The organism is Allobosea sp. GW821-FHT09G06, assembly GCF_059416005.1.
Genome location: NZ_JBWKOI010000001.1, coordinates 1 through 112,657, shown reverse-complemented (window position 1 = coordinate 112,657; position 112,657 = coordinate 1). Strand labels below are relative to the sequence as shown.

General features: G+C 67.2%; 103 protein-coding genes (1 of these 103 cut by a window edge). 61 read left to right on the top strand and 42 right to left on the bottom strand.

Features of this window, described 5'->3' with window-relative positions; genetic code table 11:
• The 4 genes in view from argJ to mutT are tightly spaced (at most 7 nt apart) and all read left to right on the top strand, a layout consistent with a single transcriptional unit that may run on beyond the window.
• Positions 1-1,022, top strand: the 3' portion of a protein-coding gene (gene argJ, locus AC07NY_RS00515) for a bifunctional glutamate N-acetyltransferase/amino-acid acetyltransferase ArgJ (protein WP_494580968.1). Its footprint begins 229 nt before the window's first position; only the last 1,022 of its 1,251 coding nucleotides appear in the window; the start codon falls outside the window, past its left edge; its stop codon occupies positions 1,020-1,022.
• Positions 1,003-1,932 (top strand): DMT family transporter, encoded by a 930-nt coding sequence (locus tag AC07NY_RS00510; protein WP_494580967.1) that lies wholly within the window; start codon positions 1,003-1,005, stop codon positions 1,930-1,932. The genes argJ and AC07NY_RS00510 overlap by 20 nt, the downstream gene beginning before the upstream one ends.
• On the top strand, positions 1,929-2,444 hold the full coding sequence (locus AC07NY_RS00505; RefSeq protein ID WP_494580965.1) for a carboxypeptidase regulatory-like domain-containing protein: 516 nt from the start codon (positions 1,929-1,931) through the stop codon (positions 2,442-2,444). The genes AC07NY_RS00510 and AC07NY_RS00505 overlap by 4 nt, the downstream gene beginning before the upstream one ends.
• 7 nt (positions 2,445-2,451) lie before the next feature.
• Positions 2,452-2,856, top strand: coding sequence for an 8-oxo-dGTP diphosphatase MutT (gene mutT / locus AC07NY_RS00500; protein WP_377842824.1), 405 nt, complete (start codon positions 2,452-2,454; stop codon positions 2,854-2,856).
• Between the two features lie 2 nt (positions 2,857-2,858).
• On the opposite strand, the gene AC07NY_RS00495 is transcribed toward mutT, so the two are convergent.
• The 6 genes from AC07NY_RS00495 to AC07NY_RS00470 form a co-directional block, all read right to left on the bottom strand.
• Positions 2,859-3,569, bottom strand: a complete 711-nt coding sequence (locus AC07NY_RS00495) for a DUF930 domain-containing protein (protein WP_494580963.1) — start codon at positions 3,567-3,569, stop codon at positions 2,859-2,861.
• A gap of 98 nt (positions 3,570-3,667) precedes the next feature.
• Positions 3,668-4,870 (bottom strand): winged helix-turn-helix domain-containing protein, encoded by a 1,203-nt coding sequence (locus AC07NY_RS00490; protein ID WP_494580962.1) that lies wholly within the window; start codon positions 4,868-4,870, stop codon positions 3,668-3,670.
• A 113-nt stretch (positions 4,871-4,983) separates the two neighbouring features.
• Positions 4,984-6,132 (bottom strand): hypothetical protein, encoded by a 1,149-nt coding sequence (locus AC07NY_RS00485; protein WP_494580960.1) that lies wholly within the window; start codon positions 6,130-6,132, stop codon positions 4,984-4,986.
• Positions 6,133-6,287: 155 nt separating this feature from the next.
• A complete protein-coding gene (locus AC07NY_RS00480; protein WP_494580959.1) occupies positions 6,288-6,812 on the bottom strand; it encodes a CAP domain-containing protein in 525 nt (174 codons plus the stop codon).
• 4 nt (positions 6,813-6,816) lie between these two features.
• Positions 6,817-9,438: a DUF3772 domain-containing protein gene (locus AC07NY_RS00475; protein ID WP_494580957.1), complete on the bottom strand. Its 2,622-nt coding sequence runs from the start codon at positions 9,436-9,438 to the stop codon at positions 6,817-6,819.
• A 213-nt stretch (positions 9,439-9,651) separates the two neighbouring features.
• Positions 9,652-10,746, bottom strand: coding sequence for an ROK family protein (locus tag AC07NY_RS00470; protein WP_494580955.1), 1,095 nt, complete (start codon positions 10,744-10,746; stop codon positions 9,652-9,654).
• 201 nt (positions 10,747-10,947) lie between these two features.
• Between AC07NY_RS00470 and AC07NY_RS00465 the strand changes: the two genes are divergently transcribed.
• The gene (locus AC07NY_RS00465) at positions 10,948-11,403 is read left to right on the top strand and encodes a DUF2938 domain-containing protein (protein ID WP_494583635.1); all 456 of its coding nucleotides are present in this window, start codon (positions 10,948-10,950) and stop codon (positions 11,401-11,403) included.
• A 105-nt stretch (positions 11,404-11,508) separates the two neighbouring features.
• Here the strand turns inward: AC07NY_RS00465 and AC07NY_RS00460 are convergent, their stop codons facing one another.
• Genes AC07NY_RS00460 through gloB form a run of 3 tightly spaced genes read right to left on the bottom strand, consistent with a single transcriptional unit; the run spans position 11,509 to position 13,497 of the window.
• On the bottom strand, positions 11,509-12,267 hold the full coding sequence (locus AC07NY_RS00460; protein WP_494580953.1) for a GNAT family N-acetyltransferase: 759 nt from the start codon (positions 12,265-12,267) through the stop codon (positions 11,509-11,511).
• A gap of 1 nt (position 12,268) precedes the next feature.
• On the bottom strand, positions 12,269-12,724 hold the full coding sequence (locus AC07NY_RS00455; protein WP_494583634.1) for a cupin domain-containing protein: 456 nt from the start codon (positions 12,722-12,724) through the stop codon (positions 12,269-12,271).
• 8 nt (positions 12,725-12,732) lie between these two features.
• Positions 12,733-13,497 (bottom strand): hydroxyacylglutathione hydrolase, encoded by a 765-nt coding sequence (gene gloB, locus AC07NY_RS00450; protein WP_494583632.1) that lies wholly within the window; start codon positions 13,495-13,497, stop codon positions 12,733-12,735.
• 139 nt (positions 13,498-13,636) lie between these two features.
• Here gloB and AC07NY_RS00445 point away from each other — a divergent pair, with 139 nt between their 5' ends.
• The 4 genes from AC07NY_RS00445 to AC07NY_RS00430 all read left to right on the top strand — a co-directional run bounded on the left by AC07NY_RS00445 (position 13,637) and on the right by AC07NY_RS00430 (position 18,202).
• Positions 13,637-14,404 carry a class I SAM-dependent methyltransferase gene (locus tag AC07NY_RS00445; protein ID WP_336810257.1) on the top strand — a complete coding sequence of 256 codons (768 nt, stop codon included), beginning with the start codon at positions 13,637-13,639 and terminating at the stop codon, positions 14,402-14,404.
• 103 nt (positions 14,405-14,507) lie between these two features.
• The gene (locus tag AC07NY_RS00440; protein ID WP_494580951.1) at positions 14,508-15,461 is read left to right on the top strand and encodes an acetyl-CoA carboxylase carboxyltransferase subunit alpha; all 954 of its coding nucleotides are present in this window, start codon (positions 14,508-14,510) and stop codon (positions 15,459-15,461) included.
• A gap of 200 nt (positions 15,462-15,661) precedes the next feature.
• A complete protein-coding gene (locus AC07NY_RS00435; protein WP_492285990.1) occupies positions 15,662-17,083 on the top strand; it encodes a L,D-transpeptidase family protein in 1,422 nt (473 codons plus the stop codon).
• A gap of 213 nt (positions 17,084-17,296) precedes the next feature.
• Positions 17,297-18,202 (top strand): TorF family putative porin, encoded by a 906-nt coding sequence (locus AC07NY_RS00430; RefSeq protein WP_494580949.1) that lies wholly within the window; start codon positions 17,297-17,299, stop codon positions 18,200-18,202.
• 73 nt (positions 18,203-18,275) lie between these two features.
• Here the strand turns inward: AC07NY_RS00430 and AC07NY_RS00425 are convergent, their stop codons facing one another.
• Genes AC07NY_RS00425 through AC07NY_RS00410 form a run of 4 tightly spaced genes read right to left on the bottom strand, consistent with a single transcriptional unit; the run spans position 18,276 to position 25,380 of the window.
• Complete coding sequence (locus tag AC07NY_RS00425) at positions 18,276-18,947, bottom strand: AroM family protein (RefSeq protein WP_494580947.1); 672 nt, start codon at positions 18,945-18,947, stop codon at positions 18,276-18,278.
• A 60-nt stretch (positions 18,948-19,007) separates the two neighbouring features.
• Positions 19,008-20,678, bottom strand: a complete 1,671-nt coding sequence (locus AC07NY_RS00420; RefSeq protein ID WP_494580945.1) for an OPT/YSL family transporter — start codon at positions 20,676-20,678, stop codon at positions 19,008-19,010.
• Between the two features lie 54 nt (positions 20,679-20,732).
• Entirely contained in the window at positions 20,733-24,581 is a 3,849-nt protein-coding gene (locus AC07NY_RS00415) for a hydantoinase B/oxoprolinase family protein (protein ID WP_494580944.1), read from the bottom strand.
• A gap of 25 nt (positions 24,582-24,606) precedes the next feature.
• Positions 24,607-25,380 (bottom strand): IclR family transcriptional regulator, encoded by a 774-nt coding sequence (locus AC07NY_RS00410; RefSeq protein WP_494580942.1) that lies wholly within the window; start codon positions 25,378-25,380, stop codon positions 24,607-24,609.
• A gap of 215 nt (positions 25,381-25,595) precedes the next feature.
• Between AC07NY_RS00410 and AC07NY_RS00405 the strand changes: the two genes are divergently transcribed.
• Entirely contained in the window at positions 25,596-26,564 is a 969-nt protein-coding gene (locus AC07NY_RS00405; protein ID WP_494580940.1) for a hypothetical protein, read from the top strand.
• A 27-nt stretch (positions 26,565-26,591) separates the two neighbouring features.
• On the top strand, positions 26,592-27,629 hold the full coding sequence (locus tag AC07NY_RS00400; protein WP_494580938.1) for a DmpA family aminopeptidase: 1,038 nt from the start codon (positions 26,592-26,594) through the stop codon (positions 27,627-27,629).
• Between the two features lie 6 nt (positions 27,630-27,635).
• Here the strand turns inward: AC07NY_RS00400 and AC07NY_RS00395 are convergent, their stop codons facing one another.
• Both AC07NY_RS00395 and AC07NY_RS00390 read right to left on the bottom strand, forming a co-directional pair.
• The gene (locus AC07NY_RS00395) at positions 27,636-28,886 is read right to left on the bottom strand and encodes an aminopeptidase (protein WP_494580937.1); all 1,251 of its coding nucleotides are present in this window, start codon (positions 28,884-28,886) and stop codon (positions 27,636-27,638) included.
• A 108-nt stretch (positions 28,887-28,994) separates the two neighbouring features.
• On the bottom strand, positions 28,995-29,885 hold the full coding sequence (locus AC07NY_RS00390; protein WP_494580935.1) for a GntR family transcriptional regulator: 891 nt from the start codon (positions 29,883-29,885) through the stop codon (positions 28,995-28,997).
• A gap of 84 nt (positions 29,886-29,969) precedes the next feature.
• Here AC07NY_RS00390 and AC07NY_RS00385 point away from each other — a divergent pair, with 84 nt between their 5' ends.
• The 3 genes from AC07NY_RS00385 to AC07NY_RS00375 all read left to right on the top strand — a co-directional run bounded on the left by AC07NY_RS00385 (position 29,970) and on the right by AC07NY_RS00375 (position 34,341).
• Complete coding sequence (locus AC07NY_RS00385; protein WP_492286000.1) at positions 29,970-31,112, top strand: C45 family autoproteolytic acyltransferase/hydrolase; 1,143 nt, start codon at positions 29,970-29,972, stop codon at positions 31,110-31,112.
• 42 nt (positions 31,113-31,154) lie between these two features.
• The gene (locus AC07NY_RS00380) at positions 31,155-32,714 is read left to right on the top strand and encodes an ABC transporter substrate-binding protein (protein ID WP_494580933.1); all 1,560 of its coding nucleotides are present in this window, start codon (positions 31,155-31,157) and stop codon (positions 32,712-32,714) included.
• An 85-nt stretch (positions 32,715-32,799) separates the two neighbouring features.
• Entirely contained in the window at positions 32,800-34,341 is a 1,542-nt protein-coding gene (locus AC07NY_RS00375) for an ABC transporter substrate-binding protein (protein ID WP_494580931.1), read from the top strand.
• A 9-nt stretch (positions 34,342-34,350) separates the two neighbouring features.
• Here the strand turns inward: AC07NY_RS00375 and AC07NY_RS00370 are convergent, their stop codons facing one another.
• The gene (locus AC07NY_RS00370; protein WP_494580929.1) at positions 34,351-35,016 is read right to left on the bottom strand and encodes a GntR family transcriptional regulator; all 666 of its coding nucleotides are present in this window, start codon (positions 35,014-35,016) and stop codon (positions 34,351-34,353) included.
• A 170-nt stretch (positions 35,017-35,186) separates the two neighbouring features.
• Here AC07NY_RS00370 and AC07NY_RS00365 point away from each other — a divergent pair, with 170 nt between their 5' ends.
• The 5 genes from AC07NY_RS00365 (at position 35,187) to AC07NY_RS00345 (ending at position 41,175) form a co-directional block, all read left to right on the top strand.
• Positions 35,187-36,071, top strand: a complete 885-nt coding sequence (locus AC07NY_RS00365) for an alpha/beta hydrolase (RefSeq protein WP_494580927.1) — start codon at positions 35,187-35,189, stop codon at positions 36,069-36,071.
• Positions 36,072-36,100: 29 nt separating this feature from the next.
• Positions 36,101-37,642 (top strand): ABC transporter substrate-binding protein, encoded by a 1,542-nt coding sequence (locus AC07NY_RS00360; RefSeq protein WP_494580926.1) that lies wholly within the window; start codon positions 36,101-36,103, stop codon positions 37,640-37,642.
• Between the two features lie 64 nt (positions 37,643-37,706).
• A complete protein-coding gene (locus AC07NY_RS00355) occupies positions 37,707-38,651 on the top strand; it encodes an ABC transporter permease (RefSeq protein WP_494580924.1) in 945 nt (314 codons plus the stop codon).
• A 50-nt stretch (positions 38,652-38,701) separates the two neighbouring features.
• Positions 38,702-39,520, top strand: coding sequence for an ABC transporter permease (locus AC07NY_RS00350; RefSeq protein WP_492286007.1), 819 nt, complete (start codon positions 38,702-38,704; stop codon positions 39,518-39,520).
• Positions 39,517-41,175: an ABC transporter ATP-binding protein gene (locus AC07NY_RS00345; RefSeq protein ID WP_494580922.1), complete on the top strand. Its 1,659-nt coding sequence runs from the start codon at positions 39,517-39,519 to the stop codon at positions 41,173-41,175. Before AC07NY_RS00350 ends, AC07NY_RS00345 begins: the two co-directional genes overlap by 4 nt.
• A gap of 111 nt (positions 41,176-41,286) precedes the next feature.
• On the opposite strand, the gene AC07NY_RS00340 is transcribed toward AC07NY_RS00345, so the two are convergent.
• From AC07NY_RS00340 to AC07NY_RS00330, 3 genes are read right to left on the bottom strand one after another with little or no spacing between them, the layout of a single operon-like run.
• Positions 41,287-42,480, bottom strand: coding sequence for an extracellular solute-binding protein (locus AC07NY_RS00340; protein ID WP_494580921.1), 1,194 nt, complete (start codon positions 42,478-42,480; stop codon positions 41,287-41,289).
• Positions 42,481-42,512: 32 nt separating this feature from the next.
• Positions 42,513-43,547, bottom strand: coding sequence for an N-acetylglucosamine-6-phosphate deacetylase (locus AC07NY_RS00335; RefSeq protein WP_494580919.1), 1,035 nt, complete (start codon positions 43,545-43,547; stop codon positions 42,513-42,515).
• A gap of 2 nt (positions 43,548-43,549) precedes the next feature.
• Entirely contained in the window at positions 43,550-44,296 is a 747-nt protein-coding gene (locus AC07NY_RS00330; protein ID WP_494580917.1) for a glucosamine-6-phosphate deaminase, read from the bottom strand.
• Between the two features lie 116 nt (positions 44,297-44,412).
• Here AC07NY_RS00330 and AC07NY_RS00325 point away from each other — a divergent pair, with 116 nt between their 5' ends.
• From AC07NY_RS00325 to AC07NY_RS00280, 10 genes are all read left to right on the top strand, one after another.
• Positions 44,413-45,597 (top strand): ROK family transcriptional regulator, encoded by a 1,185-nt coding sequence (locus tag AC07NY_RS00325; RefSeq protein WP_494580915.1) that lies wholly within the window; start codon positions 44,413-44,415, stop codon positions 45,595-45,597.
• 149 nt (positions 45,598-45,746) lie between these two features.
• Positions 45,747-46,919 (top strand): extracellular solute-binding protein, encoded by a 1,173-nt coding sequence (locus AC07NY_RS00320; RefSeq protein ID WP_494583630.1) that lies wholly within the window; start codon positions 45,747-45,749, stop codon positions 46,917-46,919.
• A gap of 2 nt (positions 46,920-46,921) precedes the next feature.
• Complete coding sequence (locus AC07NY_RS00315) at positions 46,922-47,944, top strand: Gfo/Idh/MocA family protein (RefSeq protein ID WP_494580913.1); 1,023 nt, start codon at positions 46,922-46,924, stop codon at positions 47,942-47,944.
• 13 nt (positions 47,945-47,957) lie between these two features.
• The gene (locus AC07NY_RS00310; RefSeq protein ID WP_494580912.1) at positions 47,958-48,968 is read left to right on the top strand and encodes a Gfo/Idh/MocA family protein; all 1,011 of its coding nucleotides are present in this window, start codon (positions 47,958-47,960) and stop codon (positions 48,966-48,968) included.
• A gap of 118 nt (positions 48,969-49,086) precedes the next feature.
• Positions 49,087-50,604, top strand: coding sequence for a xylulokinase (locus tag AC07NY_RS00305; RefSeq protein ID WP_494580910.1), 1,518 nt, complete (start codon positions 49,087-49,089; stop codon positions 50,602-50,604).
• 69 nt (positions 50,605-50,673) lie between these two features.
• Positions 50,674-51,630 carry an ABC transporter permease gene (locus tag AC07NY_RS00300; RefSeq protein WP_494580908.1) on the top strand — a complete coding sequence of 319 codons (957 nt, stop codon included), beginning with the start codon at positions 50,674-50,676 and terminating at the stop codon, positions 51,628-51,630.
• A gap of 38 nt (positions 51,631-51,668) precedes the next feature.
• The gene (locus tag AC07NY_RS00295) at positions 51,669-52,613 is read left to right on the top strand and encodes a sugar ABC transporter substrate-binding protein (protein WP_494580906.1); all 945 of its coding nucleotides are present in this window, start codon (positions 51,669-51,671) and stop codon (positions 52,611-52,613) included.
• Between the two features lie 135 nt (positions 52,614-52,748).
• Entirely contained in the window at positions 52,749-53,513 is a 765-nt protein-coding gene (locus AC07NY_RS00290) for an ATP-binding cassette domain-containing protein (RefSeq protein ID WP_494580904.1), read from the top strand.
• A 1-nt stretch (position 53,514) separates the two neighbouring features.
• The gene (locus AC07NY_RS00285) at positions 53,515-54,444 is read left to right on the top strand and encodes a nucleoside hydrolase (protein ID WP_494580902.1); all 930 of its coding nucleotides are present in this window, start codon (positions 53,515-53,517) and stop codon (positions 54,442-54,444) included.
• Between the two features lie 11 nt (positions 54,445-54,455).
• Positions 54,456-54,977, top strand: a complete 522-nt coding sequence (locus AC07NY_RS00280) for a hypothetical protein (protein ID WP_494580900.1) — start codon at positions 54,456-54,458, stop codon at positions 54,975-54,977.
• A 156-nt stretch (positions 54,978-55,133) separates the two neighbouring features.
• Here AC07NY_RS00280 and AC07NY_RS00275 read toward each other — a convergent pair whose 3' ends face one another.
• Positions 55,134-55,490, bottom strand: coding sequence for a hypothetical protein (locus tag AC07NY_RS00275; RefSeq protein ID WP_454035578.1), 357 nt, complete (start codon positions 55,488-55,490; stop codon positions 55,134-55,136).
• Positions 55,480-56,565, bottom strand: a complete 1,086-nt coding sequence (locus AC07NY_RS00270) for a sugar-binding transcriptional regulator (protein WP_494580898.1) — start codon at positions 56,563-56,565, stop codon at positions 55,480-55,482. Before AC07NY_RS00270 ends, AC07NY_RS00275 begins: the two co-directional genes overlap by 11 nt.
• 90 nt (positions 56,566-56,655) lie before the next feature.
• On the opposite strand from AC07NY_RS00270, the gene AC07NY_RS00265 reads away from it, so the two are divergent.
• The 9 genes from AC07NY_RS00265 to surE all read left to right on the top strand — a co-directional run bounded on the left by AC07NY_RS00265 (position 56,656) and on the right by surE (position 67,208).
• A complete protein-coding gene (locus AC07NY_RS00265; protein ID WP_494580896.1) occupies positions 56,656-58,017 on the top strand; it encodes an NAD(P)H-dependent oxidoreductase in 1,362 nt (453 codons plus the stop codon).
• On the top strand, positions 58,014-59,030 hold the full coding sequence (locus AC07NY_RS00260; RefSeq protein WP_494580894.1) for a thiamine pyrophosphate-dependent dehydrogenase E1 component subunit alpha: 1,017 nt from the start codon (positions 58,014-58,016) through the stop codon (positions 59,028-59,030). The genes AC07NY_RS00265 and AC07NY_RS00260 overlap by 4 nt, the downstream gene beginning before the upstream one ends.
• Before the next feature lie 13 nt (positions 59,031-59,043).
• Positions 59,044-60,042, top strand: a complete 999-nt coding sequence (locus AC07NY_RS00255; protein ID WP_494580892.1) for an alpha-ketoacid dehydrogenase subunit beta — start codon at positions 59,044-59,046, stop codon at positions 60,040-60,042.
• Positions 60,042-61,277, top strand: a complete 1,236-nt coding sequence (locus AC07NY_RS00250) for a dihydrolipoamide acetyltransferase family protein (RefSeq protein ID WP_494580890.1) — start codon at positions 60,042-60,044, stop codon at positions 61,275-61,277. Before AC07NY_RS00255 ends, AC07NY_RS00250 begins: the two co-directional genes overlap by 1 nt.
• Positions 61,278-61,408: 131 nt before the next feature.
• Positions 61,409-62,413: an ABC transporter substrate-binding protein gene (locus tag AC07NY_RS00245; protein WP_494580888.1), complete on the top strand. Its 1,005-nt coding sequence runs from the start codon at positions 61,409-61,411 to the stop codon at positions 62,411-62,413.
• Between the two features lie 17 nt (positions 62,414-62,430).
• Positions 62,431-64,143 carry an ABC transporter permease gene (locus AC07NY_RS00240; RefSeq protein ID WP_494580886.1) on the top strand — a complete coding sequence of 571 codons (1,713 nt, stop codon included), beginning with the start codon at positions 62,431-62,433 and terminating at the stop codon, positions 64,141-64,143.
• Positions 64,131-65,222, top strand: a complete 1,092-nt coding sequence (locus tag AC07NY_RS00235) for an ABC transporter ATP-binding protein (RefSeq protein WP_494580884.1) — start codon at positions 64,131-64,133, stop codon at positions 65,220-65,222. Before AC07NY_RS00240 ends, AC07NY_RS00235 begins: the two co-directional genes overlap by 13 nt.
• A 10-nt stretch (positions 65,223-65,232) precedes the next feature.
• Positions 65,233-66,378 carry an MBL fold metallo-hydrolase gene (locus AC07NY_RS00230; RefSeq protein WP_494580882.1) on the top strand — a complete coding sequence of 382 codons (1,146 nt, stop codon included), beginning with the start codon at positions 65,233-65,235 and terminating at the stop codon, positions 66,376-66,378.
• Positions 66,379-66,443: 65 nt separating this feature from the next.
• Positions 66,444-67,208, top strand: coding sequence for a 5'/3'-nucleotidase SurE (gene surE, locus AC07NY_RS00225; RefSeq protein WP_494580880.1), 765 nt, complete (start codon positions 66,444-66,446; stop codon positions 67,206-67,208).
• Between the two features lie 152 nt (positions 67,209-67,360).
• Here the strand turns inward: surE and AC07NY_RS00220 are convergent, their stop codons facing one another.
• Positions 67,361-69,181 carry an ABC transporter ATP-binding protein gene (locus AC07NY_RS00220; protein WP_494580878.1) on the bottom strand — a complete coding sequence of 607 codons (1,821 nt, stop codon included), beginning with the start codon at positions 69,179-69,181 and terminating at the stop codon, positions 67,361-67,363.
• Between the two features lie 120 nt (positions 69,182-69,301).
• Between AC07NY_RS00220 and AC07NY_RS00215 the strand changes: the two genes are divergently transcribed.
• Positions 69,302-70,438 carry a DSD1 family PLP-dependent enzyme gene (locus AC07NY_RS00215; RefSeq protein ID WP_492286033.1) on the top strand — a complete coding sequence of 379 codons (1,137 nt, stop codon included), beginning with the start codon at positions 69,302-69,304 and terminating at the stop codon, positions 70,436-70,438.
• A 219-nt stretch (positions 70,439-70,657) separates the two neighbouring features.
• On the opposite strand, the gene obgE is transcribed toward AC07NY_RS00215, so the two are convergent.
• Both obgE and AC07NY_RS00205 read right to left on the bottom strand, forming a co-directional pair.
• Entirely contained in the window at positions 70,658-71,701 is a 1,044-nt protein-coding gene (gene obgE / locus AC07NY_RS00210) for a GTPase ObgE (protein WP_492286034.1), read from the bottom strand.
• A 44-nt stretch (positions 71,702-71,745) separates the two neighbouring features.
• The gene (locus tag AC07NY_RS00205; RefSeq protein ID WP_494580876.1) at positions 71,746-72,612 is read right to left on the bottom strand and encodes a LysR family transcriptional regulator; all 867 of its coding nucleotides are present in this window, start codon (positions 72,610-72,612) and stop codon (positions 71,746-71,748) included.
• 166 nt (positions 72,613-72,778) lie between these two features.
• Here AC07NY_RS00205 and AC07NY_RS00200 point away from each other — a divergent pair, with 166 nt between their 5' ends.
• Complete coding sequence (locus AC07NY_RS00200) at positions 72,779-73,681, top strand: DMT family transporter (RefSeq protein WP_494580874.1); 903 nt, start codon at positions 72,779-72,781, stop codon at positions 73,679-73,681.
• A 9-nt stretch (positions 73,682-73,690) separates the two neighbouring features.
• Here AC07NY_RS00200 and AC07NY_RS00195 read toward each other — a convergent pair whose 3' ends face one another.
• On the bottom strand, positions 73,691-74,251 hold the full coding sequence (locus AC07NY_RS00195) for a dihydrofolate reductase family protein (RefSeq protein ID WP_494580872.1): 561 nt from the start codon (positions 74,249-74,251) through the stop codon (positions 73,691-73,693).
• Positions 74,252-74,350: 99 nt separating this feature from the next.
• Here AC07NY_RS00195 and AC07NY_RS00190 point away from each other — a divergent pair, with 99 nt between their 5' ends.
• The 3 genes from AC07NY_RS00190 to AC07NY_RS00180 all read left to right on the top strand — a co-directional run bounded on the left by AC07NY_RS00190 (position 74,351) and on the right by AC07NY_RS00180 (position 76,711).
• Positions 74,351-74,854, top strand: a complete 504-nt coding sequence (locus AC07NY_RS00190) for a winged helix-turn-helix transcriptional regulator (RefSeq protein WP_494580870.1) — start codon at positions 74,351-74,353, stop codon at positions 74,852-74,854.
• 68 nt (positions 74,855-74,922) lie between these two features.
• The gene (locus AC07NY_RS00185) at positions 74,923-75,927 is read left to right on the top strand and encodes a hypothetical protein (protein ID WP_494580869.1); all 1,005 of its coding nucleotides are present in this window, start codon (positions 74,923-74,925) and stop codon (positions 75,925-75,927) included.
• 112 nt (positions 75,928-76,039) lie between these two features.
• Positions 76,040-76,711 (top strand): hypothetical protein, encoded by a 672-nt coding sequence (locus tag AC07NY_RS00180; protein ID WP_492286039.1) that lies wholly within the window; start codon positions 76,040-76,042, stop codon positions 76,709-76,711.
• 4 nt (positions 76,712-76,715) lie between these two features.
• On the opposite strand, the gene AC07NY_RS00175 is transcribed toward AC07NY_RS00180, so the two are convergent.
• From AC07NY_RS00175 to AC07NY_RS00165, 3 genes are all read right to left on the bottom strand, one after another.
• The gene (locus tag AC07NY_RS00175; protein WP_494580866.1) at positions 76,716-79,937 is read right to left on the bottom strand and encodes an efflux RND transporter permease subunit; all 3,222 of its coding nucleotides are present in this window, start codon (positions 79,935-79,937) and stop codon (positions 76,716-76,718) included.
• A gap of 12 nt (positions 79,938-79,949) precedes the next feature.
• Positions 79,950-81,131 carry an efflux RND transporter periplasmic adaptor subunit gene (locus AC07NY_RS00170; RefSeq protein ID WP_494580864.1) on the bottom strand — a complete coding sequence of 394 codons (1,182 nt, stop codon included), beginning with the start codon at positions 81,129-81,131 and terminating at the stop codon, positions 79,950-79,952.
• 65 nt (positions 81,132-81,196) lie between these two features.
• Positions 81,197-81,835, bottom strand: a complete 639-nt coding sequence (locus tag AC07NY_RS00165; protein WP_494580863.1) for a TetR/AcrR family transcriptional regulator — start codon at positions 81,833-81,835, stop codon at positions 81,197-81,199.
• Positions 81,836-82,082: 247 nt separating this feature from the next.
• Here AC07NY_RS00165 and AC07NY_RS00160 point away from each other — a divergent pair, with 247 nt between their 5' ends.
• Together AC07NY_RS00160 and AC07NY_RS00155 are read left to right on the top strand one after the other, a co-directional pair.
• Complete coding sequence (locus AC07NY_RS00160; protein ID WP_494580861.1) at positions 82,083-82,886, top strand: glutamine amidotransferase; 804 nt, start codon at positions 82,083-82,085, stop codon at positions 82,884-82,886.
• Positions 82,883-84,124 (top strand): NAD(P)/FAD-dependent oxidoreductase, encoded by a 1,242-nt coding sequence (locus tag AC07NY_RS00155; protein ID WP_494580859.1) that lies wholly within the window; start codon positions 82,883-82,885, stop codon positions 84,122-84,124. The genes AC07NY_RS00160 and AC07NY_RS00155 overlap by 4 nt, the downstream gene beginning before the upstream one ends.
• A gap of 187 nt (positions 84,125-84,311) precedes the next feature.
• Here the strand turns inward: AC07NY_RS00155 and AC07NY_RS00150 are convergent, their stop codons facing one another.
• From AC07NY_RS00150 to AC07NY_RS00125, 6 genes are all read right to left on the bottom strand, one after another.
• The gene (locus AC07NY_RS00150; protein WP_336810200.1) at positions 84,312-85,097 is read right to left on the bottom strand and encodes a succinate dehydrogenase iron-sulfur subunit; all 786 of its coding nucleotides are present in this window, start codon (positions 85,095-85,097) and stop codon (positions 84,312-84,314) included.
• 9 nt (positions 85,098-85,106) lie between these two features.
• Positions 85,107-86,939: a succinate dehydrogenase flavoprotein subunit gene (gene sdhA, locus AC07NY_RS00145; RefSeq protein ID WP_494580857.1), complete on the bottom strand. Its 1,833-nt coding sequence runs from the start codon at positions 86,937-86,939 to the stop codon at positions 85,107-85,109.
• Between the two features lie 4 nt (positions 86,940-86,943).
• Complete coding sequence (sdhD, locus tag AC07NY_RS00140) at positions 86,944-87,336, bottom strand: succinate dehydrogenase, hydrophobic membrane anchor protein (RefSeq protein WP_494580855.1); 393 nt, start codon at positions 87,334-87,336, stop codon at positions 86,944-86,946.
• A gap of 11 nt (positions 87,337-87,347) precedes the next feature.
• Positions 87,348-87,746 (bottom strand): succinate dehydrogenase, cytochrome b556 subunit, encoded by a 399-nt coding sequence (gene sdhC, locus AC07NY_RS00135; protein ID WP_494583629.1) that lies wholly within the window; start codon positions 87,744-87,746, stop codon positions 87,348-87,350.
• Between the two features lie 155 nt (positions 87,747-87,901).
• A complete protein-coding gene (locus AC07NY_RS00130) occupies positions 87,902-88,963 on the bottom strand; it encodes a MaoC family dehydratase (protein ID WP_494580853.1) in 1,062 nt (353 codons plus the stop codon).
• Between the two features lie 165 nt (positions 88,964-89,128).
• Entirely contained in the window at positions 89,129-90,841 is a 1,713-nt protein-coding gene (locus AC07NY_RS00125) for a serine/threonine dehydratase (RefSeq protein ID WP_494580851.1), read from the bottom strand.
• 167 nt (positions 90,842-91,008) lie between these two features.
• Here AC07NY_RS00125 and AC07NY_RS00120 point away from each other — a divergent pair, with 167 nt between their 5' ends.
• Positions 91,009-91,884: an HpcH/HpaI aldolase/citrate lyase family protein gene (locus AC07NY_RS00120; RefSeq protein WP_494580849.1), complete on the top strand. Its 876-nt coding sequence runs from the start codon at positions 91,009-91,011 to the stop codon at positions 91,882-91,884.
• Positions 91,885-92,086: 202 nt separating this feature from the next.
• Here the strand turns inward: AC07NY_RS00120 and ppa are convergent, their stop codons facing one another.
• On the bottom strand, positions 92,087-92,626 hold the full coding sequence (ppa, locus tag AC07NY_RS00115; RefSeq protein WP_265056912.1) for an inorganic diphosphatase: 540 nt from the start codon (positions 92,624-92,626) through the stop codon (positions 92,087-92,089).
• 152 nt (positions 92,627-92,778) lie between these two features.
• Here ppa and AC07NY_RS00110 point away from each other — a divergent pair, with 152 nt between their 5' ends.
• The gene (locus AC07NY_RS00110; protein ID WP_492286050.1) at positions 92,779-93,501 is read left to right on the top strand and encodes a fused DSP-PTPase phosphatase/NAD kinase-like protein; all 723 of its coding nucleotides are present in this window, start codon (positions 92,779-92,781) and stop codon (positions 93,499-93,501) included.
• A gap of 4 nt (positions 93,502-93,505) precedes the next feature.
• Here AC07NY_RS00110 and AC07NY_RS00105 read toward each other — a convergent pair whose 3' ends face one another.
• The 3 genes from AC07NY_RS00105 to hmuQ all read right to left on the bottom strand — a co-directional run bounded on the left by AC07NY_RS00105 (position 93,506) and on the right by hmuQ (position 95,987).
• Positions 93,506-94,963, bottom strand: a complete 1,458-nt coding sequence (locus AC07NY_RS00105; protein ID WP_494580846.1) for a hypothetical protein — start codon at positions 94,961-94,963, stop codon at positions 93,506-93,508.
• A 142-nt stretch (positions 94,964-95,105) separates the two neighbouring features.
• Positions 95,106-95,627, bottom strand: coding sequence for a heme utilization cystosolic carrier protein HutX (gene hutX / locus AC07NY_RS00100; RefSeq protein ID WP_494580844.1), 522 nt, complete (start codon positions 95,625-95,627; stop codon positions 95,106-95,108).
• 12 nt (positions 95,628-95,639) lie between these two features.
• Positions 95,640-95,987: a heme-degrading protein HmuQ gene (hmuQ, locus tag AC07NY_RS00095; RefSeq protein ID WP_492286113.1), complete on the bottom strand. Its 348-nt coding sequence runs from the start codon at positions 95,985-95,987 to the stop codon at positions 95,640-95,642.
• Positions 95,988-96,353: 366 nt separating this feature from the next.
• Here hmuQ and AC07NY_RS00090 point away from each other — a divergent pair, with 366 nt between their 5' ends.
• The 4 genes from AC07NY_RS00090 (at position 96,354) to AC07NY_RS00075 (ending at position 99,850) form a co-directional block, all read left to right on the top strand.
• On the top strand, positions 96,354-97,304 hold the full coding sequence (locus AC07NY_RS00090; protein WP_494580842.1) for a heme/hemin ABC transporter substrate-binding protein: 951 nt from the start codon (positions 96,354-96,356) through the stop codon (positions 97,302-97,304).
• A 23-nt stretch (positions 97,305-97,327) separates the two neighbouring features.
• A complete protein-coding gene (locus AC07NY_RS00085; protein ID WP_494580840.1) occupies positions 97,328-98,407 on the top strand; it encodes a FecCD family ABC transporter permease in 1,080 nt (359 codons plus the stop codon).
• The gene (locus tag AC07NY_RS00080; protein ID WP_494580838.1) at positions 98,400-99,224 is read left to right on the top strand and encodes a heme ABC transporter ATP-binding protein; all 825 of its coding nucleotides are present in this window, start codon (positions 98,400-98,402) and stop codon (positions 99,222-99,224) included. Before AC07NY_RS00085 ends, AC07NY_RS00080 begins: the two co-directional genes overlap by 8 nt.
• A gap of 113 nt (positions 99,225-99,337) precedes the next feature.
• Positions 99,338-99,850: a L,D-transpeptidase gene (locus AC07NY_RS00075; protein WP_494580836.1), complete on the top strand. Its 513-nt coding sequence runs from the start codon at positions 99,338-99,340 to the stop codon at positions 99,848-99,850.
• A 4-nt stretch (positions 99,851-99,854) separates the two neighbouring features.
• On the opposite strand, the gene AC07NY_RS00070 is transcribed toward AC07NY_RS00075, so the two are convergent.
• On the bottom strand, positions 99,855-100,802 hold the full coding sequence (locus AC07NY_RS00070; RefSeq protein ID WP_494580835.1) for a 2-hydroxyacid dehydrogenase: 948 nt from the start codon (positions 100,800-100,802) through the stop codon (positions 99,855-99,857).
• 242 nt (positions 100,803-101,044) lie between these two features.
• On the opposite strand from AC07NY_RS00070, the gene AC07NY_RS00065 reads away from it, so the two are divergent.
• Entirely contained in the window at positions 101,045-101,362 is a 318-nt protein-coding gene (locus tag AC07NY_RS00065) for a DUF2853 family protein (RefSeq protein WP_047574507.1), read from the top strand.
• A gap of 81 nt (positions 101,363-101,443) precedes the next feature.
• Here the strand turns inward: AC07NY_RS00065 and AC07NY_RS00060 are convergent, their stop codons facing one another.
• Together AC07NY_RS00060 and AC07NY_RS00055 are read right to left on the bottom strand one after the other, a co-directional pair.
• Positions 101,444-102,748, bottom strand: a complete 1,305-nt coding sequence (locus AC07NY_RS00060) for a class I SAM-dependent methyltransferase (RefSeq protein ID WP_494580833.1) — start codon at positions 102,746-102,748, stop codon at positions 101,444-101,446.
• A 72-nt stretch (positions 102,749-102,820) separates the two neighbouring features.
• Positions 102,821-103,042 carry a DUF1674 domain-containing protein gene (locus tag AC07NY_RS00055; protein WP_494580831.1) on the bottom strand — a complete coding sequence of 74 codons (222 nt, stop codon included), beginning with the start codon at positions 103,040-103,042 and terminating at the stop codon, positions 102,821-102,823.
• 116 nt (positions 103,043-103,158) lie between these two features.
• On the opposite strand from AC07NY_RS00055, the gene htpX reads away from it, so the two are divergent.
• From htpX to AC07NY_RS00020, 7 genes are all read left to right on the top strand, one after another.
• A complete protein-coding gene (htpX, locus tag AC07NY_RS00050; RefSeq protein WP_494580830.1) occupies positions 103,159-104,088 on the top strand; it encodes a zinc metalloprotease HtpX in 930 nt (309 codons plus the stop codon).
• 1 nt (position 104,089) lies between these two features.
• A complete protein-coding gene (locus tag AC07NY_RS00045) occupies positions 104,090-105,454 on the top strand; it encodes an RsmB/NOP family class I SAM-dependent RNA methyltransferase (protein WP_494580828.1) in 1,365 nt (454 codons plus the stop codon).
• Positions 105,455-105,538: 84 nt separating this feature from the next.
• Positions 105,539-107,257 (top strand): heparinase II/III family protein, encoded by a 1,719-nt coding sequence (locus AC07NY_RS00040; RefSeq protein ID WP_494580826.1) that lies wholly within the window; start codon positions 105,539-105,541, stop codon positions 107,255-107,257.
• 101 nt (positions 107,258-107,358) lie between these two features.
• Positions 107,359-108,951, top strand: coding sequence for a bifunctional phosphoribosylaminoimidazolecarboxamide formyltransferase/IMP cyclohydrolase (gene purH, locus AC07NY_RS00035; protein ID WP_494580824.1), 1,593 nt, complete (start codon positions 107,359-107,361; stop codon positions 108,949-108,951).
• A gap of 74 nt (positions 108,952-109,025) precedes the next feature.
• Positions 109,026-110,204 (top strand): low temperature requirement protein A, encoded by a 1,179-nt coding sequence (locus AC07NY_RS00030; protein WP_494580823.1) that lies wholly within the window; start codon positions 109,026-109,028, stop codon positions 110,202-110,204.
• 3 nt (positions 110,205-110,207) lie between these two features.
• Positions 110,208-110,486 carry a hypothetical protein gene (locus AC07NY_RS00025; RefSeq protein WP_494580821.1) on the top strand — a complete coding sequence of 93 codons (279 nt, stop codon included), beginning with the start codon at positions 110,208-110,210 and terminating at the stop codon, positions 110,484-110,486.
• Positions 110,483-110,971, top strand: a complete 489-nt coding sequence (locus AC07NY_RS00020) for a YbaK/EbsC family protein (protein ID WP_494580819.1) — start codon at positions 110,483-110,485, stop codon at positions 110,969-110,971. The genes AC07NY_RS00025 and AC07NY_RS00020 overlap by 4 nt, the downstream gene beginning before the upstream one ends.
• A gap of 3 nt (positions 110,972-110,974) precedes the next feature.
• On the opposite strand, the gene AC07NY_RS00015 is transcribed toward AC07NY_RS00020, so the two are convergent.
• Positions 110,975-111,778: a DUF72 domain-containing protein gene (locus AC07NY_RS00015; protein ID WP_494580818.1), complete on the bottom strand. Its 804-nt coding sequence runs from the start codon at positions 111,776-111,778 to the stop codon at positions 110,975-110,977.
• A gap of 194 nt (positions 111,779-111,972) precedes the next feature.
• Here AC07NY_RS00015 and AC07NY_RS00010 point away from each other — a divergent pair, with 194 nt between their 5' ends.
• Together AC07NY_RS00010 and AC07NY_RS00005 are read left to right on the top strand one after the other, a co-directional pair.
• Positions 111,973-112,443, top strand: a complete 471-nt coding sequence (locus tag AC07NY_RS00010; RefSeq protein WP_494580817.1) for a helix-turn-helix domain-containing protein — start codon at positions 111,973-111,975, stop codon at positions 112,441-112,443.
• A complete protein-coding gene (locus tag AC07NY_RS00005) occupies positions 112,443-112,640 on the top strand; it encodes a hypothetical protein (RefSeq protein ID WP_494580816.1) in 198 nt (65 codons plus the stop codon). The genes AC07NY_RS00010 and AC07NY_RS00005 overlap by 1 nt, the downstream gene beginning before the upstream one ends.
• Positions 112,641-112,657 lie beyond the last annotated feature (17 nt).

The following is a 112,657-nucleotide window of genomic DNA, read 5'->3' as shown; positions in this document are numbered from 1 at the left end:
GCTCTGCCCGCGCCGTCGTCGTCAATTCCGGCAATGCCAACGCCTTCACCGGCCTGAAGGGCCGTGACGCGGTCAAGCTCACCGCCGAGATCGCCGCCAAGGCGGCGGCTTGCAAGCCCCATGAGGTCTTCATCGCCTCGACCGGCGTGATCGGCGAGCCGCTCGACGCGACCAAGTTCAAGGGCGTGCTCGACGAATGCGCCAAGCGCGCCGCCGACGGTCCCTGGATCGACGCCGCCCGCGCGATCATGACCACCGACACCTTCCCGAAGGCCCTGACTCGCAAGGCCAAGATCGACGGCAAGGAGGTCGTCATCGCCGGCATCGCCAAGGGCGCCGGCATGATCGCGCCGGACATGGCGACGATGCTCTCCTTCGTCTTCACCGACGCCCCGATCGCGGCCCCCGTGCTCCAGGCCCTGCTCTCCAAGGGCGTGAAGGGCTCGTTCAACGCGGTCACCGTCGACAGCGACACCTCGACCTCGGACACGCTGATGCTGTTCGCCACCGGCAAGGCAGCCGAGCGCGGCGTGCCGGCCATCACCGAGATCAACGACAACAGGCTTTCGGGCTTCAAGCGCGCGCTGAACGCGATCCTGCTCGAGCTCTCCCATCTCGTCTGCAAGGACGGCGAAGGCGCCCGCAAATTCGTCGAGGTGCGCGTCAGCGGCGCGACGTCCGCCCGCTCGGCCAAGCGCGTCGCGCTCTCCATCGCCAATTCGCCATTGGTCAAGACCGCCATCGCCGGCGAGGACGCCAATTGGGGCCGCGTCGTCATGGCCGTCGGCAAGGCCGGCGAGCCGGCCGATCGCGACAGGCTCGATATCGGCTTCGGCGACATCGTCGTGGCCAAGCAGGGCGCGCGCGCACCGTCCTATGACGAGCTGGCCGTGTCGGACTACATGAAGGGCGACTCGATCGTCATCACCGCCGATCTCGGGCTGGGACGCGGCAAGGCCACGGTCTGGACCTGCGACCTGACCAAGGCCTATGTCGAGATCAATGGCGACTACCGCTCCTGAGGCTTCGGCCGCGCCCGAGCCGAGCCGCGGCTTCATCGCCACCCATCTGCTCGTCACGGCCTTCTTCTGGGGCTCCAGCTTCCTGTTCATCAAGCTGATGGCCGGACAGGTCTCGCCCTTCGCCATCGCGGCGGGGCGCGGTCTGCTCGGCGCGGTCTCGCTTTCGCTCTGGCTGCTTTGGCTCGGCCAGAGCCCGTTGCCGCGCCGCCACGAGATCCGCCACTGGCTGATCCTCGGCGCGACCAATGGCTGGATCCCCAATATCCTGATCGCCTACGCCCTGATCCAGCTCGCCAGCGGCCCGGCCGCGATGATCCAGGCAGCGGGGCCGCTGATCACCGCCATCGTCGCGCATCTGATCTTCGCCGAAGAGCGCCTGAGCGGGCGCCGCCTCGTCGGCATCCTGATCGGTCTCGCCGGCGTCGCCCTGCTGATCGGCCCGCGCCTGTTCGAGGGTGGCGGCACCGCGCTCAGCGTGCTGGCCATGGTCGCGACCATGTTGAGCTATGCAACCGGCAACATCTATGTCCGCGCGGTCCCCGCCCCGGCCGGCGACCCGATGCGCCTCGCGCTCGGCCAGCAGGTCGTCTCCGGGCTCAGCGCCTCGCTCCTGGCCCTGGCCTTCGCCGGGCCAGCCGCCTTCCTGCCCCTGCGCGACCACTGGATCGCCCTGCTCGCGCTCGGCATCTTCTGCACGGCCATCCCGATGACGGTGTTCATGCGCCTGATCCGGGCCGCCGGCCCGACGCGCGCGGCGATGACCGGCTATCTCGTGCCGACTGTCGCCGCGACCATGGGCGTGCTCGTCCTCGGCGAAACGCTGGAGTTGCGGCAGATCGCCGCCGGTTGCATCATCCTGATCGGCGTCTTCCTGGTGACGATGGCGCCGCGTCGGGTGGGGGCTGCATGAGGATCGGGGTTGTCGCGGCAGCCATATTGGCCGCCGTCATCATGACGGGCTGCGTCGAGCGCAAGCCCGCGACCGTCGCCTTCTCCACGGAGGAAGCCGCCTTCATCAAGAAGACCGGCACGGGCGTCATCACCGGCCATGCCTTCCGCACCAAGCCGAGCGGTGTGGTCGTCAACGCCGCCGGGCAGGTCGTGCGCCTCATTCCCGATACGGCGTTCGCGCGCGAGCGCTTCGCCAATTTCTACGGCAAGGCCAAATACGTGCCCCACAGCGCCTATCCGCGCGACGACAGCGTCGATCCCGCCTATTCAGAATACACCCGCACGACCAAGGCCGAGGCCAATGGCCGCTTCGCCTTCGAGAAGGTCGCCCCCGGCAGCTATTTCCTGACCACGCAGGTGATCTGGGGCGAGGAAACCGCCTTCACCCGCGAGGGCGGCTCGGTCTATGACAGCGTCACGCTGACGGGCAAGGAAACCGAGCCCGTCCAGGTCATCCTCTCCGGCAACTGAGTTCCCCGTGAAACTGCTTCTCGTCGTCGCCTGCGCCCTGATCGATGCCGACAACCGCGTCCTCGTCACCCAGCGCCCGGAAGGCAAGGCGCTGGCGGGCCTGTGGGAATTCCCGGGCGGCAAGCTGGAGCCCGGCGAGCGGCCGGAGCCCGCGCTGATCCGCGAGCTCTCGGAGGAACTCGGCATCACCGTGAAGGAGGACTGCCTCGCGCCGCTGACTTTCGCCAGCTATGCCTATCCCGAATTCCACCTGCTGATGCCGCTCTATATCTGCCGGCGCTGGCAGGGCACGGCCATGTCGCGTGAGGGCCAGGCGCTGAAATGGGTCCGCCCCGGCAAGCTACGCGATCTCGCCATGCCGCCCGCCGACGAACCGCTGATCCCGCCCTTGATCGACCTGCTCGGCGCCTGAGTTCAATGCACCGCTGGGAGGCCGAGAGCCTCCCAGCGCTCCCTCGGGATCGGCTCGCCGACATGGAAGGCGAAGGCCGTGACGCGTTTCAGATCGGGCGAGACGGTGCAGGCGAAGCGCAGGCCATACCAGCGCCGGCGGCTGCGGAAGGCGGCGCCCTCCGCCGTCAGGACCCGCCCTGATAGCTTCGTGCCGGCCAGCGCATAGGTCGTGACGCGATCCGGCTCGAAATCGCGCTGCCAGTCATGGATCTGGCCCATCGCCTCCAGGCCGCAGATTTGTTCGACACGTTCTTCCGGCGCGAGCCTCGGCAACATGGCCACGGTCTCCCGGCTGCGCGGATCGGCGAGCACGCGTTGCGACAGCATGCGCGGCGGATGGATCATGCCGTCCGCCTCGACAGGGGTCCGCTGGGCACTCGCCGCAGGCGGCTGCGGCAAGGGCGCAGGCTCATCCGGCTTCGGAAGAGCCTCAGGCGAGGTCGGTGCCGCGGGTACGGGAGCGGCAACCGGCGGCGGCTTCGGCCGGGTCAGCGCCTCGAATTCCTCGGGCGTCTGCAATTCGACCTCGACGCTCTGCTCGGTGATGGGAGCCGTCTCGAAAGTCTGGATCGCGACCGAGGCCAGCCAGGCGAGCAGCGCAGCATGCAGGATCGCGGCGATCGGCAGGCCCGGAGCAGGCATCGAGAACCGTGCCGAGACCGCCATTGCCATAGCTTAGGCTGCAATCCTGCCGCGGGCACAGGGCGCCGGTCGCGCTATCCTCGTCATCCGCTTGCCCGCCCTGCTCCCCGAGCGGGCAACAGCGACGATCAAGCCGGCATTTTTGTGATCTCGGGCAATGGCTCCACCGCCACCTCGTCGAGCGCGAGCTGGAAACGCTCGAAGCGCTGCAGCTCCTCCTCGATCGCCACCTTCAGCGCCGGCGTCTCACAGCCCTCCAGCCAGGTCCATTGCTGCATCAGGAGCTTGCCGGCCGCCCGGTCAGTCTTGAGGTCGAGCACCGCCACGACGCGCTCGCCCGCCAGCACCGGCAGGCCGAAATAACCGTAGACCCGCTTCTCCTTCGGCAGATAGGCCTCGAAGACATGGGCGTAGTCGAGGAGGAGCTTCGCCCGCTTGCGCTGGATCATCAGCGGATCGAAGGGCGAGAGGAGGTGGATCAGCGTCTCCTCCGGCGCGGGGAGAGGTTCCAGCACGGCCGCGCGAGCCCAGTGCTGCGTCTTGCCGGCGCCCTCTACCGCAACGGGGACAAGCTCCTTGCGCTTGACGCGGGCCGCGATCAGCTCGGCTACCGCCTTCTTCGAGGGCGCGTCGAGATGGCAGATCGAATCGAGGCTGACCAGCCCCTGCGCCGTCAGCGCCCGGTCGAGCAGATAGGCCGTGATCTGCCGCTCGCTCGCTGGCGTCGGCTTCTTCTCCCACTGGAAATGCCGGTCGAACAACTCATAGGTCTTGACCATGCCCGCACGCGCCGAGATCGCGAGCTCGCCGTCGTAGAAGGCCCGTTCCAGCAGGCCCTTGGACGGCTTCTTGCTGGCCCAGAGATGAGCCTTCTCGATCAGTTCCTCCTCGATATCGCGGATCGACAGGGCCCCGTCCTTGCGGATGCGGCGCAGAAGCTTGCGCGTCTCCTCGCGGGCCCCGACCGCCGACCAGCGCTTCGGCTCCTCGCGATGCGCCTTCATCGCCGGCAGGAAATAGCGGATGTCGCGAGACGGCACGTAGGCCAGCGCATGCGTCCAGTATTCGAAGACGCTCTTCCCGGCCGATTGCAGATGGGCGAGGTCGGCCCGGCGATAGGAGGGGATGCGGGCATAGAGGATATGATGGTGGCAGCGCTCGATCACGTTGATCGTGTCGATCTGGACATAGCCGAGATGCTCGATCGCGGCACGCGCCGCTTCCGGCCCCGCTCCGAAAGGGTCGCGCCGGTCCAGGCGCTGGGCCTGGAGCCAGATACGGCGGGCCTGTTCGGCGGTGACGGAGATCGGCTTGCGTGGACGCGGAGGCATGAGCGCAAGCTAGCGGCACGGACGGCTTCGGTTAAGAGGCCGGAGGCGCCACCGCTGACAGGATCTGGCGGGAGCCTTCCGGTCGTCGACTGAGGGTCTCGAGCGCCCCGCCTTCAGAACTCGCCGCTCACGCCGAAACGGGCACCGCCGAAGCTGTTGCTGGCCAGGCTGATGCCGGCATTGATCGCGACGGGAAAGGGCACATCGAGCCGATGCGCCACGGCGAAACCGGCCGCCCATTCGCCTTTGTAGGTCGCGGTATTGCCACTCCAGCTCGTCTTGCCGGGCTGGGATGGCATCGCCGCCCCCGTCATCGCCATCGCCGCCGCGACGCCCTGCCGCGCCTCGCGCCGCCCCTCACGCGCATAGGCCGCGACATCGTCGATGCGCTGGTCGAGCGCGGTGAGCGCCGCCCCGACATTCGAATAGATGCCGCTGCGCAAGACATAGCGCGGCCCGGTGAAATTGCCGTTCGCATCGAAGCCTGCCCCGCCCCCCAACGCCGAGGCCGAGCTGTTGGCGACGGAGCGGAGCTGGCGCAGATTGACCGCGTCGGTGTCCTGCGTGCCCCCGGCGACATGGGTGATCTGGCGCTCGTTCCCGGCCGCGCCGATCGAAAGCGCGCCTTGCGTCGAAGCGACCGCCGTCCCGCTGAAGGCCTCCCTCGACCCGGCCAGCCCGCCCCGCAACGCAACCGAACCCGCGCCCAACGCGATGCCGCCCGCAGCCGAGACCGCACTGTCGCGCCCGATCGCGACGCCATCCGCCGCCGTCACCGCGCCGCGCAGGCCGATCGCGATCGCGCCCGTCGCGGCGCCGGAGGTCATGGCGCCATGGCCGAAGGCGATGGCGTTCGGGTCCGCCGCGCTGGCCTTGGGGCTCGCCGTGCTGCCGAGCCCGCTGACCTCGCCGCCGCCGATGGCGATGCCGCCTGGCCCCTCGACCGTGACGCTGTCCGCCTTGAGCTTGCAGTTGCCCGGCAAGGTGACGAGGTTGCCGTTCTGGTCGCGGATGCTGAGGCCGATATTCCGGCCGCTCAGCGTGTCCCGCAGGTTGAGGTTCACCTCGCCGATGAGACCGTTCAACACGGGATCGAGCAGGCCACCGAGCAGCCCGGAGGCTGCGTTGGTGACCGGCTGGAGCACCGGGAGATCGACGCCGAGCCCGGTGCAGACATCGATCAGACCGCCCGACTGGGCGCTGGCCATGCCGGGAGACAAGGCGGCAACCAGAACGACGAGCGCAAGCGGACGGCGTGACATCGGCACCCCTCCAGGACAATCCCGTTGCGGGAATTATCGGATGGGCACAAGAATAGGTTGCATATGGTTGCATAACCGTAAATACACAACCATTGGTTGTCCAAGCCGTCGGCTAAGTCGATCCGCGCAATCGATCGCGCGATCTCGCCCGCCCGTCAGGGTGCGACGATCAGCGCCCAGTAGACCTGATATTTGGAGCCCGGCGCATAGGCTGTGGCGATGCCCATGCGCTTCGCCTTGGCATCCTTCATGACGCGATCGTGCTGCGGCGAATCCCGCCAGCCCGAGAAGGCTTCGGCGAGACGGCGATAGCCGGCCGAGAGATTGGCTTCCGCCCCCGGCTGCCCCTCGCGGGCGAGGCGCGCCTTGACCGCATCGGCCTGGGCGGGCTTGTCGGAGCCGGCCATGGCTGTGGCTTCGCGCCGGGCCGCCTCGACCAGCTCGGGATCGAGCACGAGGGGCCCGAGCCCGGCATTGAGCCGATAGGCCGAGATCATCGCCCGTGCCTGCTCCGTGTCGACCTGCGCCGAGGCCGAGCCGAGATCGCGATAGAAGGCGGGCTGGCCCTGCCGCTGCGGCTCGGCGCAACCGGCAACGCCAAGGATCGCAAGGGCGCCGGCAAGCGCGGCCGGGCAGGTCATCGCGCGCGAAATTGCGGCGCGGCGGAAAAGGCTGGGCATCCGATCATTCCTTGCTGTCGTCCTTGGCAGGCTCGGGCGCCGGGGCGGGAGCGGGCTTGCTGGCCTCGGCTTCCTCCTCCTCGGACTCCTCCACCGCAACCGGCTTGCGCGTACGGCGGGCCGAGCTGGCCGGGGCCGGCTTCGGCGCCTCCCGCTTCACGCGGCTGCGCGCGCCTTCTCCCCGCCCGACCGCCTCGGCGATGCTCCCGAGCGAGTGCTCGACGCCTTCCAGCCCGCGCACCATCAGCTCGGGCACGGCGGCGGCCGGCTCCATCTCGGCGAGGCGCTTGTGGATCGCGAAATTCAGGTCGCTGTTGACGCGGCCCGTGATCTCGACGTCGCCGACCACGCAGACCAGCTCGAAATCCATCGTCGTGGTGCCGAGCTTCTTGAACATCACGGCCGGCGGCGGCTTCTGCATGACGTCGCCATGGTTCGAGGCGACTTCGGACAGCATCGCACGTACCTGGCCGGCATCGAGCGTCCGCGGCACGGTGAGCGCGATCAGCACGCGCCCGGTCCGGTCGTTGCGGACGCGGTTGCGCACCACGCCGGAGATCAGGTTCGAGTTCGGGACGATCACGGTCGCCCGGTCGAATGTCGCGATCTCGGTGGAGCGCACATTGATGCGCTTCACGATGCCCTCGATGTCGCCGACCAGGACCTGGTCGCCGACGCGGATCGGCCGCTCCCAGAGCAGGATCAGGCCCGAGACGAAATTCGACACCACCGATTGCAGGCCGAAACCGATACCGACCGACAGCGCCGAGGCGACCAGCGTCAGGCGCTCCAGGCTCAGGCCCACCGCCGAGACAGTGATCGCCGCCGCAGCGATATAGCCGACATAGCCGGCCGCCGTGGTGATCGAGTTGCGCAGGCCGGGATCGAGCGCCGTCGTCGGCAGGAACTGGTTCTCGAGCCAACGCTGCATCGCACGCGTCGCGCCGATGCCCATCGCGAAGACGATCGCGCCGACGACGATGGTCGAGAGCGAGATCGTGACGCCGCCGACCTGGAAGCCGAAGAAGGCGGCCCGAAGCGAAACCAGGAAATCGCTCGATTCCAGCCCCCAGGGCGCCAGCACGAGCAGCACGGTCACCGCGATCAGCAGAAGCTTCAGCACGCCGACGCCGATGACCGAGATCTTGTCGAGCGTGGCCGCGCGCAGGCCCATGCCCGCCTTCAACGTCAGCGCGAAGCGCCCCTTGCCGCCGAAGAGCCGGGGAATGCCGAGATCGATGAACTGGAAGACCAGCAGGAACAGGCAGGCGACGATCCCGACCCAAAGCGCCTGCTCGGCCAGGAAGGCGGCGAAGATGACATAGCCGGTGAGCGTGGCCGTGATGATGCCGAAGCCGATGACCCAGCCGAAGATGCGCACCGGACCGAGGCTCGCGCCGTCCACCGGGACATAGGGGCCGAGACAGGCCTCCTGCTCGACCTCCTCGTCATCGCGGATCTGGTAGAGCCCGGCAATCAGGGCGAGCGCGAACAGGATGGCGAAGAAAGCCTTCACGATGATCGAGATGGCGAGGCCGGCAGCGATCGCCTGCAGCCAGGCCTCGAAGACCTTGCCGACCGACATCACCGCCGCGAGCGAGCTTGCGATCCAGACGACGCTGCGCGCCGTCGTATCCATCACCTTGACGAGGCGGCGCTGCGGGCTCGACGGCGCGAACAGAGCATCTGCGAGCGCCTGCACGAAGGCGAAGAAGGCGAGACCGACGACGACCGCCCAGATCACCGGCTGGATGCGCGGTGGCAGCAGGCCGGTGGTGTTCAGCGCCTTGTAGATCAGCCAGCTCGCCAGCACGGGTGGCGCCGCACCGGCGACGATATGGGCGAGTGCGATATAGAGGCAGTGCAGGTTGCCGGTGTCCTGCGTATTGCTGAAGCGCGCCTTGAAGCGCGGCAGATAGCGCGCGCGCGCCCAATAGAGCAGGATCGCCCCCATCAGGGCGAAGGCGACGACCGTGCCGCGCGTGCCGGAGAAGGCGTCCCTGACCCCTTCCAGCCAGCCGCCGAAGATATAGCCGGAGGCGCGCAGGTCCTCCGGTGCAGTCGCGACCGCATTGCTCCAGACTTCCGGATTCGCCACGGAAGGCCCGGCCGCGAACAGCTGCTTGGCGAAGATGTCACGGCGCTTGTCGCCGATGCTGCTTTGCAGATGCTCGGCCTGGAGCAGCGAGGCCTTGGCGAGCTTCAGCGTCTCGTCGGCATCGGCGAAGGCCTTGGCCCGCGCCTCCCGGTCGCGGACGATCTCGGCGCTTTCGGCCGGAGCGTTGGCCTCCGGCTTGGGGCCGAGCTGGTCGACCCGGAGCTTGGCCTGGTCGACGCGTGGCGTCTGCTCGTCGATGATCAGGCGCAGCTGGTCGAGCGAGGGCTGCAGGCGCAGGCGCTGCCGCTGCAATTCGGCGTCGGTCGGATCGGGCGAGGCCAGCGTCGTCTCGATCTGGGCAAGATCGGCGCGGACATTGTCCAGCCGGGCGCGCAGGCTGCCCGGATCGGGCGCCGTCTGGGCCAGGGCCGAACCGGCCACCGCGAAGGCCATGGCCACGAGGAGCAGGCAAGCCGCCAGGAAGCCTCGCAGGCTCGAAAACGACGCTTGCGTCCTGCGCGCTGCCATGGGGATGCGGCCCTGCCCGTCCAGATGATTCGGCTCCGGCTCGACCCTCGGCACAGCCCTGCGCGCAAGGCAAGATGAAGAGCGGAATTCAACCGGCACGAAGGGCTCCCGGGCTCGCGGATCGGAACAGGGCGGGGAGACGGGCCCCGCCGCCTCATCCCTGCAAAACACGACCTGAAGATGGCAGAGGTGCCAGTTTCGCCCGCGCGCCGCTCAATCGCGCCGCTTGCCCCCGGCCTTGGCGCGGTTGCGATAGCTCGCATTGCCGAGGCCGGTGCCGATCGTCAGCACGGCCCAGTTCTCGACATCCTGCATCGCCGGCATCTCGCTCAGGCCCTGAATCACGGCATCGTTGTGCATCACGACCTCGGTCTCATGCTCGCCGATTTCCGGGACGAGCGCGCGGATGCTGTCGACGAGGTTGAAACGGCTGCTTTCCCAGTTGCCGGGCAGGTTCTGCGCGCCACGATCGATCGCCCCATCAGGCTCGATCAATCCGGGACAGCCGACGCCGATGAAGGGCGCGACCCGCAAGCCCTCCTTCTCGGCGTTGCCGATCTGCTCGCGCAGCATCCCGCCCAATCGCTTGATCGCCTCGTCGCGGCTCGGCTCTTCATCCGCATGGCGCCAGAGTTCGGATTTCCAGACCCGCGCCTTGCTGAGATCGGGCGCTTTCTTCTGGCGGAGTTCGACGATGCCGGCGCGGATGTTCGAGCCGCCGATATCGACGGCGACGAGGCTGTCATAGGCCTCGAAGATCCATTTCGGCGCGAGATGGGCGCTGCCGACGAGCCCGGCCTCATCCGGATGGTGGCTGACCGGTACGAGATCGAGGTCGCGCCCATCCGTCCGCAGGATGATGGCGGCGCGCGCGATGGCGAGCTCGCCGACCCGGCTCTCGCGAAAGCCGCCGCCGACCACGATCCGCTCGATCTCGGCCCAGCTCTTGAGCCGCGTGAAGCGACGGATGACAAAGGCAAGCGACTGGGCGAAACCCTCGATGGCGCTGAGCACCAGCGCGGCCGCTCGCGCATCGCCGCCCTGCAGCAGCGCATCGAGCTCCTTCTTGCTGATCTCGGCGGTCTTTCCCGTCAGCGGATCGTCGCCATTGCGCTTGAGATGGCTGCGCAGCGCGTCGAGATGCTCGATAAAGGCGCCGCGGCTCGCCTTGTCGCCGACAAAGCCGTCATCGTCGCGGACTTCCAGATTATAGCTGGTGACCACGACCGAAGGCAGCTCGGCGGCGCCATGCGGCCCGGTCGCAGCCTTGGCCGCACTGCGTGACGTCTCGGCGGTTGCCGTGGCCATGATCTTCCCCCTCGCATGCCTATGGATCAGCGGAGGCAACCCGCCGGCTACCGCCACGGTTCCCCGAACGGGGCGATGCGCCGCATGCAGCCCGCTCGCGCACTGTCGCAGTTGACCGCTGCCGCGATCGCCGCTCCAACAGGAAGCAAGCTGCATCGATGCGGCCTGGGGGGATGGAACGTGTCGGATCTGATCTTGCGGATGGTGATCATCGGCGTCGGCGCGACCGCGCTCACCGATATCTGGGCTCAGTTCCTGCGCTTGTTCGGCTTCCCCAAGCCGAACTGGGCCATGCCCGGCCGCTGGTTCGCCCATCTGCCGCGCGGCCGCGTCTGGCATGAGGACATCGCGAAGTCAGAGCCCGTCCCCGGCGAGCTCGCGATCGGCTGGATCTGCCATTATCTCGTCGGCATCGCCTTCGCCGGGATCGTGCTGGCGATCGCCGGCGCCGGCTGGGCCCGGAATCCGACCTTCCTGCCGGCGCTCATCGTCGGCTGGGCGACGATCGGCTGCGGCTGGTTCATTTTGCAGCCCGGCATGGGCATGGGTATCGCCGCCTCGAAGAAGCCGAACGCGAACCAGATCCGGCTGCTCAACTTCGTCAGCCACACCCTCTTCGCCATCGGCCTCTACGGAACGGCGCTGCTGACGCGGTAATTCACACCCGTCATGCCCGGGCGTGACCCGGGCATCTCAGGACGCGGAGGCTCCATTGCCTTTTCCGGCAAGATATTCTCGGGTCAAACCCGAGAATGACGGCTCCTAGTCGAGAATGCGCGTCTCGTAGGCGTAGAGCTGCCGAAAGCCGAGACTGCCATAGAGGTTGATCGCGACCGCATTGCTCTGCTCGACCTGCAGATAGGCGTTGTCGCAGCCCATCGTTGCGGCCCAACCCATCAGGCTCCGCACGATCTTGCGGCCATAGCCATGGCCACGATGGTCGAGATGGACGCAGATCAGGCCGATCTCGGCCATGCCGCGCTCGGCGACGCTCATGCCGAACGCCACCGCCTCGCCCTCGACCAGCCAGGTCGCGAAAGCCGCCGGCAGCCGGACCTTCTCGATGATACCAGCGAGATTGCCGGCATGGGTCTTGATCCCGCTCTGCAGGGCGGCGACGCCGGCTGTCCATTCCTGGCTCGGCCGCGCCTCGATCTGCAATTCCGCCTCCTCGGACACCGTGAAACCGGCAAGCGGCGCGATCTGGCCGAAGGACTTGTCCTTGACCCGGTAGCCGCGCTCCAGCACCGCCGCACGCGTCGCCTCCGCCACCAGTGGCGTCAGCCGGATAGCCGGCACGAGCCCATCGGCGCGATAGAGCTCCTCGATCAGGTCGAGCATGGTGGCGTCGAGCTCGGCGCCATAGCTCAACGGCGTCGCCGAGTTCGCCCGGCCCGAATAGCCGTTGGCGAAGCGCAGCACCCAGTCGCCGACGACGAGCGTCGACAGCGCCGGCCATGCATTGATGATGCGCCGCTCGCAGCCGAGCACGAGTTCGCTATCGTCCGTCTTCGTCAGCATCCTATCCCCCTGAGGGCTTCCGTGGCGTCGGCCGCCAACCCGGCGGCGCCATCTCGAAGCCCTTGAATTCGAAACCCGGCGCGACCGTGCAGCCGACCAGCGTCCAGGCGCCGAGCGAGGTGGCGCTCTGCCACCAGCCGGCCGGCACCACGAATTGCGGGCGCTGGCCAGCGGCAAGCTCGGTGCCCAGATGATGCGCCGAGGCATCGTGCCCGTTCGACGAGACGGTGATCACCAGCGGCGCGCCGGCATAATGATGCCAGATCTCGGCAGCATCGACGCGATGCCATTCCGAAGTCTCGCCCGTGTCGAGCAGATAATAGATCGCGGTCGAGAAACCTCTGCCCTCCGGCCCGGCCGGATCGCGAAACGTCTCGCGATAATGGCCCCCCTCCGGATGAGGCTTGAGGTCAAGCAGGCGGATCACCTCCGCCGCCGTCAGCCCGTCGAGCTGCATCGCCATGCTCAGAACCGGTTCTTGGCTTCGCGAAGCGCTGCGAAGACCTCGCCCGGTGCGGCGCCCGCCAGCCCCACCGCCTTCGCCAGCGCCGGCTCGGCCGCCCGGAAGAACGGATTGGTCGCCTTTTCCTCGGCGACCGTCGTCAGCGCCCAGAACCGGCCTTCGGCTTTGGCTTTCTCGGCCTCCGCGAAGCGCGCCTTGAGCGCCTCGTTCGCGGAATCGACCGAGCGGGCGAAGCGGGCGTTGGACAGGGTATAGTCATGGCCTCCAAGCAGGCGGACATCGCCCGGCAGCGCCATCAGGCGCGAGAGCGAGGTCCACATCCGCTCCATCTGGCCGGGCTGGACCCGCCCGCAGCCCATCACGAAGACGACGTCGCCGACCAGCGCGAGCTTGGCGCCGCGCCCGACGAAGCTGAGATGTCCGTCGGAATGGCCGGACGTATGCCAGATCTCGAAGCTCTCGCCGCCGAAGCCGACCGTATCGCCCTCGCCCAGGACCCGGTCGAGCGGCGCGCTCGTCCGCGCATCGGCCGGGCCGACGACGTTCGCCCCGGTCGCCTGCTTCACCTCGGCCACACCTTGCGTGTGGTCGTGATGGGCATGGGTGATGAAGATGTCGCTGATCGTCCAGCCCTTCGCCTTGGCGGCTGCGAGGGTCTCGCCAGCATCGGGCACGTCGACGGCAGCGCAGGCGCCGCTGGCAGGGTCATGGAGCAAGGCGCCCGCATTGTCGTTGAGCGTGCGGAAGACGTGAAGGTCGAGCGGCATGGCTTCCTCCGGCAGGGCTGGCCCACCGGAACGGCGAGCGGTCATGCCTCTGCATGGGCCATGCCCGGCCCCCGATCAACCCGGCATCGTCGCAGGGCAGCCCTTGCGTTCGGGCCGCGCGCGTTCCATCTCAGGCGCCATGCCTCTCGACGTCGTCGACCTGCGCGCCTTCTATGCGAGTCCGCTCGGCCATGTGGCCCGGCGCTTCATCGGCCGGGCGATGCTGCGCTTCTGGCCGGATTGCGCGCGCCAGCGCCTGCTGGGCTTGGGCTATGCGACACCCTATCTCTCCGTGCTCGGCATGCAGGCCGAGCGGACGATCGCCTTCATGCCGGCAGCGCAGGGCGTGGTGAACTGGCCCTCGCCCGGTCTTTCCGCCTCCGCCTTGGTCGAGCCGACGCTCCTGCCCTTGCCCACCGCCTCGATCGACCGGGTCGTGCTGGTCCATGCGCTGGAAGAGACGGAGAGCCCCGACGATCTGCTGGAGGAGGTCTCGCGCGTGCTCAATCCCGGCGGGCGCATGATCCTGGTCGTGCCGAACCGGCGCGGCCTCTGGGCCCGTATGGACGGCACGCCCTTCGGCCAGGGCCGTCCTTTCAGCCGCCGCCAGCTCTCCGCCCTGATGCGCGGCGCCGAATTCTCGCCCGAGCACTGGACCGAGGCGCTCTATGTCCCGCCCCTGCAAAGGCGGTTGCTGATGCGCTCGGCGCTGGCCTGGGAGCAGATCGGCGCGGGCTTGTCCCTGCCCTTTGCCGGCGTCCATATCATCGACGCCACCAAGCAATTTTACCGGCGCGCGCCCTTGCGCGCGACGCGGCGCAGCTTTGCGCTGAGACCCGTCCTGCTGCCGCAACCGTCACCCACGCCACGTGCGGCAAACCCACCCGCAGAAGCAGGAACGGGTTGACAATTTCGCCGGGGCGCGGCCAAGGTCCGCCGCTTTTCAAGCCCGGTTTCGCTGTAAACCGCCGCTCCGCCCGCTCATGGCGCGGAATCTGAACTGGATCACGATGCGTAGCTATCTGGATTTCGAGAAACCGGTCGCCGAGCTGGAGGCGAAGGCGGATGAGCTGCGGGCCCTCGAGGCACGCGGCGACGGCATCTCCCTGTCGGAGGAGATCGGCAAGCTCGACGCCCGCGCCAGCCAGGCGCTGAAGGAACTTTATGCCGCGCTGACGCCCTGGCAGAAGACGCTGGTGGCGCGCCATCCGCAGCGCCCGCATTTCAAGGATTACTGCGCCGGGCTGATCACGGAATTCACCCCGCTCGCCGGCGACCGCGCCTTCGGCGAGGACGAGGCCATCGTCGGCGGCTTCGGCCGCTTCCGCGGCGAACCCGTCTGCGTCATCGGCCAGGAGAAGGGCGACTCGACCGAGACCCGGATCCGGCACAATTTCGGCATGCCCAAGCCCGAGGGCTATCGCAAGGCCGTGCGCCTGACCGAGCTCGCCGACCGCTTCGGCCTGCCGGTGCTGAGCTTCGTCGACACCGCCGGCGCCTATCCCGGCATCGAGGCGGAGGAGCGCGGCCAGGCCGAAGCCATCGCCCGCTCGACCGAGGCCTGGCTCGGCTTGCGCACGCCGAGCATCGCGCTCGTCATCGGTGAAGGCGGCTCGGGCGGGGCGATCGCCATCGCCGCCGCCAGCCGCGTCATGATGATGGAACACGCGATCTATTCGGTGATCTCGCCGGAAGGCGCGGCCTCGATCCTCTGGCGTGACACGGCGCGCGCGCAGGACGCCGCAACCGGCATGAAGATCACGGCGCAGGACCTTTTGAAGTTCGGAATCATCGACAAGATCGTGCAGGAGCCGACCGGTGGCGCCCATCGCGACGGACAGGCTGCGATCAACCGCGCGGGCGATGCCATTTCCGCCGCGCTCGCCGATCTGGCTGGGCTCAGCGCCGATGACATCGTCAACAAGCGCGCCGACAAGTTCCTCGCGATCGGCCGCAATCTCTGAGCAATCTCCGGGCGCGAAATATCTCGCACCCGCGAAGGCAAGGTTTCTTTACCCCGCGTTGACCATGTGGCCAGACTCGGGAAGCCTATGGTAAGGAACCCTCAAGGCTAACGCATCTACAACGAGTCGACGGGCACAATTTGGCCGTCTTGCGAAGTCACAGGTCGCGCCCCGGCCTGCCGTTCGATGGGATTGACGACGTGGCATTCAAGCAACTCGCGCTCGTGGCTTTTGTTGCATTGACGCTGGCTGCCTGCGAGGAAGACCGTTATCGCGGCTCTGCCCGCCACAACATCCCGATTCCGAGCGCGACCTATGCCCTTATGTCCGAAAAGGGCATGAGCAAGGACCAGCCGATCATCATCCGCTCCTTCAAGAAGGAGTCGGAACTCGAGGTCTGGAAGCGCAAGGCCGACGGGCAATACGCGCTGCTGAAGACCTATCCGATGTGCCGCTGGTCCGGCCAGCTCGGCCCGAAGGTGCGCGAGGGCGATCGCATGGCGCCGGAAGGCTTCTATGCCATCGCGCCGCAGCAGATGAACCCGAACTCGTCCTATTACGTCTCGTTCAACATGGGCTACCCCAACGCCTATGACCGCTCCTATGGCCGCACCGGCGCGCATCTGATGGTGCATGGCGCCTGCTCCTCGGCCGGCTGCTATTCGATGACGGACGACCAGATCGGCGAGATCTACGCCTTGGTGCGCGAGGCCCAGAATGCCGGCCAGCGCGCCGTGCAGATGCAGGCCTATCCCTTCCGGATGACCGCGCAGAACCTCGCCAAGCACCGGCTCGACCCCAACATCGCCTTCTGGAAGAACCTGAAGGAGGGCTCGGACTATTTCGAGGTCGTGAAGGACGAGCCGGCCGTGTCCGTCGCCGGCGGCCGCTATGTCTTCAACGGTGGGCAGGCTCCCGCCGCCGTCGCCGAGAAGCGCCGCGAGGACGAGGTCCAGGTCGCATCGCTCGTCGCCAAGGGCACGCCCGCGATCAAGCTGATCTATGACGACGGCGACCAGCACGCCTCCTTCAAGCGCGCGCTCGCCTCCAACGGCTCCGACGCGCTGAACCGCTCCGCCTCCTGGGCGTCGAAGGATGTCGGCATCAGCCGCGAGGATGCGCTCGCCTCCGGCCCGCGCGTCGTCGTGCTCGATAACGCCGGCAAGACCAAGGCGACCGTGCGCGCCGCCTCCGCCGACAACGACGCCGTTCTCGCCGCGGTCGCTGCTGCGCCGGTCGAAGAGCCCGCCAAGCCGGTGGAAGCCAAGCCTGCCGTCGCACCGCGTCCGGCAGCCGCGCCTGCCGCCACGCAGCTTGCCAAGGTCACTCCGGGCAACGCCCAGCAGGCGCCGGTTCTGGCGAGCGCTTCCTCCACCCCGGTCGCCCCCGCCGCCCCGGCCGAGGACAAGCCGTTCCTGCAGCGCGCGCTCAGCTTCATGCCGACCTTCGGCGGCACGGCCGACCAGGGCATGACCACCGCCTCGGCTCCGGTCGTGTCGGTCGTCCCGGCTCAGCCGACCAGCACCAGCGCTCCGCTGCCGCCGCGTCGCGCCACCGGCCTCAGGACCTCCAGCCTCGACCAGTCGACGGCGGCCTATGCGAGCCAGCCGGTCCAGCGCTGAAGCATCCGAATGACGCCTGCTTGGCCGTGACAAAATTGTCGCATCCGACCAGATAATCCCGACTGCCTTTTTTGCAGGCGCGAAGGCCCTCGTTTCGGGGGCCTTTGCTTTTTCGGTGTGCGACCAGCCCAAAAGCTCGCCTTGCCGGACATCCGGCCTCACCCGCTTGATGGCGTGACAGCGCGATCACTGCGCGGCGAGGGGTTTTTGCAGATGCCTGATCTCTTCCGTTCCTCGATTCTGGGCCTGACCCTGGCGGCTGGTATCAGCGGCGCCCAGGCCTCCGACCTGCCGAGCAAGAAGGGCGCACCGCCGGTCCCGGTCGCCCCGGCGATCACCTGGTTCGACATCGCCGTCAACGTGAAGGCCCAGACCGACTACAATTTCCGCGGCATCTCGCAGACTGACCGCAAGCCCGGCATCGGCGGCGGCGCCGAGCTGCAGATCTACAACAACCTGTTCTATGTCGGTGTCTACGGCGCCAGCGTCGACCTCGCCACGCGGCCCGATGCGGAAATCGATTTCTACGGCGGCATCCGCCCGAAATTCGGCGACCTCGCCTTCGACCTCGGCGTCATGCAGTACTATTACCCGAGCGAGAAGCAGCTGATCGACGTCGCAGGCGTGTTCTGGACGCCGAAGAACACCGACTACACCGAGGTCTACAGCAAGGTCTCCTATACCTTCGCGGAGAGCCTGACGCTCGGCGCCAATGCCTATTACGCCTGGGACTGGCTCGGCACCGGCGCGAGCGGCACCTACGCCTCGGTGACCGCCAAGTACAACCTGCCCTTCCTTGAGGGCCTCTCGGTCTCCGGCGAGCTCGGCCATTACTGGCTCGGCACCACCAATCTCGCGATCTGGTCGACGGTGCCGGCCACAAACCTGCCGGACTACACCTACTGGAACGCCGGCGTGTCCTATAACTGGAAGAACCTCACCGCCGATCTCCGCTATCACGACACCACGCTGTCGAAGACGGAGTGCTTCCTGCTGACGGCCGACCCGCGCGGCATCACCACGGCCAGCGGCCGCTCGAAATGGTGCGGCGCGGCCGTAGTCGCGACGCTCTCCTTCGACATCACCGCGAGCAGCGTCGGCGTCTTCGCGCCGAAATGAGCTGATCGACGCCACGACGAATGCGAAAGGCCGCCCGAAAGGCGGCCTTTTCCGTTTCGATAGCCGAAAGCCGTCAGGCGATCTCGGAAACCAGCTTGGCGATCAGGCTGTTGGAGAGGATGACCGGCAGGCCCGCGGCCGCTGCCTCGCGGCGATGCCGCTCGACGAAGCCCATGCAATCCATCAGCAGGACCTGCGCGCCACGCCCGGCGAGATCGCGGGCTGCCTCCGATACGGAAGCCCCATCCCCGCCATAGGGCGAGGCTGCGGCATAGAGCGGCGTACGACCGAGCGGAGCCCATTTCCCGGCCTCGGACGCGATCTGCTCAGCGAGCGGCACGATGATGCCGAGCTGAGCGCCCTGCACCAAGGCCGCCACGGTCGGCGGCAGGATGCGGTCCGGCTCGATCAGTCGTGCCGTCTGCGTCCTCAGGCTCTCGAAATGCCCGGTGCAGAGCATCAGGATCGTCGTGCAGCCCTCGACTTCCAGCATGGCCAGCTTGGCTTGCGCCGCCGCTTCGGTGCGGACCCGGTCGATGACAACCGCGCTGCCGTCGAGCAGCTTTGTGATCAGCACGGGCTTGCCGGCCTCCGCCGCGAAGCCGCGCTCGATCTCGGCGCGGCTCAGGCCGTCGAGCACCCCGGCATGGCGTCGTACCAGGCGCGCATCCAGCACATCGTCGAGGATCGGCGTGATGTCGGCGCGCGGCGCCTGGCCGATGGTCAGCGTACCCAGCTTGCTCATGGCGGTCCCCTCTTCCGAAATGAAGAGGCCTCGGGGCGGTCGCCCCGGGGCCTGTCTCGTTCAGCGCTTCCAGAAGTTCTTCGAGACGGAGTCGAAGAAGGAGAAGATCGCATCGCCCGCGATGACGCCCGCGGCGAAGACCTCCATGTCGCCCTCGCCGCTCGCGCCGCGCAGCTTCTCCCAGATGACCCGGCAGAGGATGCCCGCCAGAACCGCCCAGCCCGCCATCGGGAAGTTGATCAAGAGGCCGGTGGCGAAGAGCACGCCGATCTGCCGCTTCGGCCCGCCGAGGAACTGCAGGATCGCGCCCGGGATCGCCCAGATGAAGAGCTGCCAGGCCACACCCGGCGCCACGCCCGCCTTGATGGTCGCGGCATAGACCTTGTTCACGGGGGCGACGAGGTTCTGGTCGAAGAAGGACTGGTAGGAGACCAGAACCACCGCGCCCGCCACGACGAAGGCGAACATCGCGGCGAAGAGCTGCTGGCGGCGGCCCTCAAGCTCGAAGGCCGGGTTGGCGCCGTTGCCGCGCAGCAGATAGCCGGCCTTCAGGTCGTAGCCCATGTCGGCGAAGGCAGGCCCGGTCGCGGCCGAGAAGCCGACGAGGAGCGCCAGAGCCGGCATCGGGAAGCCCAGGAGCATGCCGATGATCAGCGTGATCAGCGCCACCGCGAAGGCCGGGAACCAGCCGGAATGCATCGCTGCGAGGCCCACGATCAATTCATGCACATAGGCCGCGAAGGCCGCATAGAGCACGAACAGGATCAGCATGCCCACCGACATGTCGCTCATCAGCCCGCCGACCACGGCGATGAACACGGCAATCACGAGATAGCCGACGGTGCCGAGCCCAAGAGCACGCTTCACCTCGGCATCGCTGACCCCGGCCTTCGCCTCATCCGCCTTGGCCTCGCCGCGCCGGAACAGCAGCAGCGCGACCTGCAGCAGCGCCACGAGCCCCGCACCGATCATGAAGCCATGAGGGATATAGGCGGCCATCAGGTCGCCCTTCGGGATGATGCTGGCGAAGGTCGGGCCGCTGAAGAGCTGGCCGGAATAGCCGCGCAGCAGCAAGCCGATGCCGAACATCAGCAACGCCCAGATATTGCCGATGAAGGCGACGCCGAAAGCCGACATCGGGATGCCGGAAACGGCGGTCGAACCGGCGAAGCCGATCCAGGCCAGCGGGATCTTGATGAAGGAGGCGACGATGCCGGTGCCGAAGCCGATGCCCATCAGCACCGCCTTGCGGCCGCCCTCGTCGCCGGCCTTGATCGCCTCGGCCGCTGCGACGCCCGGAGGCCAGGCGCCCGTCGCCGGGAAGACGCGGGAATCGAACATCCGGTAGAGCAGATAGGCATCGAGCAGCATCGCGAAGAAAGCGCCCGCCAGCATCGGCAGGACGAGGTCCGGCCGGCCGAGCAGCCAGGGGATGCCGACCGGCAGCAGCAGGCTGTTCGCCGCGCCGAAGGTGGCCGAGGAGATCGCGCTCTGGGCCAGGTTCTGGACATGGATCGAGCGGTAGCGGGCGAAGATCGCGAGCGGCACGCGCGCCAGCGCCATGGCGGCAAGCGCGCCGATCAACGAGGTGTTGGCGGTGATGCCGAGCGACACCAGAAGCTGCATGCCGATGATCGCGCCGAAGACGCAGAGCACGGCGATGAGCAATAGCGTCGCCGGCTCGAACAGGCTGGGGTGCTTCTGAGGCACCCCCTCAGTTGGATTGGTCATGCCTCAGTCCCCTTATTGGCCCCTGTCGGGCGTGTGCGTTGTGATCCCTACGGCTCAGGCGACCAGAATGCCGGCCTTGGCCTCGCCGACATCCTGCGTGGCATGCGCTCCCTGCACGCCGTAATCGCGCTTGGCGGCGTCCGGTGAGACCAGCCCGAGCGCGATGTCGCGGGCGATCGCCTCCCGCGAACGCTCGGAGGCCGGGCCGTAGCCGGCGCCGCCGGCGAGCACGAGCTCGACGATCTCGTGCGGCTGCCGGACCTGGACGAGCTCGCCGGTGCCGACGTCCTTCAGGACATGGCCCTGCTCGTCGATCACCCGGCCCGACGCGCCGCCGCCGGACTTGCCGCCGAACAGGCCCGGGATGGGATTGTTGACCCCCTCCGGATAAAGCGAGACCAGCGTCGGCAACCCGTCATCGGCGAGCTTGCGCAGGCGCACGCGCTGGCCGAGACCGCCGCGATGCTGGCCGGCGCCGCCGGAATCCGTGAGATAGGTCTTCTCGACCACCAGCACCGGCACCCGCGATTCGAAGGTCTCGATCGAGGTGTTCGCGGCGGAAGTCGGGTAGAGCAGGCCCGACTTGCCGTCGCCCTGGGCCGAGCCGCCCTGGCCGCCGCCGACGAAGAGCATGTCGGAATAGGTATCGCCGGCCTGGTCGCGGCCATAGACGCTCGCCGCGACGGGCAGGCCGGTGAAGGCCTGAACCTGCTTCGGCGCCGCCTTGGAGAGGGCGCGGAAGATGTTCGGCGCGAGATACCAGCCGGTGCGGGTGCGCAGGTTCACCGCCAGCGGCTTGTCGCAGTTCAGGATCGAGCCCTTCGGCGCATCGATCGAGAAGGCGCGGTAGCAGCCGGCATTGCCGCGCACGCCCGGCGTCAGCATGCATTTCAGCGGGTAGGTCGCATGCGCCATCGTGTAGTTGAGCGTGCAGTTCAGCCCGCCCTGCGCCAGCTGCGGCGGCGCCCCGGCGAAGTCGAGATGGATCGTGTCGTCCTTCACCGTCAGCGCCAGCGGATAGGTCATCGGCGTGCCCAGCGGGTTGTTCGAGACCGTGCCGTGATAGACGCCGTCCGGCAGGGCGCGGATGGCCTCGCGCATCGCCTTCTCCGAGCGGCTCTGCACGACATGGGCGAGCGCCCTGAGGTCCTGCATGCCGTAATCGGTGAGGAAGGATTGCAGGCGCTCCGCGCCGATCGCATTCGCCGCGACGAAGGAGTGGAGATCGCCGAGCACCTGCTCGGAATTGCGCACGTTCTCGCCGAGCAGGCGGACCAACGTCTCGTTGATCCGGCCGGCCTCGTAGAGCTTCATCGGCGGGATCTGGAAGCCTTCCTCGTAGATCTCGCGAGCCCGCAAGCTGTCCTTCGTGCCGCCGATATCCGAGACATGGCCGACCGTGCCCATCAGGCCGACGACGCGGTTGCCGAGGAAGACCGGCGTCACCACCGCGATATCGAAGAGGTGGCCGGCACAGAGCCAGGGATCGTTGGTGATGAGGACATCGCCGGGCTTCAGCGTCTCGGCCGGGTAGCGCTCCAGCAGCGCCTTGACCGCGCGCGGCAGCGTCAGGTTGAACACCGGCATGGCGCGAGGCGAATGCGCCAGCGTCTCGCCTTCGGGGTCGAGCAGTTCGCAGGCGAAATCCTGAGCTTCCGAGATCACCAGCGAGAAGGCGGTGCGGCAGACCGTCAGCCACATCTCCTCGACGACGTTGATCATGCGGCTCCACATGATCTCCAGCGAGATCGGATCGGCCTCGATCCGGCGCGCGGCATCGGCCAGCGGCATGTCGGCGGTGATCGTCGTCTCGGCGGCATTGGCCTGGCCGACATGGACGATCAGGTTCAGGACATCGTCGATACTGACGCTGTCGCCCGGCGGCACGATCGTGGTCGATTCGCGCTCCTCGATGATGGCCGGCCCCTTGACGGTGTCGCCAGAGCGCAAGGCGTAGCGGTCATAGACCGAAGCCTCGCTCCAGCCGCCCTCGAACCAGGCCTTGCGGGTGCCCTTGATCTTGTTGGTGGCGTCGCCGCCGCCGGCCGCGCCGGAAAGCGAAAGCGTCGGCACCGGGCCGGCGCAGCGGACGCGGAAGTTGATCGCCTCCAGCCGGGCGCCCTCATAGACCGAGGTGTAGCGGGCCGAATAGGCCTTGCTGAAGGCCGCGCGGATCGCGTCCAGGCTCGAAGCGTCAATGGTGCCGGCCGGCAGCGGCACGGAGATGTCGTGCATCTGGCCGACGAGGCGCATGTCGGCGGTGCGCTCGACCGTGACGTCGGCGGGCTTCACACCGGCCTCGGTCAGGTGCTTGCGGCCTTCGACTTCGAGATCGCGCAGCACCGCGTTGACGGCGGCCGCATCGAAGCCTTCGGAGAACTCGACCGGCAGCGAGCGCACCATGTCGAAGGAGAGCGGCGCGGCGAGGAAGCCGAGCGCGGACGCGGCGCCCGAGGCTGGCGGGATAATGACCTGTTTGACGCCGAGCACGCGGGCGACATCGACGGCATGGGCCGGACCGGCGCCGCCGAAGCCGACCATGGCGTAATGGCGGGGGTCCTTGCCCTTCTCGACGAGATGGACGCGGGCGGCAGCGCCCATGCTCTCGACCACGACCTTGTGGATGCCCCAGGCCGCTTCCTCGACCGAGAGGCCGAGCGGCGCGGCCACCGTCGAGACGGCCTTGCGCGCCGCCTCCAGATCGAGCGCCATGCGCCCACCCAGGAAGAAGCCGGGATCGTAATAGCCGAGCACGAGATTGGCGTCGGTCACGGTCGGCTTGGTGCCGCCCATGCCGTAGCAAGCCGGGCCGGGATCGGAGCCGGCCGAATGCGGACCGACCTTGAGCAGGCCGACCTCGTCGATCGCGGCGATCGAGCCGCCGCCGGCGCCGATCTCGATCATGTCGATGACGGGCGCCTTGATCGGCAGGCCCGAGCCCTTGGCGAAGCGGTTGACGCGGCCAGCTTCGAGCATCGGCGCGATCTCGGCGCGGCCGTCCTCGATCATGCAGGCCTTGGCGGTGGTGCCGCCCATGTCGAAGGAGATCACGTCCTTATGGCCGGCGAGCTCGCCGAACAGGGCCGTGGCGAGGCCGCCGCCGGCCGGGCCGCTTTCGAGCAGGCGGATCGGGAAGGTGCGTGCCGTCTCGGGCGAGACGAGGCCACCGGCCGAATGCATCAGCGTCAGCGATCCCGTGAAGGCGCGCGCCGCAAGCTCGCGCTCCAGGCGCTGGAGATAGCGGCGCATCAGCGGCTGGACATAGGCATTGGCCGCCGTGGTGACGAAGCGCTGGTATTCCCAGATCTCGGCCACGACCTCGCTCGACAGCGAGACGGTCAGCTCCGGGCAGGTCTCGCGGACGATGCGCCCAGCTTCCTGCTCATGGGCCGGATTGCGGTAGCTGTTGAGGAAGCAGACCGCGATCGCCTCACAGCCGGCGGCTTCAAGCTCACGGGCGGCTTTGCGCACGGCGTCCGCATCGAGCGCGGTGACGACTTGGCCGTCGCGGTCGATGCGCTCGGCCACTTCGAGGCGATGCTCGCGCGAGACCAGCGGGTCCGGGAAGGTCAGGAACAGGTCATAGATGTCGTAGCGCTGCTCGGTCCCCATTTCGAGGATGTCGCGGAAGCCCCTCGTGGTGATCAGGCCGAGCTTGGAGCCCTTGCGCTCGATCACCGCATTGGTGACCAGCGTCGTGCCGTGGACGATGTCGCCGACATCGGCGAGCGTGATCCCGGCCATCTCGGTAAGCTCGCCGAGGCCGATCAGCGCCGCTTCCGAGGGGTCATGCGGCGTGGTCAGGCGCTTGTGCAGCCGGACCGAGCGCTCCTGCGAATCGTACAGGATGAAGTCGGTGAAGGTGCCGCCGATATCGAAGCCGATACGCCAACGATTGCTCATGGAGCGGTCTCCGCGATTGAAAGGTTCAAGGAATTGAGATGTTCAAGGGGTAGAAGCGGTTGTCATGGGTCAGGGCCGCGATCTCGGCGGCGCCCTCTCCCAGCGAACGGATGATGGCGATGCGCTCGGCCGGCTCGACCGTCGCGGCCGGGAATGACAGGCAGAGCGCGACCTCGTCGCCGGTCGCGGGATCGCCGACGGCGACCGAAAGCGCGCGCACGCCACGCACCGCCTCGTCGCGGGATTCGGCGAAGCCCTCCTCACGCACCCGCGCCAGGCGATCGAGCAGGTCGTCCATGTCGCGCGGCGCGGTCTCGGACGGCGAGGTGAAGCCCGCCGGATAGAGCGTACGGATCTGGTCGTCGGGCAGGCGCGCAAGCAGGGCGCGGCCGGTGCTGGAGGCGAAGGCGGGAATGCGGTCGCCGATCGAGGTGACGACGCGCAGCGCATGGCGGCCGGGATGGGCTGTGACCGCGACGATCTCGGTGCCGCGCCGGACGCTGACATAGCCGGTATGGCCGATCCGGTCCGAGATCGTCCCGACCACGGCATCGGCACGGTCGATCAGCGAGGCCGCGAAGCGATAGAGATGGCCGACCTGATTGAGCAGGAGCGAAGGCCGATAGCGCTTGCTCTCGCCAACCGTCTCGAGCAGCCCCTCGTCGCGCATCGCCCGGAGCAACCGCGAGGCGTTGCTCTTCGGCATGCCCAGCAACGTCACCAGATCCGTCACCGTCACATCATGGCGTGTGCTGGAGAAGCAGCGCAGCACATCCACGGCCGACGACAGGATCGACATTGCGGCTTACCTTTAAAGTTCCATTTAATGGAACCAGAGTTGCAATAAGAGGGAAAATACGCGAGTTAAGAAAGATGTCAATCCTGTGACCGCGTTTTTGCTTCCCTAAGGTGAGCCCTGCGATCGAGACCGAGTGCCTCGACGCCGCTCCGGCCAGGCTGTATCCCCGCTTCCATGCCGCTTCGGGCCTTAGCCCGCGTCATGGAGAATCCCGGATGAGCGACAGCCTGCTGTATCTTTCGCGCGACGACGTCCGGGCGCTGGCGATCTCGCCTGACGAGGCGCGCGAGGCTGTGCTGCAGGGCTTTCGCGACCACGCCGCTGGGCTGAACCGGAGCATTCCGAAGACGGCGCTGACGCTCGGTCCGGGCCATGGCTTCCAGGCGATGACCGCGGCATCTTCCGCCCAGCAGATTGCCACGGTGAAATGGGTGGCAATGGCCCCGGTCGCAGCGGGCTCGTCCCTGCCGGCCGTCAGCGCGCTGATCTGCGTCAACGACTATGCGACCGGGCTGCCGCGCGCGATCCTCGACGGCGACGAGATCACGCTGATCCGCACCGCCGCAATCACCGCCGCCGCAGCCTCGCGCCTCGCACCGGCCGCGGCCCGCACCATCGGCTTCGTCGGCTGCGGCTTGCAGGCCCATGCCCATCTCGCCGCCTTCCGCGCGCTCTATCCCGGCCTGACGACGGCGTTGGCCATGAGCCGCAGCCGCGCCTCGGCCGAGCGGCTCGCGGAAGCGGCGCGCGTGGCCGGTCTCGCCGCACAGGTGCTAGATGATGCCGACGCCCTGCTGGCGCAGAGCGATATCGTGATCTCAATGGTGCCCGGCGGCCCCGGCATGGCGCCCTTCCTCGACGCGCGACGCCTCAAGCCCGTCGCCTTCGCCGCCGCCGTCGATACCGGCCGCAGTTGGCTACCCGAGACGCTGCCCGCCTTCGACGTCCTCGCCACCGACAGCCTGGAACAGTCGCGCGCGCCCTATGATGCCGCAGGCAACCCGGTCACGACCGTCAGCTTCGGCCATGATATGACGGAACTGGCCGCCGCCCCGCACCCGACAGCGCCGACGAGCCGCTCCTTCTTCTGCTTCCGCGGCGTCGCGCTGGCCGATCTCGCACTCGCCCATCTCGCCGTCGAGAAGGCCCGTGCGCAAGGGCTCGGCACGAGCCTGCCGCGCTGACCTAGCCCAGCTTCACCGGACTCCACCATGACCCAGCGCCTTCGCGATTTCGGCCTCACCTGCGGCATCCTGCAGCCCGGCCCGCTCAATGCGATCACCGATGTTCCCGGTATCAAGCTCGGCCATTGCACCCTGAACGAGGGCGATCTGCGGACAGGCTTCACGGCTTTGCTGCCGCATGACGGCAATCTGTTTCGCCGGAAGGTCCGCGCCGCGGTCGATGTCATCAATGGCTTCGGCAAGAGCGCCGGGCTGATGCAGCTCGCCGAGCTCGGCCAGATCGAGACCCCGCTTCTGCTCGGTAACACGCTCGCCGTCGGCACCGGCTTCGACGCGCTGGTGACCCGCGCGCTCGCCGCCAATCCCGACATCGGCCGGCAGACCGGCACGGTCAATCCGGTCGTGCTCGAATGCAATGACGGCTATCTCTCCGACATCCGCGCCCGCGCGCTGACGCAGGATCACGCCTTCGCGGCGCTCGATGCCGCCGCTTCCGGACCTGTCGCGGAAGGCGCGATCGGCGCCGGCACCGGCATGAGCGCCTTCGGCTTCAAGGGCGGCATCGGCACGACCTCGCGCCGCTTCGATCTCGACGGTGTCGAGCACACGCTTGGCGTGCTGGCGCTCGCCAATTTCGGCAATGCCGGCGACCTCGTCCTGCCCGATGGCCGCCGCCCGGTTCCACCCGAGACGAAGCCGCAAGCCGAGCGCGGCTCCGTCATCCTTGTCATCGCGACCGACGTGCCGCTGGAATCGCGGCAGCTGCACCGGGTCGCGCGGCGCGGCGGCGCCGGTCTCGCCCGGCTCGGCGCCTTCTGGGGCAATGGCAGCGGCGACATCGCCGTCGCCTTCAGCACAGCCGACCCGATCGACCACGACCAGCCTGATGATCTCGTGCCGCTGCGCGCGCTCAACGAGAACCGCATCGACACGCTCTTCCGCGCCGCCACTGAAGCGACGCAGGAGGCCGTGCTCAACGCGATGACCGCCGCTCCCGCCACGACCGGGCGGGACGGGCATCACCGCCCGTCGCTGGGGGATTGGCTCAGGGCGAACGCGGGCTGAGGCCGTTCAGGCCCACTCGCCCTTGCGGAACACCGGCACGCGGCGCCCGTCCGCGTGGACGCCGTCGATATCGACCTCGCCGGAGCCGATCATCCAGTCGATATGGATCAGGCTCTTGTTGCCGCCCTGCGCCGCGATCTGCTCCGGCGTGAGGTTCGCGCCATCGACGAAGCATTTCGAATAGCACTGCCCGAGCGCGATATGGCAGGACGCGTTCTCGTCGAAGAGCGTGTTGTAGAACAGGATGCCGCTCTTCGAGATCGGCGAGGAATGCGGCACCAGCGCCACTTCGCCGAGCCGGCGTGCGCCCTCATCCGTGTCCAGCACCTTGTTCAGCACGGCCTCGCCGCGTGAGGCCTTGGCCTCGACGATCCGCCCGCCCTCGAAGCGCACCTGGATCTCGTCGATCAGCGACCCCTGATAGGAGAGCGGCTTGGTGCTGGAGACATGGCCCTCGACCCGGCGCGCATGCGGGGTGGTGAAGACCTCCTCGGTCGGGATGTTCGGGTTGCAGACGATACCGTTCTTGGCCGGCGAGGCGCCGCCCTGCCAGTCATGGCCATCGGCGAGGCCGACCGTCAGATCGGTTCCCGGCCCAGTGAAATGCAGCGCGGCGAAGCGCTGGCCGTTCAGCCAGTCGCGCCGCGTCCGCAGCGCCGCGTTATGCGCGGCCCAGGCCGCGACGGGATCGGCCTGATCGATACGCGAGGCCGAGAAGATCGCCTCCGCCAGCTTACCGATCGCAACCTCCTCGGCGTCATCAGGAAAGACTTGGCGAGCCCAGGCCGCGCTCGGATAGGCCAGGATGTTCCAGTTGATGTCGAAGCCGGCGATCTTCTCCAGCGCCGGCTGGTAGGCCAGCGAATTGGCCTTGCTGGCGCGCCCGACCTTGGCCGGATCCTCGTTCGCCAGCAGCATGGGATTGTCGCCGACGATGGCGAGGCGCGCGGTATTGGCGGCAAAGGCCTCCGCGACGCCCTTGTAGAGCCAGCCCGGCGCCTTGTCGAAGCTCGCATCCGGCGCGAAGCGATAGCGCGCCAGCGTCACCTCCTCGTCGGCCAGCATCGGTGTGACGATGCCGGCGCCCGCCTTGTAGGCGTGCTCGGCGATGCGGCGTACCAGCGGCAGCGCCGCGACCGGCGCGGTCAGGAACAGGTCCTGCCCGGGCTGGAGATTGAGGCCGACGCGGATGGCGACCTCGGCCAGCTTGTCGAGCTTGGCGGGATCGATGGCTTGCGGGCGCTGGTGAACAGTCATGGCACTCGACCTGTCGGATTCGGGGTTGCCGCCATTGCTGGCCCAAATCGCCGAGAGGTCAACCGCTGCAATGGCAGGGCAGTCATCCGATGACCGGCCGTCGCCCCTTCAACCGCCCGTCTCCTCCACCTTGCTCATCCGCCTGAGCTTGCTCGCCCGCAGCAAATGGCTGCGCATCAATGCCGAGGCGACCTCGTTCTCGCCCGCCTCGAGATGGTCGAGCATGCTCATATGCTCGGTGCAGTTCACCCGTACGCGCTCCATGCCCTGGTCCCAGTCATAGTTCGACAGGCGCCGGAGCTGGTTCTGGCGCCGCATCGCCGAATGGAAGAAGCGGTTGCCGGTTGCTGCGGCCAGCCCCTCGTGGAAATCGGCGTTCATTTCGTAGAACGCGATGCTCGACGCCTCCCGCCAGGGCCGCTGCAGCGCCTCGACATGGCGCGCCCGCATCTCGGCGATCCAGCCGGGATCGAGCTGGAAGCCCGGTTCCAGCATCACCATCGGCTCGATCAGCAGGCGGAAACGATAGCTCTCGTCGCGCAGGCGCTGGTCGCGCGGCTCGTGCAGGAAGCGCCAGCCATAGCCCGGCTTGCGCTCGACCATGTCGAGATCGGCCAGCCGCGCCAGCAGCTTCTGCGCCTCGGGCCGGCCGAGCTCGTAGCGCCGCATCACCTCCAGTTCCGAAACCTCGTCCGGCAGCAGGCCGTTCTCGCGTTCGCGCGCCAGCCTCACCATGGCGAGGTCGACCGTCTCCGGCGGGCGGGCGCTCTCGTTCGCCGCCGGTAGCTGGATCAGCTCGATGCCTTTGTTGAGATGCCGGCGCACCACGCCCTGCTCGGCCAGATGATCCAGCGCGGCGCGCACGGGCGTGCGCGACACGCCGAGCCGCTTCGCCGTCGCGTTCTCGTTGAGCCAGGCACCGGCCGCCAGCGCATCATCGCGCACGAGCTGCAGGATGCGTTCGGCGATCTCCTGTTGCAGCCGTGTCGGCGCCGCCATCGGGAAAGGCCCTTGATTGTTTTAGTTGATGATGAAATACACTATAGCACGATCTCCTGTCAGCATACCGGAAAGATATGCGCCATGGTCCAGCCCTGCCCCTTCGTCGATGTGTCCGGCACCCCCTATGAGCGTGGCCGTCAGCACGGCGCTGCCGTGCCCGGCCGCGTGAAGCGCTCGATCGAACTCTATGGCGGCCAGCTCGGCGAGCTCGGCTACGATGCCAAGGCCAAGTCGGCGCTGATCGCCGAATTCGCCAAGGAGATCGAGGCCTTCGGCGCGCATTACATCGAGGAAATGCGCGGCATCGCCGACGGCGCCGGCGTCGCGCTCGAAGACATCGTCATGGTCAATGCCCGCACCGAGGTCATCGCCAAGGCACGCCTCGTCAAGAACAAGCCGATCGAGGCCCAGGAGGAACTCGACGACGGCTGCACCGGCGCGATCATCCTGCCGGAGCGCAGTGCCTCGGGCGAATTGATCCACGGCCAGAACTGGGACTGGAAGGCCGAATGCGCGGAGACGGCGATCGTGCTGCGCGTGCGCCGCACCGACGGCCCGGATTTCCTGACCTTCGTCGAGGCCGGCGGCCTCGCCCGCTGCGGCATGAACGCGGCCGGCATCTCGATCACCGCCAACTATCTCGAATCCGAGCGTGATTTCACGCAAGCCGGCGTGCCGCTCGCCCTGATCCGCCGCAAGGTGCTGGAGCAGGAGCATCTCGCCTTCGCGATCAAGGCCGTGGCGACGACGCCGAAAGCCTGCTCGAACAACATGATGCTCTCGACCGTGAAGGGCTTCGGCATCGATTTCGAATGCGCTCCGGACGAGGCTTTCCCGCTTTATCCGCAGGACGGCATGATCGTTCACGCCAACCACTGGGTCGGGCAGATCGCGCTGACCAAGATCAAGGATACCGGCATCCCGCGCGTGCCGGAGAGCTTCTATCGCGACTGGCGCGTCCGCAAGCTGCTCGACGAGGCCGGCCGCAAGCTGACCGTCGACGATCTCAAGCAGGCCTTCTTCGACGATTTCCTCTCGCCCTACTCGGTCTGCCGCCCGGCCCGCCCGAACGAGCAGGGCAACCTCTCGGCCACGGTCGCCATGGTGATCATGCAGCCGGCGAAGGGGATCATGGAGGTCGCGCCGCTGCCGGCCCAGAACCGCGTCTTCACCCGCTACAGCCTGACCGAGGATCCCGTGCTGCTCGCCGAAGCGGCTGAGTAAATCGCCAGCACCGCGTCACAACCGAAAAAGCAACAGGGGAACATGATGCGCCGAACAACCACCACCACCGCCCTCGCCGCCGCGCTGCTGTGCGGCGGCCTCGTCCAGGTCGCCGGGGCGAGCGCGCTCAAGATCCAGCTGCGCGCCGACATCCGCTCGATCAACCCGGGCGTCAACCGCGACGCCAATACCGACGGCGTCGTCGTTCAGATCGTCGAGGGTCTCGTCGCCTATGGCGAGGACGCCCTGCCGAAGCCGCTTCTGGCCGAGAAGGTCGATATCTCCCCGGACGGCAAGAGCTACACCTTCACGCTCCGCCAGGGCGTGAAGTTCCATAACGGCGCAGCCCTGACCGCGGCCGACGTGCTCTGGAGCTGGAACCGCTACATGGACCCGAAGACCGACTGGCGCTGCCTTTCGGAGTTCGACGGCCGCGGCCAGGTCAAGGTCGAGAAGATCTCGGCGCCGGATGACAAGACCGTGGTCTTCGAGCTGGACAAGCCGAGCGCGCTCTTCCTCTCGGCGCTCGCCCGCACCGATTGTGCCATGACCGGCATCCTCCACAAGGACTCGGTCAAGGCCGACGGCTCCTTCGACAAGCCGATCGGCACCGGCCCGTTCAAGTTCGCCGAGTGGAAGCGCGGCGAATACATCAAGCTGGATCGCTTCGCCGACTACGCCTCGCTGCCCGGCAAGATCGACGGCCTGACCGGCGCCAAGAAGCCGCTGGTCGACGAGGTCCGCTTCCTCGTCATTCCCGACAACTCGACCGCCAAGGCCGCGCTGCTGAAGGGCGACATCGACATCGTCCCGGATATCGCCAATACCGACATCGCCGAGCTCAAGAAGAACGACAAGGTCAAGACCTCGGTCGTCACCAGCATGGGCCTCGTCGGCCTGATCATCCAGACGCGCGACCCGCTGCTGCAGAACGTCAAGCTGCGCCAGGCGATCGCCGCCGCGATCGATTCCAAGGAGCTGGTCGGCGCCGTGACCGACGGCATCGGCTCGCCCAACAACTCGATCGTGCCGGCGCTCTCCGCCTATTACGGCCCGGTCCAGAAGCAGGGTTGGAAATACGATCCCGCCGCCGCCAAGAAGCTCCTCGCGGAGGCCGGCTACAAGGGCGAGAAGATCGTGATGCTCGCCAACAAGCGCTATCCCGAGAGCTTCGACGCCGCCGTCGTCGCCCAGCAGATGCTGCAGGCGATCGGCCTCAATGTCGAGATCGAGGTGCTGGAATGGGCGACGCAGCTCGACCGTTACAGCAAGGGCAACTACCAGATGCAGGCCTTCCCCTACTCCGGCCGCATGGACCCCGCCCTGAGCTACGAGTCGATGACCGGCCCGAAGGACAAGCAGCCGCGCAAGCTCTGGGACAATCCGGAGGTGCAGGCCCTGCTCGACAAGTCCATGGTCGTGAACGACAAGGCCGAGCGTCAGAAGATCTTCGACGAATTGCACAAGCGCTTCATCGCCGATGTCCCGATGGTGATGCTCTATAACGGCATCGTCGGCGGCGCCATGGGCGCCAAGACCAAGGGCTATGTCTCGACGCTGAGCTCGCTGCCCCGCGCCTGGGAAGTCAGCACCGGCCAGTAAGGCCACCACCTCGCCTTCGCGACCTCCGACAACGCGGCATGTCCCATGGGGCATGCCCGGACGACACGATAACGAGGGAACGGGAATGATCCGCTTTTCGGCCTCTGCCCTGGCGCTCGCGCTCTTCTGTGGTGCGGCGCAGGCTCAGACCATCAATGTCGCGCTCAATGCCGACATCCGCTCGACCAATCCGGGCGTCAATCGCGACGACAACACCGATGCCGTGGTGCTGCACATGGTCGAGGGCCTTGTCGGCTATCGCGAGAACGGCGCCGTCGCGCCCCTCCTCGCCGAGACCATCGACGTCTCGCCGGACGGGCTGACCTACACCTTCCATCTCAGGAAGGGCGTGAAGTTCCATAACGGCGCCGAGATGAGCTCGGCCGACGTGCTGTGGAGCTGGAACCGCTACATGGACGCGAAGACCGACTGGCGCTGCAAGCCGGAATTCGACGGCCGCATCGGCCTCAAGGTCACGGAAGCGACCGCGCCCGACGCCGCGACCTTCGTCATGAAGCTGGAAAAGCCGAGCGCGCTCTTCCTCGACACGATGGCCCGCACCGACTGCGCCATGGTCGCGATCCTGCACAAGGACTCGGTCAAGGCCGATGGCAGCTGGGACAAGCCGGTCGGCACCGGCCCGTTCCAGCTCGCGGATTGGCGCCGCGGCGAATTCGTGCTGCTGAAGCGCTTCGACGCCTATGCCTCCCCCACCGGCGACAAGCGCGACGGCTATGTCGGCTCGAAGCGCCCGCTCGCGACGGAAGTGAAGTTCCTCGCCATCGCCGATGGCGCGACGGTCAAGGCCGGCCTGATGTCGGGCGCGCTCGACGTCGCCGACGTGCCGGACGAGGACGTGCCGGAGATGAAGAAGAGCGGCCTGCAGGTGCTGACGGCGCCGAGCGCCACCAAGCACGGCATCCTGCTCCAGAGCCGCGACCCGCTGCTCAGCAATGTCCGCATGCGCCAGGCGATCATGGCGGCCCTCGATCAGGACGAGATCGTCGGCGCCGTCTCGAACGGGCTCGGCAAGGTCAACAACTCGGCGGTCTACGTCACCTCGCCCTATTACGACGAGGTCCAGAAGAAGCGCTACACGCACGATCCCGCGCGCGTGAAGAAGCTATTGGTCGAGGCCGGCTACAAGGGCGAGACGATCAAGCTGATCGCCAACAAGCGCTCGACCGTGCCGAGCTATCCGATCGCGATCATGGCGCAGGCCATGCTGCAGGCCGCCGGCATCAAGGCCGATATCGAGATCCTGGAATGGGCGACCCAGCTCGACCGCTTCTCGAAGGGCAACTACCAGATGATGTCCTTCAGCTATTCGGCCCGCATCGACCCGGCCCAGAGCTACAACCAGTTCTCCGGCCCGAAGGACAAATTGCCCTCCAAGGTCTGGGACAATCGCGAGGCCGATGCGCTGATCGAGAAGGCGACGCTGGTCAATGACGAGGCCGAGCGCCGCAAGATCTTCGACCAGCTCCATGTGATGATGCTGGCCGATGCGCCGCTGATCTTCCTCTACAACCAGGTCGACACGGCCGTGGTCTCGAGGCGCCTGCAGGGTTTCGCGCCCTGGGTCGCCTCGAAGCCCCGCCTCTGGGAGGTCGCCGTCAGCAAATGAGGCGGCGGCTCAGCCCGGCTCGACCGGAGCCGGGCCGACGGGCGCGCCCTTGATGATATGGGTCGCGATCAGGGCCGCCAGCCGCCCCGCATCGCGCGCCTTCAGAGCCGCCATCATCTCGTAATGCTCGCGATCGCTCTTCTGGAGCAGTTCATGCGAGCTCCACACCGTGATCTGCGAACCGCGTCCGCGGTCTCGCAGGCCCCAGATCATCTCCTCCAGCACGGCATTGCCGCAAAAGGAGTACATGAATTGATGGAAGGCGCGGTTGATCTCGCTCTGCTCGGTCCGGCTCCCGGTCGTGACCGCGGCGGAGAACTGCGCCGCCAGCGCGTCCAGCCGCGCGATCGCGGCGTCGTCGATCTGCGCGACGATGCCTTCGGCCGTGGCCCGCTCCAGGATGATGCGCGTCGCGAGGATTTCCTCATAGGTCTTCAGGTCGACCTCGGCGACGCGATAGCCCCGGTTCGGGACATGCTCGATCGTCTTGCGCACGGCGAGTTCGTCGAGCGCGCTGCGCACGTCGAAACGCGTCGCCTGGAAGCGCTCCTCGAGATCGATCTGGCGCAGCCATTCGCCGGGCCGAAACGCGCGCAAACGGATCGCCTGCGCGATCTCGTTGGCGAGCATGGCGCGCCGCGTGCTGGTGTTCTTGCGTTTCCGCTCGGACGTCATGGCAGGCTCTCTAAAGCATTTTCGAGCGGGGTGGACACCGGTTCGCGTGAAGAAACTGCGACGGAACAATGCTCTAGCAGGATTCGCGCGACACGGAAGAAGTTGGTTGCGAAGACAACCATATCATGCAACATAATTGGCGCCAATAATTTCGCCATAGGAGAGAGCCCGTGAACGCCGTGGCAGAACAGACCGCCAAGCCCGACACTGAGGCGGCCGCCCGCGCCAAGGCGCTCTACGAATACGGCCCGACCTCGATCTACTCCTCGAAGCACGATGCGCGCTTCCCCTATTGCCTCTATGTCCCGCCGAGCCTGGGCCAGGGCGGCGAGAAGCCGGAGCTGGTCGTCGCGATGCACGGCACCGGCCGCGGCTTCACCGGCTATCGCGATGCCTTCTCGTCCTTCGCCCGCTGGAACAACTGCATCATCCTGGCGCCGCTCTTCCCGATCGGCGTGATGGGCGACGGTTATCGCGACGGCTTCAAGTACATGCGCGAGGGCAACCTCCGTTACGACCATGTCCTGCTCGCCATCGTCGAGGAGGTCTCCGAGCGCTATGGCATCGCCTTCGATCGCTTCGGCCTGTTCGGCTATTCCGGCGGCGGCCATTTCACCCATCGCTTCCTGATGCTGCAGCCGCACAAGCTCTGGGCCGCCTCGATCGGCGCGCCGGGCTCTGTCACCCTGCTCGATCCCAGCCGCGACTGGTGGGTCGGCACCCGCAACTTCGCCGAGCTCTTCGGCCAGGAGCTCGACATTCCCGCGATGAAGCAGGTCGCGGTGCAGATGGTCGTCGGCGCCGCCGATCTCGAGACTTGGGAGATCACCCACAAGCCGGGCGGCCGCAACTGGATGCCGGACGCCAACCATGCCGGCACCAACCGGCCGGAACGGCTGGCGAGCCTGCGCGACAATTTCGCCGCGCACGGCATCGCGGCCCGCTTCGACCTCGTGCCGAATACGCCGCATGACGGCGTCAAGGTCGTGCCGGTCGTCGAGGATTTCTTCGCCGGCGAGCTCGCCCGCATCCGCGCCGCCCGCAAGGCCGCCTGAACAATCATAACGACAACAGGGGAACCATCATGAAGCGCCTCCTTGTCTCTGTCGCCGCGCTCGCCCTCTCGGCCGGCGCCCTCCAGGCCCAGACGCTGACGGCCGTGCTCAACGCCGATATCCGCTCGACCAATCCGGGCGTGAATCGCGACGGCAACACCGACGCCGTCGTGCTGCACATGGTCGAGGGCCTCGTCGGCTATGCCGAGGACGGCTCGGTCGGCCCGTTGCTCGCCGAGAAGGTCGAGATCTCGCCCGACGGCAAGACCTATACCTTCCGCCTGCGCAAGGGCGTGAAGTTCCATAACGGCGCGACCATGACCTCGGCCGACGTGCTGTGGAGCTGGAACCGCTACATGGATGCGAAGACGGACTGGCGCTGCATCTCCGATTTCGACGGGCGCAACGGCCTCAAGGTCGAGAAGATCTCGGCCCCGGATGCCGACACCGTCGTGATGGAGATCAACGAGCCGAACGGGCTCTTCCTCGACTCGCTCGCCCGCGCCGATTGCGGCGGCACCGCCGTGATCCACAAGGACTCGGTCAAGGTCGATGGCAGCTGGGACAAGCCGATCGGCACCGGCCCCTTCATGCTCGGCGAGTGGAAGCGTGCCCAGTCGGTCCAGCTTCTCGCCTTCGACCAGTATGTCTCGCCCAAGGGCGACAAGCGCGACGGCTATATCGGCTCGAAGCGCCCGCTGGTGAAGGAAGCGCGCTTCATGGTCATTCCCGACGCGGCGACGGTGAAGGCAGGCCTGCTGGCGGGCTCGCTCGACATGGCGCTGATGCCGGAATCGGACGTGCCCGACCTCAAGAAGGCCGCGAACCTGACGCTCGCCATCGCGCCGAACCCGGTCCGGCACAGCCTGATCATCCAGACGCGCGATCCGGTGATGAAGAACCAGGCCCTGCGCCAGGCGGTCGCCGCCGCGATCGATTTCCCCGAGCTCGTCGCCAATGTCACCAACGGCCTCGGCAAGCCCAACAACTCGCCGGTCTACCTGACCTCGAAGTACTTCGGCGACGTCCAGAAGCAGGGCTTCAAATACGATCCCGCCGCGGCCAAGGCCCTGCTGCAGAAGGCCGGCTACAAGGGCGAGAAGATCGTGATCCTCGCCAACAAGCGCTCCTCGGTGCCGAGCTTCAACACCGCCGTCATCGCCCAGGCGATGATGCAGGCGGTGGGCATCAATGCCGAGATCGAGGTGCTGGAATGGGCGACGCAGCTGGATCGCTACAACAAGGGCAACTACCAGATGCAGTCCTTCTCCTATTCGAGCCGCTTCGACCCCGCGCTCGGATTCGAGCAGATCGCCGGCCCGAAGGACAAGCAACCGCGCAAGATCTGGGAGGAGCCGGAGGCGCTCGCCCTGATCCAGAAGTCGATGGTGGTGACCGATACGGCCGAGCGCCAGAAGATCTTCGACGACCTGCACAAGCGCTTCATCAACGAGGTCCCGACCATCTTCACCCATAACGACCTCGACATCATCGCCCATTCCAAGAAGGTCAGCGGCGTGACGCCCTGGGCGTCCCAGCTGCGCCTTTGGGAGGTCAGCGTCACGAAGTGATGCGTGCTCCGGCTCCGCCGTGAGGCGGGGTCGGGTTTTGTCCTGAGGCTTGGGAGGGCCTTTGATGTTTCGGTTTGCGCTGACGCGGATCGCGATGGCCTTGCCGACGCTGCTGATTGTCGCGGTGTCGGTTTTTGTCCTGATCCGTCTGATTCCGGGTGACCCGGCCCAGTTGATGCTGGGCGACCTGGCGACGCCGGCGAGCCTGGCGGATCTGCGGGCCCGTCTCGGGCTCGACCAGTCCCTGCCGGCCCAGTTCGGCATCTGGATCGGCAATGTCGTGAGCGGCGATTTCGGCCAGTCGATCTCGTCGCAGCAGGCGGTGCTGCCGCTGATCCTGCAGCGCTTCTGGGTCTCGGCCCAGATCGTGCTGGTCGCGGTGCTCATGGCGAGCTGCGTCGCGGTGCCGGCCGGCGTGATCGCCGCCTGGAAGCAGGATTCCGCGCTCGATCTCGGCCTCGTCGCGACCGCGACGCTGCTGCTCTCGATCCCGACCTTCTGGCTCGGCCTGCTGCTGCTGCTGTTCTTCGGGCTCAAGCTCGAATGGCTGCCGGTCGTCGGCTATGTCTCGATCGCCGAGAACCCGTGGGCCGGCATCCTCTATCTGGTCATGCCGATCCTGACGCTGTTCCTGCACGAGATCGGCGTGATCCTGCGCATGGCCCGCGCCTCGACGCTCGAAGTGCTCCGGCTCGACTACATCACCCATGCCCGCGCCAAGGGCCTGTCGGAAGGCGCGGTACTCTGGCGCCATGCCTTCAAGAACGCCTTCGGTCCGACCTGGACCCTGATCGGCCTCGTGCTCGGCAACCTGCTCGGCGGCATCGCGGTGGTCGAGACGGTCTTCACCATCCCGGGCCTCGGCCGCCTGCTCGTCGACGCGATCTTCGCCCGCGACTATCCGGTGATCCAGGGCTGCATGCTCTTCGTCGCCTTCACCTATGTCCTGGTGAACCTCGTCATCGACCTCTGCTACCCGGTCTTCGATCCAAGGGTGACGGCGCAATGAGCATCGACAGCACAACGACGGGTGGCGGCACCGTCAGGAAGCCCAGCCGCATGAAGCTCCCCGCCCCCAATGCGATCGTCGGCGGCACGCTGATCGGCATCCTGCTCGTGACGGCCTGCACCGGCGCGCTCTGGACGCCCTATGATCCGCTCAAGCTCTCCTTCCGCGAGAAGCTGGCCGCGCCCTCCGCCCTGCACTGGCTCGGCACCGACGAGTTCGGCCGCGACGTGCTCTCGCGCCTGATGGCGGGCGCCGCGACCTCGGTCTGGATCTCGATCCTCACCGTCACGCTCGCCGTTGTGATGGGCACGCTGATCGGCCTGTTCTCCGGCTATATGCGCGGCTGGACCGACCGCATTATCATGGCCTTCAACGATGCGCTGCTCGCCTTCCCCGGCATCCTCTTGGCACTCGGCCTGCTCGCGGTGGTCGGCGCCAACAAATACGGCATCATCGTAGCACTCGGCATCGCCTATACGCCCTCGGTCGCCCGCGTCGTGCGCGGCACCGTGCTCTCGCTGCGCGAGCGCGAGTTCATCGCGGCCTCGCGGGTGATGGGCAACTCGGAGGGCTTCACCATGGCCCGCCACATCCTGCCGAACTGCATCGCGCCGCTCACCGTGCTGGCGACCTCGATGTTCGGCTATGTGCTCCTGGCCGAGAGCGCGCTCTCCTTCCTCGGGCTCGGCGTTCCGCCGCCGGCCCCGACCTGGGGCAACATGCTCGCCGGTTCCAGGCCCTATATCGGTCAGGCCGTCTGGCTCGGCATCTTCCCGGGCCTGTGCATTTCGCTGACGCTGCTCGGCATCAACCTGCTCGGCGACGCCGTGCGCGACCGGCTCGACCCGCGGATGAGGGGCTCGCGATGACCACCAAACCCCTCCTCGACGTCGCCCATCTCACGCTGAAGATCGGCGGCTCCGGCCGGACCGTGGTCAACGACGTCTCCTTCCAGGTCTTCCCGGGCGAGATCGTCGGCATCGTCGGCGAATCCGGCTCAGGCAAGACGCTGGCGGCGCGGGCCGTGATGGGCTTCATCCCGCCGGCGGTGCGGCTGGAGGGCGGCACGATCCGCTTCGACGGCCAGGACGTGATGGCGATGTCCGCCAAGGACCTGCGCACCATGCGCGGCGCCAAGGTCGGCATGGTCTTCCAGGAGCCGATGACCTCGCTCAACCCCTCGATGCTGATCGGGCGTCAGCTCGACGAGGGGCTGGCGCTGCATCGCAAGCTCGACGCAAGCCAGCGCCGCGCCCTGATCCTCGACATGCTCAGGAGCGTGGGCCTGCGCGATCCCGAAGGGGCGCTCAGCGCCTATCCGCACCAGTTCTCCGGCGGCATGCGCCAGCGCATCATGCTGGCCTCGGTGATGCTGCTGAAGCCCGCCCTGCTGCTGGCGGACGAGCCGACCACCGCGCTCGACGCCGTCGTCCAGCGCGACGTCATGGAGCTGATGGTCGAGCTGACCAAGGCCAACGACACCGCCGTGCTGCTGATCTCGCATGATCTCGGCATGGTCGCGCGCTATTGCAGCCGCATCGTCGTGATGTGCCAGGGCGACGTGGTCGAGCAGGGCCCCAGCGAGGACATCCTCGCCCGGCCGCAGCACCCCTATACCCGCAAGCTGCTCTCGGCGATGCCGCATCGCCTGCCGGCCCGCCTCCTGCCGGAGGCGAAGACGCCGATCGTCGCGGTGCGCGACCTCGTCGTCGAGTATCCCGGCCGCCAGGGCTTCTTCCGCAAGGGTGAGGCCAAGCGCGCCCTGCACGGCATCAGCATCGACGTGCAGCCGGGCGAGGTCGTCGCGGTGGTCGGCGGCTCGGGCTCGGGCAAGACAACGCTCGGCCAGTCGATCGCCGGCCTGGTCAAGCCGGCTGGCGGCGAGATCCGCTTCAACGGCAAGCCGATCACCAAGAGCGAGACGGCTTACTGGGACTACCGGCTGAACTGCCAGATGGTGTTCCAGGACCCCTACTCCTCGCTCGACCCGCGCATGACGATCCAGCAGCTCGTGGCGGAACCGCTACGCCTCGTCCCCGACATGAGCCCGGCCGATCGCAAGGCGCGCGTCGCGGAGGTGCTGGTCGAGGTGGGCCTGGGCGACGGGTTCGCCGAGCGCTATCCGCACGAGCTCTCGGGCGGGCAGCGCCAGCGCATCGCGATTGCGCGGGCCATCGTGCGCCGGCCGAGCTTCGTCATAGCCGACGAGCCGGTCTCGGCGCTCGACGTCACGGTGCGCGCGCAGGTGCTCGAGCTCTTCGACGAGCTCCAGAAGAAGCACGGCTTCTCCTGCCTGTTCATCAGCCATGATCTCGGCGTGGTCGAGCAGGTCGCCGACCGCGTCATCGTCATGCAGGACGGCAAGATCGTCGAGGAAGGCCCCAGAGACGACATCTTCGACAATCCGCAGCACCCCTACACGCAAAAGCTCCTCGCCGCCGTCCCAGGCTTGGAGAGCACCCCCGAGGGAGGGGTGAGGCTCTTCTGGAGACGCGCCGAGAACGACGCTTCGATCGTCGGTTGAGCCTGAAACGAAATCGGCCCGGAACCATCGGCGGTGGCGGCACCGCGTGATGGTTTCCGGACCTTTCTCTCGCTCCGCGGCGGCGCGTAGCGAAGGAAGCGAGGCGCTGCCTCAGCGCTTGCGCTTGGCGCCGACCAGCTCGTCCCATTTGCGGAAGGCGACGACCATCTTGTCGGGCTTCAGCGGCAGTTCGATCGGATTCTTGGCGATCAGGTCGGCATATTCCGGCCGGCCGAACTCCGCGATCACGTCCTGGCTGCGCTTCGGTGCCAGCGAGAGCGGCACGTCCTTCACCGCCGGGCCCGGATAGAGATAGCCCTCGTCATAGGAATAGGCCTGCATCTTCGGCGTCAGCACATGCGCCATGATGTCGAGCACGACGGCGAGGCGATCGTTCGGGATGCCCTTCGGCACGCACATGAAGAAGGCATCCGAGACCCAGTGGAAGCCCTTCAGCGTCTGGATCCTGGCTTCCTTCGGCACGATGCCGAGCGCGCGCGGGTTGATGTCCCAGCCCGTGGTCGAGATGATGATGTCGCGCGAACCGTCGCCGAACTCCTTCATCGTCGCGCCGGTGCCGGCCGGATAGTACTCGATATACTCGCCGATCGCCTGCAGATAAGCCCAGGTCTTGTCCCAGCCATTGACCGGATCCTGCGGGTCCTTGTCGCCGAGGATATAGGGCAGGCCCATCATGAAGGTGCGCCCCGGTCCCGAGTTGGTCGGGCGCGCATACATGAACTTGTTCGGGTTGGCCTTGGCCCAGGCGAGCAATTCCTCGGCCGTGGTTGGGACCTGCTTGACCCGGTCCGGCATGTATTCGAGCAGCGGCCCAGACGGGTAGTAGTTCACCACCGTGCCAAAGCCCGCGCCCTGGACCTTGTGCAGGTTGAGCGCCGCCGGCTCGTAGTTCTGCTCGATACTGGGGAACTTCTCGGCGAAATCCGGGAAGATCTTGAGCCAGAGATTCTGCTCCAGGCCGGCGGCGAGCCCGTCCGAACCGGTCAGGACGAGGTCGAGATCGGCGCGGCCGGCATCCTGCTGCGCCTTGATCTTGCTCGCCAGCTCCGGCGCCGGCGCCTTCACATAGGTGATGCGCGAGACGAGCTTGGGATTGTTCGCGCGGTAGTCGTCGAAGGCCTGCTGCATCAGGGCGAGCGCACCGCCGACATCGATGATGTTGATGCCGACCGGCGCTGACGGCAGCGCCGGCACGGCCGCACGCGCTCCGGTGCCGCCAAGCGTCAGTGCGCCAAGCCCGCCCAGAACGGTACGGCGATCCACGCCTTTTGAAAATTCGCTCATGCTTCTCCCCTTTTCGTTGGTTGATGACATCTTCAGGCAGCCGCCTCAGTGGCGAAGTCGCGGCGCTCGTTGCCGACGCGCACACTGCGAACCCGGAGATCCGGCGACCACTCGATCGCGCTCTCCGGCAAGGTGATTCCGGCGCCGGCCAGCGCATCGGCGATGCAAGCCAGCGCATGGGTCGAGGCCATCGCGACCGCCTCCGCGGACGTGGCGATGCCCCAGGCGACGACATTGCGGACGGCATCATCGAGCTTGAGCGCCGAACCCGCCAGCGAATCGCCATTGACCTGATAGACCGAGCCGTCGGGCCGGAGTTCGACCGGCATCCCGGCGAAGCTGTAGCGGCCGGGCACGGCGCCCGCCGCGACCACGGCATCCGTAACCAGGATCGAGCGCTCGAAACCCTTGGCCCGGATCAGGCTCTTCAGCGCCTTCGGCGGAAGGTGGATGCCGTCGGCGATAAAGCCGGCCATCAGGCGATCCTCGCCGAGCTGCGCGAACAGCGAATTCGACAGCTTGGGCAAGTCCTGCGGCAGGCCGTTGCCGAGATGGGTCGAGAGCGTCACCCCGACATCGGCCGCAGCCGCGACGATCTCGAAATCGACGGCGGAATGGCCGATGGCGACGACCTTGCCCATGCGAGCGAGCTGGCCGGCGAGTGCGATACCGCCCGCGATCTCCGGCGCCAGCGTCACCATCAGGATCGGCCGCGACAGCAACCCTTCGAGACGCGCGATCAGGTCCGCGGTGGCCGCTGTCATCGCATCGGGCGGATGGCAGCCGCAATAGCCGGCGGCCGGATTCAGGAACGGGCCTTCGAGATGATAGCCCGGGCACATCAACGGCCCGAGCCGGCTCCCCTTCACCGCCGCATCGAGCGCGCGGAAGCGCTCCTCCAGCTCATGCGGATGGGCGGTGATGATGGTCGGCAGGCAGGTGGTGACACCCGTCGCCAGCATCGCCTCCAGCGCCCGGTCGAGCTCGGCCGCTGTGACCGTGCCGGAGTTGAAATCCAACCCGGCAAAGCCGTTCACCTGAAGATCGACGAGACCCGGCGTGTGCATGGTCAGCTCTTCCGGGTCAGCAGGGAGGCGGCCGGCGGATCGATGAACAGCACGGTCCGCTGATGCGTCTGCAGGATCGAAGCCGGCGCCAAATTGCTGACCGGCCCTTCCAGCGCCGCCTTCGTTGCCGCGGCCTTGCGGGTATCGGAGACGGAGAGGACGATCAGTTCGCTCTTCAGGATCTGGCGGATGCTCATCGAGATCGCCTGCTGCGGAACGTCTTCGAAGCTCGGGAACCAGCCTTCGCCGAATTGCTGCTGCCGGCAGGCATCGTCGAGATTGACGACGAGATAGGGTTCCTCGGTGTCGAAATCGGCCGGCGGATCATTGAAGGCGAGATGGCAGTTCTCGCCGAACCCTGCGAAGCAGACCGCGATGCGCTTGCCGGCGATCTGCTGGTTGAGCTGCTTCACGGCCGCGGCGGGATCGCCCTCGCCATCGACCGGAATGAAGGTCGGCGCATTCTTGAGCGGCGCCATGAAGCGCTCGCGCAGATAGCGCCGGAAGCTTGCCGGGTGGCTCTCGGGCAGGCCGACATATTCGTCGAGATGGAAGGCCGTGACCTTCGACCAGTCGATGCCCTCGGCCGCGACGAGATGGTTCAGCATCTCGAACTGGCTGGCGCCCGTCGCCACGATGATCGTCGCCGCACCATCGCGGGCGATCTCGTCGCGGATCGCTTGGGCGCCCAGCGCCGCCGCCTGCCGGCCGAGCTCGTCCTTGTCGGCGGCGAGATGCATCTCGATCATCGAATTTTGAACCTTTTATGCCAGTAATTTTCCGATATTCTGAGAACGAGCTTATGAAGCTTCGTCCGAAACGCAACGATTAATTTTGAACGCAACCGTTCCGAATAGAGCCTGCCTTGTCCCTGCTGACGCTCGACGAAACCCGCCTCGCACTTGCCCATGACCGGGACTGCGCCCGGATCTACCGGCTGATCCTCAATGGCGAGGCGCATTCGCGCGCCGATATCGGCCGCATCCTGCAATTGCGCTCGACAAGCGTCTCGCGCGTCGTCGGCGATCTCATCGCGCGGCGCCTCGTCATCGAGGCGCTCAGTGAGGCGAGTGGACGCGGACGGCCCCCGGCGATCCTCGTCGCGCATACCCGCCGCATCGGCGCGTCCGTGATCTATGTCTCCAGCCAGTCGCTTTCCGGCGCGCTGGTCGATCTCAACGGCCATCTCGTCGCCGAGCGCCGACGCCCGATTGCCGGCGATGCCGACAATGCCGCGATTGCCACCGTAATGGCGGAACTGGCCCGTGATCTCCTCGACGCCATGCCGCCGGGCATGAGCCATGCCGGCACCGCCGTTTCGCTCTCCGGCCTGATCGACCTGAAACAAGGCCAGTGGCTGCTGGCCTCGCGCTGGCCGCGCATGCGCGGGCTCGACATCGCCTCGGTGCTCGAGCCGATGGCCGGGCCGGTCACGATCTGCCGCAATCTCGACGCCGAATTGCGCGCCCGCGCCGCCCGCGAGCCCGAGAACTTTGCAGGTGGGACGATTTTGCTCCACTGGGGCTGGGGGGTCGGGCTTGCCTATGCGGTCGATGGCGAGCCCTTCGCCCCGACCGGCTCCTTCGGCGAGATCGGCCATTGGCGGCTCGCCGCGCTGAACGGGCTCCGCTGCGGCTGCGGCAATACCGCCTGCCTCGAAACCGGCGCCGCGCTCTGGTCGCTCCTCCCCGCCTTGCGCAGGCACTGGCCTGATCTCGACCAGGACGAGGTGCGGCTTGCCCGGCAACTCGCCGGTCTCGACCTGCTGTCATTGCCCGAGATGGAGATGGCGACGGAGCTGCTCGCCCGCGCGCTCGCCAATGCCTGCCGGATGCTCTTCCCGGCCCGGATCGCGGTGAGCGGCCCCTTCTCCGCCAATCCGCAGCTCTGGGCCCGGTTCAACACGCTGTTCCGGGCGGAAGGCACCATGGACGGCTTCGCCGTGCCCGATCTCACCGGCGCGCCCGCCAGCCATCTCTACGAAATCCATGGCGCCGCCGCGCCCCTGCTCAGCCGCGCGACCGAAGCTCTCCTCCTCGAACACGCCTGATCGGCCCGCTCGCCATGTCCCGGCGCGGTGCCCGCCATGCCGTTGAATCCGCTGGCGCGGCGAAAAGTGGTGCACTAGTATCCCAGTCAAATGCTCCGGATGCCGCTCACGGCATCGCAAAAGAGAGCTCAACCCAGGGAGAGATCATGATCCACCCGACACGTCGCACCGTCATGGCCGGAGCGGCCGGCCTCGCCGCATTGAAAGCCGGCGGAGCGCTGGCGCAGAGCGCGCCGGTCGCCCTCAACATCATCGATGTCGCCGGCAATCTTCAGCTGACGCAGATCGCAATCGAGAAATTCGCCAAGGACAATCCGAAGCTGATCTCGCGCCTGAATTTCTCGCGCGCACCCTCGCCGGAGCTGCCGGCCAAGCTCAAGGCCCAGCAACAGGCCAACCGCGTCGATATCGACCTCGTGCTGACCGGCCCCGGCGCCATGTCGGACGGTATCCAGCAGGGGCTCTGGGTCGATGTCTGGAAGTCCCACGCCAAGGACCTGCCGAAGCCCGAGGACATCTATCACGAGCAGGCGCTGATGATGCAGCGCAATTTCGGCCAGAACGAAGGCGTCGCCGTCGTCTATTCGCCCTCCGGCCCGCTCTTCGAATATGCGCCCGAGCGGCTCAAGACCGTGCCGAAGACGGCCGCGGACCTGCTCGCCTATGTCAAGCAGAACCCGAAGCGCTTCACCTATGCGCGGCCCGTCAATTCCGGCCCCGGCTGGACCTGGCTGCAGGGCCTGCCCTACATCCTCGGCGATGCCGACCCGACCGACCCGATGAAGGGCTGGGACAAGACCTGGGCCTATCTCAAGGAGCTCGGCACCGGCGTCGACTACTATCCGGGCGGCACCGCCGCGACGATGAAGGAGCTCGGCGAAGGCACCCGCGACGTCATCGTCTCGACGCTCGGCTGGGACATCAACCCGCGCGTGCTCGGCATCGTGCCGAAGGAAGCCAAGGTCTTCGTCCTCGCCAATACGCACTGGATTCCCGACACCCAGTTCATGTGCATCCCGAAGGGCGTCCCCGCCGAGAAGATGTCCGCTCTGGTCGCGCTGATGGCCCATATGCTGAAGCCGGAAGCCCAGGCCGTGACCTATGACAAGGGCTATTTCTACCCGGGTCCGGCGATCAAGGGCGTGACGCTCGCCATGGCGCCGCAGGAAAGCCGCGACATCCTCGCCGAATATGGCCGGCCGGAATATGACGGGCTGATCACCAGCCTGCCGACCCGCCCGCCGCTGACGCCAGAGCGCCTCGTCGCCGCCTTCAGGCGTTGGGACCAGGAAATCGGCGTCGGCCACAACGCGCCGCAATAGCGATGAAATTCGCCGCCATCGGCCTCGACCACCGCCATATCTACCATATGGTCGGTGGTCTCCTCGAAGCCGGCGCAACCTGCGCCGGCTTCGATCCCGCGACCAGTGACGAGCGCGTTCTCGCCGGTTTCCGCGAGCGCTTCCCCGATCTGCCGGAGAGCACGGCCGACCGCCTGCTCGACGATCCCGCGATCGATCTGATCGTCTGCGCCGCGATCCCCGCGGAGCGCGCGGCGATCGCCATCCGCGCCATGCGGGCGGGCAAGGACGTCATGGTCGACAAGCCCGGCGTCACCAATTTCGATCAGCTCGCCGCCGTCGAGAAGGCGGTCGCGGAGACCAGCCGCATCTTCTCGATCTGCTTCTCCGAGCGCTTCACCGTTCCGGCGACGATCATAGCCGGCAAATTGATCGCGGACGGCGCGATCGGTCGCGTCGTGCAGACGCTCGGCATGGGTCCGCACCGGCTCAACCGTGCGATCCGGCCGGCCTGGTTCTTCGACAAGCGCCATTGTGGCGGCATCCTCACCGATATCGCCTCGCACCAAATCGACCAGTTCCTGCACTTCACCGGCTCTGATGATGCGGAAATCGTGGCCTCCGGCATCGGCCATTTCGGCGGGCCGGACCTGCCCGATTTCGAGGATTTCGGCGAAGTCCTGCTGCGCAGCGACAGGGCAGGCGGCTATATCCGGGTCGACTGGTTCACGGCCGACGGCCTGCCGACCTGGGGCGACGGGCGCCTTACCATCCTCGGCACCGAGGGCACCATCGAATTGCGCAAGTATGTCGATATCGCCGGCCGCGCCGGCACCGACCATGTCTTCCTCGTCGACAAGGCCGGCACCCGCCATATCGATGCCTCCAACGAGCCCTTGACCTATTTCCGCAATCTCATCGCCGACATCGCCGCCCGCAGCGAAACCGCGATGAGCCAGCGCCACGCCTTCACCGTCTGCCGGCTCGCGCTTGAGGCGCAGGCCAAGGCCGCCTGGCTGCCGGCGAAACCAGTCACTCGCGCTTGAGGAACGACCCGTCATGACACGCAAGCTCGGCATCGCCGTGATCGGGCTCGGCCCCGCTTCCCTGCCGCATTCGAAAAGCCTGCTCGACCTCACTGAGCGCGCCGAGACGCGCTGGGCCGTGAGCCGCACGCCGGATCGTGCCAAGGCCTATGCCGCGCAATTCCCCTTCCCGACGACGACCGATCTCGACGCGGTGCTGGCCGACCCGGCGGTCGATGCCTGCATCGTGCTGACGCCGCCTTCGAGCCACCTCGACGTCTCCGCGCTTTGCCTTGAAGCCGGCAAACATGTTCTGGTGGAGAAGCCGCTGGAATTGACCACCGAGCGCGGGCAGCGCCTCGTCGACAGCGCCCGCCGGACGGCTAAGACCTTCGGCGTGACGCTCCAGCACCGCTTCCGCCCGGCGAGCCTGCGCCTCAAAGCTGCCCTCGATTCCGGCGAGCTCGGCACGATCGAGGCCGCTTTCCTGTCCGTGCCCTGGTGGCGCCCGCAGAGCTATTACGACGAGCCGGGCCGCGGCACGCTCGCCCGCGACGGCGGCGGCGTACTACTGACGCAGGCGATCCACTCACTCGACCTGTTCCGCTCGCTCGTCGGTGTTTCCAAAGTCGTCGCGGCGCAAGCCCGCACCACCGGGCTTCACCGCATGGAGACCGAGGATTACGTCTCGGCTCTGCTGGAGACCGGCAACGGCGCCCCCGCCACGCTGGTGACAACCACAGCCGCCTATCCCGGCTATCCCGAGCGCATCGAGATCACCGGCACCAAGGGCTTTGCCGCGTTGATCGGCGGGCGCCTGCGCCTCGCCTTTCTCGACGGGCGCGAGGAGATCGTCGAGGCCGAGGGCTCGACCGGCAGCGGCGCCAACATCATGGATTTCCCGCATGACGCCCACCACGCCGTCATCGCCGATTTCCTCGATGCGATCGAGCAGGGCCGCGACCCCGTCGTCACCGGCGAGGAAGCGCTGGCTTCGCAAAGGCTGGTCGACGACATTCTGAAGGCCGCAAAGCGCGCCGCCTGAACGAGGCATCCTTGACTCGCAAGCGATTTATGACGCTCCAAGGGTCGATGCCTGAAGGTCACCTTGTGAAGCTTGCTGTCCCGTCCGCTCAGCGTCCCGTCCTGATCAGGGCCGGACGATGAGTGTCGTCCTCGCCTGCGATCTTGGCGGCAGCAGCTTCCGCGCCGCGCTGATCGACGATCGCGGAACGACATTGGTCGAGTATGCGTTGCCCGGCCCAGCCTTGCACGATCATCTCGAGCGCTCGGAAGTCGCCGCGCACGCCTGGTGGACACAGCTGCTCGAAGCCGCTGCCAGGCTCGCCGAACAAGCGCCGGAGCTGTTCGCGGCAGTCCGGGGCATCGCGATCTGCGGCGTGACCCGGACGCAGGTCTTCCTCGGCCATGACGGTCATGAGCTGCGCCCGGCCATGACCTGGAAGGATGTGCGCTCGGACAGCATCGCCGCCCGATTGCGGGAGACGCTGGCCGATCATCCCGAGGCCGCCCGCATCAACGCCTTCCACCCGCTCGCGCGCCTCGCCTGGCTGGCCGAGAACGAGCCTGGGAACACCCGCGCGCTCGCTTGCGTGCTGGAGCCCAAGGACTACCTGAACTTTTGCCTGACAGGCCGGCGCGCGAGCGATCCCGTTTCGCTCGCGCGATTGATCGCGTGCGCCGAAAACGTCGATGGCCGCTCGGCATTTGACGCAATCGGTCTCTCGTCGAGCCTGATCCCGACCATTCTCGAACCAACCGAAATCGTCGCCCCCGTCCGCGCCGGCCTGCCCGCGCCCTTCGACAGGCTCGCCGGCGTCCCCGTCCTCTGCGGCTGCAACGATACCTGGGCCGCTGTCGCGGGGCTCGGCGCGCTGCGTCCGGGCTATGCCTACAACATCTCCGGCACCACCGAGGTGCTCGGCGTGCTCGGCCCCGATCAGGCCGAAGCCGAAGGGCTGATCTCCGTCGATTGGCGCGGCCTTTGGCATCTCGGCGGCCCCAGCCAGAACGGCGCCGACACCATCGCCTGGCTCAACGGCCTGCTCGGTGGCACCGGCCCTGTCGGCGAGACGATCGAGCGCCTTCTCGCTGGCCAGCGCCATCCGCAACCGCTGCTCTTCCTGCCCTATCTGCAAGGCGAGCGTGTGCCCTATTGGGACCCGAACCTGCGCGGCGCCTTCATCGGGCTCGCTCGCCGGCATGGCCCGACCGATCTCGCCTATGCCGTGCTCGAAGGCGTCGCCTGCCAGAACCGCCTCGTGCTGGAGCGGGCGGAGGGTGCGCTCGGCACCCGCGTCGACGAGATCCGCTTCGGCGGCGGCGCTGCCGCCAATCCGGTCTGGGCCCAGGTCAAGGCCGATATCTGCGGCCGCCGGATCGTCGTCGGCACGGCCAGAGAACCCGGCCTGCTCGGCGCGGCGATCATCGCCTGGACGGGACTTGGCCGCTTCGCATCGCTGGAAGCCGCACAGGATGCCCTCGTCAGCATTGCCCGCCGCTATGAGCCCGACCCCGCGCGGCGCCCGGTCTATAACGCACTCTATGCCCTCTATCGGCAAAGCGAAGCGGCGCTCGCGCCGATCTCGGCCGATCTCGTGGCGCTGGCGCAGAACACCGCCGCGTTGCCCGGTCTCGCCAACCCGGAAAGCGCGACGTAAAGGACTGATCATGCCGACGATTCGAAGGCTGGCGCCGGCGCGCAGGATCGCGAAGAAGGGAAGCTGAGCTTGGGCCGCATCGACCCGCGGGAACTGATCGGACGCTATGGCACGGCGATCGCCGGTCTGACCCTGATCCTGTTCTTCCTGATCTTCGCGCCGAACTTCGCCAGCACGATGAACATCATCAACGTGCTGAAGGATACGAGCTTCCTTGCCATCCTCGCGCTCGGCTTCGCGCTCGCCTTCACGGTGGCCGAGCTCGATCTCTCCGTGGCGGAGATGGCGAGCCTCGCGGCAGTGGTCTGTGGTTGGCTCGTCCATGCGCAGTATCCGCCGGCCGTCGCGGTATCGGCTGCCATCGGCGTCGGCCTCGTGCTGGGCACGCTGAACGGCTACGGCGTCACCGTGCTGCGCATCCCCTCGCTGATCATGACGCTGGGCACCGCCGCCATCGCCAAGGGCTTCGCCTTCATGATCACGCAGGGCGTCGCCTTCGTCGGGCGCTGGCCGGTCGGTTTCACCGGGCTCGCCCGCGGCTACTCCTTCGGCATTCCCAATCTCGTGCTCTGGATGACGGGCGCCACGCTCTTCGCCTATGGACTCGTCAAATGGACCCGGACCGGCGCCCATATGGTCGCGACCGGCGAAGCGGACGAGGCGGCGCGGCTCGCAGGCATCGCCACGGCCCGGATGAAGCGCATCGGCCTGTTGCTCTCCGGCGTCTTCGCCGGCCTGATGGCCATGCTGCTCGCCGCCAACCTGTCCTCGGCCGCGCCGAACATGGCGGGCGACTACCTGCTGTATGCCATCGCCGCCGTGCTGCTCGGCATGACCATGTTCGAGCCCGGCAAGCCCAATATCCCCGGCACGGTCTTTGCCGCGCTGGTGCTCAAGGTGCTCGGCAACGGCTTGGTGCTGATGGGCGCGCCCTATTACATCCAGGACATCGTGCTCGGCGCGATCATCATCGGCTCGGTCGCCTTCTCGGCCAGCGCGATGAAGAAGGCGGCGTTCAAGGTCTGATTTCGACAACGACAAGCAGAATGAGGGGAGTGGGTTTCATGTTCGGTTTCAGGAAAATGCTGGTCGCCGCCGCGGCGCTCGTCGCGCTCGGCCAGTCCGCGAGCGCCTTCGAGCTCGGCATCATCGGCTTCCAGTTTACCTCGGAGACGCATGCGCGCGTCGCCAATGCCGCCGCCGCTGCTGCCAAGGCCAGGGGCTGGAACGTCACGCTACTGAACTCGGAAGGCGCGCTGCCGAAGCACGCCGAGCAGTTCGACGCGCTGATCGCCAAGAAGGTCGATGCCATCATCATCGCCATGGGCAAGCCGGTCGAGGCCGACGCCCAGTTCAAGGCGGCGAAGGATGCCAAGATCCCGGTCATCACCGTGCAGTCGGGTTCGAGCCCGCATGCGCTCTTCGACATCCAGACCAACGAGTACAAGGTCGGCGCCGATGCCGCGCTCTACCTGCTCGGCCAGCTCGGCTACCAGGGCAACATCGTCTCGGCCCGCTTCGACCTCAACGTCGCCTCGCGCATCCGCGGCCGCCTGCTCGACGCCGTCCTCGCCGAGAACCAGGCGGTAAAGGAGCTCGGCAAGTTCTCGATGGCCCGCACCCAGAGCTGGCGCGACGACGTCCGCGCCGGCATGCAGGCGCTGCTCCTGCAGAACCAGGGCAAGATCAACGGCATCTGGGCCTCCTTCGACGGCCAGGCCTATATCATCGACGACCTCTTGCAGGCCCAGGGCGTGAAGAAGGGCCAGATCCCGCTGGTCTCGGTCGATGGCGGCAAGGAAAGCTACGAGCGCATCGCCGACCCCAACTCGACCTTCATGGCGACCGTCGCCGTGCCCTTCGACGAGATGGGCAAGCAGGCGGTCGATGCGATTCAGGCGATCGTCGTCGAGAAGAAGCCGAAGGAGAGCATCACGCCCGGCCCCTATCTCTTCACGGAAGCCGTGCTGGTCGACAAGAACAACGTCCAGCAATTCCTGAAGAAGTAAGGCTTAGGAACCGTCATGCTCGGGCCTGACCCGAGCATCTCGGAAACCAGCGCCATCTGGTTATGAGATTCCCGGGTCTTCGCTACGCTTCGCCCGAGAATGACGGCAAATCGCTTCGCAATCCCCTGGATCGCCATGAACAATCCCACCCCCCTCCTCTCGCTACGCGGCATCGGCAAGGCCTATGGCCCGGTCGTCGCCGTCCGCGATGTCGATCTCGACATCTTCAAGGGCGAGGTCGTGGCGCTCTGCGGCGACAACGGCGCCGGCAAGTCGAGCCTGATCAAGGTGATCTCCGGCGCCGAGGAGGCGACGAGCGGCACAATCAGCCTGCGCGGCAGGCCGGTCTCCTTCGCCTCGCCGCATGATGCGCTGGAGAATGGCGTCGCGACGATCTATCAGGACCTCGCGCTCGCGCCGCGCCTCTCGATTGCCCAGAACGTCTTCATGGGCTCGGAATTGACCAAGCCCGTGCTGCTGCCCTTCCTGCGCATCCTCGACAAGAAGAAGATGATCGCGGAATCGCAGCGCTATCTCGCACAGCTCTCCGCCGCCGTCACCGACATGACCCGGCCGGTCGAGCGGCTTTCGGGCGGCCAGCGCCAGGCGGTCGCGATCTCGCGTGCGCTACGCTGGAATGCCGAGATCATCATCATGGACGAGCCGACCGCCGCGCTCGGCGTCAAGGAGAGCGCCCTCGTCCTCGACCTCATCCGCAAGCTCAAGGCGGACGGGCGCACCGTCATCCTGATCAGCCACAACATGCGCGACGTCGTGGCGCTGGCCGATCGTATTGTGATCATGGGTGCGGGGCGCAAATATGTGGACCGGCCGCTCGGCGATCTCACCGCCGACGACATCGCCCATCTGATCATGGCCGGCAACGCCAAGGCAGCCTGAGATGCGCGAGACCATCATCATCGACACCGATCCCGGCCAGGACGATGCCGTCGCCCTGCTCCTGGCCTTCGCCAGTGCCGAGCGGATCGATCTCAGGGCGATCACCACCGTCGCCGGCAATGTCGCGGTCGCGCAGACGACAGTGAATGCGCTGCGTATCCGCGATCTTGCTGGTCACGACGACATCCCCGTTTATCGCGGCGCCGAAGGTCCGCTGATCTTCGCTCTCGAAACCGCGGAATTCATCTGTGGCCCGGATGGGCTGGATGGCGCCGGCCTGCCCCAGCCGAGGAGCGAAGCCGCGCCCGGCCATGCCGTGCAGGCGATCATCGATATCTGCCGCGCGGCCCCGGACGACAGCATCACCCTTTGCCCGCTCGGGCCGCTGACCAATCTCGCCCTCGCCTTCCGGCTCGCGCCCGACATCCTGCCGAAGGTCAGGCGCATCGTGCTGATGGGCGGCGCCATCGGGCTCGGCAACATCACGCCTGCCGCAGAATTCAACACCTATGTCGATCCGCATGCGGCTGCGGTCGTATTCGACTGCGGCCGACCGATCGTGATGTTCGGCCTCGGTGTCACGCTCCAGGCCATCGCCAGCCATGATCAGATCGCCCGCATCGGCGCGCTCGGCACCGCCACGGGCAAGGCCGTTCACGGCATGCTGGCCCGCCCGCGCCCCAGCGGGCTCGGCTCGAACGGCCACCCGATGCACGACCCCTGCGTCATCGCCTTCCTGCTCTGGCCGGAACTGTTCGAGGGCCGCGACTGCTTCGTCGCGGTCGAGATCGGCGACGGTCCTCTACGCGGACGCACCACCATCGACTGGAACAGCCGCCTCAGGCGCGAGCCCAACGCCCATGTCGTCTCGGCCGTGAAAGCCTATGACCTGTTCGAGCGGATGATCGAACGCCTCGCCACGCTGCCTTGAGAGACCAGCCCATGCCGCATTTCGTCGAAGCGCTGCAGCAGGAAGCGGCGGAAGCCATCGCGCAGATGCAGGAGGCGGCCTTGCGTGCCCGCCACGCCCATGCCCGCGCCGAACTGATGCGCCATATGCTGACGGCCGCCCGGAAGGTGAAGGACAAGCCGAAGGCGGAAGCCGTCGAGACCGTCGTACGCGAATGGATGGACGCCTGGAATCTCGGGCGCTCCGACTGGCCGCATATCGCCCGCGAGATGGAGAGCTTCACCGAAGCCTTTCACGACTACGCCAATGATCCGAGCGATGCCCACGACACGCATCTGCGCGAGAGCTGTGCCGCGCTCGACGCCGTCCTGGAGCAGGAGGCCACCTCGATCTCCGACCAGATGGCCTTCCGCTCGCAATGCGCCCATGGCTGGTGGGAGCAGGTGAAGCCCGTGCCGGCCGACCTGCCCGGCCGCAAGCCACGTCCGTCCGTGCCGGCGCTTGAATCCGGCAAAGCATTCTGGGAAGCCGGCTGCGCCGATTTCTGCCGCTGACCCGCCTTTTCCCGCCAGCCCAAAATCGTAAGCGTCATCCCGGGCTTGACCCGGGATCTATCTTAGAGCGCAGCACCCTCCGATGGATTCCGGATCGGCGCCGCTTCACGGCTTGTCCGGAATGACGACGCGGTTCAGCGGGAGCGCGGCAAATCGCTACGGCAGCTGCTGGTTCTCGAAGAACCCGTCCAACGGAATCTGGGTCGTCTTCTCGAAATCGTCCATCGCGTCGAGCAGGCGCTGGCGATAGTTCAAGAGCGCGAGCAGCAACTGCGCCGCGTCGCGCGACAATCCGTAGCGCGCCCAGCTCTCCGACGTCCGCCGCTCCAGCCCGATCTGGTCGCCGAAGGCCTCGACCGTCGAAAAGCCCAGGCCCTGCACCACCTCCAGCAATTCCTCGGCCGACATGCGCGGCTTCACGACATGGGAGTGCACCCGCTCCAGCATCAGACGGATGTCGGACGGCCGGAACTGCAGGGAGTTGCGCGCGAACTGCTCGAAATTATTGGCCATGGCGTTGCTCCCGTTCGGCGACCTCTGCCGCCTGTTTCGCGCTGCCGGCCAGCAAGGCCTCGGCAGCGCCTTCATCCGTGATCAGGACCTTCGCCGCGCTCGCCCGCAAGGCCGCGCGGATCGCATGTTCCTTGTGGGCGCCGCCGGCCGCGATCGCGACGAGGCCGATGCCTCTGAGATCAGCCGGGCTCACCGCCATGATACGCCGGTTGACCGGATGGTCCACCAGTTCGCCCGCGGCATCGATGAAATGGCAGACGAGGTCGCCCACCGCCCCGGCCTTCTTGAGGCCCGCCAGATCGGATTGCGGCAGCAGCCCTTCGCGGAACAGCGTCGAATCCGGGACGAGGTCACCGACGCTGACCAGCGCGATATCGGCAGCGCGGGCCCGGTCGAGCAGGTCCCGCAGGGTCGGCTCGCGCCAGAGCGCGTCGCGGATTTCGGCATTCGAGACGAAGACCGGCGCGGTCAACTGGAAGCAGTCGGCCCCGAACATGTCGGCGACGCGACGCGCCACGGCCGAAGGATTGATGCTGCGCGAATGCGTGAGCCCCCCAAGCAGCGAGACCACCGACATCGCCTCGACCTGGCGCGGCTGCATGCCCCGGAGCGCCAGATGCAGGGTCTGCCCCCAGCCGACGGCCAATGACATGTTGTCGGTCAGGTTGTCGGAGAGCCAGAGCCCTGCGGCATAGCCGACCAGCGCCGAAACGCTGGCCGCATCGCGCGCCGCCGGCACCACCACCGCTTCCTTCAGGCCGAAGGCGGTGACGAGCCCGCGCTCCAGACCCGCCTGCCGGGCCGAGCGCGCATCGATCCTGATCTTGACCAAGCCTTCGGAGCGCGCCGCCGCCAGCATGCGGATCACCTTGATCCGGCTCAAGCCCAGCGCCTCGGCGATCTGCTCCTGGGTCAAACCCTCGACATAATAGAGCCAGGCGGCGCGGACCTTCGCCTCCGCCACCGGCATCTCGCCCTGGATCAGTCCTGCTCCGAATGCGTCTTCCACGAGCGCTCCCTGCCGCGCCGCCTCGGGCACCTGCGCCACCATCACCGCATCACGCGGCTCAGGCAACCTGTTTGAACATCTGTACGCTTGACAGGACGAATGACATGTTCTTTTGTTCCTAAATAAGAACACATGTCCTAGGGAGTGATATCAACGATGGCCGCGATCCAGCCGCAGCCGCCTTTGGGCGCGCCCGTCGTCGGCCTGTCCCTGGCCGAGGCTCTCGAATTGCGTGCCAAGGCCGGCAAGCCGGTCCGCGTCGGCCTGATCGGCGCTGGCCAGATGGGCACCGATATCGTCGTCCAGATCTCCCAGATGACCGGCATCGAGATCGCCGCCGTTGCAGACATCGCGCCGGATCGCGTCGCCGAGGCCGCCACGCTCGCCGGGCGCAAGGGCGATGTCGACAATGTCACCGACGAGGCCGGGCTCGACGCCAGCAGGCGCAAGGGCCGCATCGCCGCCACGACCTCGCTCGACCTGATCTGCCGCTCGCCCCATGTCGACGTGATCATCGACGCCACCGGGAACCCGGAAGCCGGCTCGCGGGTCGCGCTGACCGCCATCGCCGCGCGCAAGCATATCGTGATGATGAATGTCGAGGCCGACATCACCATCGGCTCCTATCTCGCGGTCGAGGCCGCCAAGGCCGGCATCGTCTATACGCTCGGCGCCGGCGACGAGCCCGCCGCCGCGATGGAGCTGATCAATTTCGTCCGCGCCATGGGCTATCCGGTCGTCGCCGCCGGCAAGGGCAAGAACAACCCGTTCCGCATCGACGCCGTACCCGCCGACTATGTCCAGGAAGCCACGCGCCGGAACATGAACCCGCGCATGCTCGTCGAGTTCGTCGACGGCTCGAAGACGATGGTCGAGATGGTCGCCATCGCCAATGCCTGCGGCTTCGTGCCGGATATCCCCGGCATGCACGGCCCGGCCGCGCCGAAGGACGAGTTGCAGAATTATTTCTGCCCGAAGGAAGAGGGCGGCCTGCTTTCGCAGAAGGGCGTCGTCGATTTCTCGGTTGCCAAGGGCGTGGCCCCCGGCGTCTTCGCCGTCGCGGAGATGCGCCATCCCCGCGTCCGCGAGCGGATGAGCGACCTGCATCTCGGCCCCGGCCCGTATTATTCCTTCTTCCGGCCCTATCACCTGACGAGCCTGGAAGTGCCGCTTTCGGCCGCCGCCGCCGTGATCTTCAACCAGAGCCATATGCGCCCGCTGCCGGTGCCGACCTCCGAGGTCGGCTGCGTCGCCAAGCGCGATCTCGCCGCCGGCGAGACGCTCGATGCCATCGGCGAGTACGGCTATCGCGGCTTCGCCCTCTCTCGCGCCGATGCGCAGGCGCGCAAGGCGCTCCCGATCGGCCTCGCCCAGGGCGCGACCATGACCCGGCCCGTCCGCAAGGGCGAACTGATCACGCTGGCCGACGCCACCCCCGACGAACGGCTGAAAATCGTCGAGGTGCGCCGCGCCCAGGATGCGATGATCGCCGCGCTGACCTCCGGAGCCCAAGAATGAGCGCTGAACCCATGAGCGCTGACCAGAAGCCGAACCAGCGGCCGGAACTCGCCGCGCTCGACGACGCGACGGTGGCGCAGGCGCTGACCCGCATGCACCTGATCCGCAAGTTCGAGGAGGCGGCCGAGGCGAGCTATATGCGCGGCCTGATCCACGGCACGATGCATCTCTCGATCGGGCAGGAAGCCAGCGCCGTCGGCACGACGCTGCCGCTCGAAGCCCATGACTACATCCTCTCGACCCATCGCGGCCATGGCCACTGCATCGCCCGCGGCGCCGAGCCCAGGCTGATGTTCGCCGAGTTCTTCGGCAAGGAGACCGGCTACTGCAAGGGCCGCGGCGGCTCGATGCACATCGCCGATGTCGAGGGCGGCAATCTCGGCGCCAACGGCATCGTCGGCGGTGGGCTGCCGATCGCGGTCGGCGTCGGCATGAGCATCAAGGCGCAGAAGAATGGCCGCGTCTGCATGGTCTTCTTCGGCGACGGCGCCTCGAACGAGGGCGCCTTCCATGAGGCGCTGAACATGGCCTCGATCTGGAAGCTGCCGGTCGTCTTCGTCTGCGAGAACAACAAATACGGCATGTCGATGGACATCAACCGCGCCATGGCCGTGGCGAACGTCGCCGACCGCGCTTCCGCCTATGGCATGCCCGGTCATTGCCTCGACGGCAATGACCTTGCCGGCGTCGCGGCCGTCGCGAAACTGGCGATCGCGCGTGCCCGCTCCGGCGAGGGCCCCTCGCTGATCGAGTGCAAGACCTATCGCTGGCGCGGCCATTCCAAGAGCGACCGCAACCTCTACCGCTCCAAGGAGGAGATCGAGGAATGGCGCAACCAGGACCCGATCCGGCGGCTCGAGGACGAACTCAAGGCGCATGACCGCTTCGACGCGGCCACGCTGATGAAGCTCGAAGAGGACGCCCAGCGCGATATCGACGCCGCCGTCGAATTCGCCCGCGCCTGCCCGGACCCCGATCCGAAAGACCTGACCCGTGACGTCTATGCTCTCTGACACGCTTGAAGCCGTGAGCGAGATCCGCGAACTCTCCTATGCCGAGGCCGTGCGCGAGGCGCTGGGCCAGGCGATGGAGGCCGACGAGCGCGTCTTCCTGTTCGGCGAGGATGTCGGCGTCTATGGCGGCGCCTTCGGCGTCTCCGGCGACCTCGTCCACCGCTTCGGCACGGACCGCGTGATCGACACCCCGATCAGCGAGCTCGGCATCGCCGGCGCCGCGGTCGGCGCGGCGATCACCGGCATGCGCCCGGTGCTCGAAATCCAGTTCTCGGATTTCGTCACGCTCGCGATGGAGCAGCTCGTCAATCAGGCGGCAAAAATCCGCTTCATGTTCGGCGGCAAGGCGAGCGTGCCGATGGTCGTGCGCCTGCCCGGCGGCTCGGGCACCGGCGCCGCCGCCCAGCACAGTCAGAGCCTCGAAGCCTGGTTCGCTCATGTGCCCGGGCTGAAAGTCCTGCAACCGAGCACGCCGCATGACGCCAAGGGCATGCTGCTCGCCGCGATCGACGACCCCAACCCCGTCCTGATCTTCGAGCACAAGCTGCTCTACAAGACCAAGGGCCATGTCCCGGCCGAGGCCTATCGCGTCCCGATCGGCAAGGCCGCGATCCGCCGCGAGGGCACGGACCTCACCATCGTCGGCTCCTCGATCATGGCCCGCAAGGCGGAGGCCGCCGCCGAGCGCCTCGCCAGCGATGGCATCTCGGCGGAGGTGATCGATCTGCGCTCGATCCGCCCGATCGACTTCACCACGATTGCCGAGAGCGTGCGCAAGACGCATCGGCTGCTGGTCGTCTACGAGGGCGTGAAGACCATGGGGATCGGCGCCGAGATCTCGGCCATGATCGCCGAGAGCGAAGTCTTCGATTTCCTGGATGCGCCGATCATCCGGCTCGGCGGCGCCGATGCGCCGATCCCCTACAACCCGGTTCTGGAGAAGGCGGCCGTCCCGCAGGAGGACGACATCGTCACTGCCGCCACCAATCTCGTCCGCCGCGGGGAAGCCTGATGCCCATCGAGGTCATCCTTCCCAAGGTCGACATGGACATGGAGACGGGCACGATCGAGGCCTGGCATGTCAAGGAAGGCGACCTTGTCCGCCAGGGCGATACCATCTTCGAGATCGGCACCAACAAGGCCGTGATGGAGGTCGAGGCCCCCGCCACCGGCGCGATCCGGAACATCAAGGCCGAGACCGGCGTGCCGATCTCGGTCGGAACACCTGTTGCGTGGATCTACCTCGACGGTGAGGCCGCCACCACACCGTCCGAGCCGGCAGCCGCTGCGGCTACCGTGGCGGCTGCCACACCCCTTTCGAAGGCCGAGGCGCCGGCCGCTCCGGTGATTGCGGTCTCGCCGGCCTCGGCAGGCCTGCGCGCGACCCCGCTCGCCCGCCGCATCGCCCGCCAGAACGCCCTCGACCTCAAGAGCGTGACCGGTAGCGGCCCACGCGGACGCATTGGCGAATCCGACGTGAAGCGGCATCTGGAGCAGCAGCCGCGCTGTGCTTCGGCGCCGGAAGCACGCCCCGCGCCGGCCTCCTCGGTGAATGCTTCCGAGGGCCGCCTGCAACCCTTCTCTGCCATCCGCCGCATCGTCGCGAGCCGGCTCTCCGAGAGTATGCGCACCGCTCCGCATTTCTATCTGACATCCGAGATCGAGATGAGCGCCGCGCGCGACCTGCTCGGCCGCCTCGCCAAGCGGCACGAGCGCATCGGCGCGCCCAAGCCCAGCCTGACCGTGCTGATCGCCCGCGTCACTGCGCGCATCCTGCGCGACCACCCCGTCATCAACGCCTCCGTCGAGGGCGAGGCGACCCGCTTCCACGAACGCGTCGATATCGGCATCGCGATGGAGCGTGACGGCGACCTCGTCGTGCCCGTGCTGCGCGATGCCGGCGCCATGGACATGCCTGCGATGACCCGCGAATTCGCCCGGCTCCGCGAGGGCATGGCGAAGCGAACGCTGACCCCGGCAGAGCTCGGCGGCGGCACCTTCACCATCTCCAATCTCGGCATGTACGGTGTCGACTCGTTCACCGCGATCATCAATCCGCCGCAGGGCGCGATCCTCGCGGTCGGCCGCACCATCGACAAGCCGGTCGGGCGCGACGGAGAGATCGTGCTCAGGCCGATGGCGAACTTCACGCTGTCCTCGGACCACCGCATCGTCGACGGCGTCGCGGCGGCCCGTTTCATGGCCGATCTGCGCGAGGCCCTTGAAAACCCCGAGCTGCTTCTGTGATGGAAGATGGTAGCCGGTCGCCACATCGCGGATGACCGGCACGAGACGGCCTGACATGACGATCTGGCACGAAGATCGACCGGCGCATTTGGCGTAAAGGTCGGCATCGCGACAACGGAGGAGATGAGATCATGACCCTGACACGACGCCGCTTCACGCGACACGGCCTGATGATGACCGCCGCCGCCCTGCTTGCCGCAGCGCCCGCCTTCGCGCAGGCCCCCTCGGGCAAGCTCGTGCTCTACACCTCGCAGCCGGAGAAGGACGCGACCCAGACCGTCGCCGCCTTCAAGAAGGCCTATCCCAATGTCGAGGTCGATATCTTCCGCTCCGGCACGACCGAGGTGATGGGCAAGCTCGCCGCCGAGATCTCGGCCGGCCAGCCCGGCGCCGACGTCCTCCTGATCGCGGATGCCGCGAGCATGGAGATCCTGAAGGCTCAGAAGCAGCTCCTCGCCTATCCCGGCGCCAAGACCGACGGCTTCCAGGCCGGCTCCTTCGACGCCGACAAGACCTATTTCGGCTCGAAGCTGATCACCACCGGCATCGCCTACAACACCGCCGCCAAGGAGAAGCCGACCTCCTGGACCGATCTCGACAAGCCCGCTTACAAGGGCCAGATCTCGATGCCGAGCCCGCTCTATTCGGGCGCTGCCGCGATCATGCTCTCGACCATGACGGCCCGGCCCGATCTCGGCTGGAAGCTGTTCGAGGGATTGAAGGCCAACGAGGCCGTCGCCGTGCGCGGCAACGGTGCGGTCCTGAAAGCCGTCGCCAGCGGCGAGAAATCCTACGGCGTCCTCGTCGATTTCATGGCCTATAACGCCAAGAAGCAGGGCTCGCCGATCGATTTCGTCTTCCCGAAGGAAGGCGCGCCGGCCGTGACCGAACCCGTCGCCATCATCAAGTCGACCAAGAACGAGGCCGCAGCCAAGGCCTTCGTGGACTTCATCCTCTCCGATGCCGGGCAGAAGCTCGCGCTCTGGATGGGCTATATCCCGGCCAAGCCCAGCATCGGCTCGCCGTCCTGGCTGCCGGAAGGCACCAAGATCAACGTCATGGCCTCCGACATCGCGGCCGTGGTCAAGGCGACCGAGGCCGACAAGGCCCGCTTCGCCACCATGTTCGGCAACTGAGCCCGGACGCGGTGCGCATGTCCCTCGCCGATCCCGCGACGCTGCGCACGCGCGTCGAGGAGACGGGCCTCCTCTGGGGGCTCGTCGGCCTCGTCGCGCTCCTGTCGCTGCTGCCGATCGGGCGCCTGATCGTCGAGGGCCTCGCCCCCGGCGGCCAGCTCTCGGCGACGGCGCTCGGCAAGGTCATGGCGAGCCCCGCGACCTGGACGGCGACCTGGAACAGCCTCACCACCGCGATTGCGGGAACGATCCTCGCCACGCTGATCGGCGGCACGGTCGCGCTTCTGGCGACGCTCACGGATATCCGCGCCCGCAACGCCTTCACCTTCTGCTTCGTCCTGCCGCTGATGATCGCGCCGCAGGTTACGGCCCTCGCCTGGCTCCAGCTCTTCGGCCCGTCGAGCACGCTGCTCAAGCTCATCGGCATGGCGCCGCCGCTCGGCAGCCGCAACCCGCTCTATTCGCGCGAAGGCATCATCCTGCTTCTCGGCCTGCAATATGCGCCATTGGTCTTCCTGACCCTGCGCGCCGGCCTGCGCGCCCTGCCGAAGGAACTGATCGAGGCCGGCCTCGCCGCTGGCGCGAGCCCCCTCACGGTGCTGCGCACGGTCGTGCTGCCGCTGATGACGCCGCCGCTCGTCGCCGGCATTGCGCTCTGCTTCGTCTCCAGCCTCGGCAATTTCGGCATCCCCGCCTTCCTCGGCATTCCCGGCAATTTCCTCGTCCTGCCGACGCTGATCTATCAGCGCCTCGCCGGCCTCGGCCCCGGCGTGCTCTCCGAGGTCGCGATCCTCTCCCTGCTGATCGGCGTGATCGCGATGATCGGCATCCTCCTGCAGGATGTCATGCTGCGCCGGCGCGATTTCCGGATCACTACGACCTCAAGCGCCGCGCGTCCCTTCGAACTCGGCCGCTGGCGCCGGCCGGTCGAGATCGGCTTATGGGCCTTCGCGATCCTCGTGCTCGCCATGCCCTTCCTCGGCTTGCTCTCGACCTCGCTGATCCCCGCCTTCGGCGTGCCGCTCAACGCGAAGACCGCGACGCTCGCCAACTACGCCTATGTCCTGTTCGAGCACGCCGCCTCGAAGCGCGCCTTCGTCAATTCCTTCCTGATGTCGGCGGGCGCGGCCACCCTGATCGTGCTGATCTGCGTGCCGCTCGGCTATTTCATCGTCTGGAAGAAGTCCCGCGCCCTGCGCCTGCTCAATCTCGCGGCGGAACTGCCCTATGCGATGCCTGGCGTGGTGCTCGCCATCGCCGCGATCCTGCTCTTTCTCAAGCCGCTGCCGGTGCTGAACGTCTCGCTCTACAACACGATCTGGATCATCGTGTTCGCCTATCTCGCCCGCTTCCTCGTGCTGGGCCTGCGCCCCGTCATCAGTGGCTATCTCCAGATCGACCGCACGCTGGAGGAGGCTGCCCAGATCGCCGGCGCCGGCCTGCCGCGCCGCCTCGTCACCATCATCTTCCCGCTGGTCGCGCCGGCCGCTGTCGCAGGCGCGCTGCTGGTCTTCCTGACCGCCTTCAACGAGCTCACCGTCTCGGCCCTGCTCTGGTCGTCCGGCGCCGAGACGCTCGGCGTCGTCGTCTTCTCCTTCGAGCAGGGCGGCGATTCCACCTATGCCTCGGCGCTGGCGGCCATCACCGTCGTCGTCACGGTGGGCCTGATGGCCTCGACCACCCTCTTCGCCCAGAAACTGCCCCAGGGAGTCCTGCCGTGGCGCGACTGACCATCGACCGCGCGCAGAAGCGCTTCGGCACCTATCTCGCGCTCGACGACGTCTCGATCGCGGTCGAGGATGGCGAGTTCCTGGCCGTGCTCGGCCCCTCCGGCTGCGGCAAGACCACGCTGCTGCGCCAGATCGCCGGCTTCGACAAGCTCGATGGCGGCCAGATCCGCATCGGCGACCGGCTCGTCTCCTCGGCGGAAACCCATATCCCGCCCGAGCATCGCAAGCTCGGCATCGTCTTCCAGTCCTATGCGCTCTGGCCGCATATGACGGTCGCCGAGAACGTCGCCTACGGGCTCACCGTCGCCGGCGTGCGCGACCCGGAACGGTCGAAGCGCGTCGCCGCCGCGCTCGATCTCGTCGGGCTGAACGGCTTCGCCGAACGCCGGCCCGGCCTGCTCTCCGGCGGCCAGCGCCAGCGCGTCGCGCTCGCCCGCTGCCTCGTCACCGAGCCCTCGCTGGTGCTGCTCGACGAACCGCTCGCCAATCTCGACGTCCACCTGCGGGCTTCGATGGAGGAGGAATTCGCACGCTTCCATGAGCGCACCGGCACCACCATGGTCTACATCACCCATGATCAGGCCGAGGCCATGGCGCTGGCCGACCGCATCGCGGTGATGGATCGCGGCCGCCTGCTCCAGCTCGCCACGCCCTCGCTGCTCTATCGCGAACCCGCCAACGTGACCGTGGCCGGCTTCATCGGCGAAGGCATGGTGCTGCCGGCGACCATCCTCTCCGCGCCGCAGGCCGGCCATTGCAAGGTCAGCGTGCTCGGCGTCGAGGCCATCGTGCGCTGCCGGTCGGATCAGGCGGTCACCAATCAGGCAAAACTCTGCCTGCGCGCCCGCGATATCGGCATCACCACAGCTGGGCAGGGCGGCCTCCCGGCCACGGTCGAGCGCCTGTCCTATCAGGGCGGCTTCTTCCGCATGGAAGCGCGCCCCGCCAACGACCAGGACATCGTCCTGCATCTCGACGCGGCCGAGCCCGCCCCGGCCCAGGCCGGCGAGCCCATCCGCATCGCCATCACCGATGGCTGGGTCATCCCGGAGAGCGCCTCCCTGGACAAGGCGGCGTGAGACCGACGGCATGAAACTGACGATTCACGGCGGGATCGGCGAGAAGGGCCGGACCTGCATCGGTGTCGAGCATGGCGGCACGCGGCTCCTGCTCGATGTCGGTGTCGACACTAGCGCGCGCGGGGCGGCCTATTATCCCGCGCTTACGCGGGCCGAGCTCGAACGCATCGATGCGATCATCGTCACCCACGCACATGAGGACCATGTCGCGGCGCTCGGCTGGTGCCTCGCCAACGGCTTTGCCGGCCGCATCCTGATGACCGCCGAATCCGCGGCAGAGACGGACGCGACGCTGGCCGCATACGCCACACCGCAAGAACGTTCGCTCGCCAAGGCGGCCACCGTCGAGATCGTCACCCACGGCGCGGATTTCGTCATCGGCCCGATCACGATCCGCACCGGCCGCAGCGGCCATGTCGTCGGCGGCATCTGGTGTCATCTCAGCGCAGGCGGCCGCAGGCTCGGCTATTGCGGTGATGTTGTGCCGGAAAGCCCGGTCTTCGCGATGGACGCACTCCCACCCTGCGACTTGCTGCTGGTCGATGCCTCCTACGGCGCCGATCGCATCCCCGCCGCCGGGCGTGGCGGCGCCATCAAGCGCTGGCTCGCGGCCCATCCACAAGGCGCCGTCCTGCCGACGCCGCTCTCCGGCCGCTCGATCGAGCTGATCGGACTGATCGAGACGCCGATCGCGATCCACCCCTCGATGCGCGAGGCGCTGGCCCATCAAATCGCGGCTGCAGCCTGGCTGAAGCCCGGTGCCGCGGATATCCTGTCGGCACGTTTCGCCGAAGCGCTGCTCTGGGAAGAAGGGCAGGCTCTGCCGGCCGCCGCCCTTCTTGTCGATGACGGCATGGGGCTCGCCGGCCCTTCCAAGGCCGCACTCGCGCAAGCCGGCCGCGAGCGGCATCCGGTCCTGCTGACCGGCGGCATCCCCAAGGGCAGCCCGGCCGATCACATGCTGGCCGCAGGCGAAGCCGAGTGGCTGCGCTTCCCGACCCATCCGACGCTTCCGGAGAACATCGCGCTCGCGGCGGCCAGCGGCGCGGGCCGCATTCTCGCTCATTCCTGCGATGCCGCGACCGCAGCCTCGCTGACCACCGACATTCCCAAGCTCTTCACCGGCCTCAAACCCGGCGACATCATCGAGATTTGAAGCATTTTCAAGCGAAGTGGGTACCGGTTCGCGTGAAGAAAATGCGGTAAAATAGAAGTCTGACCATGCGCATCCTCATCGCCAATGACGACGGCATCGACGCTCCCGGCATCGCCCTGCTGCGCCGCGCTGCCGCCCGCGTCGCGTCCGATATCTGGGTTGTCGCGCCCGAGCGGAAATGGACGGCCGCCAGCCATCATCTCTCTTTCGACAAGGAATTGACGCTCGTTCGACGCGAGCAGCAGGTCTACGCATTGAACGGCACGCCGGCCGATTGCGTGGTGGCGGCGATGACGGTGCTATTCCGCGACGGCGGTGCGCCCGACCTCGTGCTCTCCGGCGTCAATGACGGGCGCAATGCCGCCGAGGACGCCGCCTATTCCGGCACGCTCTCGATCGCCCGCGAGGCGAGCTTCTGGAACCTGCCCGCCATCGGCTTTTCCCGCACCAAGGGCGGAGCCTCCGAAGAGCGCGACGTTACGGCGCTCGCAGCCCTGATCGAAAACCTCTGGCGGACGCGCGCGCAATGGACCCGCGAGGGCACGTTTCTGAGCGTCAACCTGCCGAAGGAGCTGCCGGCCGAAATCGGCCTCGCCACGATCGGCCGCGACAAGATCGCGGGCGCGGCCGATATCGTCTCGGAAGAAGGCGACAAGATCGTCTGGCGTATCCGGCGCGGCCGTCCGCATACCAGCCGGCCGGGCGACGAGAACAGCCTGATCGATTCAGGCCGCATCGCCATCGTCCGCCATTGCTGGAGCGATGGGGCGCCGCTCGATGCGGGGTTCGCTGAGGAGCTCAATGCGGCACTGAAGCAGTCCGCCGGATAGCGCGTACTGATTTTGCTCTGAACCACGCCGTCATCCCGGGCTTGCCCCGGGATCCATCGAAGGGCGCCCGAGCTCTACGATGGATCCCGGATCAGCGCTGCTACGCAGCTTGTCCGGGATGACGCCTCGGTTCCACAGCCAAATCGGCGGGCTCACCCCTCCAGAAACTGCATCCGGTGCAGCCGCGCATAGGCGCCGTCGCGCGCCAAGAGTTCGTCATGGCTGCCGGTTTCGACGACCTTGCCCTCGTCCATCACCACGATCAGGTCGGCCTCGCGGATGGTCGAGAGCCGGTGCGCGATGACGATGGTCGTGCGCCCCTTCATCAGCGTCGCCAGCGCCTGCTGGACCAATCGCTCTGACTCGGTGTCGAGCGCGCTCGTCGCTTCGTCGAGCAACAGGATCGGCGCGTTCTTCAGAATGGCACGCGCGATGGCAATGCGCTGGCGCTCGCCGCCCGAAAGCTTGTGGCCGCGCTCGCCGACGGGCGCATCATAGCCGCCCGGCATCGCCATGATGAAGTCATGCGCGGCGGCCGCCTTCGCCGCCGCGACAATCTCCTCCTGCGAGGCCTCCGGCCGCCCGAAGGCGATGTTCGCCTGCACGCTGTCGTCGAACAGCACGACATCCTGGCTGACGACGCCGACCTGCCGGCGCAGGCTCCTGAGCGTGACATTGCGCAAATCCTGCCCGTCGATCTCGATCCGGCCCTCGCTGGGATCGTAGAGACGCGGCACCAGCGCGAGCAGCGTCGACTTGCCTGAGCCCGAGCGCCCGACCAGCGCCATCGTCTTGCCGCCCTGCGCGATGAGGTCGATGCCCTCCAGCGCGCGCTGGTCCTCGCGATAGCGGAAGCGGAGATGGCGGAAGGCGACCTCGCCGGCCGAGACCGCGAGCGGCTTCGCATCCGGCCGGTCGAGCACTTGCGGCTTCTCGTCGATCAGCGCGTAATAGCGCTTCAGCGAGGCTCCCGCCTCCTGGACGATGGCGTTGAGATTGCCGAGCGAACGCATCGGCTGGGCCGCGAGCAGGAGCGCCGAGACATAGCCGGTGAAATCGCCGACCGTCGAATTGCCGGCGGTGATGCGCACGCCGATGGCAGCGAGCACACCCGCGACCGCAAGGCCGCCGCCGACCTCAAGCAGCGGATCGAGCCGCCCGCGCGCATTGGCCGCCTTCATCTTGAGCGCCCGGATCGTCTCGAAGGCGTTGGCCGCCCGCGTCTTCAGATAGGGTTCGAGCCGATCGGTCTTGGCGACGCGGGCGCCCTGCAGGCTCTCGGTGACGAGATTGGCCATCAGGCCGGTCTGCTCCTGCTGGGAATTGGCCATGCGCCGAAGCTTGCGGCCGATCTTGCCGATCGGATGAGCGATCACCGGCGCGATCAGCAGCACGACCAGCGTCATCTGCCAGTCGATCCAGATCAGCGCACCGACCAGCGCGATCGCGGTGACCACGTCGCGGATGGCGATGTTGACGATGCGCGTCAGCGCTTCCTTGACGAAGGTGAAATCGGTGGTGAAGCGCTGGGTCAGCGAGGCTGGGTTCTCGCGCTGAAGCTGCGCAAGGTCCGCATCGATCAGATGGCCGTAGAGCGCCGTCTGCATGTTCGCCTCGATGCGGCTGACGACGTTGTTGGTCATCACCGTCTGGGCGAGCAGCGAGAAGCCCTTGATCGCGGTCACGATCACGACGACGGTCGCGACCGCGTTGATGACGCCGATATCGTAGCCGATCGATTTCGAGACCAGCCGTTCCATGCGCCGGACGAAGCCGGTCGATTCGGCGGTCAGCGGATCGGCGAAGGCGTCGAACGCCGCCTTGATCAAGAGCGGATAGAAGCTCGTCGTTACCGCGATGACCACGACGAGGCCGAGAATCATCAGCATCTGCGGGAGATAGGAGCTGATCTGCTCGCGCCAGACACGGGCAAAGAGCGCGAGGGTATCGTCGGTGACGCGGCCGATCTTCATGCCGGGGGCCTATCATGGCGGCCCGGCAAGCGCCACTGGCGCATGCCGGAACGCGAATGAGGGGCCTTGCTACCGACACGAAGCTGTCTTCCCATGGCCACAACCGACTCAGGAGACTTCATGCCGCTTTCCCCGCCGGCCCAGCCCGGCCAGAGCTTCGCCGAGATCGAAACCCCCGCACTCGTGCTCGATCTCGACGCGTTCGAGCGTAATCTCGTCGCCATGGCGGCCTTCACGCAGGCTCATGGCATCCGGCTCCGGCCCCACGCCAAGTCGCACAAGAGCCCCGAGATCGCGCTGCGCCAGATCGCCCATGGCGCGGTCGGGCAGTGCTGCCAGAAGGTCGGGGAAGCGGAAGTTCTGGTCGCCGGCGGCGTCGGTGATGTGCTGGTGACCAACGAGATCGTCGGCGCGGCCAAGCTCGATCGTCTTGCTCGCCTTGCCCGCAGCGCGAAGATCGGCCTTTGCGTCGACCATCCCGACGGCGTGCGCGAGGCGGCGGAAGCGGCCGCTCGCAACGACGTAACGCTCGATGTCTATGTCGAGATCGATGTCGGCGGCCGGCGCTGCGGCGTCGCGCCCGGCGAGGGCGCCGTTCGGCTGGCCGAAGCCATCGCGCGTTCCAACACGCTGCGCTTTGCCGGCATCCACGCCTATCACGGCTCGGCCCAGCACATGCGCTCGATCGACGAGCGCCGCGAGGCGATCGAGCGGTCAGGCCTCGCCGCCCGCAACACGGTCGAACGTCTCGCCCATGCCGGCTTGAAATGCGAAATCGTCACCGGCGCCGGCACCGGCACCCATGAGCTGGAGACGCAGTCCGGCATCTGGAACGAGATCCAGCCGGGCTCCTACATCTTCATGGACGCCGATTATGCCCGCAACCGCCAGGCCGACGGCACGCCGTTCCGCAGCTTCGAGCACGCCCTCTTCGTCCTCGCCGGCGTGATGAGCAAGCCGGTGCCGGACCGCGCCATCGTCGATGCCGGCCACAAGTCCGCGGCGGTCGATTCTGGCATGCCCGTGCCCTTCCGCCGCGAGGGCGTGATCTATACCAAGCCCTCCGACGAACACGGCGTCTTGACCGGTGACCCGGTCGCGGTGCCCCATCGCGGCGATCGCTTGCTCTTGATCCCCGGCCATTGCGACCCGACGGTCAATCTGCACGACTGGTATGTCTGCGTCCGCGGCCTGCACGGACCGGACGCTCATGTCGAAGCGCTCTGGCCGGTCGCCGCGCGCGGCGCCCTGATCTGAGCGGGCGATGCTCGCTGCGCTTATCCAGCGCCTGACAGGATTTCCGCTAAGCGACACTGCAAACAAGCGCTTTATAAATATCCTCGAAAACGCGCCGTCATCCCGGGCTTGACCCGGGATCCATCATAAAGCGCAACGCCCTTCGATGGATCCCGGAACGGCGCCGCTGATGCGGCTTGTCCGGGATGACGAAGAGGTTCCGAACAGAAACTGGAAGCCTCAGGGCCGCCAGCCGGTCTCCTCGACCGGGGCGCTCTCGCGCTCCTCCGCGCGGCGGGCTTCCTCGACGATGGCGAAGAGCGCACGCAGCGACGCATCGACGCCCTCGCCCGAAGCAGACGAGAGGATGATCGGCATGCGCTTAGCCGCCCGCTTCAGCCGCGCAACCTGCTCCTTGAGCACCTCCGGCGTCAGCGCATCGACCTTGGAGAGCGCGACGATCTCCGGCTTCTCGGCCAGCCCCTCGCCATAGGCCTCCAGCTCCTCGCGCACGGTCTTGTAGGCCTTGCCGGCATGCTCGCTGGTGCCCTCGACCAGATGCAGCAGCACGCGGCAGCGCTCGATATGACCGAGGAAGCGGTCGCCGAGGCCATGGCCCTCATGCGCGCCCTCGATCAGGCCGGGGATATCGGCCAGCACCATCTCGCGGCCGTCGACGCGCACGACGCCGAGGCCGGGATGCAGCGTCGTGAACGGATAATCGGCGATCTTCGGCTTCGCCGCCGTGACGGTGGCGAGGAAGGTCGACTTGCCGGCATTGGGCAGGCCGACGAGGCCGGCATCGGCGATCAGCTTCAGCCTGAGCCAGACCCAGCGCTCCTCGCCTGGCAGGCCGGGATTGGCATGGCGCGGCGCCTGGTTGGTCGCCGTCTTGAAATAGGCGTTGCCGAAGCCGCCATTGCCGCCCTTGCACAAAACGAAGCGCTGGCCGGGCTCGGTCAGGTCGGCGACCTTGGTCTCGCCATCCTCCTCGAGGATCTCGGTGCCCGGCGGGACCTTCAGCACGATCGCCTGCGAATTCGCGCCATGGCGGTCCTTGCCCATGCCGTGCTCGCCGGTCTTGGCCTTGAAATGCTGCTGGAAGCGGAAATCGATCAGCGTGTTCAGGCCCTGCACGCATTCGACGACGATATCGCCGCCGCGCCCGCCGTCGCCGCCATTGGGCCCGCCGAACTCGATGAATTTTTCGCGGCGGAAGGAGACGCAGCCGGCGCCGCCGTCACCCGCCTTCACATAGATCTTGGCTTGGTCGAGGAATTTCATGCTGTTTCACTAGTGATGAGCGGAGGAAAGGGCAATGGACCGGATCACGCCGCCTGCCGGAAAGCGCTCATCTCTTCGCGGAGCGCGTCAGCGAAGCGCTGCGCCGCCAGCCCGGGACGCGGCGCCATGATCAGCCCGACCGTGAGTTCGAACAGCGGCGGCAGCCCCTCGGCCGCGCCAAGCCGGCGCAGCGAGGGCGGCACGGCGCTTTCCGTGATCGCGGTGACGCAAAAACCGCCCTCCACCGCCGAGAGCACGCCGGAGGTGTGCGAACAGGAGAAGACGAGGCGATGCGCTTTGCCTGCACTGTTCAGCGCCCCGAGGATGCGCGAGCGCGCCCGGCAGCCCTCGGAGAACAGGGCGAGCGGCAAGGTCTCCTGCAGCTCCGGCCGGTGGCCGCGTGCCGCAACCCAGATCATCGGCTCGCGCCGGAGCACCTCGCCCATCGGCCGGCTCGGGTCCTGCGAGACCACCGCGAGATCGAGCTCGCCCGCCTTGAGCGCCGGCTCGATCCGCTTCGAAAGATCGCAATGGACCTCGAGCTCGACCTTTGGATGCTCCACCGCGAAGCGCGCGATCAGCGGCCTGAGATAGGCATCCATGTAATCGTCGGGCACGCCGATGCGCAGGCGCCCCGTCGGCGTCTCGCCGGCCAGATCGGCCAGCGCCTCGCGCTCGACCGCGAGCAGGCGCCGCGCATGGGCGAGCAGGCGTTCGCCCGCATCGGTCGGCGTGACGCCACGACGCGAGCGCTCCAGCAGCTTGTGGCCGAGCTGGTTCTCCAGGTCCTGGATGCGCACCGAGATCGCCGATTGCGTCCGGCCGAGCCGGGTGCTCGCCGCGGTGAAGCCGCCGGTCTCCGCCACGGCCACCAGCATGCCGAGTGCGGCAAGGTCGAAATGTGCGGTCATGACGTGCCTCCTCGGGACATCAGCGATCGATCGGTTTTAAGAATGGTTAAATCAGAATAATCCGTTTTTCCGATTGAAGGAAGCGGCCTATATCATCGAGCGAACGAAGCCGAGCAGACCGCGCCGTCGCGGCCGAAGCTGGCTTCACCAATCGTCAGAAGACGCCATGTCCGCCCCTGCCATTCCCGTCCGGCCCACATCGCCTGCGCTGGCCATGTTCATCGCGCTGCTCACCGGCGCCACCTGCATCGGCTTTTCCGGCATCTTCGTGCGCCTTGCCGATGTTGGCCCGGCCGCGGCCGGCTTCTGGCGCATGCTCTTCGCGCTGCCGGTGCTGGTCGCCTGGACCGCGCTGGAGCAGCGCCGGCCGGCGGGCGAAAAGATCGGCCGCGGCGCCTTCATCGCGGTCGCGCTGGCCGGCCTCACCTTCGGCATCGACGTCACGCTCTACAATGCCGCCCTCGGCCATACGACAATTGCGAACGCCTCGCTGCTCGGCAATCTCTCACCGGTCGGCGTCGTGCTCGGCGGCTGGCTCTTGCTCGGCGACAGGCCGTCGCGGCGCATCCTCGGCGCGCTGATGCTGGCGGTTGCCGGCGCGATCCTGCTGGTGCTGCCGAAATTCACCGGCGCCGAACAGGTCACCGGCAATCTCTTCGGCGACGGGCTCGCCGTCGGCGCAGCCCTGTCCTATGCCGCTTATATCCTGGCGGTGCGCCGCGCCCGCGACGGCGCCGGTGCCGGCTATGTCAGCCTCGTCTCCAGCATCATCTGCGCCGTGTTCTGCCTCGCCGCCGCGCTGATGCTGGGTGAGCAGGTCGTCCCGGCGAGCCTGCAGGGCTGGCTCGCGGTCGCAGCGCTGGGCCTCGTCTCGCATGCGCTCGGCCAGGGCCTGATCACGCTCTCGCTCGGCAGCTATGGTGCCGGTGCCGCCTCGCTCGTCATGGTCTGGCCGGCGCTGGTCAGCGTGCTCGCCGCCTGGGCGCTCTTCGGCGAGCAGCCGACCCCGGTCCAGGCCTTCGGCGGCGTCGCCATTCTCGCTGCCGTGCTGATGGTCCGGCGCGGCTGAGCCGTCCTATCAGGCCGCAGCCTTGACGCCATAATGCAGGATCACGGTCCCGTTCTTGAGCGAGCGGGCCGCGATCAGCGCGTAGTGACGCTTCTCCGCGTTCGGCTTGAACAGGGGCGTGCCCTGGCCGATCGTGACCGGCGCGACCGCGATCATGACCTCGTCAACGAGGCCGGCCGCCAGCAACGACTCCATCAGCTCCGCGCTGCCAAAGACATAGATGTCCCTACCGGGCTCGGCTTTCCGGCGCGCGATCTCGCCGATGATATCCGCCGTCACCGTGGTGTTGTTCCAGTCGGAGCCAGTGAGGCTGCGTGAGGCCACGAGCTTCGGCAGGGCGTTCATGAAGGCCTTGGTCTCGCCCTCCTCCTGGGTCGAGGTCCAATAGGCCTTCATCCCCTCATAGGTAACGCGGCCGAAGACCAACAGCCCGGCCTTGCGGCCGAAATCGCTGCTCAGCTCGGAGAGTTCCTCGCCCCAGGCGTCCTCATGGAAGCCGAGATCCCACTTCTCCTTGCCCTCGAAGAACCCTTCCAGCGTCATCAGATTCCAGACGATCACCTTGGCCATCGTGTCCTCCTGCTGTGTCCGCTTAAACCAGTTTCGATTTGCAACTGGTTGATGGGTAATGAAACCGCTCCTATATTGCAAGCGGTTTTGGAGACGAGCATGCGCGAGACCGGCCGTTCGGGCTGTCCGATCAATCTGACGCTGGAAATCCTGGGGGATCGCTGGAGCCTGATCGTGCTTCGCGACATCATGTTCGGCAACCGCCGGCATTTTCGCGAGATGCTGGCGAAATCGGACGAGGGCATCGCCTCGAATATCCTCGCCGACCGCCTGAAGCGCCTCGTCGAGAAAGGCCTGCTCTCGCGCCGCGACGACGCCACGCACAAGCAGAAGGCGATCTACAGCCTGACCGAGATGGGTATCGCGCTCGTCCCGGTCTTCGCCGCAATGGGCGAATGGGGCCGGAACTTCCTGCCGGTGACCGAGGAACTCTCGATCCGCGCCGAACTCCTCAGTGAAGGCGGCCCGGCGCTGTGGGAGCGCTTCATGCAGGAGCTGAGACATCTCCATCTCGGCGCGCCCAAACCTGAACAATCCGTGCTCGACGAACTGACACAGGCCTATCGTGACGCGCTGGCGCGGCGGCAGGCCATGGCGGACTGAAACCCGCCCGAACTTATCCCCGCCTGCCGTAGCGGCATGACAATGGGGCTCCCGTCCAGGAGCCTCTCATGCCGATCCTCCATCGCCCCCATGCCGATCGCGAGCTTCGCGTCGCCCGGCTTCGCCTGCTGCGGCTGCGCGACGAGCTTTGCCTGCTCCGGCGCGATCATTGGCGCCGCAAGTACAACCCGAACCAGCCGCGCGTCCCCTCCGGCGATGCCGGCGGCGGACAATGGACCAGCGGCGCGGGCGGAGGTGGCGGCTCCGCTGTAAACAACCCCGAGCTGCCGGGCTTCGGTTCGACCGACGCGGACGCCGGCTGGGCCTCGCTCGGCGAGGGCTGGAACGAGGATGGCTCGATCTTCGAACAGGCTGTCACGGACGGCCAGGGCACGACGATCCGGTCGGAATACGCCGCCTCACGCGCCGCCGGCTTCGACGAACGCCAGACCGTCATCGACCGCGATGGCAACAAGACCAGCTTCGAAACGGCCGGCAACGTCCAGTCGATCTATCAAGGCGGCCCCGACGGCGATCTCGTCGCCCGCACGATCTGGACGCCGTCCGGGCCCGAACCGGATTCGACGGTGCAGCCGGCGTTCGCGCCTCTTGTCGCCGCGCCGACCATCGTCACCGGCGGAGCCGTCCTGTTCGGCTGGATGTCGCCGCTCAACGGCATCGACGGCCGGCAGGCCGTCATGGGCTTCAACGTCCGTGAGTACCAGCCGGGAGACGCCACGAACGGCAAGCTCGACCTCAGCTATTCCGGGCGCGTCAGCAATGAGGAAGCCGAGCTGGCCTGCCAGCGCTGGCCGGACGTCCGGGAACTGACGGATCGCGCGGCCAATGCCGCCGGCTCTCCGGATCTCTATCCATCGCGAGCCATTTACGGAACCGCAGTCCACTCACGTTTCAAGAACTATATGGACGAGCGCTACGAGCCTTATTTCAAGGCGGAGCAATCATTCCTCAAGGAAGTCAGTGAGGGAGCGGGAGAAAGCTCGGCACGCTATGGGTATGTGTGGACGCCTATGAGTATCGCCAGGATGGAACCCTTTGTGTCTATGATCTGAAAACCGGCAAAGCTGGTCTGTCCGACCGACGGGCTGAGCTTCTCGCCAATGCAGCAAAATTGGGCTTCGGGCCGATCCGACGTGTGCTTGTCATTGAGGTGAGGCCGAAGCAATGACGACGAAGAGGCAGATCAAGAAAGTTCTGGAGGCCGTCGCGTCACGTCATGACGACCTGATCGTAAGAGGCCCCTTCATCGTTCTGGCACCGCTACGGCATGTGCTTCGCTCGATATCCATCGACCGAAGCTGGAATGCTGACTATCCACGCTTCTATTGGCATATCGGCCACGCTTTCAATCCTTTCGGATCGCTTCAAGGTCTGTGTGCCGATATTTTCTGGCTGCCCAAGGAAGGCCCACGCTTCTGGTCGGAACCCGGCTTTACCGAGGCTGTCATCGAGACATTCGAGCATCGTATCCTGCCGATGCTGCGCCGGGTGCAATCGATCGAGGATATGTTCCACGTCGAAGGCGAGCCGCGTTCTTATGAGTACGACAACTGGTTGAACCACTACGAACCCTATCAAATCCATATGCATGCTGCATTTGGACGCTTCGATGAAGCTGCTGCCGTCTACGAAAAGATCAAGGACTGGCACCTCATGATGAAGAACTGGCGGCAGCCGGAGTTCAGATATGCAAGCCAGCTCGGCGCCCTCGTCGCCGCAAAGGACCGCGAGGGGGTCATAGCCTTACTCCACGACTGGGAAGAGGAGTTTGCCCGCAGGAAAGACCTCCTCCCCATCTACGAGCGCACGCCCTTCCCGCTCGAACTCCAGCCCTGACGCCTCACTCCGCCGCCAGCCGCGGCGGAGCCGGCTTCGACATCGCTTCCGCCGTCGCGATCGCGGGGGCCGCGTGCTCGTCGATCGGCTCCCACTGGCTTTCGTCCTCGGCCTTGCCCAGGAAGCGGCCGAAGAGCCAGCCCGTCGCCCGCGAGAGATCGTCCATCACCATGTAGAAGGACGGCACGAAGACGAGCGAGAGTACGGTCGAGACGATCAGGCCGCCGATCACCGCGATCGCCATCGGCGCGCGGAACTCGCCGCCGTCGCCGACGCCATAGGCCGAGGGCAGCATGCCCGCCGCCATCGCGATCGTGGTCATCAGGATCGGCCTTGCCCGCTTGCGGCCGGCCTCGATCAGCGCCGTGAAGCGGTCCTTGCCGCGCCCGACCTCCTCGACCGCGAAATCGACCAGCATGATCGCGTTCTTGGTGACGATGCCCATCAGCATGAGCAGGCCGATATAGACCGGCATCGAGACAGCGTTGTTAGTCGCGAGCAGCGCGATCACCACGCCGCCGAAGGAGAGTGGCAGCGAGAGCAGGATGGTGATCGGCTGGAAGACCGAGCCGAACAGCAGGATCAACACCGCCAGGACCAGCATCAGGCCGGTCGTCATCGCGGTGATAAAACCCTGCACGACCTCGCCCTGGATCTCGGCATCGCCGGTCGCGGCGATCCAGACTCCGTCCGGCAGGCCGACTTCCTTGACGATCTCCTGGAACTTGTCCTGGGCGGTTCCGAGTTCGAAGCCGCGCTTCAGGTCGGCGCCGATCTGGGCGCGGCGGACGCGGTCATAGCGGTCGATCGAGCTCGGTCCCTCGCCGAAGCCAATATCGGCCACCGCCGTCATCGGGATCGAGACGCCGGTCGCGTTGGTCACGCGCAAGGCGGCGATGTTGCGCATGTCGGTGCGGGCGGCCTCGTCGAGCTGCACGCGGATCGGCACCAGCCGGTCGCCCGCATTGAACTTGGCGAGGTTCGGGCCGACATCGCCGATCGTCGCGACGCGCACCGCTTCCGAGATCGCCTCGGGCGTGACGCCGAGATTGGCGGCCTCCTCCAGCTTCGGCGTGACGCGCAATTCCGGCCGGCTCAGCGAGCCCGCCGTCGCGACGTTGAGATAGCCGTCGACCTGGCGCATCCGCGCCTCGATCTTGGCGACCGCGGCATCGAGCGCCTCGCCGTCCTTCGACAGGATCGAGAAGGCCATCTCGCGCTCGCCGCGCTCGTTGACATACCAGGCGCGCACATCCGGCACGCTGGCGAGCTTCTCGGCGATCGTGACCTTGAGTTCCTTCTGGGCGATGTCGCGCTCGGCCTTGGGCTTGAGCAGGATGAAGACGGAGGCGCGGCGCACCTCGCGTTGTCCGGTCGGCGAGGCCCCGCCGAGCACGAAGACGTCACGCACTTCGGGAATCGTCTTCAGGACATCGACGAGCTTGTCGGTGGTGACGCGGGTGTCCTCCAGCATCGAGCCCGGCGGCAGTTCGACCGAGGCCACGACGCGCGAGGTGTCCTCGTCCGGGATGAAGCCGGTCGGCAGCATCTGCGTCGCCTGGATCGAGCCGATCAGGAACATGAAGCCGACCACCAGCGTCGCATAGGCCGTGTTGAACGGTAGGGTGCGCCAGCGCCCGGTACCGTCGAAGCGCGGGAAGAACGGCATGCGCCGCTTCTTCAGCGTGTTCTTGAGCAGGCCGACATAGGCGCCCATGACCCAGCCGTCCTTCGGATCGGCATGGTCGACCGGCCGCATCAGATAGGCCGCCATCATGGGCGTGATCAGGCGCGCGACGAGCAGCGAGAACAGCACCGCGACCGCGACCGTCAGGCCGAACTGCCGGAAATACTGGCCGGCGACGCCGCCCATGAAGGAAACGGGCGCGAAGATCGCGACGATGGTCAGCGTGATCGCGATGACCGCGAGCCCGATCTCGTCGGCCGCTTCCATCGCGGCGCGATAGGGCGATTTGCCCATCTTCATATGCCGGACGATGTTCTCGATCTCGACGATGGCGTCGTCGACGAGAATGCCGGTCACCAGCGTGATGCCGAGCAGGCTGACGAGGTTCAGCGAGAAGCCCATCAGCTCCATCGCCCAGAAGGTCGGAATGGCCGAAAGCGGCAGCGCGACCGCGGTGATCAGCGTCGCCCGCCAGTTGCGCAGGAACAGGAAGACGACGAGGACGGCAAGCCCTGCGCCCTCCAGCAGCGTTTCCATCGCCGCCTTGTAGTTCCCGTAGGTATAGGCGACGGCGTCGTCGATCGGCGTGATCTTGATGTCGGGGAAGCGCTTGTTCAGTTCCTCGACGCGCTGCGCCACCACATCCTTGACCGACAATTCGCTCGACCCCTTCGAGCGGAACACCGCGAAGGTCACGACCGGGCTCTTGTTCAGACGGCCGAAGGCGCGCGGCTCGGAATTGGAATCCTCGACGCGGCCGAGTTCCTTCAGGCGGACCTCGCGCCCGCCCGAGAGCGTGATCTTGGTCTCGGCCAGCTCGGCGACGGTCCGCGCACCGGCGAGCGTACGGATCGCCTGCTCCTGCCCGCCGACCTCGCCGCGCCCGCCGGCCAGATCGACATTGGTCGCGCGGATCTGGCGGTTGACCTCACCGGCGGTGATGCCGAGCGCGAGCAGCCGGTCGGGATCGAGCGAGATGCGGATTTCGCGGTCGACGCCGCCATAGCGCTCGACCCGGCCGACGCCCTTCAGCCCCTGCAATTCGCGCGCGACGACATCGTCGACATGCCAGGAGAGCTGCTCCAGCGTCATGCCGGCCGAGGCCGCGCCATAGGTCAGGATCGACTGGCCCTCGACATCGATGCGCTGGATGATCGGCTCGTCGATCGTACGCGGCAGGTCCGCCCGGATCTTGGCGATGGCGTCCTTGACGTCGTTGACGGCCCGGTCGGTATTGGTTTCCAGCCGGAACTCGATCAGCGTCAGCGACTGGCCGTCGGTCAATGTCGAGGTGACGTGCTTGACGCCTGTGATGTTGGCGACCGTGTCCTCGACGCGCTTGCTGACCTGGCTTTCGAGTTCGGCCGGCGCAGCGCCGGACTGCGTCACGGTGACCGAGACCAGCGGCACGTCGATATTCGGGAAGCGCGTGACCGGCAGCTTCGAGAAGGCGAGCAGCCCGAGCACGCAGAGCACGACGAAGAGCAGGATCGCCGGAACCGGCTTCCGGATCGACCAGGCGGAGAAATTGACGTTCATGGAATATGTCCGTCAGTTCGTCGCGACGGGCGTGATCATGTCGCCGTCGCGCACGAAGGTGCCCGCGCGTGCCACGACCGTCTCGCCCTCGATGATGCCGCTCGCGATCTCGGCGCGGCCATGGCCGACGAGCCCGAGCGTCACCGGCTTGGTCGTGACCTTGCCGTCCTTCACGGACTGCACGGTCGCACCGGCGCGGTTATAGGTGATGGCCGAAAGCGGCAGGGTCACGGCACGCTTGCGGCCGGTCTCGATGACCCCGCGCGCGAAGGAGCCGATCGCGACCGGCGGGTTGCCGTCGAGCGCGACGAGGACGCGGCCGAGCCGCGAGGCCTTGTCGACCTCCGGCATGATCAGGCGGATCGTGCCCGCCAGCGCGTCATTGGCACCGGCCGGGGTCACCGCGACGCCCTGCCCGAGCTTGAGCTTGGGAAGCTCGACCTCGGCGACCTGCGCCTCCAGCTCCACCGCGCCGTCGGCGATGATCCGGAACAGCGGGTCGGTCTGCGGCAGCATGCTCGCCATCGCGCCGAGCCGCGCCGTGCGCCGGCTGACGATGCCGGCGCGCGGCGCCTTGATCTCGGTGCGCGCGAGCTTGACGGTGATGTCCTTGCCCTGCGCCTGCGCCAAAGCGAGGTCGGCGCTGGCGATCGCCAGGGCCTGCCGGGCCGAATTGGCCCGGGCCTCGCCCGAGCGCGCCGCCGCGGCGCGCTGGTCGAACATCTCGATGCTGGCATTGCCGCTCTCGCGCAGAGACTTGGTGCGGTCGAAGGCATTATTGGCCTGAACGAGATTAGCATCGGCCTCGGCGATCTGGGCCTTGGCCTGGGCGATCAGCGCCTCGGCACGCGCGATCTGGGCGTCATTCTGAACCTTCTGCACCTCGAGCGTCGTCCGGCTCAGCCGGGCCAGCACTTGCCCACGCGCAACCTTGTCGCCCTCCTCCGCCAGCAATTCGACGATCGACAACCCGTCGACCTCCGGCGCGACCAGGATCTCGTCACGCGCGACGATCGAGCCGGAAACGACCACGCTCTGGACGATCTCCGTGGTCTGCGCCTGCGTCACCGTGACGGAGGGGCCGGTGGTCGCAGGCGCGGCCGGCGCGGCGGTCTGGGCCTGCAGCGGCAGCGGCGCGGCCAGCAGGGCCAGCGCGACCATCGCCTTGAGCGGAACGATCGAACGAAGGGACATCGGAGGGAATCCTGTTGCGGCCATCAGGCCGGACGGAAGCGGGGAAAGCCCGGTGGAAGCAGAGATCACGGCTGCGTCTCCGTTTCGGGCAGGAGCATGGTCTGGGAAAGCTGGCGCATGCCGTCGAAGAGTGTGTCGGCCGCTGCCACGACATCGAAATTCGGGTCCATCGCCCGCCGGCAGAAGAAGCCGTCCGCCATCATCGAGATCGCCATAAGGAAGCGGCCCTCATCGAGCCGCGGCGACAACTCGCCATTGGACTTGGCTTCGCGGATCGCAGCCGCGAGACCGTCGATCACGGTGCTCTCGATATCCGCGCACATCCGCGCCATGCCGGGATTGCGCGCGGCCTCGGCCCAGATCTGCACGGCGATCACCGCCTTCTCGCGCGGCTGGTCCACGAGATGCTTGCGGCCGAGCGCCTCCAGCTGATCGAGCAGCGAGCCGTTATTCGGACAGAGCTTGCCGAAATCCTCCGCGATCAGGCTGCGGTCGCGCTCGGTCATGCCCTCGATGATCGCGTCCTTCGAGGAGAAATAGCGGTAGAGATTGCCTGGGCTCATGCCGGCTTCAGCCGCGACATCCTGCATCGTCGCCGCATGGAAACCGGCGCGCGCGAAGACGCGCTCGGCCGCGTCGAGGATGCGGATGTGCCGCTCCGACAGGACGGACTCGGGCGAAGAGGCGGGAACCACGGGTGACATGTGAACTCGAAACGATGAGAATGAATGTTCATTCTCATCTCAGATAAGGCGGCGAACGTCAAGCTGAGCGCCCTCGCGACCCCTGTCGCGGCGATAAGCAAGCCGAAGATTGCCGGACGGTTGCCGCATTCCGGCGCATAAATTGCTTGCTTCGTCCCGTCTGGAACCGCATGCTCGGGAGCGATCTGGCATGGCTTCGCGCGCCGTCCCTCCCCGACGTTCCGCGCGAGCGACCTTGAAGTCCGTGATGAACGACCACGCCTTCCCCCTGCGCCCGGCCGGCCGCACCCGCTCCCCCCTCACCACCCGCAGGCCAAGGCCCGCACCGAAGCCGGTGCTGGTCGTGCTGCATCAGGAGCATTCGACGCCCGGCCGCGTCGGCCGTCTGCTGCAGGCGCGCGGTCATGCGCTCGACATCCGCAAGCCGCGCTTCGGCGATCCGCTGCCGCAGACCATGCGCGAGCATGCCGGCGCGGTGATCTTCGGCGGGCCGATGGGCGCGAACGATCCCGAGGATTTCATCAAGGCCGAGATCGACTGGATCGGCACCTGCCTGAAGGAGGATGCCGCCTTCCTCGGCATCTGCCTGGGTGCGCAGATGCTGGCGAAGCACATGGGCGCGCGCGTCTATACCCATGGCGAGGGCCGTGCCGAGGTCGGCTATTACCCGCTCGCCGTTACCGATGCCGGTCGCGCCCATGCCGCGACGGCCGGTTTCGCCTGGCCCGGCACGGTCTATCAGTGGCATCGCGACGGCTTCGACTGCCCGAACGGGGCGGAGTGCCTCGCGACCGGCGGAGATTTCCCGGTCCAGGCCATCCGCGCCGGCTCGAAGGCCTATGGCATCCAGTTCCACCCCGAAGTGACGCCGGCGATGATGTATCGCTGGTCGGTGCGCGGCTATGAGCGCACGCTGATGCCCGGCGCCCAGCTCGGCCACACCCATGTGCCCGGCTGGTTCCAGCACGACCCGGCGATCCGGCTCTGGCTCGACGCCTTCCTCGACCATTGGCTGAAGGAGCCGGCGGAAGCCGGAACGACATCGCCTTGACCCGTACAGCTCTCGTTCTCGGCGCCGGCATGGTCGGCGTCTCCTGCGCGCTCGCGCTCCAGAAGCGTGGGCTAGCGGTCACGCTGATCGATCGCAAGGCACCCGGCCGCGAAACCTCCTACGGCAATGCCGGCGTGCTCGCGGCCTCCTCGATCGTGCCGCTCAACAACCCCTCGCTCTACGCCAAGATCACCGGCTATCTCGGCAACCGCCATCCGGCGCTCAACCTGAGCTGGGCCCGCGCCTTCAGCCGGCCGGGCTGGCTCTTGCGCTTCCTCTGGGAGGCCCGGCCCTCGCAGGCCAAGGCCCGTATCGCCGCGTTGCAGGCGCTGACGGAAAGCACCGTCGAACGCCACCGCGCCCTGATGGCCGAGGCCGGCGTGTCGCACCGCCTGCGCGAGACCGGTACGCTCAAGCTCTGGCGCAGCGAGGCCGGTCATGACGCCGCCCGGGCCGAACATGATTTCCTGAAGAGCCACGGCATCGAGTCGCAGGTTCTCGACCGGCAGGGCATTTCCGGCATCGAACCCAGCCTGAACCCGATCTTCCCGGCGGGGCTCCTGATCCCCTGCGTCGGTTCGGTCGATTCCCCCGGCGCCGTCACCGAAGCCTATGCGGCGCTCTTCGCCCAGCGCGGCGGCCGGATCGAGCGGGCCGCGATCACCGGCCTCGCCCGCAACGGCAATGGCTGGCGCGCGAGCACCGCTTCGGGCTCGTTCGAGGCCGATCTCGCGGTCGTCGCTCTCGGCCCCTGGAGTGGCGACCTGCTGAAGCCGCTCGGCATCGATCCGAAGCTCGATGTCGAGCGCGGCTATCACCGCCATCTCAAGCCGGAAGCCGGCACCGGCCTGTCGCGGCCGATCTACGATGTTGACGGCGCCTATTACATGGCGCCGATGGAGCAGGGTTTTCGCGTCACCAGTGGCGTCGACCTGTCCTTCCGCGACGCAGCCGACGAGCACCGCCAGATCGACGGCGCGACCGCCGCGGCGCGCGAGGCCTTCCCGCTCGGCGAGGTCGTCGGCGAAACCTGGCGCGGCGCCCGGCCGACCCTACCGGATTCCCTGCCGATGATCGGCGAGGCGCCCCGCAACCCCGGGCTCTGGCTCGCCTTCGGCAACCAGCATATCGGCTTCTCGACCGGCCCGATCACCGGCGAATTGATCGCCGCGATGGTCTGCGGCGAGAAGCCGCCGATCGACCCGACGCCGTTCCGTCCGGGGCGCTATATTTCCTGAAGGTGTCATCCCGCACGCGCTGCGGCACGTCAGTGCTGCTGCGCAGATGCGGGACCGCCCTCAGGAGAGGGCGCCTCTTTCAATGAAAAAGCGCGCCCTCATGAGAGAACGCGCTCTTATCGGAGAACGATCCCGTGTCTGCGCAGCGGCATTGCATGCCGCAGCGCGCACGGGATGACACCCTGCATCAAACCTGGCGGGCGACCATCATCTTCTTGACCTCCGCGATCGCCTTGGCCGGGTTCAGGCCCTTCGGGCAGGCATTCGCGCAGTTCATGATGGTGTGGCAGCGATAGAGCCGGAAGGGGTCTTCCAGATTGTCGAGCCGCTCGCCGGTCGCCTCGTCACGGCTATCGATCAGCCAGCGATAGGCCTGCAGCAACGCGGCGGGACCGAGATAGCGGTCGCCGTTCCACCAGTAGCTCGGGCAGGAGGTCGAGCAGCAGGCGCAGAGGATGCACTCGTAGAGCCCGTCGAGCTTCTCGCGGTCGTCCTTGGCCTGGCGCCATTCCTTCTCGGGGGCTGGCGTCGTGGTCTGCAGCCAAGGCTCGATCGAGGCGTGCTGGGCATAGAAGCGCGTCAGGTCCGGCACGAGGTCCTTGACCACGGGCATGTGCGGCAGCGGGTAGATCGCGACCTTGCCCTTGGCGCCGCACTCGTCGATGCCGGTGGTGCAGGCGAGACCGTTCTTGCCGTCCATGTTCATGGCGCAGGAGCCGCAGATGCCCTCGCGGCAGGAGCGGCGGAAGGTCAGCGTCGGGTCGACCTTGTTCTTGATCCAGATCAGCGCGTCGAGAACCATCGGCCCGCAATCGTCGCGATCGACATAATAGGTGTCGGTGCGCGGGTTCTCGGTGTCGTCCGGGCTCCAGCGATAGACCTTGAACTCGGTCAGCTTCTTGGCGCCGGCCGGCTTCGGCCAGGCCTTGCCCTCGACGAGGCGGGAGTTCTTCGGGAGATTGAATTCAGCCATCGGAGTCCCTCAGTACACCCGTGCCTTGGGCTTGATGTACTCGATGTCGTTGGACATCGTGTAAGTGTGCACCGGCCGGTCATCGAGCGTGATCGTGCGCTTCTCGTCGTCGATCCAGGCGAGCGTGTGCTTCATCCAGTCCTTGTCGTCGCGGTTCGGATAGTCCTCGCGGGCGTGAGCCCCGCGGCTTTCCGGACGGTTCAGCGCCGAGTCCATGGTGACGACCGCCTGGGTGATCAGGTTGTCGAATTCCAGGGTCTCGATCAGGTCGGAATTCCAGATCAGCGAGCGGTCCTTGGTGCCGACGTCCACGATGCCGTTCCAGACCTCGTGTATGAGCTTGTGACCCTCTTCGAGCGTGTCACCCTCGCGATAGACGGCGCAGTTGTTCTGCATCGTCCGCTGCATCCGGTCGCGCAGCACCGCGGTCGGCGTGCCGCCGGAGGCGTTGCGGTACTTGTCGAGGCGGGTCAGCGCGAGGTCCGAGGAGTTCTTCGGCAATTCAGGCTGCTTTTCGCCCGCCGTCACCGTGTCGGCGCAGCGCAAGCCGGCCGCGCGGCCGAACACGACGAGGTCGATAAGCGAGTTGGAACCGAGGCGGTTGGCGCCGTGGACGGAGACGCAGGCCGCCTCGCCGATCGCCATCAGGCCCGGCACCACCGTGTCCGGATCGCCGCCGACCTTGGTCAGCACTTCCCCGTGATAGTTCGTGGGGATGCCACCCATGTTGTAGTGCACCGTCGGCAGGACCGGGATCGGCTCGCGGGTCACGTCCACGCCGGCGAAGATCTTGGCGCTCTCCGAGATGCCGGGCAGGCGCTCGTGCAGGATCTTCGGATCGAGATGGTCGAGATGCAGGTAGATATGGTCCTTGTCCTTGCCGACGCCGCGGCCGGCCCGGATCTCCATCGTCATCGAACGCGAGACGACGTCGCGCGAGGCGAGATCCTTGGCCGAGGGGGCATAGCGCTCCATGAAGCGCTCGCCCTCGGAATTGGTGAGGTAGCCGCCCTCGCCGCGCGCACCTTCCGTGATCAGGCAGCCCGAACCGTAGATGCCGGTCGGGTGGAACTGCACGAACTCCATATCCTGCATCGGCAGGCCGGCGCGCAGCACCATGCCGCCGCCGTCGCCGGTGCAGGTATGCGCCGAGGTCGCGGAGAAATAGGCGCGGCCATAGCCGCCGGTCGCCAGGATCGTCTGCTGGGCGCGGAAGCGATGCAGCGTGCCGTCATCGAGCTTGAGCGCGATCACGCCGCGGCAATGGCCGTCCTCGTCCATGATCAGGTCGATGGCGAAATACTCGATGAAGAACTCGGTATTGTAGCGCAGCGCCTGACCATAGAGCGTGTGCAGCATGGCGTGGCCGGTACGGTCGGCCGCGGCGCAGGTGCGCTGGGCCGGCGGGCCCTCGCCGAATTCGGTGGTCATGCCGCCGAAGGGGCGCTGGTAGATGCGGCCGTCCTCGGTGCGCGAGAAGGGCACGCCCCAGTGCTCGAGCTCGTAGACGGCAGCCGGCGCGTTGCGCACGAGATATTCGATGGCGTCCTGGTCGCCGAGCCAGTCCGACCCCTTCACGGTGTCGTACATGTGCCACTGCCAGGTGTCCTTGCCCATGTTGCCGAGCGAGGCGGCGACGCCGCCCTGCGCCGCGACGGTGTGCGAGCGGGTCGGGAATACCTTGGTGATGCAGGCGGTGCGCAGGCCCGCCTGCGAGCAGCCGACCGTGGCGCGAAGGCCGGCGCCGCCGGCACCGACGACGACGACGTCGAAGGTATGGTCGGTGATCGGATAGGCGGTGCCGGTATAGGCCGGGACCGGGCGGGACTTGGTGATCGCCATCGGATCAGCCTCCAAAAGACAGCTTCAGCACCGCGTAGACGCTGGCGGCGCCGACGGCGATGGCGAAGAAGGTGTTGCCCATCACGGCGAGGATCTTGAGACCCTCGTTCGTGACGTAATCCTCGATAACGACCTGCATCCCCAGACGCATATGGACGCAGGCCGAGAGGATGAAGAGCAGCATTAGGATCGCGACGAGCGGATGCGACAGAAGCGCGACCGCGGCCGGATAGGGCCGACCGACCAGCGCGATGACGATACCGATGAAGATGATCGTCAGGATCAGGTTCGAGACGGCGGTGACACGCTGCAGCCAGAAATGGCCGGTGCCGGACTTGGCGGAGCCGAGGCCGCGAACGCGGCCGAGCGGGGTGCGCATCGAGGAATTGGACAGCATGGCGCGGCTCCTCAGCGCAGGACCAGAGCGACGATCCAGACCAGGACCGTCAGGCTCACCGAGGCGACGAGCGTGAACTTCGCCATGTTCATGCGCGTCTGCGGCTCATAGCCCTTGCCCATGTCCCAGACGAAATGCCGGAGACCGCCGCACATGTGGTGGATCAGCGAGAAGCTGTAGAGGAAGAGCACGAGCCGGCCGAGGAAGGAGCCGGCGATGGCCTGGGCCGTGTCGAAGGCGGCCGGGCCGGAGGCGGCGGCGACCAGCCAGGCGGCGATCAGCACCGTGCCGAGATAGAGCCCCGTACCGGTGACGCGATGGGCGACGGACATCGCCATCGTCCAGGACCAGCGATAAATCTGCAGGTGGGGCGAAAGCGGACGAGCCGCGGGCTTGACCTCGGCCAATATCGTTCTCCGATCAAGCGGCCCGCTTGGAACGCGCGGACCCATTTGGGATCATTCTAGAGTGACTGGTTCTCTAACGAAACCGTTCCGGCGCTGCAATGCGGCATCGGCAGAACGAAGTTACAGATTCTGAAAATCGTCATTTTCTTACGAAAAGCTTACCGCGGCAGCAGCGCCCAGTAGTCGAAATCGAGAATCACGCTGGAATCGTACTGATCGCCAGCCTTCAGCGGGAAATCCGCGCAAGGCCGGTTTTTGGTTGCGACCAGCCTGAGTCGCAACGCGCCGACATCGCCGCGCTCGGGAATCTCCGCGCTGCCCAGCACCTCGCTCCAGGCATAGACGGTGTCGCCGGCGAAGAGCGGCGCGACATGGCGCCCGCCATTGATCGCCGCGATATGGAAGGCGTTGCCGAGCCCGTTGAAGGACAGCGCCCGCGCCAGGCTGATGACATGGCCGCCATAGATCAGCCGCTTGCCGAAGCGGGTGCCCTGCGCCGCATGCGCATCGAAATGCACCCGCGCTGTGTTCTGGTAGAGCCGCGTCGCGAGCTGGTGCTCGGCCTCCTCGACGGTCATGCCGTCGACATGGTCGATCCGCTCGCCGACAGCATAATCGCTCCAGCGGAAGGGCGAGCCGGCGAGCGCATCGTCGTAACCAGCGAGCTCGATCCGAGGGCAGCCCTCGCCGAGCTGCTCCGGCAGCACGGCCTTGGCCAGCTCCGGCACCTGCTCGGCATGGGCCGGCGTGCCGGGCTCGCGCTTGCGCACCAGCACCCAGCGCGCATAGCTCAGCACGATCGCGTTGTGCTGGTTACGGCCGATCGAGCGGACATAGACGATACCGGCATCTCCGGCCGAGGTCTGCTTCAGCCCGATCACCTCCGACGTGGTCGAGAGCGTATCGCCCGGATAGACCGGTTTGAGGAAGCGCCCATCGGCATAGCCGAGATTGGCGACGGCATTGAGCGAGATATCCGGCACCGTCTTGCCGAAGACGATATGGAACACGAGCAGGTCGTCGATCGGCGCCGTGGGATAGCCGATCGCGCCAGCGAAGGCGTCCGAGGATTGCACCGCGAAGCGCGAGCCATAAAGCGCGGAATAGAGCGCTGCATCGCCGGCCCGCACCGTGCGCGGCGTCGCATGGACGATGCTGTCGCCGAGGTGGAAATCCTCGAAGAAACGTCCGGAACTGGTCTTAGGGCTAGAGCCGGGCATGCATCGTCTCCTGATCGCAGGCGAGTGTGCGTTGCAACCAAGGGCGGCGGCAAGCCCTGCTGATGACGACAGCCGTCATGCTCGGGCTTGACCCGAGCATCTCAGGACGGAAAGGCGCCTCTTCCTGAATGAGATTCTCGGGTCAAGCCCGAGAATGACGCCCCTTCACCCTACGATCGCGGCGAGCTTCGCCAGGTCGACATTCGCGCCGCAGACGAGAACGCCGAGCCGCTCGCCCTTCGCCGGCTTGTAGGCCCCGCAAAGCAGAGCGCCCAGCGCCGCCGCCCCGCCCGGCTCCACACCAAGGCGGAAATCGCGCCAGAGCACGCCCTGCGCCTCCGTGATCGCCGCATCCGGCACCAGAGCGATGTGATCGACGCTATCCCGGGTCACGTCATAGACAAGCTGACCGACATTGCGGGCGCCCAGCGAATCCGCCGCCACCGACGCGACCTTGACCTCGACCGGTCCCTTGGCGTCGAACGCCGCCTGCAAGGCGCGCGAGCCTTCCGGCTCGACGCCGACGACCTTGACCTCGCTGCCCGCGAACCAGCTCGCGATGCCCGAAATCAGGCCGCCACCGCCGACCGCGACGAGTACCGTATCGAGATCGGGCTCCTGGCTGTCCCATTCGCGGCCGAGCGTGCCCTGCCCGGCAATGGTCTCCACCGCCGCGAAGGGATGGATCTTGAGCGCCCCGGTCTCGGCGACGAAGCGGTCGCAGGCCGCCTGCGCATCGTCATATTGCGCACCGCCGACCACGACATCGGCGCCGAAGCGCTTGATCGCCGCGATCTTGGCGGCGGGCGAGATCTCCGGCACGAAGATCGTCGCCTTCACGCCGCGCCTCGCTGCGGCATAGGCCACCGCCGCGCCATGGTTGCCGCCCGACGCCGCCGAGACGCCGGCTGCCGGCACCGGCAGCGAGAGCAGGTTGTTGAAGGCGCCGCGCGTCTTGAACGAGCCGGCATGCTGCAGGCATTCGAGCTTGAGCGAGATATTCGCCGCGGCTCCGAAGGCGCCCGTGCCCAGCCGCATCACCGGCGTGACGCGGGCATGGCCGGCGATACGCGCCGCCGCTTCCTCGATCATCGGACGGGTGACGGGGCGTGCGCTCATGACGATATCCTGATCAGGCTCGGACACTGGACGATAGGTCCAGATCGCAATCGGAAGCCCGTGGCTATCGCGTCCCGGCGGATCGGGGAAGGGCCGCCCGCGCCCGGCGGCAATGTGCCGGGCGACGACCAGCGCCGCCAGGGCATCGAGCAGGTCGTCGGCCGCAGCGCCGCGCGGCGGGCGGGCGTCGGCCACGTCTGCCGGGACGCCGGCTGCGGTCAGCAAGCTCCGGCGCTCAGTCAGCCCCTCCGGATTGACCACGCCCTTGATCTTCTTGGGGTGGAGCAGCGGCGCGCCTCGCATCGTGCGGAAAGCGAGCTCGGGATGAATCTCGAAGACGCGCTCGTGCAAACCGGGTTCGGATCGCAGCAGGCCGTCGATCTCACGAATCTTCGGAAACAGGTGAAAGCCCTGCTTGGAAACCTTCCGCGGCGGATCGGACGCCGCGAGCGCCAGCGCGCAGGCCTCCCAATAGTCGGTCGCCTCGACCGCCCAGCGCGCAGGGATGGAGAAGACAGAGGATTGCCGGTCGCCGAGCAGCGCCCGCACCGCCTGCTCCGGCCCGCGTCCAGAGCCTTGTACCCGATCCGGCAGGCCGATCGGCATGTCGACCGCGACGAGATCAGGCACGACCTCGCCTCCGAACAGATCGGCGAAGCGCTGAACCACGCGGATCACCGGCGCCTCCGCCCCGTCATCGGAAACAATGGCAGCGATCCAGCCGCCCTTGCAGCCATCGACGCCGGCGAGCCGTACCATCCCGTTTCCTCCGCCTTTCGCAGCGCTGGCATTGCAGCTGCGTTGCTCTACTGTGCAGTGCAGCACCAAAGCATTTTCAAGCGAAGTGGACACCGGTTCGCGTGAAGAACCAATGGTCCGCGCAGCGAATATGCGAGAGCTACAGCCGGCCCGTGTCAGGAGAGACCATGAGCACGATACGCCCCCGCCGCAGTGCCCTTTATATGCCGGGCTCGAATGCCCGCGCGCTCGAAAAGGCCCGCGATATCGCGGCCGACGTCCTGATCCTCGATCTGGAGGACGCCGTCGCTCCCGACGCCAAGGCAACCGCTCGCGAGCAGGTCTGCGCTGCCGTGAAGGCCGGCGGCTATGGCCGGCGCGAGCTGGTAATCCGCGTCAACGGCGTCGGCACGCCCTGGTTCGCTGACGATCTCGCCGCCGCCGCGGAGGCGAAGCCGCAGGCGATCCTGATTCCGAAGGTTTCCGCGCCGGAGACGCTGCACGAAGTCGGCCACCAGCTGAACGGCCTCTGGGCCGACCCCTCGATCACCGTCTGGGCGATGATCGAGACCCCGCTCGCCATCCTCGATGTCGAGCGCATCGCCCGCGCCGCCCGCGATCCGGTGGCGCGGCTCGCCTGCTTCGTCATGGGCACCAACGACCTCGCCAAGGAAACCCGCGCCCGCTTCGTGCCCGGCCGCGCGCCGATGCTGCCCTGGCTGACGAGCGCCCTGCTCGCCGCCCGTGCCCATGGCATCGACATCCTCGACGGCGTCTATAACGACATCAAGGACGAAGCTGGCTTCCTCGCCGAATGCGAGCAGGGCCGCGATCTCGGCTTCGACGGCCGCACCCTGATCCATCCTTCGCAGGTCGCGGTGGCCAATGCGGTCTTCGCGCCCGACGAGGCCGAGTTGACCAAGGCCCGCGCCGTCATCGCGGCCTTCAACCTCCCGGAAAATGCCGGCAAGGGCGCGATCCAGCTTGACGGCCGCATGGTCGAATTGCTGCATGCCGATATGGCAAAGCGCACCGTCGCGCTGGCGGAAGCGATCGCTGCGTAAGGGCTACGTTCGCCACCGGCGAGCGGACGTCATCCCGTGCGCGCTGCGGCACGTGAGTGCTGCTGCGCAGACGCGGGACCGCGCGACGAGAAGGCGCCTCTTAAATAAAAAGGCGCCCCTTGCACGAGAGGGCGCCTTTTCCTGAAAACGGTCCCGCATCTGCGCAGCAGCACTGCGTGCCGCAGCGCGTGCGGGATGACACTCAGCCCTTCTTCGCGGCCTTCGCGCGCTCGATCGCTTCGACGATCAGCTTCCGGGCCATGGCGGCGTCGCCCCAGCCCTTGAGCTTGACCCATTTGCCGGGCTCCAGGTCCTTGTAATGCTCGAAGAAGTGCTGGATCTGGTCGAGCGTGATCTGCGGCAGATCGGTGTAGTTATGGACGTTCTCGTAGCGCTTGGTCAGCTTCGGCACGGGCACCGCGATGATCTTCTCGTCGCCGCCGCCCTCGTCCTCCATCAGCATCACGCCGATGGGCCTGACCGCGATATAGGAGCCCGGCACCAGCGGGCGCGTATTGGCGACGAGGACGTCGCAAGGGTCGCCGTCTTCCGAGAGCGTGTGCGGGATGAAGCCATAGTTTCCGGGATAGCGCATCGGCGTATAGAGGAAGCGATCGACGAAGAGCGTGCCCGCTTCCTTGTCCATCTCGTACTTGATCGGCTCGCCGCCGATCGCCACCTCGATCAGGACATTGACTTCTTCGGGCGGGTTCTTGCCGATGGAGATGGCGTCGATGCGCATGCTGGAACCTGTCGCTTGGGAATTTCGCCGGGCCTTATGCAAGTTCGCGGCGAAAACGCCAAGCCCTTCCGTCGCGCTTGGTCACCAGACGATTTGCGTAGGCGCGCCCGCGCTGCTATCGGGCGCCCCATGAAAAGCTGCGAGATCAGGCCGTGCTGAGCCGCCTGCGCCCCGACGAAGAGCGCTATGCCCGCCGCATGGCCCGCATCGCCCGCTGGGACCGGCCGATCGAGGGCCGCGGCCAGCGCCTGCGTGCCTGGGCCAACATGCTGCTGGTCGACCACGGCATCTTCCGGCTCGCCTATCTCAACGCGCACCGCGTCACGCCGCGGCTCTGGCGCTCGGCCCAGCCGGCGCCGGGCCAGATCGCGGCCTTTGCCCGCAAGGGCGTCAAGACCATCGTCAACCTGCGCGGCGGGCGCGAGCATGGCTCCTGGCCGCTCCAGAAGGAAGCCTGCGAGCGCCACGGCATCAAGCTCGTCGATTTCGTGCTGCGCTCGCGCGGCGCGCCGGATCGCGAGACCATCCTCGGTGCCAAGGCGTTCTTCGAGAGCCTCGACGAGCCCGCCCTGGTGCATTGCAAGTCCGGCGCCGACCGGGCCGGCTTCTTCTCGGCGCTCTATCTGCTGGTCCACGAGGGGCGACCGCTCGACGAAGCCATGCGCCAGCTCTCGCTGCGCTACGGCCATTTCCGCTTCGCCAAGACCGGCATCCTCGACGCCTTCTTCGAGACCTATCGCCACGAGGGCGACGCGAAGGGCATCGCCTTCCTGGATTGGGTCGCCACGATCTACGATCCCGAGCGGCTGGAGCGCGAGTTCAAGCCGGGGCTCTTCTCCTCGCTGGTCGCCGACAGGCTGATCCGGCGGGAATAGCACTTTATCGAGCGGCGCCCGGAGCGGCGAGACCGTCGGCCGACGCCTCGACGGGATCGTCGAGATGCAGCCAGATGAAGACAGCATGCGTCAGCGTCCGCAGGATCGATATGGCGCCGATCGTCAGCAGCAGCTCCGGCGACAACGCAGCGAACCACAGCATGGCCGCGACCATCGCGAAAAGCGCGACGGCATTGATCGCGACCTGCCAGAAGGGCTGACGCGACAGCGTCGCCACTTCCTGCAGCGGCGCAAGCACGGCGATGCCGATATAGAACGCCGCCAGCAGCGCGACGACCTCGCCCAGGTCGTGCCACTGCGTCCCGACCAGCCAGTTATCGGCCACCAGTGCCACGACTGCGATGGCGCTGAACAGCACGACCGCGCCGCCGATCAGGCCGAGCGTCAGGACCCGCGCCCAGAAGCGTCGGCGCGGTCCGGCTTGGGCGCGCATACGGTTCAGCACCAGCGGGATCGACACCGTCCCGAACATCTGCGCCGGCATGTCCAGCAGCCGCATCGACAGGGCGATCTGCGCCGCGAGCACGGTGTTGCTGGCATAAGGCAGGGCAAGGAGGGGAGCTACAGCGAAACCATAGGCGAGCAGGGCCGCGGGGAGCAGGGCGCGCGGCGCATCGCGCCAGCGGATCGCCGCTTCCGCGAGGCTGCGCCACGACCACAGCGCCGGCTGGACCAGCGCGATCACGGATGCCCGCCTGCGCCGCAGCAGATAGGCGGCCGCCAGGACGTGCCCGAGCGCATCGGCCATGAACAGGGTCAGCGCCTTCGGCCCGAAGATCGCGATCAGGGCGAGCATGATCGCAGGCTGGACCATCGCCTGGACGACATTGCTGTTGCCGATGGCGCGGAAATCGCCCTCCGCCGTGGCCTCGGACCAGAGCAGGCGCAGCAGCGAGCGCGCCGCCAGCGACACCAGGAAGAAGAAGGCGACCGCCGGCGCGACCCAGCCGGTCACGGCAAGTCCGATCAGGACGAGGGCGGCGACGGCCATGAAGGCCACCCCGACCGCAGCCGCGAGCCGGAAGGCGAGGCCGAGCCGGGCGCGGTCGCTGTTCTGGAAGAACACCGCCTCCAGGCGCAGCAGCGAGGCGATCGAGACGAAGTTCGCAGCCGAGGAAAAGACCGCGAAGGCGGCGAAGACGAAGGGCGGGCAGAGGGCGGCCGCGATGATCAGGCCCCAGACCGAGATCAGCCTCGCCTGGACGAAGCGCAGGCCGAGCAGGATCGCGGAGCCCAGGTTCGAGCGCAGGGCCGGAACCCGCCTCGCCACGAACCTGCGGCCGGCCGCCAGGGTGAGTGCCGGGCGTCCATGCGGCAGGTGGGCCCGCTCCATGGTGACGTGCGCGGCCATGTCGACTCCCATCGCGGAACCGTCGGGCAGCCTGTCGTGAGCCATTTCCGCCTTGCCGCCCTGGAGGTCCGGGTCGCGAGGCGCGTTCATGGCTGACAGGCCTTCAGCCGCGAAGGCTGCGCCCGTATGGTTAACGAATGGTGAATCCCGCTCATGGCCCGTGTTCAATACCCGCATCGCGCGGCTTGCGCCACGCGATGCATGAGCCGCACCATCTCGTTTTTTTTGGGGCTCAGGCGAAGGTCGTCTTGAGCGCCTCGAACCGCGCCAGCTGATCGGCCAGCAATTCGCGCGCGGCATCGCGCCGCACGAAGACCTTGAACATCACCTCGCCGGAGCCGTTGAAGAACTGCACCGAGCAGGCGCGCCGGCCCTGCGCCGTCGAGCGATCGACCAGATAGATCGCCCGGCAGTTCTCCGCCTTGATATGCCCGCCGATCGGGCTGTCGCCGTGGATATTGTAATAGCCATGGCCGAAGCTGCCGACCGGCAGCGATCCCTCGCATTCCAGCACGATGTCGGGCGTGTGCATCAGGAAGAGCACGGTGCCCCAGGTCGCGAGCTCCTTCCAGACGTCCTCGAAGCGCTCGGGTGCCACGTGCTGGCGCTGCGCCTCGGGGAGAAGCTCGAGCACGGCGCGCGTCGAGACCTTCGCCTCGCGCGCGATCGCTTCGATCAGGCCGTCCGGCTTGGCGGCAAGCAGGGAGCGCGCATGCTCGATCGGAGCCTGCGCGATGGTGTCGGCGGTCGTCATCGGCTTAAGGCCTCACTCGGCGGCTTGACGGGGCAGATGCGGATTGGTCTCGCTGAGCACGGTCTCGAAGCCCTCGAACTCGGGATGGCCGAGATAGATCGGCTTCGGGCGCGGCTGGCCGGCACTGCGATGCGACTCGCGGAACTGCTCGGACTTGGTCCAGGCCGTGAAATCCTCCTTCGAGGCCCAGCTCGTATGCGAGGAGTACAGGGTATGATCCTCCTTTTCCGGCCCCTTCAGCAGGTGGAAGGAGAGGAAGCCCGGCATCTCGTCGAGCCGGCTCTTGCGTGAGGACCAGACCGTCTCGAAGGCGGCTTCCTCGCCCTTGACGACCTTGAAGCGATTCATGGCGATGAACATCGAAAAACCCTGCATCTGACGCGCCGGATAACGGCGGAAACGAACGACACCGCCGGAGCGGACGGACAATCGCGACCCCGGTCAAACGTCTCTTCAGGAAGAGGGCTCGGCCGGAACATGCGCAGGATCGACAACCGGCCGCCCGGCGGGATCGCAGCCGAGGAGCGCGGCGACGCGCTGCGTTGCCCTTGACCCCTTGTAGTAAAGGCTAATATCAGCGTCAATAATACCGCAAAGAGATCTTTGTTTTGAATAATTAAAAACAAAGATCTACTTTGAATGGAATCATTTTAAACTGACTGCAGCCTTCTTGCTTGAGCACTCGCAGCGGGAAAGCGCCCGTCTGCGTCTGAATGGAGTTGCGATATGTCTGGCTCGCGCATCACCGAAGCGCATCGCGGCCTCCGGCAGCCGAACCGCCGCACGTTCACCTCGGCTCTCGCCTTGAGCGCGCTTGGCCTCGGTCTCTCCCCCGCCCTGCCGATGGCCGCGCTGGCCCAGACGCCGGATCGCATCGTCGTCGCCGGCGGCGTCATCACCGAGGTGATCTACGCGCTCGGCCTGCAGGATCGCGTCGTCGGCGTCGACTCGACCAGCCAGTTTCCGCCGGAAGCCCTGAAGCAGAACGCCAATGTCGGCTATGTCCGCGCGCTCTCGGCCGAAGGCGTCCTCTCGCTGAAGCCCACGCTGATCATGTTGATCGACGGCGCCGGCCCGCCGGATGCCGTCTCGCTGCTCACCGAATCCGGCGTGAAGATCGCCCGCATCAATGACGGGCTGACCCCGGAGGGCGTCACCGCGAAGATCGCCGCGATCGGCGCGGCGATCGGCGCGGGCGTCCCGGCCGAGCGGCTGGCGGCCCAGACCAAGGCCCGCTTCGACGAGCTCGCGACGCTGCGCGCCGGCATCGCGAAAAAGAAGCGCATCCTCTTCCTGCTCTCCCTGCAGAACGGCCGCGCCATGGTCGGCGGCCGCAACAGCTCGGCCGACGGCATCATCGCGCTCGCGGGCGGCATCAATGTCGCCGACGCCATCGAGGGCTACAAGCCGATGACCGACGAGGCCATCGCCGCCGCAGCGCCCGACATGGTGCTGATGATGCGCAACAGCAGCGCCCATAACACCACGCCGGACGAACTCTTCGCGATGCCCGCCTTCTCCCAGATTCCGGCCGCGGCCGGCAAGCGGCTGGTCCATATGGACGGGCTCTACCTGCTCGGCTTCGGCCCGCGCACACCGATGGCGGCGCGCGACCTGATGGCCGCGATCTATCCGGAAGCCGCCATCCCGCCACTCAAGACCGCCGCCGCCCCGTGACCCTCGCGGCACCGTCCCCGACCGTGGCCACGACATCCCTGACGACGCTGATCGCGGGCCGGCGCCGTACCGGTCTGCTCGCCGTCGCCGGGCTCACGCTGGCCTGCCTGCTCCTGACCATCGTCGCCATCGGCCAGGGTGCGATCGCGATCGCGCCGGGCCGCGTCGCCGAGATCCTGATGGCGCGACTTAGCGGCGATACGAGCCTGCTCGAAGGGCGCGACGTGCTCGTCGTCCTGAATATCCGCCTGCCGCGCGTGCTTCTCGGCCTGCTCGTCGGCGCCGGCCTCGCCGTGTCCGGCGCCCTGATGCAGGGCCTGTTCCGTAATCCGCTCGCCGATCCCGGCCTCGTCGGCGTGTCCAGCGGCGCCGGCCTCGCGGCGGCAGCCACCATCGTCCTCGGCGACCGCTTCCTCGCGGGCACCATGATGAAACTGCCCTTCGCCGCCCTTCCTTTCGGCGCTTTCTGCGGCGGCCTCATCACCACGCTCGCGCTCTATCTGATCTCGACACGCGGCGGTCGCACCTCGGTCGCGACCATGCTGCTGGCAGGCGTCGCGCTCGGCGCCATGGCGGGCGCCCTCACCGGCCTGCTCTCCTTCATCTCGGACGACCGGCAGTTGCGCGACCTGACCTTCTGGTCCCTGGGCAGCCTCGGCGGCGCCAGCTGGACGAAGCTCTCCGTGGTCGCGCCGATCATCCTGCCGCTACTCCTGCTGATGCCTTTGCTGGCGCGCGGCCTGAACGGTCTGATGCTCGGAGAGGCCGAAGCCTATCACCTCGGCATCCCCGTCCAGCGCATCAAGGCGCTGGCGATCCTGCTGGTCGCGCTCGCCGTCGGCGCCAGCGTCGCCTCGGCCGGCATGGTCGGTTTCGTCGGCATCGTCGTGCCCCACCTGATCCGGCTCTCGGTCGGCCCGGATCACCGCCTGCTGCTGCCGCTCTCGGCGCTCGGCGGCGCAATGCTGCTGGTCGGCGCCGATATCGTCGCCCGGCTGATCGTCGTCCCGGCCGAGCTGCCGATCGGCATCGTCACCGCCACGATCGGTGCGCCCTTCTTCCTCTGGCTGCTCTTGCGCCGCACGAGCCTGATCGATGTCTGAAGCGAATCCGATCCTCTCCGGCCATGGCGTCAGCTTCCTCGCAAGCGGGCGAAAGCTCGTAGCCGGTGCCGACCTGCAACTGGCCGGCGGCACGACGACGATCCTGATCGGCCCCAACGGCGCCGGCAAATCGACCCTGCTCAAGCTCCTCACCGGCGAGATCAAGCCGGCCGGTGGCGAAATCCGCATCGCCGGCGAGCCGCTCCCGACGGTACCGGCCTGGCGTCTCGCCTGCCTGCGCGCGGTCATGGCCCAGCACGCCCGCCTCGCCTTCCCCTTCAGCGTCTACGAGGTCGCGAGCCTCGGCGTCGACGGCATCGGCCGGGCGCTGACGCGCCAGCGGCGCGAAACCATCGTCGCCGAAAGCCTGGCCGCAGCCGGGGTGATCGATCTCGCCGGCCGGCGCTACCAGACGCTCTCCGGCGGCGAGCAGCAGCGCGTCCAGTTCGCCCGCGTGCTCTGCCAGCTTGAGGCCGGCCGCAGCATCGCCGAGCGGCAGGTGCTCTTCTTGGACGAGCCGATCGCCAGCCTCGACCTCTGCCATCAGCTGGCGCTGCTCGACATGGCCCGCAGCATCGCCGCGCGCGGCGTCGCCGTTCTGATCGTGCTGCACGATCTCAACCTCGCCGTGACCTATGCCGACCATCTCGTCGTGATGGATCAGGGCCAGATCATCGCGCAGGGCCCGCCGGCGAAGACGCTGGACGACGCCCTGCTGCGTCAGGTCTTCAAGGTCGACCTGACGCTGAGCCGCGCGCCGGCGCCTGGCCTGCCCTTCCTGCTGCCGCAGCAACACCGCGCCAGACCGGCAGCGTAAAGCACTGATTCACCGGCGATTCATCCTGAATCGCCGCTTCACCATATCGCTCAACCCGCGCTTCACGGCTGCGGCGCCACAACTCCCGCCAGTTTCCAGCGGGAGTTCCGACCATGCTCAGACATGTCGCCCTTGCCACCATCGCCTTGTCGGCCGCCAGCGCGGCCGCGCCGCCCGTACAGGCGCGCGAGGTCGTCGGGATGCGCGACGGGCGCTTCGATCCCGGCACCATCGTGATCCGCACCGGCGAGCGGAAGCTCTATTACGTCACCGCGCCCGGTGAGGCGATCCGCTACACCGTCGCCGTCGGCAAGGCCGGCAAGCAGTGGCGCGGCGTCAAATATGTCGAGGAACTGCAGGTCGACCCGGCCTGGAGCCCGCCGGCCGAAGTCCGGCGCGACAACCCCCGCCTGCCCGACGTCATTCCCGGCGGCTCGCCCCGCAACCCGATGGGCGCACGCGTCATCGGGCTCGGGCCGACCGGGCAATACGCCATCCACGGCACCAACATGCCGAACACGATCGGCACCGCCGCCTCCTATGGCTGCTTCCGCATGCACAACCAGGACGTGATCGATCTCTATGCCCGCGTCCGGATGGGCACGCCCGTCGTCGTCCTGCCCTGATGCGCTAAAGCGATACGCCCGAAGGCATCGCCCGGCCGGCGAAGAACGCCTCGAGATTGCCGAGCAGCGTGCGCAGCTGGGCTTTCTTGGCGTCCTGCGAACTCGCGGCGATATGAGGCGTGAGCACGACATTGTCGAGCTGGCGCAAGCGCTCCGGCACATGCGGCTCGGCCGCGAAGACATCGAGTGCCGCACCGGCGATCCGCTTCTGTTCGAGAGCGTCGCAGAGCGCCTCCTCGTCGATGACGAGGCCGCGCGAGATATTCACGACATAGCCCTCCGGCCCCAGCGCGTTCAGGACGGCATCATCGACGGCATTGCGCGTCTCCGCGCTGGCGCGGACGGCGACCATCAGCACATCCGCCCATTCGGCGAGGCCGAGCAGGCTGTCGTGGAAGCTGTAAGCCAGCTCCGGCTTGGCCGTGCGGCTGTGATAGCCGACCTCCATTTCGAAGGCGGCTGCGCGGCTCGCGATGCGGCTGCCGATGGCACCGAGCCCGTAGATGCCGATCTTGCGGCCGGCCAGGTCCGGCGTATTGGACACCGGCTCGATACCCCGACGGTTCCAGAGGCCGTCTCGGACGAACCGATCGCCGCGCCCGATCCCGCGCATCGCGCAGAGCATTAGACCCACCGCGAACTCCGCGACGCTGCGCGCATTGGCATCGGCGGCATTGCAAAGCTTGATGCCGCGTGCCTTGGCTGCGGCCGCATCGACCCCTTCGATACCGGTGCCATAGCAGGCGATCAGTTCAAGCTGCGGCAAGGCGGCCATCAGTTCCGCGTCGGTCCGGAGCCCGCCATAGGTCACCAGCGCGCGGGCTTCGCGCGCCTCGGCCGGGATGCTCGCCGCATCGCCGCCATCGACCGGCCCGATCACCGTGTAGCTTTGCTTCAGGCTCGCAATCGCATCGTCGGCGAGACGCGGAATCATCAGGATCGTCGGCTTCATCAGGGTGCTCCGGGAGATGCTGCATCGCAGCACCGCATCGGCGCCGGCTCAACCCATGCTGACGTTGCCCCGGCCATCCGTGCCATGCATTCCCCGCCTTCGACCAAAGGCGAGCACAAGCGGTTCCAAAATCTGGAAATCAGGCCCGTTGCCCCCTCGCCCCCTGCGCAGAACCGCGTTAACCTCCGGCCCGCGACACGTAACCACCCGTACGCTCGTGCGGGTCAGGAAGGGGCTACCAGATGGATCATCTTGCCGACGTGAAGAAGTTCGCCAAGAAGCCGCTCAACGAAGCGGCCTTTGCCGGCATGTCGAAATCCTACGCGCTTGTGATGAGCAAACCCGACACCCGCTACGTCGCCTGCTCCGATCCGGCGGAACTCGATCGCGTCCGCGAGAACTTTCTGAAGAAGAAGCTCGGCCTGAAATCCGGTGACCTCGATGGATCCGTCAAGGCGATCTGCGAGCATATGAAGGCCGACAAGACCAAGTCCCGCCTGACCTTCTACTACCTGCTGGCCGAGCATCACGGAAAGCTCGACCTCTTCGTCAAGAAGTAAGCCTCGGCCCGGCAGATCGCCGGGCGACCTTCCCACATTGGACAACACGGGAGGCCGGCTTGTTGCCGGCCGAAATCCCGTTCAGGCCTGATAGAGGTCTGCGCGCGTCAGCGGCAGGCCGGACGGACCCTTGCGCCGCTTCGAGACCAGCGTCTGGTTGACCAGCGCCCCGCCGCGCTCGAAGGCGAGCGAACAGCCCGCCAGATAGAGCAGCCACATCCGCGTCCGCTCCGGGCCGATCTCGGCCTCGGCCCTGGCCTTGTTGGCCTCCAGCCGCTCCCACCAGAGCCGCGTCGTGCGCTGATAGTGCTCGCGCCAGCCTTCGACATCATGGACCTCGAAGCCGTGGCGCTCAAGATTGGCGATCGACATGCCCAGATGATCGAGCTCGCCCCCCGGGAAGATGTAGCGCACCAGCGCCCGATACTCGGCAGGCATCTTGTTGAAGGCCTTCTCGGTCTTCTTGGCCCGGCGCGAGATGCAGTGATGCAGATAGAGCCCGCGTGGCCTGAGCAGCCGGTTCACCGCCTGGAAATAGGAGGGATGGTTGCGGATGCCGACATGCTCGAACATGCCGATCGAGGAGATCTTGTCGAACTCCCCCTCCATCTGCGTGAAATCCTTGAGGTGGAGCCTGACCTTGCCCTGAAGCCCGAGCCTCTCGACCTTCTCGCGCGCCAGGGCGAGCTGCTCCTCGGCCAGCGTCACGCCATGGGCCTCGACGCCGTAATAGCGGGCGGCGTGACAGACCAATGCGCCCCAGCCGCAGCCGATATCGAGGAAGCGGTCCCCCGGCTGCAGGCGCAGCTTCCGGCAGATCATATCGAGCTTGTCGCGCTGGGCGCGTTCGAGATCGCCGTGATCCTCGGTGAAATAGGCGCAGGTGTAGACCATCTCCTCATCGAGGAAGAGCCGGTAGAAATCGTTCGAGACGTCGTAATGATAGGCGATATTGGCCTTGTTGGTGGCCGGCGCGCCGTCGCGTGCAATCTCGTCGCCCTTGCGATGGCTGACCGCGGCCTCGGCCGTGCCGGGCGCGAACAGGAAGCGCCTGATGACGTCGAACACGGCGCTCTTCGGGATGTTGCGCGCGAGCTTGCCGACCTTGCCCTCCGGCCGCGCCGCGGCGAGATCGAAGATCGAGCCGTTCGCGATCGCGATGCGGTCAGCGACATGCAGGTTGAGCAGCGTGTCGAGCTTCGGCTTGCGGAGCAGCGCCGCCATGACGCCGGCATCGGCAATGGCGATGGCGAGCCCGTCCTGCGGCCAGGCGGTCGGAACCATGCTGCCGTCCCAGAGCCGGAAGCCGAGCTTCAGGCCGAGCTTCTCATGCGCCTCGGCGAGAAGGCGGCGCAGGGCCGCGAGGCGCTTGTCGTTGCTGTCCATGAGGCCAATCCGCTGCTATCCGGCTGCTGTGTGGACGCTCGGCCGCTGATTGGCAATATTTGGGGGCCGGCGTCAGAAGTCGCTGGCGATGCCCTTCACTTCCCAATCGTCATAGCGCACCGGCTCCAGCCCGCCGCGCCCGTTGACCTCGCGCTGCTTGGCGACCTCCCTGGCATGCGCGTCGATCGCGGCGCGGCGCGCGGCCGCTTCCGCCAATGCGCGCTGCGCGGCAGGGGACAGAACCTTGGCTTCCGAAGCGTCCGCCGGCCTGTCCTGATCGGTTTTCTCGGGCATTTCGGCGGGTTTCCTTGCAGGATTCTCTTGCAGGATCGGGTTTGCCCTCACCACATAGGGCACGACGCTCGCGGATGCGAGGGCCTGCGCCACCACGCGCTTGAGAAGGGGTTTCGATGAATTACGTTCGCACCGGCATGTTGATGGCGGGCCTGACGGCGCTCTTCGGCGCGGTCGGCTATCTGCTCGGCGGCGGGGGCGGCATGCTGATGGCGCTCGGCTTTGCGGCCGTGACCAATCTCTTCAGCTACTGGAATTCCGACCGGATGGCGCTCGCCGCCCATAACGCCCAGGAGGTCGACGAGCGCACGGTGCCTGAGCTCTACGGGATGGTGCGCGATCTCGCCGCCCGCGCAAACATGCCGATGCCGCGCGTCTACCTGATCCAGGAGGACCAGCCCAACGCCTTCGCCACCGGCCGCAACCCGCAGAACGCGGCCGTCGCGGCGACGACCGGCATCTTGCGCACGCTGACTTATGAGGAATTGGCCGGCGTGATGGCGCACGAGCTCGCGCATATCAAGAATCACGACACGCTGACCATGACGATCACCGCGACCTTCGCCGGCGCGATCTCCTCGCTCGTCACCTTCGGCATGTTCTTCGGCTCGCGCGACAACCGCCCCAATTTCATCGTCCAGATCCTGCTCTCGATCCTCGCGCCCATGGCGGCCGCGCTGATCCAGATGGCGATCTCGCGCTCGCGCGAATACGAGGCCGACAAGCTCGGCGGTCAGATTTGCGGCAATCCGGTCTGGCTCGCCGACGCGCTCGCCAAGATCGCGGCAGGCGTTCAGCACATCCCCAGCGAGACAGCAGAGGCCAAGCCTGCTACGGCGCACATGTTCATCATCAATCCCTTGACCGGCGGCGGCATGGATAATCTGTTCTCGACACACCCCGACACCGGCAATCGCATCGCCGCCCTGATGGAGCAGGCGCGCGCGCTCGGCATCGGCCGCAGCAGCGCGGGCACCGGCTTCACCGCCCAGGCCGACAACAATCCGTGGGGCAGCGCCCCGCGCCAACCCGGTCCGTGGGGCTGAGATGGCTGCTCAACCCTCCTCTCGCCACCCGGCCCAGCCGGAAACGACGCTCAAGCTCGACGATGCCCCGGGCCTGCCGGCCCGCCGGCTCGCCGCCGCCGTCATCGACGAAGTCCTGCGCGCCCGCGTCGCGCTCGACGAGACGCTGGAGCGCATGCTGCCGGAATCCGGGCTCGACGCCGCCGATGCGAGCCTCGCCCGCGCCATCACGGTGACGGCTTTCCGTCGCCTCGGCACGATCCAGCAGGCGATCGACGCACGCCTCGACCGTGGCAGCCCGCGCAAATCCGGTCCGTTCGAGCCGATTCTGACGGCCGCCGCCGCCCAGATCCTCTTCCTCGACGTGCCCGACCATGCGGCGGTCGATATCGCCATCCGCCACCTGCATGAGGACCCGCGCTCGGCCCGCTATGCCGCGCTCGGCAATGCCGTGCTGCGCCGCCTTGCCCGCGAGCGCGACGCCGTCCTCGCGGAGGCCCAGGCCGAGGTCTTCGGCGACACGCCTGACTGGCTGGTGGAAAGCTGGTGCACGGCCTATGGCGAGGATACCGCCGCTGCGATCGCGCAGAGCCATCGCGAGGAGCCGCCGCTCGACCTTTCCGTCAAGGCTGACGCCGCCGGCTGGGCCGAGAAGCTCGACGGCATCGCCCTGCCGATCGGCTCGGTGCGCCTGCGCGAGCGCCAGGCCATTGCCGGCCTGCCCGGCTTCGACGAGGGCGAATGGTGGGTTCAGGACGCCGCCGCGACCCTTCCGGTGAAGCTCCTGGCTCCGCAGCCCGGCGAACGCATCGCCGACCTCTGCGCCGCGCCGGGCGGCAAGACCGCCCAGATCGCTGCCGCCGGCGCCAATGTCACCGCGCTCGATCGCTCCGGCCCGCGCCTGCGCCGTCTCAAGGCCAATCTCGCCCGGCTCGGCCTCTCCGCCGAGGTCGTCACCGCCGATGCCGTGACCTGGAAGGCGGAAGCCTTCGATGCCGTGCTGCTCGATGCGCCCTGCAGCGCGACCGGCACGATCCGTCGCCATCCCGACGTCGCCTGGACCAAGCTGCCCGAGGATCGCGACCGCCTCGCCGCCCTGCAGGCGCGCCTGTTCGATGCCGCCGCCGCGCTGACGAAACCGGGCGGGCGCCTCGTCTACTGCACCTGCTCGCTCGAGCCGCAGGAAGGCGAGGAGCAGGCGGCTGCCTTTCTCGCGCGCAATCCCCAGTTTCGTCGCGAACCCGTTCGCCCCGAGGAAATCGGCGGTTTGGCTGAGGCAATCGACGGGAACGGCGATATCCGCACCTTGCCGCACCAGTTGCAGGGCGAAACCCCGCGTCTTTCGGGATGGGCAGGATTTTACGCAACCCGCCTGATCAGGCTATGACGGAGCCGGGATTCGCGCGGCACGCCGCCGCGCCCGGGCACGGAGTCGACGGGGGATTTGAGCGGGTGGGCTGAGCGACGGGGATTGGCCCAGGCCGCGATCGGACGAGCGGCGCGGCGGACCCGTGGCCAGTTCGTCGGAGCGAGCCGGCGCCTCTGGCCCTTCGGCCGCAACAGCGCGACGCGCCTGCTCTTCGCACCGCACGACCTGCGTACCGCCGACCCGACCACGGCCGGCGATTTCTACGCAGGCTACTATGCCTTTGCCGGGCGGATGCTGCGCAGCCATGGCGAGTCGCCCTTCGACGCCACGCCGCCGAGCGAGGCCTGGGCCGAGGCGCTCTACGGCTTCGGCTGGCTGCGCCATATGCGCGCTGCCGACACCGCCATCGCCCGCGCCAATGCCCGCAGCCTCGTCGAGGATTTCATCACCCGGCGCCGGGATCGCCACGACATCGCGCGCCGCCCGGCCGTGACCGCGCGCCGGCTGATCGCCTTCCTGTCGCATTCGCCATTGCTGCTGGAGGGCGCCGACCACGTCTTCTACGAGCGCTATCTGCGCCATATCTCCCAGCTCACCGACAGGCTGAGCCTGGCCCTGGCCGGCGCCGTCGAAGGCGCCGATCGTCTGAACGGCCTGATCGCCATCGCCTTCGCCGCGATCTGCCTCGACGGGCAGGACGGCCGCCGCCGCCGGATCGAGACCCTGCTCACCGAGGAGCTCGACGAGCAGATCCTGCCCGATGGCGGCCATCTCTCGCGCAATCCGCGCCTGCTGATCGAATTCCTGCTCGATCTCCTGCCGCTCCGCGAAACCTTCGCGGCCCGCGGGCTGGAGCCGCCGCGTGGCGTGCTGACCGCGATCGAGCGGATGATGCCGCACTTACGCCTGTTCCGGCATGGCGACGGGGCGCTCGCTTTGTTCAACGGCATGGGCACGACCCCGCCGGACCTGATGGCGACGCTCGCCGCCTATGACGACGCGCGCGGCCGCCCGACCGAGCACGCCGCCTATTCCGGCTACAGCCGCCTTTCGGCTGAGCGCAGCATCGTCGTCGCGGATGCCGGCGCTCCGCCGCGCGGCGCCTACTCGGTCGAGACCCATGCCGGTTGCCTTGCCTTCGAATTCTCCAGCGGCGCCCAGCGCATCATCGTCAATTGCGGCGCCAGCCGCTTCGGCCCGCCCGAGCTGAAGCTCGCCGCACGCAGCACCGCCGCCCATTCGACGCTCGTCCTCGACGATCGCTCAAGCGCGAATTTCGGGATGGTGCTCGGCGAGATGCGCGTCGTCTCCGGCCCCCGCGATGTCCGTGTCGCCCGTCAGGATGGCGCGGACGGCGCCGAATGGGTCGCGAGCCATGACGGCTATCGCCGCAGCCTCAGTGCCACCCATACCCGCCGCCTGACGCTCGCTCGCGATGGTGCAGCGCTGGCGGGCGAGGACGAGGTTGCCCTTGCCGGCACGCGTACGGAACTCGCAGCCGCCCTGCGCTTCCATCTCCACCCCAATGTCCGCGCCAGCCTCGTCCGCGACGGCACGGGTGCGCTGCTCGCGCTCGCTTCCGGCGAGGTCTGGAGCTTCGAGGCCGGCGGACTGACCATCGCCATCGAAGAGAGCCTTTTCCTGGCTTCATCCGATGGGCGCCGGCGCACCGAGCAGATCGTCGTCGCCTTCGATGCGGTCGCGAACCCGCGCGTCGCCTGGCGCCTCAGCCGGATCAGCGCCGCCAATCCCCGCGCCGGCAAGACGGTCGCCGCCGCGATCGCCGAGCGCGAGGCCAGGGAACCCGCACCTGACGCGTGACGGTTCTGCGACGGCGGCTTTTGCCTTTTGCAGCGCAGCATGATAGCCCGCGCGCGTCTGCCGAAACTGCCTTCCTGCAATCAAAGCCGGACCTGATCCCGATGCCGAATGAGCTTCGCCGCGTCGAACGCGCGCTCCTTTCCGTTTCCGACAAGACGGGGCTGATCGATTTCGCGCGCGCCCTCCACAAGCTCGGCATCGCGCTGGTCTCGACCGGCGGGACCGCCAAGGCGATCGCCGAGGCCGGCCTGCCGGTCTCGGACGTCTCCGACCTCACCGGCTTCCCCGAGATGATGGATGGCCGGGTCAAGACCCTGCACCCGAAGGTCCATGGCGGCCTGCTCGCCATCCGCTCGCATCCCGAGCACCAGGCCTCGATGCTCGGCCACGGCATCCAGCCGATCGACCTGCTCGTCGTGAACCTCTACCCGTTCGAGGCGACGGTCGCTGCGGCCAAGCCCTATGACGACTGCATCGAGAACATCGATATCGGCGGCCCCGCGATGATCCGCGCCGCTGCGAAGAACCATCACGATGTCGCCGTTGTCGTCGAGCCGGCCGACTATCCTTCCGTCCTCGCCGATCTCGAAGCCCAGAAGGGCGCGACCACGCTGACACTGCGCCGCAAGCTCGCCCAGAAGGCCTATGCCCGCACGGCGGCCTATGACGCGGCGATCTCGAACTGGTTCGCTGGCGAGCTGGGCGATACCGCCCCGGCCTTCCGCGCCCTTGGCGGCGCCTTGGCCGAGACGATGCGCTACGGCGAGAACCCGCATCAGTGGGCTGCGTTCTATCGCACTCCCGAAAACCGCCCGGGCGTCTCGACCGCCCGTCAGGTCCAGGGCAAGCAGCTCTCCTACAACAACATCAACGACACTGACGCCGCCTTCGAATGCGTCGCCGAGTTCGTTCCGGAGGCTTCGGCCGCCTGTGTCATCGTCAAGCATGCCAATCCCTGCGGCGTCGCGGCCGGCGGCTCGCTGCTCGAAGCCTATGAGCGCGCGCTGGCCTGCGACCCCGTCTCGGCCTTCGGCGGCATCGTCGCCCTGAACCGCAAGCTCGATGCGGCTGCCGCGAAGAAGATCGTCGAGGTCTTCACCGAGGTCATCATCGCCCCCGACGCCGACGAGGAGGCGATCGCGATGATCGCCGCCAAGAAGAACCTGCGCCTGCTGCTCACCGGCGGCCTGCCGGATGTCCGTGCGCCGGGCCTGTCCTTGCGCACCGTCTCCGGCGGCTTCCTTGCCCAGTCGCGCGACAACGCCGTCGTCGACGACATGGAGCTCAAGGTCGTGACCAAGCGCCAGCCGAGCGAGCGCGAGCTCGCCGACCTGCGCTTCGCCTTCCGCGTCGCCAAGCACGTCAAGTCGAACGCCATCGTCTACGCCAAGGACCTTGCGACCGTCGGCATCGGCGCCGGCCAGATGAGCCGCGTCGATTCCTCGCGCATTGCCGCCTGGAAGGCCGCCGAGGCCGCGAAGGCGGCCGGCGTCGCGGAGAGCCTCGCCAAGGGCTCGGTCGTAGCGTCGGACGCCTTCTTCCCCTTCGCCGACGGCCTGCTCGCGGCAGCCGAGGCCGGCGCAACCGCGGTGATCCAGCCGGGCGGCTCGATGCGCGACGACGAGGTGATCAAGGCCGCCGACGAGGCCGGCCTCGCCATGGTCTTCACCGGCCACCGCCACTTCCGCCATTGACGGCGGCACGGACCGCGGGACACCCTCGCTGACGGGCTGCGCGGGAAGCCGCGCGGCAGGGGACAGGGGTCTGCATGGCCAAAGCTCGAAAACCCGGCGCGCTGCTTAGGGAGCGCGTCGAACACCAGCATGCGCGGGTCAGCTATGTGGAGCTGTTCTTCGATCTGGTCTTCGTCTTCGCGATCACCCAGATCTCGCACACGCTGCTCGAGCATTTCAGTCCGCTTGGCGTGGCGCAGGCCGCCTTCCTGCTCGCCGCCGTCTGGTGGATCTGGATCTATACGAGCTGGGTGACGAACTGGCTCGATCCCGAGCGTCCGCCCGTCCGGATCCTGCTCTTCGTCCTGATGCTGCTCGGCCTGGCGATGTCCTGCTCGCTGCCGCAAGCCTTCGGCCCCGGAGGGCTCATCTTCGCCGGCGCCTATGTCGCGGCCCAGCTCATCCGCTCGCTTTTCACGATGGCGAGCCTGAAAGATTCCCCCCCCGCCAACTACCGCAACTTCCAGCGCATCAGCATCTGGCTGTCGATCTCGGCGCTGTTCTGGATCGCTGGCGGGTTGAGCGAGGGCAATCTGCGGTTCGGCCTCTGGCTCGTCGCGCTCGGCATCGAATATGCCGGCCCGGCTCTCGGCTTTCGCGTATTCCGTCTCGGCCGCTCCGAGACCACCGACTGGAATGTCGAGGGCGGCCACCTCTCCGAGCGCTGCGCGCTCTTCATCATCATCGCGCTCGGCGAGTCGATCCTGATCACCGGCGCCACCGCCGCGAAACTGCCGGTCACGGCCGCCAACCTGACAGCCTTCCTGAACTCCTTCCTCAGCTCGATCGCGATGTGGTGGATCTATTTCCATATCGGCGCCGAGCGGGCGAGCCACCATATCGCCCGATCCGACGATCCCGGCCGGATCGCCCGGATCGCCTATACCTATCTGCATGTCCTGCTGGTCGCCGGCATCATCCTCGTCGCGGTCGGCGACGAGCTGGTGATCGCTCATCCCGGCGGCCATACCGACGCGAAGACGGCGATCGCCGTCCTCGCCGGCCCGGCCTTCTATCTGCTCGGCAATCTCCTGTTCAAACGGGTCACCGCCGGCTGGTATCCCCTCTCCCATCTCGTCGGCCTCGGCCTGCTCGCCATGCTCACGCCGGCCTGGACGGTGCTGCCGCCCCTGGGCTTCAGCCTGGTGGCAACCGCGATCCTGATCCTGGTCGCGGCCTGGGAAGCGATCTCGCTGCGGCCAAAGGAGGCCTGAACCATGCATACCATCAAGGTCATCGGCATCGGCTTCGCCCTGCTCGGCATCCTGCTCGTCCTGGCGCCGCGCCTCGCCGTCTCCGCCGGACGGCCGATCCCCTTCGCGGTGAAGCTCTTCCTGCCGCTCTGGTTCACCGGGGCCCTGATCAATCTCTGGATCGGCGTCGCCCGGGCGGGCTATACCGTGATGGAGGAAGCGCCGATCTTCCTCGTCGTCTTCGGCGTGCCGGCGATCGCCAGCCTGCTGATCCTGTGGCTGACCTCCCGAATCGCCCGATGAGCCTCGAATCCGTCCGCGCCTTCTTCGCCGAGCACGCTCCCGACATCGCCGTCATCGTGACGCCTGAGAGCAGCGCGACCGTGCCGCTCGCTGCGGCTGCCCATGGCGTCGAGCCCGGCCAGATCGCCAAGACCTTGTCGCTGCGCATTGGGGACGAGGTCGTCCTGGTCGTGACCCGCGGCGATGCCAGGCTCGACAACCGGAAGGCCAAGGCGGCGCTCGGCGGCAAGCCGCGCATGCTCGGCCAGGAAGAGGTCGAGGCCCTGACCGGCCACCCCGTCGGCGGCGTTTGCCCCTTTGGGCTCGCGACGCCGCTCAAGGTCTATTGCGATATCTCCCTGAAAGCCTTCGACATCGTCGTCCCGGCCGCTGGCTCGACCCATAGCGCGCTGCGCATCGCGCCTGCGCGCATGGCCGAGCTGACGAAGGCCGAATGGGTCGACACCTGCCAGGAAGCGGCCCTGGAGGCCGCAGCGGCCGAGTAAAGCTCAGCCCTTCGTCCGCGCGATCAATTCCATGGCGGCGGCGGGATTGCGCACCTTGTCGCCGCTGATGACATAGAGGAAGACGTCGCGCTTCTCGGGCTTGGCCGCGGGCCCGACTGGTTCCAGGCCATCCGGCACACCACCCTTGGCCCAGACCTGCGCAGCCATGGTCCAGCGAGCGAGCCCCGTCTCGGAATAGCCCTTCGGCTCGGCCTCCTTGGTTCCCATGATCCGCGCATAGACGAAAGGCGCCGTCACATCGGCGATCTGCGTGTAATCCGCATCGGCCGAGGTGATCGCGGCCACGCCATAGGCGCGCAGCAGCGCGATGAAATCCGGAGAGCGGAAGCTGTCATGGCGCACCTCGACGGCGTGGCGCAATGTGATCCCGTCCAGCTCCTTCGGCAGCAGCTTGAGGAAAGCCTCGAAATCGGCCGGGTCGAACTGTTTCGTCGGCATGAACTGCCAGTTGATCGGGCCGAGCTTGTGCCTGAGTTCCGTGAGTCCGCTGGTCAGGAATTTCTCGACCGACGGCCCCGCTTCCGCCAGCACGCGCCGGTTCGTGCAGAAACGCGAGCCCTTCAGCGCGAAGACGAAATCGTCCGGCGTCTCCTCGCGCCATCTGGCGAAGCTCTCCGGCTTCTGAGAGCCATAGTAAGTGCCGTTGATCTCGATCGAGGTGAGCTTGCTCGCGGCATATTCCAGCTCGCGCTTCTGCGGCAGCCCGTCCGGATAAAACGCCCCGCGCCAGGGCTCGAACACCCAGCCGCCGATGCCGATATGGATCTTGCCTGCTTCGCGCGCCATGGGTGCTCCGTTCTTCCGATACCGATACTGGCGCGAATGACAGATCCGGCGCCACCCGCTTTCGGCATTGATCGACGCTACTCCCATAAGCGACAGGCAGATGTCAGGAGAGCCGCCGCGCAACCCATTGGACGCTTCGCACGGTTGCAGCATAGTCTGCCGCATTCTTCCTCCGATTGCAGCGGAAGGTTCTCATGGAACCGGATAGGGATGGCGTGAACCGGCATATCGGAGGTCGGCTTCGGCTGCTGCGCAGCAAGCACAGGCTCACCCTGAAGTATATTGGCGAGCTACTCGGCGTTTCGCATCAGCAAGTTGAGAACTACGAATCCGGGAAGCATAGATTGACCGCCGATGCGCTTTTTATTCTCTCGCGTCGGCTGAAAGTCGATCCACGCTTCTTTTTCGAGGGCTTGCTGGAGCCCTCGTCGGAGAGAGGCTTCGCTGATGGAGCAGTGTCGGAGTACGGCTCTGAACCGGCATCTTCCCCGGAGAGTTCTCGATTGGACGGAGCGTTCGCGCAGATTCGCTCCCGGCAGCTGCGGATGCTTACGGTCCAACTCGTTGAAACGGTAGCCGCCGTAGATGCTGGCGCTGCGAACCAACGAATCTCCGGAAGCCCGGCGCGCAAGCGCCGAGAAGCCTCAGAGCCTCCGAAGCCCTGATGATCCATCTCGCGGAAGCTTATCGGCCCCGGATCGTTGAGCGGGAGAGCTTGCTGGAGGATCCGGAGCTTCAGGACGAGGCGATCAAAGCAATTCGGTTGATGATCGAGCGCATCATCGTCACGCCCCGCGATGGCGGCGGCGTCGACCTTCGAGTTCCACGGCGACCTGGCGTGGATTCTGGCGGTTTGTTCTGAGAACGCAAAAACCCCGT

Coding starts and splice junctions, on each gene's coding strand:
- AC07NY_RS00510 (WP_494580967.1), top strand. CDS start 1,003: ATGGCGACTACCGCTCCTGAGGCTTCGGCCGCGCCCGAGCCGAGCCGC.
- AC07NY_RS00505 (WP_494580965.1), top strand. CDS start 1,929: ATGAGGATCGGGGTTGTCGCGGCAGCCATATTGGCCGCCGTCATCATG.
- AC07NY_RS00495 (WP_494580963.1), bottom strand. CDS start 3,569: ATGGCAATGGCGGTCTCGGCACGGTTCTCGATGCCTGCTCCGGGCCTG.
- AC07NY_RS00490 (WP_494580962.1), bottom strand. CDS start 4,870: ATGCCTCCGCGTCCACGCAAGCCGATCTCCGTCACCGCCGAACAGGCC.
- AC07NY_RS00485 (WP_494580960.1), bottom strand. CDS start 6,132: ATGTCACGCCGTCCGCTTGCGCTCGTCGTTCTGGTTGCCGCCTTGTCT.
- AC07NY_RS00480 (WP_494580959.1), bottom strand. CDS start 6,812: ATGCCCAGCCTTTTCCGCCGCGCCGCAATTTCGCGCGCGATGACCTGC.
- AC07NY_RS00475 (WP_494580957.1), bottom strand. CDS start 9,438: ATGGCAGCGCGCAGGACGCAAGCGTCGTTTTCGAGCCTGCGAGGCTTC.
- AC07NY_RS00470 (WP_494580955.1), bottom strand. CDS start 10,746: ATGGCCACGGCAACCGCCGAGACGTCACGCAGTGCGGCCAAGGCTGCG.
- AC07NY_RS00465 (WP_494583635.1), top strand. CDS start 10,948: ATGGTGATCATCGGCGTCGGCGCGACCGCGCTCACCGATATCTGGGCT.
- AC07NY_RS00460 (WP_494580953.1), bottom strand. CDS start 12,267: ATGCTGACGAAGACGGACGATAGCGAACTCGTGCTCGGCTGCGAGCGG.
- AC07NY_RS00455 (WP_494583634.1), bottom strand. CDS start 12,724: ATGCAGCTCGACGGGCTGACGGCGGCGGAGGTGATCCGCCTGCTTGAC.
- gloB (WP_494583632.1), bottom strand. CDS start 13,497: ATGCCGCTCGACCTTCACGTCTTCCGCACGCTCAACGACAATGCGGGC.
- AC07NY_RS00445 (WP_336810257.1), top strand. CDS start 13,637: ATGCCTCTCGACGTCGTCGACCTGCGCGCCTTCTATGCGAGTCCGCTC.
- AC07NY_RS00440 (WP_494580951.1), top strand. CDS start 14,508: ATGCGTAGCTATCTGGATTTCGAGAAACCGGTCGCCGAGCTGGAGGCG.
- AC07NY_RS00430 (WP_494580949.1), top strand. CDS start 17,297: ATGCCTGATCTCTTCCGTTCCTCGATTCTGGGCCTGACCCTGGCGGCT.
- AC07NY_RS00425 (WP_494580947.1), bottom strand. CDS start 18,947: ATGAGCAAGCTGGGTACGCTGACCATCGGCCAGGCGCCGCGCGCCGAC.
- AC07NY_RS00420 (WP_494580945.1), bottom strand. CDS start 20,678: ATGACCAATCCAACTGAGGGGGTGCCTCAGAAGCACCCCAGCCTGTTC.
- AC07NY_RS00415 (WP_494580944.1), bottom strand. CDS start 24,581: ATGAGCAATCGTTGGCGTATCGGCTTCGATATCGGCGGCACCTTCACC.
- AC07NY_RS00410 (WP_494580942.1), bottom strand. CDS start 25,380: ATGTCGATCCTGTCGTCGGCCGTGGATGTGCTGCGCTGCTTCTCCAGC.
- AC07NY_RS00405 (WP_494580940.1), top strand. CDS start 25,596: ATGAGCGACAGCCTGCTGTATCTTTCGCGCGACGACGTCCGGGCGCTG.
- AC07NY_RS00400 (WP_494580938.1), top strand. CDS start 26,592: ATGACCCAGCGCCTTCGCGATTTCGGCCTCACCTGCGGCATCCTGCAG.
- AC07NY_RS00395 (WP_494580937.1), bottom strand. CDS start 28,886: ATGACTGTTCACCAGCGCCCGCAAGCCATCGATCCCGCCAAGCTCGAC.
- AC07NY_RS00390 (WP_494580935.1), bottom strand. CDS start 29,885: ATGGCGGCGCCGACACGGCTGCAACAGGAGATCGCCGAACGCATCCTG.
- AC07NY_RS00385 (WP_492286000.1), top strand. CDS start 29,970: ATGGTCCAGCCCTGCCCCTTCGTCGATGTGTCCGGCACCCCCTATGAG.
- AC07NY_RS00380 (WP_494580933.1), top strand. CDS start 31,155: ATGATGCGCCGAACAACCACCACCACCGCCCTCGCCGCCGCGCTGCTG.
- AC07NY_RS00375 (WP_494580931.1), top strand. CDS start 32,800: ATGATCCGCTTTTCGGCCTCTGCCCTGGCGCTCGCGCTCTTCTGTGGT.
- AC07NY_RS00370 (WP_494580929.1), bottom strand. CDS start 35,016: ATGACGTCCGAGCGGAAACGCAAGAACACCAGCACGCGGCGCGCCATG.
- AC07NY_RS00360 (WP_494580926.1), top strand. CDS start 36,101: ATGAAGCGCCTCCTTGTCTCTGTCGCCGCGCTCGCCCTCTCGGCCGGC.
- AC07NY_RS00355 (WP_494580924.1), top strand. CDS start 37,707: ATGTTTCGGTTTGCGCTGACGCGGATCGCGATGGCCTTGCCGACGCTG.
- AC07NY_RS00350 (WP_492286007.1), top strand. CDS start 38,702: ATGAAGCTCCCCGCCCCCAATGCGATCGTCGGCGGCACGCTGATCGGC.
- AC07NY_RS00345 (WP_494580922.1), top strand. CDS start 39,517: ATGACCACCAAACCCCTCCTCGACGTCGCCCATCTCACGCTGAAGATC.
- AC07NY_RS00340 (WP_494580921.1), bottom strand. CDS start 42,480: ATGAGCGAATTTTCAAAAGGCGTGGATCGCCGTACCGTTCTGGGCGGG.
- AC07NY_RS00335 (WP_494580919.1), bottom strand. CDS start 43,547: ATGCACACGCCGGGTCTCGTCGATCTTCAGGTGAACGGCTTTGCCGGG.
- AC07NY_RS00330 (WP_494580917.1), bottom strand. CDS start 44,296: ATGATCGAGATGCATCTCGCCGCCGACAAGGACGAGCTCGGCCGGCAG.
- AC07NY_RS00315 (WP_494580913.1), top strand. CDS start 46,922: ATGAAATTCGCCGCCATCGGCCTCGACCACCGCCATATCTACCATATG.
- AC07NY_RS00310 (WP_494580912.1), top strand. CDS start 47,958: ATGACACGCAAGCTCGGCATCGCCGTGATCGGGCTCGGCCCCGCTTCC.
- AC07NY_RS00305 (WP_494580910.1), top strand. CDS start 49,087: ATGAGTGTCGTCCTCGCCTGCGATCTTGGCGGCAGCAGCTTCCGCGCC.
- AC07NY_RS00295 (WP_494580906.1), top strand. CDS start 51,669: ATGTTCGGTTTCAGGAAAATGCTGGTCGCCGCCGCGGCGCTCGTCGCG.
- AC07NY_RS00290 (WP_494580904.1), top strand. CDS start 52,749: ATGAACAATCCCACCCCCCTCCTCTCGCTACGCGGCATCGGCAAGGCC.
- AC07NY_RS00285 (WP_494580902.1), top strand. CDS start 53,515: ATGCGCGAGACCATCATCATCGACACCGATCCCGGCCAGGACGATGCC.
- AC07NY_RS00280 (WP_494580900.1), top strand. CDS start 54,456: ATGCCGCATTTCGTCGAAGCGCTGCAGCAGGAAGCGGCGGAAGCCATC.
- AC07NY_RS00275 (WP_454035578.1), bottom strand. CDS start 55,490: ATGGCCAATAATTTCGAGCAGTTCGCGCGCAACTCCCTGCAGTTCCGG.
- AC07NY_RS00265 (WP_494580896.1), top strand. CDS start 56,656: ATGGCCGCGATCCAGCCGCAGCCGCCTTTGGGCGCGCCCGTCGTCGGC.
- AC07NY_RS00260 (WP_494580894.1), top strand. CDS start 58,014: ATGAGCGCTGAACCCATGAGCGCTGACCAGAAGCCGAACCAGCGGCCG.
- AC07NY_RS00250 (WP_494580890.1), top strand. CDS start 60,042: ATGCCCATCGAGGTCATCCTTCCCAAGGTCGACATGGACATGGAGACG.
- AC07NY_RS00245 (WP_494580888.1), top strand. CDS start 61,409: ATGACCCTGACACGACGCCGCTTCACGCGACACGGCCTGATGATGACC.
- AC07NY_RS00240 (WP_494580886.1), top strand. CDS start 62,431: ATGTCCCTCGCCGATCCCGCGACGCTGCGCACGCGCGTCGAGGAGACG.
- AC07NY_RS00230 (WP_494580882.1), top strand. CDS start 65,233: ATGAAACTGACGATTCACGGCGGGATCGGCGAGAAGGGCCGGACCTGC.
- surE (WP_494580880.1), top strand. CDS start 66,444: ATGCGCATCCTCATCGCCAATGACGACGGCATCGACGCTCCCGGCATC.
- AC07NY_RS00220 (WP_494580878.1), bottom strand. CDS start 69,181: ATGAAGATCGGCCGCGTCACCGACGATACCCTCGCGCTCTTTGCCCGT.
- AC07NY_RS00215 (WP_492286033.1), top strand. CDS start 69,302: ATGCCGCTTTCCCCGCCGGCCCAGCCCGGCCAGAGCTTCGCCGAGATC.
- obgE (WP_492286034.1), bottom strand. CDS start 71,701: ATGAAATTCCTCGACCAAGCCAAGATCTATGTGAAGGCGGGTGACGGC.
- AC07NY_RS00205 (WP_494580876.1), bottom strand. CDS start 72,612: ATGACCGCACATTTCGACCTTGCCGCACTCGGCATGCTGGTGGCCGTG.
- AC07NY_RS00200 (WP_494580874.1), top strand. CDS start 72,779: ATGTCCGCCCCTGCCATTCCCGTCCGGCCCACATCGCCTGCGCTGGCC.
- AC07NY_RS00195 (WP_494580872.1), bottom strand. CDS start 74,251: ATGGCCAAGGTGATCGTCTGGAATCTGATGACGCTGGAAGGGTTCTTC.
- AC07NY_RS00190 (WP_494580870.1), top strand. CDS start 74,351: ATGCGCGAGACCGGCCGTTCGGGCTGTCCGATCAATCTGACGCTGGAA.
- AC07NY_RS00185 (WP_494580869.1), top strand. CDS start 74,923: ATGCCGATCCTCCATCGCCCCCATGCCGATCGCGAGCTTCGCGTCGCC.
- AC07NY_RS00180 (WP_492286039.1), top strand. CDS start 76,040: ATGACGACGAAGAGGCAGATCAAGAAAGTTCTGGAGGCCGTCGCGTCA.
- AC07NY_RS00175 (WP_494580866.1), bottom strand. CDS start 79,937: ATGAACGTCAATTTCTCCGCCTGGTCGATCCGGAAGCCGGTTCCGGCG.
- AC07NY_RS00170 (WP_494580864.1), bottom strand. CDS start 81,131: ATGTCCCTTCGTTCGATCGTTCCGCTCAAGGCGATGGTCGCGCTGGCC.
- AC07NY_RS00165 (WP_494580863.1), bottom strand. CDS start 81,835: ATGTCACCCGTGGTTCCCGCCTCTTCGCCCGAGTCCGTCCTGTCGGAG.
- AC07NY_RS00160 (WP_494580861.1), top strand. CDS start 82,083: ATGAACGACCACGCCTTCCCCCTGCGCCCGGCCGGCCGCACCCGCTCC.
- AC07NY_RS00150 (WP_336810200.1), bottom strand. CDS start 85,097: ATGGCTGAATTCAATCTCCCGAAGAACTCCCGCCTCGTCGAGGGCAAG.
- sdhA (WP_494580857.1), bottom strand. CDS start 86,939: ATGGCGATCACCAAGTCCCGCCCGGTCCCGGCCTATACCGGCACCGCC.
- sdhD (WP_494580855.1), bottom strand. CDS start 87,336: ATGCTGTCCAATTCCTCGATGCGCACCCCGCTCGGCCGCGTTCGCGGC.
- AC07NY_RS00130 (WP_494580853.1), bottom strand. CDS start 88,963: ATGCCCGGCTCTAGCCCTAAGACCAGTTCCGGACGTTTCTTCGAGGAT.
- AC07NY_RS00125 (WP_494580851.1), bottom strand. CDS start 90,841: ATGGTACGGCTCGCCGGCGTCGATGGCTGCAAGGGCGGCTGGATCGCT.
- AC07NY_RS00120 (WP_494580849.1), top strand. CDS start 91,009: ATGAGCACGATACGCCCCCGCCGCAGTGCCCTTTATATGCCGGGCTCG.
- ppa (WP_265056912.1), bottom strand. CDS start 92,626: ATGCGCATCGACGCCATCTCCATCGGCAAGAACCCGCCCGAAGAAGTC.
- AC07NY_RS00105 (WP_494580846.1), bottom strand. CDS start 94,963: ATGAACGCGCCTCGCGACCCGGACCTCCAGGGCGGCAAGGCGGAAATG.
- hutX (WP_494580844.1), bottom strand. CDS start 95,627: ATGACGACCGCCGACACCATCGCGCAGGCTCCGATCGAGCATGCGCGC.
- hmuQ (WP_492286113.1), bottom strand. CDS start 95,987: ATGTTCATCGCCATGAATCGCTTCAAGGTCGTCAAGGGCGAGGAAGCC.
- AC07NY_RS00090 (WP_494580842.1), top strand. CDS start 96,354: ATGTCTGGCTCGCGCATCACCGAAGCGCATCGCGGCCTCCGGCAGCCG.
- AC07NY_RS00080 (WP_494580838.1), top strand. CDS start 98,400: ATGTCTGAAGCGAATCCGATCCTCTCCGGCCATGGCGTCAGCTTCCTC.
- AC07NY_RS00075 (WP_494580836.1), top strand. CDS start 99,338: ATGCTCAGACATGTCGCCCTTGCCACCATCGCCTTGTCGGCCGCCAGC.
- AC07NY_RS00070 (WP_494580835.1), bottom strand. CDS start 100,802: ATGAAGCCGACGATCCTGATGATTCCGCGTCTCGCCGACGATGCGATT.
- AC07NY_RS00065 (WP_047574507.1), top strand. CDS start 101,045: ATGGATCATCTTGCCGACGTGAAGAAGTTCGCCAAGAAGCCGCTCAAC.
- AC07NY_RS00060 (WP_494580833.1), bottom strand. CDS start 102,748: ATGGACAGCAACGACAAGCGCCTCGCGGCCCTGCGCCGCCTTCTCGCC.
- AC07NY_RS00055 (WP_494580831.1), bottom strand. CDS start 103,042: ATGCCCGAGAAAACCGATCAGGACAGGCCGGCGGACGCTTCGGAAGCC.
- htpX (WP_494580830.1), top strand. CDS start 103,159: ATGAATTACGTTCGCACCGGCATGTTGATGGCGGGCCTGACGGCGCTC.
- AC07NY_RS00045 (WP_494580828.1), top strand. CDS start 104,090: ATGGCTGCTCAACCCTCCTCTCGCCACCCGGCCCAGCCGGAAACGACG.
- purH (WP_494580824.1), top strand. CDS start 107,359: ATGCCGAATGAGCTTCGCCGCGTCGAACGCGCGCTCCTTTCCGTTTCC.
- AC07NY_RS00030 (WP_494580823.1), top strand. CDS start 109,026: ATGGCCAAAGCTCGAAAACCCGGCGCGCTGCTTAGGGAGCGCGTCGAA.
- AC07NY_RS00025 (WP_494580821.1), top strand. CDS start 110,208: ATGCATACCATCAAGGTCATCGGCATCGGCTTCGCCCTGCTCGGCATC.
- AC07NY_RS00020 (WP_494580819.1), top strand. CDS start 110,483: ATGAGCCTCGAATCCGTCCGCGCCTTCTTCGCCGAGCACGCTCCCGAC.
- AC07NY_RS00015 (WP_494580818.1), bottom strand. CDS start 111,778: ATGGCGCGCGAAGCAGGCAAGATCCATATCGGCATCGGCGGCTGGGTG.
- AC07NY_RS00010 (WP_494580817.1), top strand. CDS start 111,973: ATGGAACCGGATAGGGATGGCGTGAACCGGCATATCGGAGGTCGGCTT.
- AC07NY_RS00005 (WP_494580816.1), top strand. CDS start 112,443: ATGATCCATCTCGCGGAAGCTTATCGGCCCCGGATCGTTGAGCGGGAG.